This window comes from Agrobacterium sp. DSM 25558 (assembly GCF_900100825.1).
In the GTDB taxonomy this organism is placed as follows: domain Bacteria; phylum Pseudomonadota; class Alphaproteobacteria; order Rhizobiales; family Rhizobiaceae; genus Agrobacterium.
In genome coordinates this window covers 1-114,089 of the sequence record NZ_FMUD01000016.1, presented here as the reverse complement: position 1 = coordinate 114,089, position 114,089 = coordinate 1, and the positions used below count along the sequence as shown (strand labels likewise).

General features: G+C 56.2%; 104 protein-coding genes and 7 pseudogenes (1 of these 111 running past the window's edge). 77 read left to right on the top strand and 34 right to left on the bottom strand.

Translation table 11 applies throughout. From position 1 onward, the window contains the following. The 4 genes in view from DSM25558_RS15145 to DSM25558_RS15130 are tightly spaced (at most 4 nt apart) and all read left to right on the top strand, a layout consistent with a single transcriptional unit that may run on beyond the window. Positions 1–905, top strand: the 3' portion of a protein-coding gene (locus DSM25558_RS15145) for an ABC transporter ATP-binding protein (RefSeq protein WP_062451858.1). 178 nt of this gene lie to the left of the window's left edge; the window shows 905 of its 1,083 coding nt (coding positions 179–1,083); its start codon lies off the left edge, out of view; the stop codon is at positions 903–905. Then, positions 902–1,885 carry an NAD-dependent epimerase/dehydratase family protein gene (locus DSM25558_RS15140; protein ID WP_077105562.1) on the top strand — a complete coding sequence of 328 codons (984 nt, stop codon included), beginning with the start codon at positions 902–904 and terminating at the stop codon, positions 1,883–1,885. The genes DSM25558_RS15145 and DSM25558_RS15140 overlap by 4 nt, the downstream gene beginning before the upstream one ends. Beyond that, entirely contained in the window at positions 1,882–3,564 is a 1,683-nt protein-coding gene (locus DSM25558_RS15135) for an SMP-30/gluconolactonase/LRE family protein (RefSeq protein ID WP_077105561.1), read from the top strand. Before DSM25558_RS15140 ends, DSM25558_RS15135 begins: the two co-directional genes overlap by 4 nt. Before the next feature lie 4 nt (positions 3,565–3,568). After that, a complete protein-coding gene (locus DSM25558_RS15130; protein ID WP_077105560.1) occupies positions 3,569–4,330 on the top strand; it encodes an SDR family NAD(P)-dependent oxidoreductase in 762 nt (253 codons plus the stop codon). Between the two features lie 373 nt (positions 4,331–4,703). Here the strand turns inward: DSM25558_RS15130 and DSM25558_RS15125 are convergent, their stop codons facing one another. Further along, complete coding sequence (locus DSM25558_RS15125; RefSeq protein WP_077105581.1) at positions 4,704–5,648, bottom strand: nucleotidyl transferase AbiEii/AbiGii toxin family protein; 945 nt, start codon at positions 5,646–5,648, stop codon at positions 4,704–4,706. After that, complete coding sequence (locus DSM25558_RS15120) at positions 5,638–6,225, bottom strand: DUF6088 family protein (RefSeq protein ID WP_077105559.1); 588 nt, start codon at positions 6,223–6,225, stop codon at positions 5,638–5,640. Before DSM25558_RS15120 ends, DSM25558_RS15125 begins: the two co-directional genes overlap by 11 nt. A 478-nt stretch (positions 6,226–6,703) precedes the next feature. Between DSM25558_RS15120 and DSM25558_RS15115 the strand changes: the two genes are divergently transcribed. Genes DSM25558_RS15115 through DSM25558_RS15090 form a run of 6 tightly spaced genes read left to right on the top strand, consistent with a single transcriptional unit; the run spans position 6,704 to position 13,528 of the window. Then, positions 6,704–7,762 (top strand): LacI family DNA-binding transcriptional regulator, encoded by a 1,059-nt coding sequence (locus DSM25558_RS15115; protein WP_077105558.1) that lies wholly within the window; start codon positions 6,704–6,706, stop codon positions 7,760–7,762. Between the two features lie 5 nt (positions 7,763–7,767). Then, on the top strand, positions 7,768–9,369 hold the full coding sequence (locus DSM25558_RS15110; protein ID WP_077105557.1) for an FAD-dependent oxidoreductase: 1,602 nt from the start codon (positions 7,768–7,770) through the stop codon (positions 9,367–9,369). A gap of 49 nt (positions 9,370–9,418) precedes the next feature. Then, positions 9,419–10,681 (top strand): ABC transporter substrate-binding protein, encoded by a 1,263-nt coding sequence (locus tag DSM25558_RS15105; protein ID WP_077105556.1) that lies wholly within the window; start codon positions 9,419–9,421, stop codon positions 10,679–10,681. A 10-nt stretch (positions 10,682–10,691) separates the two neighbouring features. Next, positions 10,692–11,627, top strand: a complete 936-nt coding sequence (locus DSM25558_RS15100; RefSeq protein ID WP_077105555.1) for a carbohydrate ABC transporter permease — start codon at positions 10,692–10,694, stop codon at positions 11,625–11,627. Beyond that, on the top strand, positions 11,617–12,459 hold the full coding sequence (locus tag DSM25558_RS15095) for a carbohydrate ABC transporter permease (protein ID WP_077105554.1): 843 nt from the start codon (positions 11,617–11,619) through the stop codon (positions 12,457–12,459). The genes DSM25558_RS15100 and DSM25558_RS15095 overlap by 11 nt, the downstream gene beginning before the upstream one ends. A gap of 16 nt (positions 12,460–12,475) precedes the next feature. Next, the gene (locus tag DSM25558_RS15090; RefSeq protein WP_077105553.1) at positions 12,476–13,528 is read left to right on the top strand and encodes an ABC transporter ATP-binding protein; all 1,053 of its coding nucleotides are present in this window, start codon (positions 12,476–12,478) and stop codon (positions 13,526–13,528) included. A gap of 341 nt (positions 13,529–13,869) precedes the next feature. Here DSM25558_RS15090 and DSM25558_RS15085 read toward each other — a convergent pair whose 3' ends face one another. From DSM25558_RS15085 to DSM25558_RS15075, 3 genes are all read right to left on the bottom strand, one after another. Next, complete coding sequence (locus DSM25558_RS15085; protein WP_077105552.1) at positions 13,870–14,907, bottom strand: LacI family DNA-binding transcriptional regulator; 1,038 nt, start codon at positions 14,905–14,907, stop codon at positions 13,870–13,872. A gap of 73 nt (positions 14,908–14,980) precedes the next feature. Continuing rightward, positions 14,981–15,490: a gluconokinase gene (locus DSM25558_RS15080; protein ID WP_143240114.1), complete on the bottom strand. Its 510-nt coding sequence runs from the start codon at positions 15,488–15,490 to the stop codon at positions 14,981–14,983. Position 15,491: 1 nt separating this feature from the next. Continuing rightward, the gene (locus DSM25558_RS15075; protein WP_077105551.1) at positions 15,492–16,250 is read right to left on the bottom strand and encodes an SDR family oxidoreductase; all 759 of its coding nucleotides are present in this window, start codon (positions 16,248–16,250) and stop codon (positions 15,492–15,494) included. Between the two features lie 98 nt (positions 16,251–16,348). Here DSM25558_RS15075 and DSM25558_RS15070 point away from each other — a divergent pair, with 98 nt between their 5' ends. Both DSM25558_RS15070 and DSM25558_RS15065 read left to right on the top strand, forming a co-directional pair. Further along, a complete protein-coding gene (locus DSM25558_RS15070) occupies positions 16,349–17,296 on the top strand; it encodes a 2-hydroxyacid dehydrogenase (RefSeq protein WP_077105550.1) in 948 nt (315 codons plus the stop codon). Positions 17,297–17,307: 11 nt separating this feature from the next. Then, positions 17,308–18,339, top strand: coding sequence for an L-idonate 5-dehydrogenase (locus DSM25558_RS15065; RefSeq protein ID WP_077105549.1), 1,032 nt, complete (start codon positions 17,308–17,310; stop codon positions 18,337–18,339). 10 nt (positions 18,340–18,349) lie between these two features. On the opposite strand, the gene DSM25558_RS15060 is transcribed toward DSM25558_RS15065, so the two are convergent. After that, entirely contained in the window at positions 18,350–19,288 is a 939-nt protein-coding gene (locus DSM25558_RS15060; protein WP_077105548.1) for a LysR family transcriptional regulator, read from the bottom strand. A gap of 125 nt (positions 19,289–19,413) precedes the next feature. On the opposite strand from DSM25558_RS15060, the gene DSM25558_RS15055 reads away from it, so the two are divergent. The 12 genes from DSM25558_RS15055 to DSM25558_RS15000 all read left to right on the top strand — a co-directional run bounded on the left by DSM25558_RS15055 (position 19,414) and on the right by DSM25558_RS15000 (position 29,565). Continuing rightward, a complete protein-coding gene (locus tag DSM25558_RS15055; protein ID WP_077105547.1) occupies positions 19,414–20,253 on the top strand; it encodes a transporter substrate-binding domain-containing protein in 840 nt (279 codons plus the stop codon). A gap of 135 nt (positions 20,254–20,388) precedes the next feature. Continuing rightward, positions 20,389–21,087, top strand: coding sequence for an amino acid ABC transporter permease (locus DSM25558_RS15050; RefSeq protein ID WP_077105546.1), 699 nt, complete (start codon positions 20,389–20,391; stop codon positions 21,085–21,087). Next, positions 21,087–21,797, top strand: coding sequence for an amino acid ABC transporter permease (locus DSM25558_RS15045; protein WP_077105545.1), 711 nt, complete (start codon positions 21,087–21,089; stop codon positions 21,795–21,797). The genes DSM25558_RS15050 and DSM25558_RS15045 overlap by 1 nt, the downstream gene beginning before the upstream one ends. Continuing rightward, complete coding sequence (locus DSM25558_RS15040; RefSeq protein WP_077105544.1) at positions 21,794–22,525, top strand: amino acid ABC transporter ATP-binding protein; 732 nt, start codon at positions 21,794–21,796, stop codon at positions 22,523–22,525. Before DSM25558_RS15045 ends, DSM25558_RS15040 begins: the two co-directional genes overlap by 4 nt. Positions 22,526–22,543: 18 nt before the next feature. Further along, positions 22,544–23,218, top strand: a complete 675-nt coding sequence (locus DSM25558_RS15035; RefSeq protein ID WP_077105543.1) for a 4-carboxy-4-hydroxy-2-oxoadipate aldolase/oxaloacetate decarboxylase — start codon at positions 22,544–22,546, stop codon at positions 23,216–23,218. 417 nt (positions 23,219–23,635) lie between these two features. Then, the gene (locus DSM25558_RS15030) at positions 23,636–24,046 is read left to right on the top strand and encodes an acetyl-CoA carboxylase biotin carboxyl carrier protein (RefSeq protein WP_077105542.1); all 411 of its coding nucleotides are present in this window, start codon (positions 23,636–23,638) and stop codon (positions 24,044–24,046) included. Then, complete coding sequence (gene accC / locus DSM25558_RS15025; RefSeq protein WP_077105541.1) at positions 24,046–25,437, top strand: acetyl-CoA carboxylase biotin carboxylase subunit; 1,392 nt, start codon at positions 24,046–24,048, stop codon at positions 25,435–25,437. The genes DSM25558_RS15030 and accC overlap by 1 nt, the downstream gene beginning before the upstream one ends. Then, positions 25,434–25,835: a biotin/lipoyl attachment domain-containing protein gene (locus tag DSM25558_RS15020; RefSeq protein WP_077105540.1), complete on the top strand. Its 402-nt coding sequence runs from the start codon at positions 25,434–25,436 to the stop codon at positions 25,833–25,835. The genes accC and DSM25558_RS15020 overlap by 4 nt, the downstream gene beginning before the upstream one ends. Continuing rightward, the gene (gene pxpB / locus DSM25558_RS15015; RefSeq protein ID WP_077105539.1) at positions 25,832–26,539 is read left to right on the top strand and encodes a 5-oxoprolinase subunit PxpB; all 708 of its coding nucleotides are present in this window, start codon (positions 25,832–25,834) and stop codon (positions 26,537–26,539) included. Before DSM25558_RS15020 ends, pxpB begins: the two co-directional genes overlap by 4 nt. Beyond that, the gene (locus tag DSM25558_RS15010) at positions 26,536–27,531 is read left to right on the top strand and encodes a 5-oxoprolinase subunit C family protein (protein WP_077105538.1); all 996 of its coding nucleotides are present in this window, start codon (positions 26,536–26,538) and stop codon (positions 27,529–27,531) included. Before pxpB ends, DSM25558_RS15010 begins: the two co-directional genes overlap by 4 nt. A gap of 16 nt (positions 27,532–27,547) precedes the next feature. Continuing rightward, positions 27,548–28,315: a 5-oxoprolinase subunit PxpA gene (locus tag DSM25558_RS15005; protein ID WP_077105537.1), complete on the top strand. Its 768-nt coding sequence runs from the start codon at positions 27,548–27,550 to the stop codon at positions 28,313–28,315. A 47-nt stretch (positions 28,316–28,362) separates the two neighbouring features. Then, a complete protein-coding gene (locus DSM25558_RS15000) occupies positions 28,363–29,565 on the top strand; it encodes a pyridoxal phosphate-dependent aminotransferase (protein WP_077105536.1) in 1,203 nt (400 codons plus the stop codon). Between the two features lie 5 nt (positions 29,566–29,570). On the opposite strand, the gene nac is transcribed toward DSM25558_RS15000, so the two are convergent. Next, positions 29,571–30,488, bottom strand: coding sequence for a nitrogen assimilation transcriptional regulator NAC (gene nac, locus DSM25558_RS14995; RefSeq protein ID WP_077105579.1), 918 nt, complete (start codon positions 30,486–30,488; stop codon positions 29,571–29,573). 254 nt (positions 30,489–30,742) lie between these two features. Between nac and DSM25558_RS14990 the strand changes: the two genes are divergently transcribed. From DSM25558_RS14990 to DSM25558_RS14965, 6 genes are all read left to right on the top strand, one after another. Continuing rightward, a complete protein-coding gene (locus DSM25558_RS14990) occupies positions 30,743–31,516 on the top strand; it encodes an SDR family oxidoreductase (RefSeq protein ID WP_077105535.1) in 774 nt (257 codons plus the stop codon). Beyond that, a complete protein-coding gene (locus DSM25558_RS14985) occupies positions 31,513–32,220 on the top strand; it encodes an amino acid ABC transporter permease (protein ID WP_077105534.1) in 708 nt (235 codons plus the stop codon). Before DSM25558_RS14990 ends, DSM25558_RS14985 begins: the two co-directional genes overlap by 4 nt. Next, the gene (locus tag DSM25558_RS14980) at positions 32,217–32,978 is read left to right on the top strand and encodes an amino acid ABC transporter permease (protein WP_077105533.1); all 762 of its coding nucleotides are present in this window, start codon (positions 32,217–32,219) and stop codon (positions 32,976–32,978) included. The genes DSM25558_RS14985 and DSM25558_RS14980 overlap by 4 nt, the downstream gene beginning before the upstream one ends. After that, a complete protein-coding gene (locus tag DSM25558_RS14975; protein WP_077105532.1) occupies positions 32,975–33,739 on the top strand; it encodes an amino acid ABC transporter ATP-binding protein in 765 nt (254 codons plus the stop codon). The genes DSM25558_RS14980 and DSM25558_RS14975 overlap by 4 nt, the downstream gene beginning before the upstream one ends. A 29-nt stretch (positions 33,740–33,768) precedes the next feature. Continuing rightward, positions 33,769–34,605: an ABC transporter substrate-binding protein gene (locus tag DSM25558_RS14970; protein ID WP_077105531.1), complete on the top strand. Its 837-nt coding sequence runs from the start codon at positions 33,769–33,771 to the stop codon at positions 34,603–34,605. Between the two features lie 371 nt (positions 34,606–34,976). After that, a complete protein-coding gene (locus tag DSM25558_RS14965; RefSeq protein WP_244554210.1) occupies positions 34,977–36,230 on the top strand; it encodes a hypothetical protein in 1,254 nt (417 codons plus the stop codon). A 389-nt stretch (positions 36,231–36,619) separates the two neighbouring features. On the opposite strand, the pseudogene DSM25558_RS14960 reads toward DSM25558_RS14965, so the two are convergent. From DSM25558_RS14960 to DSM25558_RS14930, 7 genes and pseudogenes are all read right to left on the bottom strand, one after another. After that, positions 36,620–36,895 (bottom strand): annotated as a pseudogene (locus DSM25558_RS14960) (transposase); the annotation flags it as partial. Further along, a pseudogene (locus DSM25558_RS29370) lies at positions 36,823–37,146 on the bottom strand (hypothetical protein); the annotation flags it as partial. The pseudogenes DSM25558_RS29370 and DSM25558_RS14960, both read right to left, overlap by 73 nt. A 66-nt stretch (positions 37,147–37,212) precedes the next feature. Further along, a complete protein-coding gene (locus DSM25558_RS14950; protein WP_077105529.1) occupies positions 37,213–37,995 on the bottom strand; it encodes an ABC transporter ATP-binding protein in 783 nt (260 codons plus the stop codon). Continuing rightward, the gene (locus tag DSM25558_RS14945; RefSeq protein WP_077105528.1) at positions 37,992–38,834 is read right to left on the bottom strand and encodes an ABC transporter ATP-binding protein; all 843 of its coding nucleotides are present in this window, start codon (positions 38,832–38,834) and stop codon (positions 37,992–37,994) included. Before DSM25558_RS14945 ends, DSM25558_RS14950 begins: the two co-directional genes overlap by 4 nt. Beyond that, a complete protein-coding gene (locus tag DSM25558_RS14940) occupies positions 38,824–39,705 on the bottom strand; it encodes an ABC transporter permease (protein WP_371480038.1) in 882 nt (293 codons plus the stop codon). The genes DSM25558_RS14945 and DSM25558_RS14940 overlap by 11 nt, the downstream gene beginning before the upstream one ends. A 14-nt stretch (positions 39,706–39,719) precedes the next feature. Next, a complete protein-coding gene (locus DSM25558_RS14935; protein WP_077105526.1) occupies positions 39,720–40,748 on the bottom strand; it encodes an ABC transporter permease in 1,029 nt (342 codons plus the stop codon). A 16-nt stretch (positions 40,749–40,764) separates the two neighbouring features. After that, positions 40,765–42,366, bottom strand: coding sequence for an ABC transporter substrate-binding protein (locus DSM25558_RS14930; RefSeq protein WP_077105525.1), 1,602 nt, complete (start codon positions 42,364–42,366; stop codon positions 40,765–40,767). Between the two features lie 477 nt (positions 42,367–42,843). On the opposite strand from DSM25558_RS14930, the gene DSM25558_RS14925 reads away from it, so the two are divergent. From DSM25558_RS14925 to DSM25558_RS14915, 3 genes are all read left to right on the top strand, one after another. After that, the gene (locus tag DSM25558_RS14925; protein ID WP_077105524.1) at positions 42,844–43,824 is read left to right on the top strand and encodes a mannonate dehydratase; all 981 of its coding nucleotides are present in this window, start codon (positions 42,844–42,846) and stop codon (positions 43,822–43,824) included. 125 nt (positions 43,825–43,949) lie between these two features. Beyond that, on the top strand, positions 43,950–45,263 hold the full coding sequence (locus DSM25558_RS14920; RefSeq protein WP_077105523.1) for a GH1 family beta-glucosidase: 1,314 nt from the start codon (positions 43,950–43,952) through the stop codon (positions 45,261–45,263). 51 nt (positions 45,264–45,314) lie between these two features. Continuing rightward, entirely contained in the window at positions 45,315–46,751 is a 1,437-nt protein-coding gene (locus DSM25558_RS14915; RefSeq protein ID WP_244554209.1) for a lactonase family protein, read from the top strand. Positions 46,752–47,040: 289 nt separating this feature from the next. Here the strand turns inward: DSM25558_RS14915 and DSM25558_RS14910 are convergent, their stop codons facing one another. The 6 genes from DSM25558_RS14910 to DSM25558_RS14885 form a co-directional block, all read right to left on the bottom strand. After that, positions 47,041–48,639, bottom strand: a complete 1,599-nt coding sequence (locus DSM25558_RS14910) for a glycoside hydrolase family 43 protein (RefSeq protein WP_077105522.1) — start codon at positions 48,637–48,639, stop codon at positions 47,041–47,043. A gap of 124 nt (positions 48,640–48,763) precedes the next feature. After that, positions 48,764–49,579 carry an ABC transporter ATP-binding protein gene (locus DSM25558_RS14905; protein WP_200800760.1) on the bottom strand — a complete coding sequence of 272 codons (816 nt, stop codon included), beginning with the start codon at positions 49,577–49,579 and terminating at the stop codon, positions 48,764–48,766. Between the two features lie 7 nt (positions 49,580–49,586). Beyond that, a complete protein-coding gene (locus tag DSM25558_RS14900) occupies positions 49,587–50,396 on the bottom strand; it encodes an ABC transporter ATP-binding protein (RefSeq protein WP_244554211.1) in 810 nt (269 codons plus the stop codon). Between the two features lie 31 nt (positions 50,397–50,427). Beyond that, positions 50,428–51,342 (bottom strand): ABC transporter permease, encoded by a 915-nt coding sequence (locus DSM25558_RS14895; protein WP_077105519.1) that lies wholly within the window; start codon positions 51,340–51,342, stop codon positions 50,428–50,430. A gap of 4 nt (positions 51,343–51,346) precedes the next feature. Next, positions 51,347–52,405: an ABC transporter permease gene (locus DSM25558_RS14890; protein ID WP_077105518.1), complete on the bottom strand. Its 1,059-nt coding sequence runs from the start codon at positions 52,403–52,405 to the stop codon at positions 51,347–51,349. A gap of 22 nt (positions 52,406–52,427) precedes the next feature. Beyond that, positions 52,428–54,020: an ABC transporter substrate-binding protein gene (locus tag DSM25558_RS14885; protein ID WP_077105517.1), complete on the bottom strand. Its 1,593-nt coding sequence runs from the start codon at positions 54,018–54,020 to the stop codon at positions 52,428–52,430. A gap of 114 nt (positions 54,021–54,134) precedes the next feature. On the opposite strand from DSM25558_RS14885, the gene DSM25558_RS14880 reads away from it, so the two are divergent. The 3 genes from DSM25558_RS14880 to DSM25558_RS14870 are packed head-to-tail and all read left to right on the top strand — an operon-like array spanning position 54,135 to position 56,920. Beyond that, a complete protein-coding gene (locus tag DSM25558_RS14880; protein WP_077105516.1) occupies positions 54,135–54,854 on the top strand; it encodes a GntR family transcriptional regulator in 720 nt (239 codons plus the stop codon). Positions 54,855–54,873: 19 nt separating this feature from the next. Continuing rightward, complete coding sequence (locus tag DSM25558_RS14875) at positions 54,874–55,767, top strand: dihydrodipicolinate synthase family protein (protein ID WP_077105515.1); 894 nt, start codon at positions 54,874–54,876, stop codon at positions 55,765–55,767. A gap of 13 nt (positions 55,768–55,780) precedes the next feature. Continuing rightward, a complete protein-coding gene (locus DSM25558_RS14870; RefSeq protein ID WP_077105514.1) occupies positions 55,781–56,920 on the top strand; it encodes a mandelate racemase/muconate lactonizing enzyme family protein in 1,140 nt (379 codons plus the stop codon). A gap of 465 nt (positions 56,921–57,385) precedes the next feature. Here DSM25558_RS14870 and DSM25558_RS14865 read toward each other — a convergent pair whose 3' ends face one another. Then, positions 57,386–58,072, bottom strand: a complete 687-nt coding sequence (locus DSM25558_RS14865) for a GntR family transcriptional regulator (protein WP_077105513.1) — start codon at positions 58,070–58,072, stop codon at positions 57,386–57,388. A 167-nt stretch (positions 58,073–58,239) separates the two neighbouring features. Here DSM25558_RS14865 and DSM25558_RS14860 point away from each other — a divergent pair, with 167 nt between their 5' ends. From DSM25558_RS14860 to DSM25558_RS29365, 7 genes are all read left to right on the top strand, one after another. Next, on the top strand, positions 58,240–60,177 hold the full coding sequence (locus DSM25558_RS14860; protein ID WP_077105512.1) for an ABC transporter substrate-binding protein: 1,938 nt from the start codon (positions 58,240–58,242) through the stop codon (positions 60,175–60,177). Positions 60,178–60,246: 69 nt separating this feature from the next. Then, complete coding sequence (locus tag DSM25558_RS14855; protein WP_077105577.1) at positions 60,247–61,233, top strand: ABC transporter permease; 987 nt, start codon at positions 60,247–60,249, stop codon at positions 61,231–61,233. Then, on the top strand, positions 61,230–62,378 hold the full coding sequence (locus tag DSM25558_RS14850; RefSeq protein ID WP_077105511.1) for an ABC transporter permease: 1,149 nt from the start codon (positions 61,230–61,232) through the stop codon (positions 62,376–62,378). Before DSM25558_RS14855 ends, DSM25558_RS14850 begins: the two co-directional genes overlap by 4 nt. After that, a complete protein-coding gene (locus DSM25558_RS14845) occupies positions 62,378–64,075 on the top strand; it encodes an ABC transporter ATP-binding protein (RefSeq protein WP_077105510.1) in 1,698 nt (565 codons plus the stop codon). Before DSM25558_RS14850 ends, DSM25558_RS14845 begins: the two co-directional genes overlap by 1 nt. Before the next feature lie 4 nt (positions 64,076–64,079). Then, complete coding sequence (gene manD / locus DSM25558_RS14840) at positions 64,080–65,288, top strand: D-mannonate dehydratase ManD (RefSeq protein WP_077105509.1); 1,209 nt, start codon at positions 64,080–64,082, stop codon at positions 65,286–65,288. Between the two features lie 24 nt (positions 65,289–65,312). Next, entirely contained in the window at positions 65,313–66,467 is a 1,155-nt protein-coding gene (locus DSM25558_RS14835) for a mandelate racemase/muconate lactonizing enzyme family protein (protein WP_077105508.1), read from the top strand. 666 nt (positions 66,468–67,133) lie between these two features. Next, a complete protein-coding gene (locus tag DSM25558_RS29365) occupies positions 67,134–67,334 on the top strand; it encodes a hypothetical protein (RefSeq protein WP_244554208.1) in 201 nt (66 codons plus the stop codon). A 104-nt stretch (positions 67,335–67,438) separates the two neighbouring features. Here DSM25558_RS29365 and DSM25558_RS28325 read toward each other — a convergent pair. From DSM25558_RS28325 to DSM25558_RS14815, 3 genes and pseudogenes are all read right to left on the bottom strand, one after another. Further along, a pseudogene (locus tag DSM25558_RS28325) lies at positions 67,439–67,591 on the bottom strand (IS3 family transposase); the annotation flags it as partial. Between the two features lie 227 nt (positions 67,592–67,818). Further along, positions 67,819–71,196 carry a chemotaxis protein CheB gene (locus tag DSM25558_RS14820; protein WP_244554207.1) on the bottom strand — a complete coding sequence of 1,126 codons (3,378 nt, stop codon included), beginning with the start codon at positions 71,194–71,196 and terminating at the stop codon, positions 67,819–67,821. Between the two features lie 47 nt (positions 71,197–71,243). After that, positions 71,244–71,561, bottom strand: coding sequence for an ArsR/SmtB family transcription factor (locus DSM25558_RS14815; RefSeq protein WP_077105576.1), 318 nt, complete (start codon positions 71,559–71,561; stop codon positions 71,244–71,246). Between the two features lie 136 nt (positions 71,562–71,697). Here DSM25558_RS14815 and DSM25558_RS14810 point away from each other — a divergent pair, with 136 nt between their 5' ends. From DSM25558_RS14810 to DSM25558_RS14785, 6 genes and pseudogenes are all read left to right on the top strand, one after another. Further along, the gene (locus tag DSM25558_RS14810) at positions 71,698–72,300 is read left to right on the top strand and encodes a hypothetical protein (protein WP_077105507.1); all 603 of its coding nucleotides are present in this window, start codon (positions 71,698–71,700) and stop codon (positions 72,298–72,300) included. A 770-nt stretch (positions 72,301–73,070) separates the two neighbouring features. After that, positions 73,071–74,003 carry a 3'-5' exonuclease gene (locus DSM25558_RS14805; RefSeq protein WP_077105575.1) on the top strand — a complete coding sequence of 311 codons (933 nt, stop codon included), beginning with the start codon at positions 73,071–73,073 and terminating at the stop codon, positions 74,001–74,003. Positions 74,004–74,173: 170 nt separating this feature from the next. Beyond that, positions 74,174–74,320 (top strand): DUF1127 domain-containing protein, encoded by a 147-nt coding sequence (locus DSM25558_RS14800; RefSeq protein WP_077105574.1) that lies wholly within the window; start codon positions 74,174–74,176, stop codon positions 74,318–74,320. Positions 74,321–74,929: 609 nt separating this feature from the next. Next, positions 74,930–76,249 carry a hypothetical protein gene (locus DSM25558_RS14795; RefSeq protein WP_077105506.1) on the top strand — a complete coding sequence of 440 codons (1,320 nt, stop codon included), beginning with the start codon at positions 74,930–74,932 and terminating at the stop codon, positions 76,247–76,249. Next, positions 76,246–77,034 (top strand): COG3904 family protein, encoded by a 789-nt coding sequence (locus DSM25558_RS14790; RefSeq protein ID WP_077105505.1) that lies wholly within the window; start codon positions 76,246–76,248, stop codon positions 77,032–77,034. Before DSM25558_RS14795 ends, DSM25558_RS14790 begins: the two co-directional genes overlap by 4 nt. A 162-nt stretch (positions 77,035–77,196) precedes the next feature. Beyond that, a pseudogene (locus DSM25558_RS14785) lies at positions 77,197–77,471 on the top strand (ATP-binding protein); the annotation flags it as partial. A gap of 107 nt (positions 77,472–77,578) precedes the next feature. On the opposite strand, the gene DSM25558_RS14780 reads toward DSM25558_RS14785, so the two are convergent. Beyond that, a complete protein-coding gene (locus DSM25558_RS14780; RefSeq protein ID WP_077105504.1) occupies positions 77,579–78,367 on the bottom strand; it encodes an HpcH/HpaI aldolase family protein in 789 nt (262 codons plus the stop codon). A gap of 18 nt (positions 78,368–78,385) precedes the next feature. On the opposite strand from DSM25558_RS14780, the pseudogene DSM25558_RS14775 reads away from it, so the two are divergent. The 3 genes and pseudogenes from DSM25558_RS14775 to DSM25558_RS14765 all read left to right on the top strand — a co-directional run. Beyond that, positions 78,386–78,616, top strand: a pseudogene (locus DSM25558_RS14775) (type II toxin-antitoxin system RelE/ParE family toxin); the annotation flags it as partial. A gap of 233 nt (positions 78,617–78,849) precedes the next feature. Further along, entirely contained in the window at positions 78,850–79,290 is a 441-nt protein-coding gene (locus DSM25558_RS14770; RefSeq protein ID WP_077105503.1) for a helix-turn-helix domain-containing protein, read from the top strand. Positions 79,291–79,353: 63 nt separating this feature from the next. After that, positions 79,354–79,737: a hypothetical protein gene (locus tag DSM25558_RS14765; RefSeq protein ID WP_159442503.1), complete on the top strand. Its 384-nt coding sequence runs from the start codon at positions 79,354–79,356 to the stop codon at positions 79,735–79,737. Between the two features lie 86 nt (positions 79,738–79,823). Here DSM25558_RS14765 and traA read toward each other — a convergent pair whose 3' ends face one another. Next, positions 79,824–83,222 (bottom strand): Ti-type conjugative transfer relaxase TraA, encoded by a 3,399-nt coding sequence (gene traA / locus DSM25558_RS14760; protein WP_077105572.1) that lies wholly within the window; start codon positions 83,220–83,222, stop codon positions 79,824–79,826. A 198-nt stretch (positions 83,223–83,420) separates the two neighbouring features. On the opposite strand from traA, the gene DSM25558_RS29360 reads away from it, so the two are divergent. The 7 genes from DSM25558_RS29360 (at position 83,421) to DSM25558_RS14725 (ending at position 89,196) form a co-directional block, all read left to right on the top strand. Further along, positions 83,421–83,834, top strand: coding sequence for a hypothetical protein (locus DSM25558_RS29360; protein WP_077105501.1), 414 nt, complete (start codon positions 83,421–83,423; stop codon positions 83,832–83,834). Between the two features lie 170 nt (positions 83,835–84,004). Further along, a complete protein-coding gene (locus tag DSM25558_RS14750) occupies positions 84,005–84,196 on the top strand; it encodes a hypothetical protein (RefSeq protein WP_077105571.1) in 192 nt (63 codons plus the stop codon). A 684-nt stretch (positions 84,197–84,880) separates the two neighbouring features. Next, the gene (locus tag DSM25558_RS14745; RefSeq protein WP_077105500.1) at positions 84,881–85,504 is read left to right on the top strand and encodes a cytochrome b; all 624 of its coding nucleotides are present in this window, start codon (positions 84,881–84,883) and stop codon (positions 85,502–85,504) included. Positions 85,505–85,658: 154 nt separating this feature from the next. Continuing rightward, positions 85,659–86,597, top strand: coding sequence for a nucleotidyltransferase and HEPN domain-containing protein (locus DSM25558_RS14740; protein WP_077105499.1), 939 nt, complete (start codon positions 85,659–85,661; stop codon positions 86,595–86,597). A 215-nt stretch (positions 86,598–86,812) separates the two neighbouring features. Beyond that, complete coding sequence (locus DSM25558_RS14735) at positions 86,813–87,214, top strand: MarR family winged helix-turn-helix transcriptional regulator (protein WP_077105498.1); 402 nt, start codon at positions 86,813–86,815, stop codon at positions 87,212–87,214. Between the two features lie 90 nt (positions 87,215–87,304). Further along, positions 87,305–88,600 (top strand): MFS transporter, encoded by a 1,296-nt coding sequence (locus tag DSM25558_RS14730; protein WP_077105497.1) that lies wholly within the window; start codon positions 87,305–87,307, stop codon positions 88,598–88,600. Positions 88,601–88,887: 287 nt separating this feature from the next. Continuing rightward, entirely contained in the window at positions 88,888–89,196 is a 309-nt protein-coding gene (locus DSM25558_RS14725; protein WP_077105496.1) for a hypothetical protein, read from the top strand. Positions 89,197–89,525: 329 nt separating this feature from the next. Here DSM25558_RS14725 and DSM25558_RS14720 read toward each other — a convergent pair whose 3' ends face one another. Continuing rightward, positions 89,526–89,966 (bottom strand): winged helix-turn-helix transcriptional regulator, encoded by a 441-nt coding sequence (locus tag DSM25558_RS14720; RefSeq protein WP_077105495.1) that lies wholly within the window; start codon positions 89,964–89,966, stop codon positions 89,526–89,528. Positions 89,967–90,073: 107 nt separating this feature from the next. On the opposite strand from DSM25558_RS14720, the gene DSM25558_RS14715 reads away from it, so the two are divergent. Then, entirely contained in the window at positions 90,074–91,285 is a 1,212-nt protein-coding gene (locus DSM25558_RS14715; RefSeq protein ID WP_077105494.1) for an MFS transporter, read from the top strand. A 155-nt stretch (positions 91,286–91,440) separates the two neighbouring features. After that, positions 91,441–91,785, top strand: a complete 345-nt coding sequence (locus tag DSM25558_RS14710; RefSeq protein ID WP_083716467.1) for an HNH endonuclease — start codon at positions 91,441–91,443, stop codon at positions 91,783–91,785. 78 nt (positions 91,786–91,863) lie between these two features. Here the strand turns inward: DSM25558_RS14710 and DSM25558_RS14705 are convergent, their stop codons facing one another. Continuing rightward, positions 91,864–92,628 (bottom strand): AraC family transcriptional regulator, encoded by a 765-nt coding sequence (locus tag DSM25558_RS14705; protein WP_077105569.1) that lies wholly within the window; start codon positions 92,626–92,628, stop codon positions 91,864–91,866. A 90-nt stretch (positions 92,629–92,718) separates the two neighbouring features. On the opposite strand from DSM25558_RS14705, the gene DSM25558_RS14700 reads away from it, so the two are divergent. Continuing rightward, on the top strand, positions 92,719–93,636 hold the full coding sequence (locus DSM25558_RS14700) for an NADP-dependent oxidoreductase (RefSeq protein ID WP_077105493.1): 918 nt from the start codon (positions 92,719–92,721) through the stop codon (positions 93,634–93,636). 123 nt (positions 93,637–93,759) lie between these two features. On the opposite strand, the gene DSM25558_RS14695 is transcribed toward DSM25558_RS14700, so the two are convergent. Then, a complete protein-coding gene (locus DSM25558_RS14695; RefSeq protein ID WP_244554206.1) occupies positions 93,760–94,326 on the bottom strand; it encodes a hypothetical protein in 567 nt (188 codons plus the stop codon). 222 nt (positions 94,327–94,548) lie between these two features. On the opposite strand from DSM25558_RS14695, the gene DSM25558_RS14690 reads away from it, so the two are divergent. Together DSM25558_RS14690 and DSM25558_RS29790 are read left to right on the top strand one after the other, a co-directional pair. Next, on the top strand, positions 94,549–95,796 hold the full coding sequence (locus DSM25558_RS14690; protein ID WP_077105491.1) for a M24 family metallopeptidase: 1,248 nt from the start codon (positions 94,549–94,551) through the stop codon (positions 95,794–95,796). A 146-nt stretch (positions 95,797–95,942) separates the two neighbouring features. Continuing rightward, positions 95,943–96,110 carry a GXWXG domain-containing protein gene (locus DSM25558_RS29790; RefSeq protein ID WP_143239591.1) on the top strand — a complete coding sequence of 56 codons (168 nt, stop codon included), beginning with the start codon at positions 95,943–95,945 and terminating at the stop codon, positions 96,108–96,110. 120 nt (positions 96,111–96,230) lie between these two features. Here DSM25558_RS29790 and DSM25558_RS14680 read toward each other — a convergent pair whose 3' ends face one another. Then, positions 96,231–97,256 carry a LacI family DNA-binding transcriptional regulator gene (locus DSM25558_RS14680; RefSeq protein WP_077105490.1) on the bottom strand — a complete coding sequence of 342 codons (1,026 nt, stop codon included), beginning with the start codon at positions 97,254–97,256 and terminating at the stop codon, positions 96,231–96,233. Between the two features lie 292 nt (positions 97,257–97,548). On the opposite strand from DSM25558_RS14680, the gene DSM25558_RS14675 reads away from it, so the two are divergent. The 5 genes from DSM25558_RS14675 to DSM25558_RS14655 all read left to right on the top strand — a co-directional run bounded on the left by DSM25558_RS14675 (position 97,549) and on the right by DSM25558_RS14655 (position 103,159). Beyond that, positions 97,549–98,577 carry an ABC transporter substrate-binding protein gene (locus tag DSM25558_RS14675; protein WP_371480036.1) on the top strand — a complete coding sequence of 343 codons (1,029 nt, stop codon included), beginning with the start codon at positions 97,549–97,551 and terminating at the stop codon, positions 98,575–98,577. A gap of 73 nt (positions 98,578–98,650) precedes the next feature. Continuing rightward, positions 98,651–99,469, top strand: a complete 819-nt coding sequence (locus DSM25558_RS14670) for an ATP-binding cassette domain-containing protein (protein WP_077105488.1) — start codon at positions 98,651–98,653, stop codon at positions 99,467–99,469. Next, entirely contained in the window at positions 99,466–100,728 is a 1,263-nt protein-coding gene (locus tag DSM25558_RS14665; RefSeq protein ID WP_077105487.1) for a sugar ABC transporter permease, read from the top strand. Before DSM25558_RS14670 ends, DSM25558_RS14665 begins: the two co-directional genes overlap by 4 nt. Before the next feature lie 21 nt (positions 100,729–100,749). After that, complete coding sequence (locus DSM25558_RS14660) at positions 100,750–101,478, top strand: SDR family oxidoreductase (RefSeq protein WP_077105486.1); 729 nt, start codon at positions 100,750–100,752, stop codon at positions 101,476–101,478. A 52-nt stretch (positions 101,479–101,530) separates the two neighbouring features. After that, on the top strand, positions 101,531–103,159 hold the full coding sequence (locus DSM25558_RS14655) for an FGGY-family carbohydrate kinase (protein WP_077105485.1): 1,629 nt from the start codon (positions 101,531–101,533) through the stop codon (positions 103,157–103,159). A gap of 295 nt (positions 103,160–103,454) precedes the next feature. Here the strand turns inward: DSM25558_RS14655 and DSM25558_RS14650 are convergent, their stop codons facing one another. Next, a complete protein-coding gene (locus tag DSM25558_RS14650; protein WP_077105568.1) occupies positions 103,455–104,510 on the bottom strand; it encodes an aldo/keto reductase in 1,056 nt (351 codons plus the stop codon). 117 nt (positions 104,511–104,627) lie between these two features. Between DSM25558_RS14650 and DSM25558_RS14645 the strand changes: the two genes are divergently transcribed. Next, positions 104,628–105,533, top strand: a complete 906-nt coding sequence (locus DSM25558_RS14645; RefSeq protein ID WP_077105484.1) for a LysR family transcriptional regulator — start codon at positions 104,628–104,630, stop codon at positions 105,531–105,533. A gap of 183 nt (positions 105,534–105,716) precedes the next feature. On the opposite strand, the gene DSM25558_RS14640 is transcribed toward DSM25558_RS14645, so the two are convergent. Further along, complete coding sequence (locus tag DSM25558_RS14640) at positions 105,717–106,328, bottom strand: TetR/AcrR family transcriptional regulator (protein ID WP_077105483.1); 612 nt, start codon at positions 106,326–106,328, stop codon at positions 105,717–105,719. A 148-nt stretch (positions 106,329–106,476) separates the two neighbouring features. Between DSM25558_RS14640 and DSM25558_RS14635 the strand changes: the two genes are divergently transcribed. From DSM25558_RS14635 to DSM25558_RS14620, 4 genes and pseudogenes are all read left to right on the top strand, one after another. Further along, on the top strand, positions 106,477–106,743 hold the full coding sequence (locus tag DSM25558_RS14635) for a hypothetical protein (protein ID WP_077105482.1): 267 nt from the start codon (positions 106,477–106,479) through the stop codon (positions 106,741–106,743). Positions 106,744–106,948: 205 nt separating this feature from the next. Next, positions 106,949–107,203: pseudogene (locus DSM25558_RS14630) on the top strand (type IV secretory system conjugative DNA transfer family protein); the annotation flags it as partial. A gap of 203 nt (positions 107,204–107,406) precedes the next feature. Beyond that, positions 107,407–108,153 carry a histidine phosphatase family protein gene (locus tag DSM25558_RS14625; protein ID WP_077105481.1) on the top strand — a complete coding sequence of 249 codons (747 nt, stop codon included), beginning with the start codon at positions 107,407–107,409 and terminating at the stop codon, positions 108,151–108,153. 211 nt (positions 108,154–108,364) lie between these two features. Beyond that, a complete protein-coding gene (locus DSM25558_RS14620) occupies positions 108,365–108,673 on the top strand; it encodes a hypothetical protein (protein WP_077105480.1) in 309 nt (102 codons plus the stop codon). A 50-nt stretch (positions 108,674–108,723) separates the two neighbouring features. Here DSM25558_RS14620 and DSM25558_RS14615 read toward each other — a convergent pair whose 3' ends face one another. Both DSM25558_RS14615 and DSM25558_RS14610 read right to left on the bottom strand, forming a co-directional pair. Beyond that, on the bottom strand, positions 108,724–108,969 hold the full coding sequence (locus DSM25558_RS14615) for a BrnA antitoxin family protein (protein WP_077105479.1): 246 nt from the start codon (positions 108,967–108,969) through the stop codon (positions 108,724–108,726). 610 nt (positions 108,970–109,579) lie between these two features. Further along, complete coding sequence (locus DSM25558_RS14610) at positions 109,580–110,662, bottom strand: nucleotidyltransferase family protein (RefSeq protein ID WP_077105478.1); 1,083 nt, start codon at positions 110,660–110,662, stop codon at positions 109,580–109,582. 663 nt (positions 110,663–111,325) lie between these two features. On the opposite strand from DSM25558_RS14610, the gene DSM25558_RS14600 reads away from it, so the two are divergent. The 3 genes and pseudogenes from DSM25558_RS14600 to DSM25558_RS14590 all read left to right on the top strand — a co-directional run. Continuing rightward, complete coding sequence (locus DSM25558_RS14600) at positions 111,326–112,150, top strand: SHOCT domain-containing protein (RefSeq protein ID WP_244554205.1); 825 nt, start codon at positions 111,326–111,328, stop codon at positions 112,148–112,150. A 606-nt stretch (positions 112,151–112,756) separates the two neighbouring features. Beyond that, complete coding sequence (locus tag DSM25558_RS14595) at positions 112,757–113,128, top strand: antitoxin Xre/MbcA/ParS toxin-binding domain-containing protein (protein ID WP_077105476.1); 372 nt, start codon at positions 112,757–112,759, stop codon at positions 113,126–113,128. A 79-nt stretch (positions 113,129–113,207) separates the two neighbouring features. Next, positions 113,208–113,693: pseudogene (locus tag DSM25558_RS14590) on the top strand (RES family NAD+ phosphorylase); the annotation flags it as partial. Positions 113,694–114,089: the final 396 nt, after the last annotated feature.

The following is a 114,089-nucleotide window of genomic DNA, read 5'->3' as shown; positions in this document are numbered from 1 at the left end:
TATTCATCGGCGACAATGAGGTCACGGATCTGGCACCGGGTGACCGCGACATCGCCATGGTCTTCCAGAACTATGCGCTTTATCCGCACCTGACCGTTCGCCAGAATATCGGCTTCGGCCTAAAGATGCGCGGCACCGACAAGGCCGAGCTCGACCGCCGGGTCAACGATGCGGCGCGCATCCTAGAAGTGACACCCTATCTCGACCGCAAGCCCAAGGATCTGTCGGGCGGCCAGCGGCAGCGCGTCGCGCTGGGCCGCGCCATCGTGCGCCAGCCGCAGGCCTTCCTGATGGATGAGCCGCTTTCCAACCTCGACGCCAAGCTGCGTGTCCATATGCGCGCCGAAATCGGCGCCCTGCACAAACGTATCGGTGTCACCACCGTTTATGTAACGCATGACCAGGTGGAAGCCATGACCATGGCGGACCGGGTGGTTATCATGCAGGGTGGCGTCATCCAGCAAATCGCTGCACCGGACGAGCTCTTCAATAATCCGGCCAATCTTTTCGTTGCTGGTTTCATCGGCTCGCCGGGCATGAATTTCCTCAATGCGGAACTGCGCAACGGTGCGCTGACACTGTTTGGCCAAACGGTAACGATGCCTAAAGCCCGAGCCCATGAAGGAAATTTCGTTGTCGGCCTGCGACCGGAGCATCTGACGCTGGGCGATGCGCCCGTGATGTTCAACGTCCGTCCGACGCTGGTGGAAAGTCTGGGATCGGAGAAATACGTCTATTTCGATGATGGCGGCGCAAGGGTGGCCGATGGCGAAGAGGGCAAGTCCAAGGGGCTGATCGCCCGCGTCTCCCATACCGGCAGCCTTGCTGGCGATGAGGCGCTGCGGCTCGGTTTCGATCCAGCTCAGCTCTATCTCTTTGATGCAAAGACCGGAGCACGGCTATGATCCTGGTCACCGGATCGGCAGGCCGTGTCGGCCGCGCCGTGGTTGCCGCGTTGCGCGCTGGTGGCCGCACCGTTCGTGGCCTCGATCTGAAGCCGTCAGGAACCGGTGGCGAGGAAACTGTCGGGTCGCTGGAGGATGCCCAGGCCATTTCCAAAGCCATGGTCGGCGTGAGTGCGGTCCTGCATCTGGGAGCCTTCATGTCCTGGGTACCCGCTGATCGCGACCGCATGTTCGCTGCCAATGTCGAGGGCACGCGTCGGCTTTTGGACGCGGCCTCGGCGGCTGGAGTTCGCCGGTTCGTCTTTGCATCTTCTGGTGAAGTGTATCCTGAAAACCGCCCGGAGTTCCTACCGGTCACCGAAGACCATCCGCTTCGTCCTAATTCGTCCTATGGTCTGACGAAGCTGCTGGGCGAAGAGCTGTTAGGATTCTATCAACGGACTAGCTCCATGGAAACGGTGATCCTGAGGTTCTCACATACGCAGGATGCGGCGGAACTTCTGGATGAAGACAGTTTCTTTTCCGGTCCTCGCTTTTTCCTACGGCCGCGCATTCGCCAGCAGCAGAATTTCGGAAACACGGCTATCGCCGAACTGCTTCAGTCCAAAGATATTGACGAGCCCTCGCACATTTTGGCGCGCAATGAAAACGGCCGACCGTTCCGTATGCACATCACCGATACGCGCGACATGGTGGCAGGCATTCTGCTCGCTCTCGATCACCCCGAGGCGGCTGGAGGTACTTTCAATCTAGGTGCCGACGAACCAGTCGATTTCGCCGCACTTCTGCCGAAGATTGCAGCGCTAACCGGCCTTCCCATCGTCACGGTCGATTTTCCCGGCGATGGCGTTTATTACCATACGTCCAACGAGCGGATCAGAAACAAATTGGGATTTGAAGCAGAATGGACGATGGACCGGATGCTGAACGACGCGGCGGCCGTAAGGCGGGGGCGGTGCGCGAAGGAGCAGAGGCGATGAAGCCTGAGACGCCTGGCGGCACGGCGGCGCTGGCCAAGGGGCTAACCCTGCTCGACATGGTTGCCGATGCGCCCGAACCGCCACGTTTTGCTGAGTTATTGCGCGCTTCCGGACTGCCGAAGCCGACCTTTGCACGCATCCTGCGCACCCTTATCGCCTACGGCCTTGTCCGGCAGGATGCGGCCCGTGGCACTTATGTTCTTGGCCAGCGTTTTCTGGAAATGTCCCACAAGGTCTGGGAGAGCTTTGATCTCCTCTCGGCGGCGACCCCGGAGCTCGAGCGGCTGGCGGCCGAACTGGGCGAGACAGTTGCGCTGTGCCGGCTTGACGGCACGATGACGCAGTATCTGGCCGAGCGTTCGCCGAATGGTCTTTCCGTGCGCGTCGAGGTAGGGCGCCGCGTCCCCCTGCATTGCACGGCACCCGGCAAGGCGCTGCTCGCCTTTCAGGACCCCGCCGTCGGCCGGGCCCTGCTGGATCGCCTGCCGCTCGACCCGCAGACAGCCAAAACCATCACGACGCTCGATGCGCTCCAGGCCGACCTTACATTGACGCGAGCGCGTGGTTATTCGATTTCTTATGAGGAGCATCTGCCGGGCGTGAATTCGGTTGCGGCCCCTGTAATAGGCCGTGACAATACGCCGATGGGCGTGCTGGTCGCGCTTGGACCCTCATCACGGCTTGATACCTCCATCATTCATCCTGCCGGACGTGAACTGATTGCCGCCGCGCGTCGCATCACTGGTGCCGCCGGGGCCGTCGCTATCAGCTCCAGACCAAGGCCGCGATCGGCAACGGGCCGACCAAGCGCCGATTTGACTTGTATCCTTCCATGGGGTGCACAGCTCGGCGAGAGCCCTGTGTGGCATGACGGCGAGAACGCTCTCTACTGGGTGGACATCCTTCACCCCGCCGTTCATCGCTTTGATCCGGCGACAGGGCGTAACGAGACCTGCGAGACCGGCAAGTTGGTCAGTGCGGTCATTCCGGTTCGCGGTGGACGTCTGCTCGTCGCGTCTCAGGATGGGATCGAATGGCTTGATTTTTCGTCCGGACGCCTCACCCCCTTCGTGAGCCCGGAGGCAGGCATAGCCGATAATCGCCTTAACGATGCCAAATGCGGGCCTGACGGGGCGATATGGGTCGGATCGATGAGGATTGATGCATCCAAGCCCACAGGCGCGCTTTATCGCATCAACGCCAATGGCGCTTTCGAGCGCAAGGAGGGTGGCATCATCGTCTCCAATGGACTCGGCTGGAGCCCCGATGGGAAAACGTTCTACTTCGTTGACACGGTTCCTGGTCTCATCCACGCCTATGATTGCGACACCGTCAATGGAACGCTGTCGAACCGGCGCGAGTTCGCACGCATCCCCGTCGCCGACGGTCGGCCTGATGGCCTAGCCGTGGATGTAGAGGGAGGGGTCTGGTGTGCAATCTGGGACGGCTGGTGCGTGCGCCGTTATCTTCCGGACGGCAAGCTAGACCAGGTCATCGACATGCCGGTGCCGCGCCCTTCCAGCATTGCCTTTGGCGGGCCGGATCTGTCGACGCTGTTCATCACCAGCGCCCGGACGCGCCTGCCGGCGTCCACGCTTGCCGAGGCGCCGCTCTCGGGCGGCCTGTTTTCCTGCCGTCCCGGAACCGCCGGGGCGCGCATTTCGGTGTTTGAAGGATAAGCGCATGCGTCTCGAAAGTGTGTTTGGACTGACGGGCCGGACTGCGCTCGTCACAGGTTCCAGCCGCGGCATAGGTGCCGCAATCGCGCAGGGGCTAGCGGGCGCAGGGGCCCGTGTTATCCTGCATGGCGTGAAGCCTGGAGCCGCTGCAGCCGTTCAGCGCCAGATCGTCGCAAGCGGTGGCAAAGCGCAAGAACTGGCGGGCGATCTTTCCGAGCCGGGTGCCGGCCGCGCTCTTATCGAGCGAGCCGAGACAATTGCCCCGGTCGATATTCTTGTCATCAATGCCAGCGCACAGATCAACGCTGTGCTGTCAGAACTGACGCCGGACGACCTGGCGTTTCAGCTGGCGGTCAATCTGGGCTCGACCGTGGATATGCTGCAAGCGGCTCTCCCGCGCATGGCGGCCCGCAAGTGGGGCAGGGTGGTTTCTATCGGCTCGGTCAATCAGTTGCGACCGAAGGGCATCGTCACCGCCTATGCCGCGACCAAGGCTGCGCAGCATAATCTGATTCAGAGTCAGGCGCGGGATTATGCGCGCGAGAATGTCTTGCTCAACACGCTTGCTCCCGGCCTCGTAGATACCGACCGCAACGCCCACCGCCGTGAAGACGATCCCGAGGGCTGGGAAAATTACGTCCGTACGCTAAACTGGATGGGCCGTGCCGGGCAGCCGGAAGAAATGGTGGGTGCCGCCATCTTCCTTTCATCTCAGGCGTGCAGTTTCATGACAGGAGAGAACATTCTCTTGACCGGTGGATATTGAAGGGTTGCTGCGAACGCTTAGCAAGCACGAGGTTTTATTGGAATTGGGGTGCTGACGCTCCAGCCTTGATTGCCTGAATAGGAAATGCCGCAGCTCTTATCATGATCTCGGCGCGACATTGTAATTCATCGGACCAATAGCTTGAGCTGCTTTACGCGGTTCAGCGCGAATGGCAAAGTGGGGGTGCGGACGATAACTTGGACCACCAGTGAGTCAAATCCTGCCAAACAATCAGTGATCTAACCTTGCAGATGTTGTTTTGTCGTCGTCGCCGGTTCGGCTCCCATCAAGGCGAGGTAAGATAATCGATTTGCAAAGGTGTCGATCCTGGTTTGTAAACTGCGTTCACCGGCGGACCCGGCGCATGAGCTCTTTAGAGACGCTCCGCGTAGATGGTGATGCGGGCAAGAATCTCTTTCAGGCTGGGCCGGCCATGATAATAGAGCGCCGAGGTCCGCTCATATGCGCGCTCGTAAAGCCCGAACGTCCCGGGGTCGGAAAGGCTGAAAGCGGGATTGCTGCTTATGTTCTGATCGTCAGCCTTCGGGAAACGTCGGTCCTTGTGCGCGAGATAGGCTTCCGTACCGATGAAGTCTTGCACTTCCGGCTGGTCCAGTAGGCAGAAGACGTCGTAATAATGCCGGAGGAAATTGGCGGGGAACTGGCCGGTTTCCTGCTGCTTGCGATATTTGGTGGAGATGGTCTGGAGCTTCTCGACCAGCGTGTAGCCGGGCTCGTAGCAGGGAACGGCCAGTGCGCCATTATCGATCAGCTCGACGCGCGATGCAGCGTAATCATAGGCCCAGGAGCTGATATCCTTGCCGATATTGTGAGCCACCGTGTCGAAGCCGGCTTCGAGCAACACGCCGCTCTTGAGATCTGATTTCGTGCTGGTCGTCTCGGGGTAGTAGAGGCGGATGCCGCCGCTACGATACGTCTCATTGTCGAATTCGGTATCGCGCTCGATCTTTTGGATACCGTCGATCGTGATCTTCTCAGCCAGCCAGCCATAGAAGGCCTTGCGGCTATTACGGTGCGCGGCCTTGTCGTGGTTGGGGCCTGTTTTCACATCCATTGCCTTCGGGGGTTCTACACGGATATCGATATCCTCCGAGAAGCGGTTGATGATGCGATATCCTTTCGAGAGCGAGGTACCGCCCTTGAGTTCGAACGCCATCTCAAGCTGCTGCAGGCCGTACAGGCAGTGCATGATCCAGTAGTCTTTCTCGACCAGCACCGGCTGCACCTTCATCTGCTCAGCGACGATGCGCAGTAAGGATGCAAAATCCTTGTGTCTATGTAGGAAATCAGCTGGCATGCGCATCTGCAGCGATGGCGTTGAAGAATTTTCGCGTGCGGACCACGCCGTATTCGTTGGCGGCACGGCTGAGGGCTGTGCGATTGCCTTGTAGGGCACGCTCTCTCACGCGGGCCAGCACCTGATCGCGGTCCTCGGCCAACTGGTCAAGATTGTTGACCAGGTCGACCAGTAGGAATTCTTTGGTCAGGGTTTTGGGGAAGGCTGGCTTTCTGCGGAACTCGAACTCTCGACCGCCCAGCATGAAGTTGCCGTGGCGCTTATGGTTATAGACAACGGTCTTGTTATACAGCTGCGTCGCTCCGACACCCAGGCTGTTATAGGCATTGGGCGAGGTGACGAGGTAACGGTCATCCTTCAGAAAAGCCTCGACGAGCGCGTCATCCTCGGGGGGGGCTTTGCCGAACGCGGTCAGCTTCGGCCGGTGATAGACGCCTGTCGATAGCTTGGTCAGGTATCCTTCTGCCAGCAGCTGCTGAAGATGCCGATCGACAGACGACGACCACTGGGCGAGATCCTCCCGACGGTAGACCTTGCCGGATCGCAGATGCTTTTTCAATTCCTGCAACTTCGTCATGGGTTAGCTCCTGCACTCACTATAGCGACATATGGTCATGAATGCAATTTTTTTCAAATTTCATGCAAAATTTGGCGGCGGCCTAGCATCTGGATTACTGAAATCATTGAGCTACGTGGGGGACTTTCCGAAAATCTCCACTATTTGAATATCGAAAATCCCGGAACTGACTTGCTCTCCTAAAGATTGCGAGTGACCGCCGACCGTTTGCTTGCCGCGTAATTCGATGTGCCAAGTCTTGCGGGCTTCGAGCTCTCGCGGCTTTCCGCGACTGGAGCGTCAGACGCGTTGCAAAGCAGGCCCTTCCCAGAGCATCTCTGTCGCGCTTCAAAGCGCCCTTTCCTCCAAGCTGCGGTTGGTCGATGCCGAACTTGGCTGCGTGGTTCATTTTTCTCTTGACAGAAGATGTCCAAAAATTGCTAATGCGCATTAGCAGATAATACGTATTAGCAGATTTTCGGCTCATGGAAGCAACAACGTGGCGGCAACCAAGCGACTGACCCAGATCGACATCGCCAAGCTCGCAGGCGTCAGCCAGGCCACAGTTTCGCTTGTCCTGAATGGTGCGCCAACAGCTGTGGCACGTATTCCGGCGGAAACCCGCGAGCGGGTCCAGAAGGTCATCCAGACCACCGGTTATGTCGCAGACCCTATTGCCCGGCGGATGGCCAAGGGCCTGAACCGCATCCTGGGCGTCTTTACGTACGAGCCGGCCTTTCCGAGCGCCCAGGCGGATTTCTTCACGCCCTTCCTGCTCGGCATCGAGGAAGAAGCGCAGCAACAGAACTACGACCTTTTGCTTTTAACCAGCGCCGGCGTTGGCAACAACCGCAAGATCTTTTCGGAAAACAACCGACTGCGCATTGCCGATGGCTGCCTGGTTCTTGGGCGCGAATTTGATCGTGCGGAACTCGCCCGTCTGGTGGCCGATGATTATCCATTCGTGGCGATCGGCCGACGTGAGGACGCTGGCGGAGCCGTTCCTTACGTCGGTGGCGATTATGCCGCTGGCACCCGCGCGCTGGTGGAGAAGGCTTGTTTGCTCGGGCATTCGAGACTGGCCTATGTCGGGCCGCAGGGCCCGGCGGAATCCGTTGCCGACCGCTGGCTTGGATACCAGGCGGCGCTTTCGGCCACCGGTGCGCAACTGGCGTTACATATCGCCACTGTCAATCGCCCGGCCGAAGAGATCCTCAATGCGATCTTAGCCTCGGGCGCAACGGCAGCCTTCTTCATCGAACTGGCCGACGCTGTCCGGGTGGAGATCTTGGCGCGCGATCGTGGAGTCTCGGTGCCCGGCGATCTGTCGATGATCGTGCTCGGCAGTCACATCCGCGCCGGACGCAGCGCGGTGCGCTTCACCTCCTACGAGATCCCGCGGGAGGAGATGGGGCGGCAGGCGACAGCCATGCTGGTTGCCCGTATCGAGACCGGCAGCATCGGCACCCAGATCCTTCTTCCCTGCGAGCCCGTCGAGGGAGAGACACTAGGATCCTGTCCTTCAGATCCAGCACAAAAAACGGATGGTGAGACGTGAAAGAGATGCGAGCAGATATTCTTGTCGTGGGTGGCGGTCTTGGTGGGGTTGCGGCAGCACTCGGTGCTGCGCGGTCCGGCAAACGCGTCATCATGACGGAGGAGTATGACTGGATCGGCGGTCAGCTCACCAGCCAGGCCGTGCCCTCCGACGAACACACATGGGTCGAGCAGTTCGGCATCACCCGATCCTATCGCAAGCTGCGCCATGGCGTGCGCCAGTATTACCGCGATCACTATCCGCTAACCGAAGGTGCCCATGCCTGGGGCGACCTCAATCCCGGTGCCGGCTGGGTCAGCCGCATCTGTGCCGAGCCACGCGTCAGCCTTGCTGTCATGGAAAGCATGCTCGCACCCTATCGCGGCGCTGACCGCCTGACGGTGCTGCAACCCTATCGGCCTGTGGCAGCCGATTTTGACGGCGATACCGTCCGTTCGATCACCGTCCGCCACCGCGATAGCGGCAACGAGATCGTGATATTTGCCGATTACATCCTCGATGCTACCGAACTTGGCGATCTCCTGCCGATGACCGGCACCGAATACGCCAAGGGCTTCGAGGCCCAGTCTGATACCGGCGAGCCGAGTGCCCCGGCAGAAGCGCAGCCGGACAATGTCCAGGCCGTGTCGATCTGCTTTGCCATCGACCACGTAGATGGCGACCAGACGATCGACAAGCCGGAGAACTACGACTATTGGAAACAGTACCAGCCGCATTTCTGGGGTGGCCCGATGCTGGGCCTGACCGCGCCGCATCCGCGCACCCTGGAGCACACGACCCGCTCCTTCACACCCAATCCCGATGACGATCCGCTTCTCGTCGATGCCGACCAGCGCAAGGGTGGCGGTGACGAGAACCTCTGGATCTTCCGGCGCATCGCCGCGCGCAAGAATTTCGCGCCGGGCTTCTACCCGTCCGACATCTGCCTCGTGAACTGGCCGATGATCGACTACATGGATGGCACCATCATCGACGTTTCCGAAGAGGACAAGGCACGGCACCTAAAGTCGGCCGCCGATCTGTCCTATTCGGTCTTCTACTGGCTGCAGACGGAAGCGCCGCGGCTCGATGGCGGAGTGGGTTATCGCGGCCTGCGTCTGCGTGGCGACATCACTGGCACCGAGCACGGCCTTGCCATGGCGCCCTATGTGCGTGAAAGCCGTCGCATCAAGCCCGTCACCCGCATCGTCGAGCAGGATCTGTCCTTCACGGTGCGCGGTGAAAAGGGTGCTGTCCATTACCGCGACAGCATCGGCATCGGCATGTACCGAATCGATTTGCACCCCTCGACCGGTGGTGACAACTATGTCGACGTGCCGTCCTGCCCGTTCGAGATCCCACTCGGCGCACTTCTGCCGCAACGGATGAAAAACCTGATCCCGGCCGGCAAGAACATCGGCACCACCCATATCACCAACGGTTGCTACCGCCTGCATCCGGTCGAGTGGAATATCGGCGAGGTTGCCGGAATGCTGGCCGCCTTCAGTCTCGAAAAGGGCCTGACGCCGCATCAAGTGCAGGCTGACGACAAGCACCTTCACGATTTCCAAGTAGCACTCACCCGCGAGGGCATCGAGATCCGCTGGCCCGAGGTCGCGGCCTATTAAGCCAAACTACCATCTGTAGCTCGAACCCATCTTTGGAGGAGGACTGGGAATGCCCTATCACCTGACGTTGAAATCGACTGTCTTCGCGCTCGGTGTTCTGGGGCTGGGCGGCATTGCCCAGGCTCAGGACGCCGTGAACCTTCGGATGACCATCTGGAGTGCCAACGAGGCACATCTGAAACTGTTCAATGACATCGCCGCCGGCTTCAAGAAAGAGCATCCGAACGTCACAGTGGCCTACGAGTCACTGCCGTTCGATACCTACACGACAGCGCTGACCACCCAGATTGCCGGTGGCAACGCCCCCGACATGGCCTGGATTTTCGAGACCTCGGCCTACGACTTCGTCAAGTCGGGAGCGCTCTATCCGCTAACGGACACGCTGAAGGCGGCCAAAGACTATAATCTCGAGGAAGTCAGCGCCGGTGCGACCGAACGCTGGACGCAGGATGGCGCGCTCTATGCCTATCCGTTCTCGACTTCGCCATTTGCGATGTTCGTCAACAACGACGTCATCAAGGCCGCCGGTGCCAAGACGCCGGCAGAGATGATCGCCAGCGGCCAGTGGACCTGGGAGAACGCCATCGCGACCGCTTCAGCCGTTGGAAAATCCGGGAAGGGCGGCCTGGTCGTGCGCGATTTCAACTACCAGAATTGGCAGTATCTAACCTCGGTCTGGAACGGCTGGGGCGCGTCGCCCTGGAGCGAGGATGGCAAGACTTGCAGCATGGCCGAGAAGCCGATGGCGGATGCTCTGTCATTTATCCACGATGCCATCTTCACCAAAAAGGCAATGCCCGGCCCCGGCGAAACCGTCGACTTCTTTGCTGGCAATGCGGCGTTGACAATCACGCAGATCAGCCGGGCCTCGCTGCTGCCCAAGGACAAGCCGTTCTCCTGGGATCTCGTGCCGTTACCCAAGGGTTCTGCCGGGGAGTATGCGCTGATCGGTCAGGCCGGCATCGGCGTCATGCAATCGGGCAAGAATGCCAAGAAGGCGGCGGAGTTCGTCGCCTACATGACCAACCCGGAAAACTCGGCGAAGCTCAGCCAGTTCTTCCCGTCGGCACGCAAGTCGCTGCTGAATGCCGAGGTGCTGAAGAAGACCAATCCGCTGCTGAGCCAAGAGCAGATCGAAAAGGTCGTGATCAACGGCATCGCCACCGGCAAGGTCATGCCCGGTCATAGCGGCTTTGCCCAGATCCAGCAGATGGTGCGCTCGAACCTCGACGCCGTCTGGCGCCCGGAAGCGGACGTGCCCGGCACGTTGCAGAAGATCTGCGGCCAGATCGGCCCGCTCTTGAAGCGCTGAGGAGATCGCCATGGCTGTCGCGCAGCATCATCACGAAACATCCAAGACCGGCGCACCGCCGCCGTTTTGGACGATCGCGCGGCGCGACAGCCTCGCCGGCTTCCTGTTCATCGCGCCGCAACTGATCGGCATCATCACCTTCGTGCTGGTGCCACTCGGCCTGGTGTTCTGGTATTCGCTGCATGAGTGGAATGTGCTGGCCAACACATTCACCTTCACCGGCAGCCAGAACTACCGGATGGTGCTTGAAGATACCAACCTTCTCGAGGTGCTCGGCGCTACGGCCATCTTCTCGGTTGGTCTCGTCGTATTCAACATGTCGCTGGCGCTGCTGCTCGCCGTTCTGCTCAACCAGAAGCTCGCCGGCATCGCCGTCTTCCGCACGCTGTTCTTCTCGCCGGTCGTGGTCTCGCTGGTCGCTTGGACGATCGTCTGGGGCTTTCTGCTGCAGAAGAACGGTGGCATCAACGGCATGCTGCTGATGATTGGGGTCGAGGGCCCGAACTGGCTGCGCGAGGACGTGAGCGCGATGATCTCGGTCATCGTCGTGCAGGTGTTCAAGAATGTGGGACTCAACATGATCCTGTTCCTCGCCGCACTGCAGGGCGTGCCGAAGGAGCTTTACGAGGCGGCCCGCATCGATGGCGCACCGGCCTTCAAACAGTTCCGCCGGATCACCCTGCCGCTGATCAGCCCGACTATCCTCTTGACCTCGATCATCACTATCGTTGGTTCGCTGCAGGTGTTTGCGCAGATCGCGGTACTCACCCAGGGCGGCCCCGGTGTTTCGACCACGGTACTTGTCTACTACCTTTACCAGCAGGCCTTCCAGTTTCACTATTTCGGCTACGGCTCGACGCTCTCCATCCTGCTTTTCGTCATCGTCGCCGTCCTGACCTTTGCCCAGTGGCAGATGCGCAAGAGGATCGTGTTCTATGAAAACTGACCTTTCGCCGCGCCTGCGGGTGGCGCTCTACGGCCTGATGTGCGTGCTGCTTATTCCGTTCGTCTTTCCGACCTGGTGGATGGTCACCTCGTCGATCAAGCCGATAAGCGACATCTTTGCCTTCCCGCCGCAGTTGATCCCGCAGACCTACGACTGGACGACATACTCGAAAGTCTTTGAGCTGCAGCCTTTCGTACAGCAGTACTGGAATTCGGCCTATATCGCCGCTATCGTCACAATCGGTACGATGGTCGTGTCGTCGATGGCCGGCTACGCCTTCGCGCGGATCAGATTTCCCTACGCAGATACGATCTTCATGATCGTCCTGCTCGGCCTCCTGATCCCTTCGGAGGTGACAATCGTGCCACTCTTCCAGATTTTCCTGAAGGCCGGCATGGTCAACACCCATTGGCCGCTGATCCTGGTGCCGATCTTCGGCGCACCAAGCGTGTTCGCGACCTTCGTGATGCGGCAGTTCTTCGTGACGCTGCCGGCCGAACTGGAGGAGGCCGCCCGCGTCGATGGCCTCGGCCGCTTCAAGATCTTCCGCAAGATCGCGCTGCCGCTGGCAAAGCCGGCGCTCGCCTCGGTCGCGATCTTCACCTTCCTTCACTCGTGGAACCTGTTTCTCGAACCGATTGTGTTCCTGTCGAGTGCCGACAAGTTCACCCTGCCGCAGGCACTGACGCAATACACCGATGCCTATGGGGGGCCGATGTGGAACATCCAGCTCGCCGCCGCCACGCTGACGGCGCTGCCCGTCCTCATCGTCTTCATTATCGCCCAGAAGCAGTTCGTCGAAGGACTGGCGCACACCGGCCTGAAGGGCTGAACAACGGGATCCCATTATGGCTCAGGTCAACCTTTCCGATATCCGCAAGAGCTATGGCTCCGTCAACGTCATCCATGGTGTCGATCTCGGCATCAAGGACGGAGAGTTCGTTGTGCTGGTCGGTCCGTCCGGCTGCGGCAAGTCCACCCTGCTGCGGATGATCGCCGGGCTTGAAACCATTACCGGCGGCACGCTCGATATCGGCGGTCGCATCGTCAACGATCTCGATCCGAAGGATCGCGATATCGCCATGGTGTTCCAGAGCTATGCGCTCTATCCGCACATGACGGTCGCCACCAACATGGGCTTCTCGCTCGAGCACCGCGGCGGGAGCAAGGCCGAGATCGAGGAGCGGGTGAACTGGGCGGCCGGCATTCTCGGCCTCGAAGCCCTGCTCGACCGCTACCCGCGTCAGCTGTCCGGCGGCCAGCGCCAGCGCGTGGCAATGGGCCGGGCTATCGTCCGCAATCCGCAGGTATTCCTGTTCGACGAACCGCTGTCGAACCTCGACGCAAAACTGCGCGTCGTCATGCGCGGCGAGATCAAGTCGCTGCACCAGAAGCTGAAGACCACCACCGTCTATGTCACCCACGACCAGGTCGAGGCGATGACCATGGCCGACCGCATCGTCGTCCTCAACGGCGGACGGGTGGAGCAGATCGGTGCGCCACTCGATCTCTACGATCGCCCCGCCAACCGCTTCGTCGCCGGTTTCATCGGCTCGCCTTCGATGAATTTCTTTGAAGGAACGATCACCCCGGATGGCTTTTCCACGGCGGGCTTGACCGTGCCATTGCCGATTAAAGCGCAACGCCATGTCGGCCGCCCGGCGATCTTCGGCATCCGGCCCGAACATCTCAGGCTGGATCCGGCAGGCGTCCCGGCCGAGGTATTGCTGGTCGAGCCGATGGGTGCCGAAACGCAGGTCACGATGCGGCTTGGCGACACCAAGGTCATCGGCGTGTTTCGCGAGCGCGTGGCCCTGTCGCCAGGTGCTATGATCAAGGTAATGCCCGACGCTGCGGCGATCCATCTGTTCGACGCGGATGGCCGTCAGCGCCTCGAATAGCCCAGCGCCCATCATGATATCCGGACGAAGCACGACAGTCTGAGTTCCGTGCGCGAACAAGCATGAATCACGGGCAGAAGTCGCACTTCAAGGCAGGACCGGGCCTTTTGACCTTGCCCCGCAGAACTAATCCATTTGAAGTAAGCTCCGGCTCATTGAGAGGACGAGAGAATTAAGCGCAACCGTTTCACGGTCCAACAGATTATCGGCATAATGACGGAACGCGAGGCAGGCACGTGCGTCTCTGAGTATGCCGATCCGCTGCAATTTTCCGGTTCTCCTGAAGGTGTCCACGGTTTTATTCCGGTCAAGGTGACAGACCAGCTGGCAACGGAGGTATTCTATCCACCAAAAACCTCAATTATGCGAATAGAGCTTTCCCGAACAATGAGTTCAGGTTCGATCGTCGCATCTGCTGCTTCTGAGGGTCTATTGAGAAGATTGAGAATAAGTGTACCGGCTTTTTCGCCGATCGCCCTGGAGCCGACGTCGATTGTGGTCAGGCTTGGTACGCAGATGCCGCTAATCTCGTAATTGCCGAAGCCGCCAATAGCCATCTTTTCCGGCACCGCGATACCCTGTCGCTGACATTCAGTGAGAGCGCCGAAAGCGGAAAGGTCAGAGACGCAAATCACTGCCTCAGTGTCAGGATAGCTGTCAAGCAAGCGGGACATCGCCTCTGCACCTTCGCGCATAGAGATCGGAGGCGGACCAGCGGCGACCAGCCGCGAGGCATCGAGTCCATGCGCTGTAATTGCCTGCAGAAAGCCGAGACGGCGATCGCTGCCACGGGTGTCGCCACCTGCATCGCCACCGATGAAGGCAATGCGACGATAACCGGTGGCAACGAAATGGTCGACCATAATATGCACCGCTGCGGCATTGGAAAAGCCAACATAATAACCGACCGGGTGTTCCGGCACGTCCCAGGTCTCGATTACCGGAATATGGGCGTTTTCGAGAAGCTTTCGAGCCCGTGCTGTGTGGCGGCCACCGGTAACGACGATCGCTTGCGGCTTGCGACGCAGCAGTTGCTCGATCAACCGCTCCTCGGTGTGCATATCGTAGTTGGTGTAGCCGAGTAGTGTCTGCATATTGGCGCGCTCGATTACTTCCGAAAGCCCGGAGACAGTATCGGCGAAATTGGCGTTGTTGATCGACGGAATTAAGACGGCAACAAAATCAGTTTTTTGGGAGCGCAGGCTCGAGGCGGTGGCGTCGAAGACGTAGCCGAGTTCTTCGGCCGCCGCCAGAATTGCATTGCGGGTTTCCTGACTGACTAGGCTATCCGCTTTGAACGCGCGAGAAACCGTCATCGACGATACGCCAGCCAGGCGGGCGATATCTGCCATGATCGGCGGCTTGCGGCGTGAGCTCATAGGACTGAATGCTGTCTGTGGGTTACTGACATGGTACTACATCGCTTTTCGGGCCGCATTGCAAGCGATGGCCTCAATGCTTCAGGGCTTTGATCGAGGTCTTTACCATCAACACAACCGATGCAAGCGGCTGATTGATCGTTACAGTCACCGAGAATTCGTCTGCGGTCGGCGTTTCGAGTGCTGCAAACTGACTGTCGAGTAGCGATGCCGGCATGAAATGGCCTGATCTGGCCTCCATGCGCTGTGCGATAACTTCTTTTGCGCCGGACAGATAAACAAACAGAACTTCTCCGTTGGCATTCTTGCGAATGCGGTCGCGATAGACACGCTTAAGTGCCGAGCACCCAACGATTGTCAAACTCTCACGCTTGGCCAGCGTGTAGCCAACCCGATCCAGCCAAGTCCACCGATCGCTGTCCACGAGCGGCATACCGGCCTGCATCTTGGCGATGCTGTCCGGTGAGTGCATGTCGTCGCCGTCGATATAGTGGCCGCCAAGGGCTACGGCGAGCGCTTCACCTACCGAAGACTTGCCGCAGCCCGACACGCCCATGATTACGATACGGGTCAGCTTCCCCATCTCAAAGCGATGCTGTTATGCCGCCATCGACATAAAGCGTATGGCCGTTGACGAAGGAAGAAGCATCCGAGGACAGGAAAATGCAGGCACCGACAAGTTCCTCGACGCGACCCCAGCGACCGGCAGGCGTGCGCTTCTCCAGCCAAGCGGAGAAGGTTTCGTCGCTTACCAAGACAGCGTTGAGCGGCGTGTCGAAGTAACCTGGTGCGATGGCATTGCACTGCAGACCGTGTTTCGCCCAGTCGGTCGCCATGCCCTTGGTCAAGTTACCAACAGCACCCTTGGTGGCCGTGTAGGGGGCAATGCCGGGGCGAGCGAGGGCGGTCTGGACGCTGGCGATATTGATGATCTTGCCCTTGCCACGTGCGATCATGTGGCGGGCGACGGCCTGGCCAACGTTAAAGACGCTGGAAACATTGGTACGCAACAGACGCTCGAAGGCGTCGGACGGAAAGTCTTCCAACGCTGAGCGGTACTGCATGCCTGCGTTGTTGACGAGAATATCGATGGCACCGGTTTCGGTCTCGAAGCGATCAACGGCTTCGCGTGCTGCCTGGTGATCTGTGGCATCGAATGGCAGTTTAGCAACCGGTGTATCAAATCCTTCTGTGGCGGCCTTGAGTTTGGTTTCGTCGCGTCCGTTGAGCACGATTGAGGCACCGGCTTCTGCCAAACCTTTGGCCAGCGCAAACCCTATTCCTTGCGACGATCCGGTAATTAGGGCGCGTTTCCCTCTCAGGTCGAAAAGATGCAGCGACACGTTTTTCTCCGATTTTTATCTCGACAAACTTTAGTGTCAATGCTTATGTTATCGATAACATATCCTGTCAAGACTTTTGAATGAAAGCGACTACCACAATGACAAAGCCGCAGATCCTCCAAGTCGGCCCTTATCCGCAGTGGGACGAAGAGCCCCTCAATGCCGCCTTCGAAGTTCACCGATACTTCGACGCAGCCGACAAGCCTTCCTTCCTTGCTGAGGTTGGTCCCGCCATTCGAGGCATTGCCACGCGTGGCGAGCTCGGTGCTAATCGGGCGATGATCGAGGCCTGTCCAAACCTCGAAGTCATCTCAGTCTATGGGGTAGGATACGATGCAGTCGATCTGGCCGCCTGCCGGGAAAAGGGCATCCGCGTCACCAACACGCCTGATGTACTGACCAATGATGTAGCTGATCTCGGTATCGCAATGATGCTCTGCCAGTCGCGCGGCATGATCGGTGCCGAAGTCTGGGTTAAGGACGGCAGTTGGAGTGCCAAGGGTCTTTATCCTCTCAAGCGTCGTGTTTGGGGTCGTCGTGCTGGCGTTCTCGGCCTGGGACGCATCGGCTTCGAAGTCGCCAAACGCCTGAAGGGTTTCGACATGCAGATTTCTTATAGTGATGTCGGACCGAAATCTTTTGCCGAAGGCATGACGTTCGTCGCCGACCCAGTCGAGCTTGCGAAAAACGTCGATTTCCTGTTCGTGACGCTGGCGGCCTCGGCCGAGACTCGCCATATCGTCGGCAAGGACGTTATTGCCGCGCTCGGTGCCGAAGGCATGCTGATCAATATTTCCCGCGCCTCAAACATCGACGAAGAAAGTCTTCTCGAGGCATTGGAAAACGGCACGCTAGGCTCTGCTGCGCTCGACGTCTTCGAGGGCGAACCAAAGCTCAACCCCCGTTTCCTGGCGCTCGGCAACGTATTGCTGCAGCCGCATCATGCGTCGGGCACGTTAGAAACCCGTCAGGCGATGGGAAAGCTGGTTCGCGACAATCTCGAAGCTTATTTTTCGGGCGCAACGCTCCCGACCCCGGTTCTGTGAGGTAAACGATCATGAAAGCTATTGTTGCACATGCGGCCAAAGATCTGCGAATCGAAAACGTTCAGGATAAAAAAGCTGGCCCCGGCGAAGTCAGACTGCGACTCGCTACGGGTGGCGTTTGCGGCAGCGACCTGCATTATTACAATCACGGTGGGTTTGGTACAGTTCGTCTGAGGCAACCGATGATCCTTGGGCATGAGGTTTCGGCCTATGTGGAGGAATTGGGGGAAGGCGTTGAAGGTTTGTCAGTCGGCGAACTCGTCGCTGTGTCGCCGTCGCGTCCCTGCCGGGCTTGCACATATTGCCAAAAGGGTCTTCACAACCAGTGCCTCAACATGCGTTTTTACGGCAGCGCCATGCCGTTTCCACATATCCAGGGTGCCTTTCGGCAGAGCCTTGTTGCTGATGCCATTCAATGCGTGTCTGCAGGTGACCTGACGCCAGGTGAAGCAGCGATGGCCGAACCACTGGCCGTCGTACTGCATGCCACCAATCGTGCGGGTGAACTTCTCGGTAAGCGCGTGCTTGTCACTGGATGCGGCCCGATCGGCGTCCTGGCGATCCTCGCTGCCCGTCGTGCCGGTGCCTCCGAGATCATAGCGACAGACCTTTCTGATTTTACGCTGAGTATGGCCAAGAAAGCCGGTGCAGACCGTATCATCAATACTAAGAACGAGCCGGATGCGCTGACTGCTTATTCCGCCGACAAGGGAACGTTCGACATTCTTTACGAATGCTCTGGCGCTGTTGCTGCACTGACAGGCGGCATCGCGGTGCTTCGCCCGCGCGGCATAATCGTTCAACTCGGCCTTAGTGGTGACATGAGCTTGCCGATGATGGCAATAACCGCCAAGGAACTCGACCTGCGCGGTTCGTTTCGGTTCCACGAGGAGTTTTCGACGGGCGTTCAACTAATGCGCAAAGGGCTGATCGACGTCAAGCCGTTGATCACGCACACCGTCCCGCTGGAGGAGGCGCTTTCAGCGTTTGAGATTGCTTCCGATCGCAGTCAGGCAATGAAAGCGCAGATTTCGTTTTCGTGATACACCTCGATCACTGACCTGTCGCCCTTGCCTGCGGCAGGCAGGTCCAGTGGCCCTGCAGCTCAAGACGCCGAACTACGGCCAGCAGGATGTTGCGGACTTCGTTTACGGCGCGGGTCGTAGGATGGTTGACCGGCATATCGAGGACCAATCTTCGCGTTAGACTGGGATGCGACACCGCTACGGCCGAAAGATCACCGCTCTCGTGGTCGACATGAGCGGCGGCGCGACCAAAAATAGTCAGGCCGTGGCCTGCGCGGATCGCTGCCTTGGTGCTGGCGACGCCCTCGATTTCCCGCACTATATTCAATTCGCGCCCCAAAAGCAGCGCCTGCCGTTCGAGTAGAATTCGGATGCCGTGCCGCCGCGTCGGCAGGATAAGCGGCAAGCCCAATGCCTCCTCGGCAGTCAGCACCTCATCAGTCGAAAATCGCCCCCGCGGTCCCAGTGCATAAAGTGTCTCGTCGAACAGTGGTATCGCAGTCGACTTGGCAACGCCTTCGAGTGTGACGGCAAGATCATGCACACGCGTCTCCACTGCGGTACGCAGCGCCTGACTGTCGCCTTCGCTGACCGTCAGGCGGATCTTAGGGAAGCGATGCGAACACTCTTCGATCACCGGTACGGTTAGGGTGGGGCAGATCGAACTGAGAATGCCGAGTGAGACGTCGCCGGTCGGATATTTCGCTTGTTCTTTTGTCGCGGCTTCAGCCTGCTCCACGGCGCGCAGTATGGCCTGGGCATGCGACAGCAGTATTTGGCCTGCCTCCGTCACCACGGCACCCCTCGGGGTTCGGTTAAGCAGGAGAACGCCCAACTGTTCTTCCAGCGTCCGCATGTGTGAACTCAATGCGGGCTGGGCCACGCCGAGCTCGGTGGAGGCGCGCGTGAACGAGCCTAGCTCGGCGATCTTGGCGAAATACCGCATTTTCAACAGATCGATTGCCATCGTATGTCCCGAGTTTGATATAATGGATCTATATAGGAGTTATCCTCAATATCTATTTGTTTGAATAGTGGCTCCCCCCTACAAATATGTCTTGCAGCAGGAGGATGCTGCCGAGGAGGACCATAATGACATTGAAGCACATCCTGGCTGCCGCCGTTTTTGTCGGCACCGCTTGCCTATCGACGATCGCTTCCGCAGAACAGCTCGATGATATCAAGGCTGCAGGCACGTTGAACTGCGGCGTCCTGACAAACTCACCCCCGCTGGGTTTCCAAGACCCCAAAACCCGTGAGCCCGCCGGCTACGAGATCGAAATCTGCCAGATGCTGGCAAAATATCTCGGCGTCACGCCAAAACTGATTGCAGTATCACCGCAGACCCGCATGGCCGAACTGACGCAGGGGCGTGTCGATATTCTGGCCTCGCTTTTGAGCTACAGCAAGCAGCGTGCCGAGCAGGTCGATTTCAGCGGTGCCTATGTTGCCGAAGACTTCAATTTCGTCGTTCTCGACAAATCCGATATCAAAAAGGTTGACGATCTGGCCGGCCAGCGTATCGGCCTTGTCAAGGGCTCTGTTCTAATTCCCATCACCGAAAAGCGCGTTCCAGATGCGCGAGTACTCTCGTTTGAAACCAGTGCCGCATCGTTCCTGGCTCTGCAGCAAGGCAAGGTGAAAGCCACGGTCTATCGTTATTCCGAAGGCAAGGCCGTCGAGCGCAACGCGGGCGCTGACATCAAGGCCCTTCGTTTTCTCGATGAGCCGTTGCTGTCGATGCCGTCCGGCTTTGCCTTCCGCAAAGGCTCGCCAGAACTGGTAAAGGCAACCAATACTTTTCTGGCTGGGCTTGAAACTTCCGGCGAGGGCCAGAAGCTTTTTGACAAATGGCTCGGCAAGGATTCCGACCTGAAGGCGGAACGCAAGTTTGCGTTCGGCAAACCGCAAGAGAGCTGGTTTCCCGAATAAGCATCGAGAATGACCCGGCGGGCCGATGCCCCCCGGCCGGATCAAACCTCAAAGACGACGGAAATTGAGAAATGAGCGCAGCCTTCCATGAGCTTGGAAGAACTTCGCCAAGCGCTGGAGTGAGACCGCATCGACATGGGTTATCAATTCGATTTCAGCAAAGTTCTACAGGGGGAGTATCTCGATCTCATCCTGCAAGGTCTGCAGACCACGATGGTTCTGTTTGCGATTTCCTGGGTGATCGGTCTGGTCCTGGCTGTGTTCCTCACCGTCGTCAGGGCAATCGATTTCAGGCCGACCCAAATCCTCGTCGCCGCCTTCGTTGAATATCACCGCAACGTACCGATCCTGATCCAGTTGTTCGTCTGGTATTTCGGCTTCGCTGTCGTGCTGCCAGATGCTGTCAACGATTATCTGAACGACATAGGGGCCGAGATCGGCTACGCCATAGTCGCGCTGGCGCTGAACAAGGCCGCCTACATGTCGGAGGATTTCCGCAGCGGCCTCCGCTCGATCCATCCCGCTCAGATGGAAGCCGCACGTTCCATCGGTCTAACCTATCTCGGTGCCATGCGCTGGGTGATCCTGCCTCAAGCCTGGCGGCTGGCTCTGCCCGCATTGCTTGGCCAGACGCTAATCCTTTTCAAGGGCACCAGCCTTGCCGCCGGTATCGGTGTTGCCGAACTAAGCTATCAGGCACGCTATGTCGAGGAGCAGTCCTTCCGGATATTCGAAGCCTATGGTCTCGTAACGGCGATCTACATGCTGATTTCCTTCGCGATCATGTGGGGCTCGTCGAGCTTGTCTAGGCGCTACCGATTGAGGGTGAAGTGATGCTCCAGATTCTGCAAGAATACGGTGTTTTGCTGCTCATCGGCGAATATCCGCACGGCAAGCTCGGCGGTTTGGCGATGACGCTAATTATCTCCTTTGTCAGTCTGATCGTAACGTTCCCCTGCGCCATTCTCATTGCACTTGCCCGCGCCGGCAATTCGAAACCATTAAAGAATATTGCAAGCGGCTTCGTGCATTGCGTGCGGGCTATTCCGCTGTTGATGCTGATCTTCTGGGCCTATTTTGCGCTACCTGTCGCCATCGGCTTCCCCGTCGACGCGACCTATACACTGATTATTGCGATCGTCGTCTACCAGACTGCCTATCTCGGAGAAATCATCGCTGCTGGTATAGAAGGCCTGCCGAGGGGCCAGATGGAAGCCGCCAAGTCACTCGGTCTCGGCTATATCCCGACGACTTTCAAGATCGTTCTGCCGCAAGCTTTATTCAACGTCGTTCCGGGCATCGTCAACCAGTTAACAACGATCATCAAGGAATCATCGCTCGGCTCGATCATCGCCGTGCCGGAACTGTCTTACGCCATGCTGCAGGTGAGCTCGAACGAGGTCACCAAGCCGCTGCAAATATTCGGCATTCTCGCAGGCACTTACTTCGTGCTGTGCTTTGCGCTCAGCCAGGCCACCGGTGTGCTCGAAAGACGCATCGCCAACCGCCGCACCGGACGGGTCATCGTGGAGGCAGTGGCATGATCGAGTTCCAGAATGTTTCCAAATGGTACGGTGCCGTTCAGGTCATTCACGATATCAGTGCCACGGTCGAGAAGGGGACGACCATCGTGCTCTGCGGCCCGTCTGGCTCGGGCAAATCGACGCTGGTCAGAACGGTCAACCGGCTGGAGCCTATCCAGAAGGGCAAAATCACGCTGGCAGGCAGGAGCATTCATGAGAAATCCGTCGATGTGAACGAGCTGCGGACGGGCATCGGCTTCGTCTTCCAGCAGTTCAACCTGTTCCCGCATTTATCGGTTGTCGAAAATGTCATGCTACCACTTTGTCGTTTGCGCGGCCAATCCCGCAAGCAGGCCCTTCCGGCAGCCATGCTTATGCTTGAGCGGGTAGGCCTTGCAGACAAGGCACAATCGCTACCGGCCGATATTTCCGGCGGCCAGTCGCAGCGGGTGGCAATCGCCCGCTCGCTGATCCTGAAGCCAGAAGTCCTGATCCTGGACGAGCCCACCAGTGCGCTCGATCCGGAAATGGTCAGCGAAGTACTGAAGCTTCTGAAAGAGCTTTCCGGTGGCGGCATCACCATGATGTGCGTCACCCACGAAATGGGCTTCGCACGCGAAGTCGCAGACCGCATCTGGTTCCTCAAGAAGGGTGAACTCACCTTCGACGCGGTGCCGGACACGTTTTTTTCAAAGGAAACGCATCCCGACGTTCGGGGATTCATGTCTGCCATTCACAGAAATCACTAACATCTAAGGAGACCCACCATGATCCACATCAAGCAGATTCCGGAACGCCCAAGCCAGGAAGATATTGCAGCGTTGGCACCGTTCTCGCCAGCCACCATTCATGAGGCCCAAGGCCGTCGTGGCGCTTTGTCCTCACGCATCAAGCCGGTCGATTACCGGATGAAGCTCTGCGGTCCTGCGTTTACAGTCAAGAGCGCGCCGCGTGACAATATCATGCTGCAGCTTGCCATCAACTACGCCAATCCGGGCGATATCATCGTGGTGTCGGGCGGCGAATATGAGGAGGCAGGTTCATTCGGCGACGTGCTTGCCAATGCCTGCCTTGCTAAGGGCATCGGCGGACTGGTGACCGACACCGGCGTTCGCGATACGCTGCAGCTTCGCGACCTCGGCTTTCCGGTATTTTCACTCAGCGTCTGCATCAAGGGTACGGTCAAGGAGACCCTGACCTCGGTCAATGATCCAATCATCATCGGTGGTGAGTTGATCTATCCCGGCGACATCATCGTCGGCGATGCCGACGGTCTTGTCGTTGTGCGCCGTGCCGAGGCGCAAGAGGTGGCGCAGCTGTCACAGGCCCGAGAAGACGCGGAAGCTGGCTTTATCGCTGCCTACAAGGCTGGCAAGTCGGTAATCGAAGTCAGCAATCTGGAACCGGTTCTGAAGGCCAAGGGCTTTAAGTCCGACATCTAATTTGCGGTAAACAAAGATAAGGGAACGCGTCGGCCTTTGATACGGGCCAGCGCGTTCCTTGCCGCTCGCTGACTAGCTTCGGCCGGCTTTCAGCCACACGTCGCAGACAACGCGTGGTCGGGCTTTGCGCCAGACCGCAGAGTCGGCAGCGTAAGAATTGAACGGACCACGCTGGTTCGCATACAACCCTCCAGCCCGTTGAAGGCATTTGCCGTCAATCTTTTACGGGGCTCAGCCGTGTTTACAGCATTCCAGCATATCCCGACCGTCTCTCATCATCGTGGCACCATGGGAGAACCGAAAAAACGCTCCATTAAAACTTCGTCTGACCCCATCGCTCAAGCACTGATGTACTCAGAATTGCGCCTGACGCTGCATATGCCAGCGGATTTATAACGGCGTTGGCATGGGTGAGGCATGGATCTCTCGAAAATCAAAACACTGATCGACTTCGTCGGCCAATCGAACATCAACGAACTCACGGTCACGGAAAAAGAAACAACCGTGAGAATTTTTCGTGCCGGAAAGTCCGGCGCGCCAGCGGCTGGCGTTAGCGATACAAAGCCGGTGAAAAACGCCGGACCTGTATCCGAGGCAACCGCCATTACCTCGCCGATATTCGGTCTGCTCCACGCAGCCTCTGCACCCGGCGAAAAGCCATTTGTCGCGCTTGGCGATGTGGTCGAGGCTGGTCAGACCTTGTTCATCATTGAGGCGATGAAGGTCTTCAACAACATCGTTGCGCCAAGCAATGGCCGTATCGTCAGCCTGCCTGCCAAGGATGGCGGCGAAGTCGAGGTCGGTGACCTTCTGGCGGAGATAATTTGATGCCGCAGTTTGCCCCTGAACACGCGGAGCGGAAACTCCGCTTCGATACTGTCCTCATCGCCAACCGTGGCGAAATTGCCCTGCGTATCCTCAAGGCATGCAGGGATCTCGGGCTGAAGACGGTTATGGTCTGCTCCGAGGCCGACCGGCAGGCAAGCTATGGCGAGCTTGCCGACACGTTCCTTTGTATCGGCCCGGCGAGTGCGGGCAAGAGCTACCTCAACGACGATGCCATCCTGCTGGCTGCCCGGATGACCGGTGCCGGAGCGGTGCATCCGGGCTATGGTTTTCTCTCCGAAAACGCGGCGTTCTCGGCGGCAGTGGAAGACGCTGGCATGGTCTTCATCGGCCCAACGTGGCAGTCCATTGCCACGATGGGTGACAAGATTGCCGCAAAGACTGCGATGATCGCGGCTGGCGTCCCTTGCGTCCCCGGACCCGATTCCGAGTTGCCCGACGACAAGGTCGCCGTCGAGAAGATCGCTGCGGAAATCGGCTACCCGGTGATCGTCAAGGCGGCCGGTGGTGGCGGTGGACGTGGCATGCGGGTGGTGACGGATGCCAGCGTGTTGCATGAATCCATATCAACGACCCGCGAAGAAGCGCGTCAGGCTTTCGGCACGCACTCGCTCTATATTGAAAAATTCCTGCAGCATCCCCGCCATGTCGAAATCCAGGTGCTTTGCGACGTGCATGGCAATGCGGTTTGGCTCGGCCACCGCGATTGTTCCATGCAGCGCCGCCATCAGAAGGTCGTCGAGGAAGCGCCCGCACCGAGCATTCCGGCAGAAATCATCGGTCCGGTTGCAGAGGCCTGCGTCACCGCCTGCCAGCAGATCGGCTATCGCGGCGTCGGCACTTTTGAGTTCCTCTATGAAGATGAGGGTTTCTATTTCATCGAGATGAATACCCGTTTGCAGGTCGAACATCCGGTTACGGAAATGACCAGCGGCGTTGACATTGTGCAGGCGCAGATCAAGGCTGCGCAGGGGATTCCTCTTGGTCTGACGCAAGCAGATGTGGCGACGAAAGGACATGCCTTCGAATGCCGTATCAACGCTGAAGACCCCGAAACATTTCTGGCCTCTGCAGGCACCATCACCAGCTTGCATCTGCCGTCCGGGCCCGGCATCCGGGTCGATACGCATGTGCATGCCGGATACAAGGTACCGCCCTATTACGACTCGCTGATTGGCAAGCTGATCGTGCATGCTCAAACCCGTGCCGAGGCTATCGTCACGATGCGGGCGGCACTAGAGGAAACGCAGATCGAGGGTATTTCCACCAACCTGCCCCTGTTGCGGGCATTGTTCACGGACGAAGACTTTGCTGCCGGTTGTACAGATATCCACTATCTCGAAAAATGGCTGAAGCGTCGGAGTGCGTCATGAGCGAAATCGATTTTAGCGATCCCGCAGTGCTCGCTGCGCTTTCCGCAGCTCTGACGCAGGCCGGTGTCGATGGCATAGAGATCGAACAGCCGCGCGGGAAATTGCGCATTGTCGTGGAGAAAAACGGCGGTGCTTCGGTGCTGATCAATGCTGCCAAGGGGGTGGGCAAAGACGTTGTCAGGGGTCAACTGGCGGGCGTTTTTACGAGCTACCAAACGCCATCTCGCTCTCTTTCGGGTAATGTTGCTACCGGGGAGATACTGGGCTTCATCCGCGTCGGCCCGATCCTGCTGCCGGTCAAGGTCGGTAAAGCCGGGACACTGACACGCGCTCTTGCGGAAAACAATTCGCTTGTCGGCTATGGCGATCCTCTCTTCGAAATCGAGAGTCATTCATGATCCCTGAATCTGAACTTCTCGTCAGTCAGCCGCTTGGAGCGCCTTCTGTGCAGGAGCGCCCGCAAATATCGCCGATTGGTGGCCGGGCCTTTCTGCTTGAAGCGCCCGGAAGATTCGATCTCGCCGCACAGCGTCGCATCTGGGCGCTGACGCATGAGGTTTCTACCTGGGACGATATTGTCGAGACCGTGCCGGGCATGACCAACCTCCTTGCCATATTCAAATCCGTACCCGAAAATCCAGATATGGTAATGACACGGCTCCGCGATACCTGGGAGCGTGCCGAAAGCATCGACATCGACGGCAAAACGATCGAGATCGCAGTGACTTACGGCGGCGAACACGCCACCGACCTTGCCGCACTCTGCACGCTTTCTGGACTGAGCGACAGAGAGATCGTTCGCATTCATCACGAGGGCACATACACAGTGTTTGCACTCGGAAGCGCGCCGGGCTTCGGTTATCTGCACGGACTTGATCCACGTATCCATATGCCGCGCAAGACCGTGCCATCGCTGAAAATGGCAAAGGGATGCGTCACCATTGGCGGCATGCAGACCGGCGTTGCGGTGCTGACCGGACCGAACGGCTGGAATTCGATTGGCTTTGCCGATCTGCCCATGTTTGATCCAAGTGCATCGGTGCCTGCAATCATGGCACCCGGCGATATCGTACGTTTCATCCCGGAAAGGATCGAGCTATGATCGAGATCATCGATAGCGGACCGCTGAACACGATTCAAGACCTTGGCCGAACCGGCTACCGCGACATCGGCGTGACCGTCAGCGGTGCGATGGACCCGCTGGCACTGAAGGTCGCAAACCTTATGGTCGGCAATCAAGCGGGTGATGCGGCAGTTGAGTTGCAGACATTTCCGTTTCGGATGCGTTTTGGCACAAAAACGGCCGTTGCCGTCACGGGCGGCGGCAGTGCTAAACTCGATGGTATTGCCATGCCGCCGTGGTGGATGAAAACTGCAGATGCAGGGCAGGTTCTAGAAATAACACCGGCTGTCGGCTCTGCCCGTGCCTATGTCGCTTTCGGCGGCGGGGTGGACGTTGCACCCGTCATGGGGTCTCGCAGCACGTCCTTGCGTGGCGCATTCGGCGGCATGGAGGGACGCTCCCTGAAGAAAGGTGATCTGCTCCCTCTCGGTAAAGCCTCAATCTCCGGACTTGCTGACGAAGGGTTCGGTGTCGTTCCACCGATGCTCGAAATGGAAACGCTTTTTCCTGTTCAAAACGATGGCACTTTGCTCATCAGGGCCTTGCTCGCTGGTGAACACGATCTGTTCGGGGTTGATGCGGAGCGGTTCTGGAACCAGAGCTGGAAGATTTCATCGCAAAGCGACCGCACCGGTTACAGGCTTTCCGGCGAGCCCATCCGGCCAGTGGCGGCGATTGAAATGCGCTCTCATGGCATTGTTGCCGGTGTCGTACAGGTGCCTCCCGCGGGTGAGCCGATCATCCAGATGAGCGATGCCAATACCGCTGGCGGCTATCCAAAGATTGCAGGTATCGTTGAGGCCGATCTGTGGCGGCTTGGTCAGGCGCGCAGTGGCAGTCGGTTGCGTTTCGTGCGCTCCAGCCATGCCCAGGCCCGCGCGCTGGACCAGGCAATTGCCACCTATCTCGAAGACATATCCAGCTCCGCGCAAATGGTTGGGCGTGCCTTGAAGACTATTGCCGGACGCTGACCTTGGGGAGAGAGCCATGAAGATCGACCTGAATTCAGACATGGGCGAGGGCTTTGGTCCCTACAGCTTGTGTGACGACGAAGCGCTGATGAAAGTTGTTTCCTCGGCGAATATCGCCTGCGGTTTCCATGCCGGTGACCCTGATACGATGGCGCGTATGGTGCGGCTCGCGAAGGCCAGCGGCGTCGGCATCGGTGCCCATCCCGGCCTGCCTGACAGGCAGGGTTTTGGCCGACGGGACATACCCTTCTCCAACGACGAACTGCGCCAGCAAATGCTCTATCAACTGGGTGCGCTGATAGCGGTGGCAAAGGGTGAGCAGGTTCGGGTGGCGCATATCAGCTTCCATGCAGCGATGGGCAACATAGTCAACCGCGACCCTGTTCTTGCCGATTTGATGATGGATGCGATCCGCACCATCGATGCCAATCTGATCGTCTTTGCGATGCCGGGTAGCATCATCGCTGATGCAGCAACCCGAGCGGGATTAAAGTCGCTACTCCTTTTTCTTGCCGACCGCGCCTACACCGAGGACGGCAAGCTTGTGCCGCGCGGCCTGCCGGGTGCCGTTATCAAACAGGAAGATGCTTTGCGCGCCCGCGTTCGGCAGTTCCTGAAAAACGGGACTGTAACCACCATCGATGGCACCACGCTTGCCATGCCGGCCCGCTCCATTCTCGTCCACAGTGATACACCTGGCTCCCTCGATCTTGCGCGGATCGTTCGCAGCGAGATCGAAGCCACGGGCGCAGTACTCGCTCCGGCGTCCGAGATTGTCGCGTAGGTTTGCGTACCCACCCTTCTGTCCAACATTACCGAAAGCCAACTCCGATGCCAGCAATCGCCGATCGTCTCAAGAATGTCTCCATCTCCGCGTCCGCCGCGATGACCCAGAGGGCCCGCGACCTTGCCGAGCAGGGTATCAATGTCATTAGCCTTTCGGCCGGTGAGCCCGATTTCGCGACGCCATCGAATGCGGTCAACGCCGCACACGCCGCGGCGCTGGCCGGGGACACCAAATATCCTTCGATGGATGGCACTCCGGCCCTGAAGGCCGCGATCTCGCGCAAGTTCAAGCGTGACAACAATCTCGACTATGACCCGAGCCAGATCATCGTTTCAGGCGGCGGCAAGCAGGTGATCTTCAACGCGATGTTGGCGACCTGTAATCCGGGCGACGAAGTGGTGATCCCGACACCGTCGTGGATCAGTTACGCGGATATCGTCAAATTCGCCGGTGGTACTCCGGTGCCTGTCGCCTGCCCCCAACAGAATGGGTTCAAGCTGCGCGCCGAAGATCTCGAGGCAGCGATCACACCTCGCACCAAATGGCTTTTCCTCAATTTTCCGAACAATCCGACCGGCGCGGCATGCTCGCGTGAAGACATGAAGGCGATCGCCGAGGTCATGCTGCGTCACCCCCACGTCTGGATCATGACTGACGACATTTACGAACACCTGATCTACGACGACTTCGAATTCTGCACGATCGCGGAAGTCGAGCCGCGTCTTTATGACCGCGTTCTAACGATGAATGGTGCCTCGAAAGCCTATGCCATGACCGGTTGGCGTCTTGGCTTTTGCGGCGGCCCGAAGGATTTGATTTCAGCGATCAGCAATGTCAACGGCCAGAACGGTGGCGGCACTTCAACTGTGGTGCAGGCGGCGGCGGTCGCCGTGCTCGACGGGCCGCAGGATCTGCTAAAGGAACGCGCTTCGATCTATAAGCAGCGCCGCGACTTCGTGCTGTCCGAGCTGGCGAAGATTAACGGTCTGCGTTGCCATAAGCCGGAAGGTGCCTTCTACATTTTCCCGAACATGTCGGGCCTTATCGGCAAAAGGTCGAAGGCCGGCCACAAGATCGAGACCGACACTGATTTTGTTATGGCTCTCGTCAACGAACATCACGTCGCGACAGTCCAGGGAGCAGCATATGGCATGAGCCCGTTCTTCCGAATTTCCTATGCCACCAGCATGGAAAAACTGACCGAGGCGTGCGCCCGTATCAGCCAGTTCTGCTCCGAACTACGCTAATATTGCTATTGGCCGCGCGGCGTCTTAAGTCTCGCGGTCAGCTCGATTAGAATGTCACGAACGGCTGCGGCAGGTTCCGACATTGAGACCCCATCGGCGACACACAGCGACAGCGTCTCGTCGATGCGGGGCGAGACCATGCGGCAGATCAGCGGCTCGCTGGATTCCGTCAGAATCCGGTCGGCAATAGCCCGCGGCATGATCGTTGCACCAAGCCCGGCACTGACGGCCCGCGTCAACGTCCGGACAATTTCCACTTCTCCAACCACCTTAAGGTTGACACGGCTGCGTGTGAATGCGGTATCGACCGCACGTCTGACGAAATTGTAGGCCGGTGGCATCAAAAGCGGCAGGCCATCCAGTGCGGTTACATTGACCGGCTTGTCGTCTGCCTCAATCGCGAAATTCGGATGAGCTACAAGAAAAAACTCTTCACTCAAGATCGGTTCGAACTTGACGCCCTTGATCGGCCCTGTTCCGTGGATCAGCGCCATTTCCAGCCGCCCTGTCATGATCATCTGGCTGTAGGTCTGGCCAACACTTTCGGTCAGATGCAAAAGAATGCCGGGATGACGCTTGCGGGTTTCCGCCAGCAGTTCCACCGAAAGTGTCGCCGCGCTGCTGAAGGGCACGAGGCCGACCGAGACACGACCGGCAAGCGAATTGCCCGCGGCCGAAGCGTCTGCCATCGCTTGGTCCATCTGCCGTAGCATGATCTGGGCGTGGCGATAAACGGCATGCCCGGCGTCGGTCATGCTGACACCCTGCTGGCTCCGCAGCAGAAGTTTCTGGCCGAAATGCTCTTCGAGTGCTGCGATCTGCTGGCTCAGAGCAGGCTGCGCGACGTGCAGAATATCAGCGGCGCGGGTGATGCTGCCGGTGTCAACGATGACGATAAAGGATTTAAGCCGTCTGATGTCCATCTCGTCGCATTCCAGTCCTATAATGTTTTCGCCTATCATATAGGCTTGTTCCAGTTTTGCAAAGACAAGATCATTATATTTCAGTCGCTTAACTCTATTAAGAGCATCGCTGCTGTACAAAATGGCAGTCTCGACTGGGCGCATCTGCACACTTTTTCAACACCATAAGGCTTGCTTATTGCTCCAAAGATAATCGGTCTTATTCAGGGTTCAAAAGTTCCACTAATGTGCTTGAAACAGACGGGGGAAAAAGAATGTCATTTTCCGACTACAGGACCGCATTGGTCACCGGAGCGTCGTCCGGAATTGGGGCCGCCGTCGTCGAGCGGTTGCGCCGGGAGAACATCGAGGTTCATGCCCTGGCGCGTAGCGCGGGACCGTTGCAGGCGCTGGCGGCAAAAACGGGTTGCATTCCACATGCAATCGATGTCACCAACCGTGCTGCGCTCACAGAATTGACGAGTCGGATCGAGTTCGACATTCTCGTTAACAATGCTGGCGTCGATCGCCCAAAGAAGTTTCTTGAGGCTGAGGAAGGTGACATCGACCTTATCATCGACGTCAACCTGCGGGCTGTCCTGCATCTGTGCCGCATGGTCGTGCCGGGTATGGTGGCCCGTGACAATGGTCATGTGATCAATATTTCTTCCATTGCAGGTGCTTACAATTTCGGTGGAAATTCTTCTTATCACGCGACAAAGGCAGCGGTCAGCATGCTCTCCAACCAGTTGCGCGTGGATGCTTTCGGCAAGCGCGTACGGGTGACAGAGATTTGTCCGGGCCGCGTCGCAACCGATATTTTTGCACATGTACACGGCGATGATCCATCGATACGCGAACGTTTCATCGACGGTTTCGAGCTGCCCGAGGCATCCGACATCGCCGATGCGATAGCTTATGCTATCGGCGCGCCTGTTGCGGTGAACATTGGTCATATGGAAATTACTCCAACGCTTCAGGTCATGGGCGGCCTACAGACAGCGCGGCCGGAGAAGCCCCGAGCCAAACCCGCGGTGTTGAAGCCGTGAGCGGGTTCGACGTCTCAGCGATCCTGACCAATCCCGAGTTTATCTCGATGCTCATCCACGGCATCGAAATGACCTTCGTGATTGCCATCGGTTCATGGCTGCTGGCAATGACGCTGGCAGTCCTGCTGCTCGCCTTGCGCTTCTCACCTGGTCGTTTCGGCAATGCATTCGTTGCTGGCTATGTGTCCTATCATCGCAACGTGCCGACACTCGTTCAACTGATGCTCTGGTATTTCGGAATCTTCACCCTAATGCCGGATTGGCTGACTTACTGGCTTGCAAGCCACAACGCCGAGATAATCTTTGCCGTCATCGGTCTCGGCCTTTGTCAAGCTGCCTATTTCAGCGAGGACCTGCGATCCGGTCTTCGTTCGGTCAGTTCCGGACAGATGGAAGCGGCAAGAGCGCTCGGCCATGGATATCTTTCGGCGATGCGTTTCGTGATGATGCCGCAGGGTATTCGAAACGCGCTACCGCCGCTGATCAATCATAGTGTCTCGCTGTTCAAGAACAGCAGTCTCGGCATCGTCATCGGCGCTTCTGAGCTGACACATGCGGTCAAGGAAATCGAAAATCTCAGTTTCCGTACTTTCGAGGTCTATCTGATCGGCACTGTCCTTTACCTATTCTTCTCGCTTCTCATCATGGGGGCGGGTGCCTTCATCTCTATGCGCGCAGACCCAGCCCGGAGGGCGCGGGCATGATTAACGACATGATCACGATCTTCCATGATTACTGGCTGCTGCTGCTGATTGGCCAGTATCCCAACGGTCCGCTCGGCGGTCTTGCCAACACACTGATCCTCTCGGCGCTCAGCATCACACTGGCCTTTCCGATCAGCATTGTGATGGCGCTGGCTCGGCTTTCCAAATGGCGACTTCTACGCTGGCCAGTGACTGTGCTCGTCTATGTAACGCGCGGGGTGCCGTTGCTGATGCTGATCCTGTGGAGTTACTTCCTGGTTCCGTTGCTGACCGGCGCGGATGTGCCAAGCTTCATCACAATGCTGACCACGCTGGTCGTCTATCAGGGTGCCTTCCTGAGCGAAGTCGTGAGGGCAGGCATCGTCTCGCTGGGCCATGGCCAGATGGATGCTGCCAAGGCGCTCGGTCACAGCTATCTCGGGGCGATGCGCTTCATCATTCTTCCGCAGGCACTCTACAACATGATTCCGAGTATCCTTTCGACTTTCGTTTCGACCATAAAGGACACCACACTCGGCTATGTGATCAATGTCCCAGATCTCACATTCGCGGCAAGTCAGGTCAACAATCAACTGCTGACCCAACCCTTCCAGGTCTTCCTCATTCTGGCGATCATCTACTACGCGATTTGCTGGAGTATCACTTTCGTCGCCAATCGTCTTGAGCGCCAGATCACCCGCAGACGCGCTGGTCTCGGCGGAGGTCGCGCCATTGATGCGGTGACCGCGCCTGCCAAAATTGCATCGGAGCAGCTATGACAAGCCTAGCATTATCGCAGGATAATAACGCAATCCGGATATCCAAGGTGTCCAAACGATATGGCGATTATGAGGTGCTCAAAGAGATCGATGCGGACGTGGGGCGCGGTGAAGTAGTGGTCATCTGCGGTCCCTCAGGTTCTGGAAAGTCGACGCTGATTCGCACCATCAACCGTTTGGAAGAAATAAACAGCGGCTCGATCTCGTTTGATGGGCAAAATATTCATGCGCCGATGAAGACAAGCGAACTCAACCGGCTGCGCAGCCGTATCGGCTTCGTCTTCCAGAGCTTCAACCTGTTTCCACATTTGTCGGTAGTCGATAACGTTTCGATGTCACCTATCCGCGTCAAGGGCGTAACGCCGAGTGTTGCCCACGACAAGGCGCTACTCCTTCTTGACCGAGTTGGTCTTGTCGACAAGGCAAACGCCTATCCTGGCCAATTGTCCGGTGGGCAGCAGCAGCGCGTCGCCATTGCCCGTGCGCTTGCCATGGAGCCACCGGTGATGCTGTTCGATGAACCGACCAGTGCTCTGGACCCGGAGATGGTCGGCGAAGTGTTATCGGTGATGAAGAGCCTCGCCGCTGATGGCATGACGATGTTGTGCGTGACCCACGAAATGGGTTTTGCGCGCGATGTTGCCGACCGGATCTGGTTCATCGACGCTGGCCAGATTCTGGAAATGGCGACGCCAGAAGACTTCTTCAAAAGTCCAAAACATCCAAGGGCACAGCGTTTTCTCGCAGACCTGCGGCACTAGAACTAAAACAATAAACAAAGGAGAACAGCATGAACATGAAGTGCATTACACTCGGCTTTGCCCTCTCGGCAGCGGCCTTTTCCGCTCCGGCACATGCCGACCAGCTTAGCGATATTATGACCAATAAGACGCTGCGTTGCGCAACCTTTGCCGACGTGCCTCCATTTGCATCGCCAGATGCGAAGACCCGTGAAATGGCCGGTTTCGACGTCGATCTCTGCAAGGCGATCGCAGACAAGCTTGGCGTCAAGGCCGAAGTCAAACCGGTGTCCGTCGAAGCCCGCGTGCCGGAAGTCAAGCTCGGCCGCGTGGATATCACGGTCGCCAATCTTGCCTACACGCTCAGCCGCGCCGAGCAAATCCAGTTTAGCGATCCATACTATCTCGCCAAGGAAATGCTGATCGTTCCAGACGAGGATCCAGGCAAAACAAAAGCAGATTTTGCGGGCCAGCGCATTGCTTCGACCAAGGGCTCGACGTCCGAAATGTCGATCAAACTCAACAAGTCTGACCCGCTTACATTCCAAGACACCGCGTCTGCTTACCTAGCAGTGCAGCAGGGCAAGGCCCGCGGCATGGTCGCAAACACGATGACAACGACCAAGTTCGTCAACGAGTCGCAGACCAAGGGCAAGAAGATGCGGATGATCCAGGATCCTATGCTGTTTCAGCCAATCGGTATCGGCATGGCAAAGGATCAGCCAGCTCTGACTGCGAAGATTAATGAAGTGCTGCGCACGCTGGACACATCCGGCGAACTCGGCGAGATTTGGAACAAGTGGCTCGGTCCGGATACCGAATACAAGATCGTCCGGAACGATAAGGTTGTGCCGTTGAGCGAGTTGAAGTTTGAGCCGATCCCCTGATTGCTGTTAAGACTGACTGGGCTAGACGCGAGCGGGTGAAGGGGTGCGCTTTTTGCGCTACCCTTTCAGCCTCCAAAGTCATCGGCGCTGCGGCTTTGACCTGGGGCGAATGACAATCAGGGTTCGCCCGTTCAGACCACTTCAACTGTGGCAGTTTTGAAATAGCGGTGTCTAAGGTCGTCTTCCTATCAATAGTGAGAGCGTCGCTCGCTTATAGAAAGCCGCCGTGGGAGATACATCAATTTCATGGAAAGCGGCGCGGGTGCATCATCTTCGTGGGGATAACCAATCTGTTCGAGCGTATGTAGCTGATTTTCGAGCACTACAAGCCTACCAATAACTGTCAGTTGCACTGACAATGGGGACTTTGTGTGAGAAACTGTAATCTCCTGATGGTGGCGGTTGGCTTTGTCTGCCTTTCGCTTTCCAGCGTCGCGCGAGCAGATAATGCAGCGACAGAACTCTTCCAATCGTATCTCGGCGGTGGCCGCATCGACAACACCGACGAGAAATTGCTGGGTCTGACCGTAAAGGCCACCAACAATGCGGACGCGCAGTTGGGCCTGGGGCTTGTGCGTTCTGCGCGTGCTTTTGAAAAGTTATCGCAATCGCTTTATCGCCATGGCTTTGGGTCGAAGTCAGACGGTTATGAACTGTTTTTTGGCCGTGGCATCAGCGAAGTTATAAGAAACCCCGATCCCGAGCCCATAACTTACGAACAGTTTCGTGGCATTCTCGCTTCATTCATTGCCGACCTTGATTCCGCCGACAAGGCGCTTGCCGCCGTGGGCGATAAGTCGGCAAAACTGAAGGTCGATCTTTCGGTGGCCCGTTTTGACTGGAACGGTGACGGAGTAATCGGACCGGAAGATCATTTAGGTCTGGCGATCGCCGAACTGGATGAGAACGGCAAAGCCAAGCCGTTCATTGTGGGATTTGACACTGCCGACGCCAAATGGATGCAGGGCTATTGCAATATCATGATGGCCGTCACCAAGGCATGGCTGTCGCATGATTTTTCCGAAAGCTGGAATAGTAGTTTCAGCGTCGTTTTCCCGAAGGCCGTTTCCACCATGGCGGATGCCAATGGCACAAGCGGTGAAGAAGTCACGATGTTCGGCGTCAACAAGGCGCAGGCCGACGATATCGCTGACTTCGTGACGCTCATTCACACAATTCGTTGGCCAGTTGTCGATAAGGCGATGTGGAGCGAAGTGCGCGAGCATCTGAAAATGGTTATCTCGCTCAATCGAGAGACATGGGCATTAATCGAACAGGAAACGGACGACGACCACGAATGGCTTCCAGGACCAAAACAAAAAAGTGGTGTGCTCCCATCATTTGAGGTCACACCACAGCGCATTCAGGCTTGGCTCTCCTTACTCTCGCAGTTTGAAGCCGCTCTCGACGGCAACATCCTCGTTCCGCATTGGCGTTTTGACAAGGGTATCAACCTTGCCAGAGTTTTCGACGATCCACGACCTTTCGATCTAATACTTTGGATAACCGGACCTGCCGCAGTACCTTATCTTCGGGACGGACCCACTATGAGCAACGGTCAATGGAGGCAGATCACCTCGATCTTTGAAGGAAACTTCGCTTCCTACGCCTTCTATTTCAACTAAGATTTGTCGACCATTTCAATCGCCTGTGAAATAGGCCATTTACTACCGTTCTAAAATTCTTGGTCATCGTGCGGTGACGAGTAATTTCGCCACCAGTTCCTATCCCATATGTGGACGGCCCCCGGTTCGCAACATATTTTGAGATGATTTGATCTAATCGCTTGCGTCCATATGTCCGGCCTGTTTTTGCGTTCGCACATGAACGCTGGCCAAGATGTTTCCGCAACACAGGTCCCAAACATCAAGGCGGCCTCGATGGGCCAATGGGATTCCCGGTGTATCCTGTGTCCCGGATCGATCGATCACACCACTTGCTATCATCTTGCAAGTTGTTGTATCAGCAACACGTGATGACAATCAGGATATCCTGGGCTCTTGCTCCCCAATCTTCATGTGGCGCATCCCTTCAAAGTCGGCCCAGATTGCGCGCTGTACGTATCTCCAGAGACTATGAGTTTCCAAGCTATGCGCGCCATCTTGTTGGCGACTGCGACAGCTGCCAGTTTAGGCGGCTTGCGCTTGACCAGTTCCACCAACCATCGAGAAGCCTTGCCAGATCGCCGCGCGTGATGAATGACAGCGGTTGCTCCATTCACCAGGATGGCTCGAAGAGCTTCATCGCCGGCTCGCGTGATACCACCGAGCCGCATCTTGCCGCCGGTCGAGGAAGGAAGCGTCCGTCGTGTTGCTGAACCATTTCCGGCGTATCCTGGATGGCGTAGCTCGCCTGTTCATATGAGCCGGTGAGTTTCAGAATGTGCGTTGCCAACACGTCCCGAACATTATGAGGTCCGTGCGGCAGCAAGCCACTGATCGCTCTGCGACCCGTATACGGATTATAGATGCTATCGCGTTGGATGATGACACGCCAAGCTTCATAGAAGGTTGTCTGATTATAGGCCGCGTCAGCGCTCGATAGATCTTACCTTCAAAAGCTGTCCGGCAGGGCATCACAGCAACTTAAATACGGAGCAGTGGCCGCTCAAGAGTCACTAGGCCCCTGGGCGACAGCATATTTCCCGCTCAATCCATTGACGGACTCTTCAAAGAGCATCTGCGAATAATCGTTATGTGTTACGCCACGTTGGAGGTCCTCTTTCGTCAATTCATCCACGAAAGCACCATCCTTCATCACCAGCACGCGGTCGCACATGTGGGCGATCACGGAAAGATCGTGGCTGACGAGCACGTAGGTCAATGTTCGCTGATCCCTCAAGTCGCACAGAAGATTGAGAACTTCTGCCTGTACTGAAACATCAAGCGCGGACGTCGGCTCATCCAAAAGCAAAATCGCAGGTTCCAACATCAAAGCCCTGGCAATCGCGACACGCTGGCGCTGCCCTCCAGAAAGCTGATGTGGAAAGCGCTCTGAGAAGCTGGTTGGCAGGCCAACCTGCTCCAATGCACCGGCAACTCTGTCCCAGCCAGCGCCCTTCTTCATGGCGCGAATGGGTTCTGCCAAAACTCTTTCAATCCGGTGACGCGGATGAATGGAGCCGTAGGGGTCTTGGAAAACCATCTGTGCCAGCAGTAATTGTTCCTTGCTACGTTCCCGATCAACTGGCGTTCCCGCAAGGGAGATCGTTCCCTGCCAGTGACGGTCCAACCCCGCTAAAGAGCGAAGTACAGTGGATTTTCCGCAACCCGATTCTCCAACGATGCCCAATGTCTCGCCCTTCTTTACGGAGAAGGACACCGATTTAACAACTTGCTTGCGAGCGTTGCCCTGAGCAAAAGACACCGACAGGTCCTTGACCTCAATCATGACAGGCTCCCTGCTGCATTTATGGCTTGGCGATCCAGAACTTGTAAACGGGAAACAGGATGTTTGGGATCTGGCATGGCGGCAATCAGCCCACGCGTGTAGGGATGCTTCGCTTCTTCAATGCTGCTCAGCGTTTCGATAACCTGTCCCTGATACATGACGAGAATTTTTTCGCAAAAGGATGCGACCATACGAATGTCGTGGCTGATGAGCAGAAGTGCCGAATTATTTTCCCGCACCAGTTCGTCGAGAAGCCTTAAGACATCGCCTCTAACGCTGACATCCAACGCCGATGTTGGCTCATCGGCGATGACAAGACGCGGCTTGGCCAGCAGCATCATTGCAATCATGACCCGTTGACCCATACCACCGGAAATCTGGTGCGGGTACAGCTCCATAGTGCGTTCAACATCTGCGATACGGACTTTTCCGAGCATTTCAGCGGCAAGTTCAAAAGCGCGTTTCTTGCCAATCTTCTGGTGCAGAAGGGCAGCCTCTGCCACTTGTTTGCCGACCTTAAGTACGGGATTGAGGGAGTAACGCGGGTCCTGCATAATCAATGCCATACGGTTGCCACGAAGACCGCGCATCGCTTTTTCACTGCGGCTGAGGAGTGGCACCGCTTCGAAATCGAGCGTTGTGGCCTCTACTCGGGCAGAGGGCGGCAAAAGCCGCATGATTGCGCGCCCGAGCGTAGATTTACCGGAGCCAGATTCACCAACAATGCCGACCCGTTCTGCGCCGAGATCAAAGCTCACATTTCGCACGGCCGGAACTTCTGCCCGCCCGAAACGGACCGATAAATCCCTGACCTTGAGAATGGTTTGACTATCGGGCATGGCGTGGATCCAAAATATCGCGAAGCGTATCTCCAACAAGGTTGAACGCTAGGCTGGTGACGAGAATGGCGATGCCTGGCATAACGGCAACCCACCAGTTATCGAGCATAAATTTGCGTCCGTTGGAGATCATCGCACCCCACTCGGGTTCCGGTGGTTGTGCTCCCAAACCAAGGAAACCAAGCGCTGCCGCCGTTAGAATGACGCCCGCCATGCTGAGAGTTAGCCGCACGACAACAGAGGGAATGCACATCGGTGCGATGTAGAGCAGTAGTAATCTGGTCCCCGACGCCCCATAAAGTCTGGCAGCAGCCACATAATCCGTGTTGCGTACAATCAGTGTTTCCGCGCGAGCCAATCGCGCAATGGGCGGCCATCCCGTTAAAGAAATGGCGATAATGGCGGTGTTGAGGCCAGCGCCGAGGGCCGCAGCGAAGGCGAGTGCGAGGATCAATGACGGAAAACTGAGGACGATGTCCGTTGCTCTCATCAAGAATGCATCGGTTCGCCCCCCCACAAAGCCTGCCACAATGCCAATCAAAAGGCCGATAGGGCCGACGATCAGCGAAACGGCGAGGACCGTCTGGATTGTAATGCGTGTACCATAGATCAGGCGAGAAAGAATATCGCGTCCGAACTCATCTGTTCCTGCCCAATGGGCGAGGCTCGGTGGTTGCAGAGCCTGCGACAGGTTTTGGCCGGTGGCACTGTAAGGCGCAATCCACGGGGCAAGAATGGCGACGATGACCAGCAAGAGCAGAACGGCAAAACCGAACATGCCCAGCGGTTCATCTGCCAGTTTTTTGAAAAAGCTCTTTAAGCTGCTAGTGGTCCGGCCAAGAGCACCCGATGCTTGGGGCCGTGCCGCCAGAATTTGACTAGTATTCATGTCGTGGCCTCTCTCGTGCGGGGATCGAAAACGAGATATGCTAGATCGGAAAGGAAATTCAGCATCATGAAGATCAATCCAATGATCAGCGTGCCTGCCAGAACGGCGTTCATGTCGCCGTTCATCAGGGCGTTGGTCATGTATTGACCGATGCCGGGCCATGAAAACACGATCTCGGTCACAACCGCACCTTCAAGCAAGCCGCCGTAGGAAATCGCCAAAACGGTTATGAGCTGCACGGCGATGTTCGGCAGAAGATGGCGCATGACAATACGCAGACTAGATGCTCCCTTGGCGCGTGCGGCTACCACGTAGTCCTGGTTCAATTGCTCCAGAGTGAAGCTGCGGGTCATGCGCGTGATGTAGGCCATAGCCGAGTAGGCAAGGATACAGGCGGGGAGAATGATATGGTGAACGGCGTTCCAGAACACCTCCGTGTCGCCAGCCATGAGACTGTCGATCAAAAGTAGGCCGGTTTTAGGCTCGACGAGGCCTTCGAGGTAGACATCCACGCGTCCCGGACTGCCAGCCCATTGAAGGCCTGCATAAAAAATTACCAAACCTACGATGCCGAACCAGAAAACTGGAATGGAATGCCCGACGAGCGAGATGACCCGCGTAAATTTGTCGAACCAGCTATCGCGAAAGAAAGCTGCTGTCATACCTAGCGGAACACCTAGCAGCGTCGATATGACAACCGCCAAAGTTGCGAGTTCCAATGTTGCTGGGAACGCATTCTTGAGATCTTCAGTGACAGGGTTGCCCGTCAGGATCGCTGTACCGAGATCTCCTTGAAAAAGGGAGATCATGTACAACCAGAACTGATGATAGAGCGGTAGATCCAGACCCAGCCGCTCCCGCATTGCCTGATAGGCCGTGGGATCGGCCAGTTCACCAACGATCGCACCAACCGGATCGGTCGGCAAGATGCGACCGATCACGAAGGTGACGACAAGCAGAACGAACAGGCTCAAAAGCAGATGCCCGATCCGTCTAGCAAGCTCTATGAGTGTAAACTCTTTCATGTGCGCAATGGCCTGATTATGGAGCGTCGGATTTCGTAACGCCTTCAATGCGGGTCAAAGACCATGGATGGCCGCTGTAACCCTTTAATCGGTTGCTCAAGACGATAGGCTCGAACCGTTCAAACATCGGCAAGACAGCAGGCTTGAGTTCGATGAACTTTTCTTGAATCTGTTTCACGAGCTCTATGCGTTTGGCGTCGTCTCTTTCGCTGTTTGCCTGCTCGCGTAGCGCATTCAGCTCAGGAATGTCCCAGGCAGAGCGCCAAACAAAGTTGCCAGCATTGTTGGCTTCTTTGGAGTTGTTGGGATTAGACGCAAAGTTATCCAGGGAACCCAGTGCAGTCGGCATGAACGAACCGGTTTGGGGGATAAGCAGATCGAAATTGCGCGCGCGGTGCGCGGCGACGATGTCGGCGCCGTTGCCCTGCTGGATATTGACCTTGATGCCGATCTCCGCAAGGTTGGCCTGAATGGCCGTGGCCATGTCCACCCTGGGCGTTTGCGAAATGGTTTTGAGTGTGACTGTGAAGCCATCTGGATATCCGGCGTCCGCCATAAGCTTCTTGGCTTTCTCGGGCTGGAAAGACCAGTCGGGGTTTGCTATCGCACCTGTCCAATCCTCTGGCACTGGGACGTTGCGGACGCGGCCGTAAGACCCCAGAATTGTCTCCGCTATGCCTTTGTAATCGATGCCGTAGGCAATTGCTTCACGCACCCCTGGCTTGGAAAAAGGCTCTGTGCCTGCATTCATCGCAAGAACGTAGTAGCCACCCGTCTTGACCTTATCGATGACAAAGCTGGCGTTGGTTTCGAACGTCCTGACATCCGCTGCGGTCAGGGCGCTCGCGATATCGATATCACCACGCTCGAGCATCAAACGGGCTGCCTGGCTTTCGGGAACGTGGCGCATGATGATACGACGCATGGTCGGTTTGCCGTCACGATAATCGTCATTTGCTTCGAGAAGAACGATATCATTGGGCGTCCAGCGACGAAGGACGTAAGGACCCGAGCCTGCGGTCTTGGTACGTAGCCACTCATTGCCATAATCGTTGTTGGTGACGTGCTTTTCGACTTCCACGCTGTCAACGACCGACGATACACCCATTGCGAGCCTATAGAGGAGCGCTTCAGGGATAACTTTGTCGGTCAGTTCGATCCGGAACGTCTTTTCGTCGGGAGCCGAAACAAGGCTTTCTATGTTGGCGGCGGTATAACCAGCCGTCTTGTAGTTGGTTGCTGCAGACTGATCGAGTTTCAAAAGCCGGACAATGGAAAACAGGACGTCCTTGGATGTTACCGGATTCCCCGAGGAGAATTTTGCTTCTTTCAGTTTGAAGGTGATGCCCTTGTCGTCAACCTGCCAGCTTTCCGCAAGTTGCGGTTTGATTTTGTTGCCGTCAGTTTGATCGGCAAAGACGAGCCGGTCGTAGGTGTTTGCCAATATTTCCTGTGTCTTCACTTCGGTGCCTTGCTGCGGGTCAAGTGAGAGCACTTGCGCCAGTGAGGTACCGATAACCAACTGATCGTTTGGGGTTGCTGCAACGGCCGCCGTGGAACTGGCAAGCGCGACTAAAAACGCTGCTGCAAAAACTCGATTTGAACAAACTACATTCATGGGTTTCTCCTCCAAGATAAACCATATCAACGTAGGACAGGTCATACGATGATTGCATTACATTTATGAGCTGTAACTGCATCTGGTATGATGTCTAAAGTTACGAACCGCATCTTCAACCCGAAGTGAACCCCAATATTGCGCGGCGCGCAAGTCGCGTTTGAATGTATTCGGCACCGACTTAACGCTTTGCGAGACGTCAAATGTGAGCTCCCTTAAAAAACGATACAATCGAAGAGAAAATTTAATATCTCTTTATAAACCCAAGGTAACATTAGTGATTTAACAAATCAGTTGCATTTTCAATGACAAGGCGGGCATGTCCTAAATGATCATCAACACCGTGCTGAAGCCCGCGTCTGATTGCAGCAATAAGGCGAGACCTCCTTTGGGGGAAATTCCGGACACTCAAAATTTTTGAACCTCGACAACCGATAAAAGAGGTATTATCTCTTTAGGCTAACTAGGAGGAATGACATGTATGTTGGGACGCAGCTTGCTGCCCGCGATGATGATGATTATCGGATTTGGTCGCAGCTTGGAGTTAATCACATCTGCGCGGACCCAGACGGCCCATTGGACAGTTGGGGTCTCGACGATCTTAAACGTTTGCGCGAAAAAGTAGAAAGCTTTGGTCTGACGCTGGATATGATCCAGCTTCCGTTGCCTTCAAGCCCAATCGAAACCGCTACATATCCAGATATTTTGCTGGCTGGTCCAAACCGCGATAGACAGATCGATGCGATCTGCAAACTTATTGAAAACCTTTCCGAAGCGGGTATTCCCGCAGCCAAGTACAATCTCAACCTTATTGGAATTCCCCGCACCCCCGATGAGTTGGGAAGAGGCGGCTCTAAGAATGCGTCCTTCCGATGGGACAAAACAGACCAGAACGCGGCGCCCGGCCAAGCTGGCGTTCTTTCGGAAGATGAAAACTGGGAACGGATTGACTATTTCTTAGAGCGGGTCGTGCCTGTCGCGGAAGCGAGCCGGGTTCGCCTAGCCTGCCATCCGCATGATCCCTACACGCCACCGGGTTATAAGGGCGTAACCCGGGTCCTGGGAACCGTGGACGGGCTGAAGAAATTCGTCACGATGCGAGAAAGCGCCTATCACGGACTGAATTTCTGCCAGGGAACGGTTGGTGAAATGCTCAAAAATCCCCGTGAAGAGATCGATGACGTCATTCGCTGGTTCGGCAACCGGAACAAAATTTTTAATCTTCATTTCCGCAACATTCGCGGCAAGAAGCTGTCGTTCATGGAAACCTTTCCCGATGAAGGCGACATGGATATGGCCCGGTCGCTGAAGGTCTATCGTGAGGTGGGTTACAAATACATGATCATGCCGGACCACGTACCCACCATCTCTGGTCGTGATCCACAAGGTGTCGCCTTTGCTTATTGCTATGGTTACACTGCGGCTCTGCTTCAAGCGCTCGATGCCTACGGGGCCTAAGTCGAGCTGAATCTCGCACCCATAACCCTGTGTGGGAAGAAATCGCTTGGAGCGCTGTGTATGGCGTGCTCCGAGCGTGACAATCAACATAGAACCGGCCGCACCTGGCCTTCAGGAATGACGCAATGTTCTCACACAAACGTGCCGATTTTGGACCAGACTTTGTTTTTGGAGTAGCAATGGCTGCCCATCAGATTGAGGGCGGACAGACAGACGGACGCGGCTCTTCGATCTGGGATACATTTTCTGCAACACCCGGAAATGTTAAACACGCAGATAACGGAACGATCGCTTGCGACCACTATAATCGTTGGGCAGAGGATCTCGACTTAATTCGTGATGGCGGATTTGATGCCTATCGTTTCTCCTTCGCCTGGTCTCGTCTCTTTCCCGAAGGAGCGGGTGTGCTCAACCGCGCGGGGTTCGATTTTTATGATCGCCTGATCGATGGCATGCTGGAACGCGGAATCAAGCCATTCGCTACGCTGTACCACTGGGATTTACCCAGCGCATTGCAGGATCGCGGTGGATGGATGAACCGCGATACAACCAAGGCTTTTGCCGACTATGCCGGGCAGGTCAGCCGCCATTTCGGCGACAGGCTGGAGAGTATCGCGACGTTCAATGAACCGTGGTGCATCACTGTTTTAAGCCATTTTCTTGGCATTCATGCGCCAGGCTATCGCGACGTGCGGGCGACCGCCAGAGCGATGCACCATGTTTTGCTCGCTCACGGCCTTGGCATCACCGCAATGCGTGAAGAGGGCATCAAGGACAAGCTAGGAATCGTCGTCAATATGGAGAAGGCCGAGCCCTTCAGCCAAAGCCCTCAAGACATCGAAGCGGCCGCTTTGGGAGACGACATTTTTAATCGCTTCTTCCTTGATGGTGCTGTGAAGGGGACCTACCCCGAACGTGTTACGAATATTCTTGAGCCCTATCTTCCTGCCAAGTGGCAAGACGACATGAAAGCAATGTGTCCGACAATCGATTGGATAGGCATAAATTATTACACACGCTCGCTCTACAAACACGATGATCGCGTGCCGGTTTTCCCATTCACGCAGTCCCGTGGCGACTTGGAAAAGAGCAATGTCGGTTGGGAAGTTTACCCGCAGGCGCTGACCGAGTTTCTCGTGCGTGCATCAAATGATTATCCGGGTCTGCCGATTTATGTGACCGAGAACGGCATGTCGGAAAACAACGAGAGCAAACGCATTGCGTTCTTCGACAGGCATTTTGGCGCCATCCGCGATGCGCAGGCTCAAGGTGCAGACGTACGTGGCCACATCGCATGGACCTTGATCGACAATTTTGAATGGGCTGAAGGCTATGAGCCCAAATTCGGTATTGTAGGCATGGACTCCGCGACCTTGGATCGATTGCCCAAGGAGAGTTACCACGCGTTCCAGAACATGCTGAAGGACGGCCCCCAATAGAGACGAGACACTCCAGCTTCGTCACAGCCCATCCGAAATACGGAGCAAAGCATGCGCGCGACAGGAACAGTGCATAACGCCTATGCGCTTGGCACCGTCCATGGCCGTCTTTATGGGGCGTTCATTGAACATCTAGGTCGCGCCATCTACACGGGCATCTATGAGCCCGTGCATCCGACCGCAAATGGTAACGGCATGCGGCAGGACGTTATCGATTTGGTGCGCGAACTGGATGCGCCAGTCGTCCGTTATCCCGGCGGTATTTCGTCGTCGGCGGAGCATTCGAAAAATAGAGGAGTGATGCAAATGCAAAAAGTTATGCTGATAGCTGCAGCCTGCCTGACTTTCTCAGGTGCTATGTTTACGACGACGTCGACATCGTCTGCGAAAACAATGGTTTACGTGTCTGCGGCAACCGATGGTCAGATCAATACCTACAGCATGAACGAGGAAACAGGTGCCCTGACGCCAGACGCGAATGTCAAGGCCGGCGCTTCTGTTATGCCAATGACAGTAAGTCCCGACGGCAAGCATCTTTACGCTGTTGTTCGTTCGCAGCCGTACCGTGTGCTTTCTTACGAAATCGACCCCTCAACGGGTGACTTGACAGAAAAAGCTGCGGCCGCGCTTCCCGATAGCATGCCCTATATTTCGGTTGAAAAATCAGGTCGTCTTTTGTTCTTTGCGTCCTATGGCGGCAACAAGATTGCATCTTTGCCGGTTGGCGCTGATGGCCTCGTTAAGGACGGTGCCATGCAAGTCATCCTGACAGGCCGAAACGCCCACTCGATCGTAAGTGACAAAACAGGAAAGTACGTGTTCGTTTCGAACCTCGGTTCCGATATGGTCCTGCAATATATTCTTAACGCCGAAACTGGCTTGTTGGAGCCCAACTCTCCCACCAGTGTCGCGACAAGGGCAGGACAGGGTCCACGTCACATCATTGTTTCACCCGACAACAAGTCTGTCTATGTCGTCACCGAACTAAGCGGTGAAGTCATCCACTACGCGCTCGAAGCAAACGGGACACTGACAGAGAAAGACGTGGTGGCAATTCTTTCGCCGGATGCTGGTCTCGAAAAGGGCGTCGCGCCTCCCGCACCGCCGGCATTCAATGCCCCGCCAAAACCAGCAACAGCGCCCGCCGTCGCCGGTGTCGCGCCGCCAGCAAAGATTTGGGCTGCCGATATCGGTGTGACGCCGGATGGACGGTTCCTCTATGCTTCGGAGCGTTCCACCAGCACGATTGCGATCTTCACCGTGGATTCGCAGACCGGCGCACTGAGGCATATGGGCACCATCGAAACCGAAAAGCAGCCGCGTGGCTTTCGCATCGATCCGACAGGGCGTTTCCTGATCGCATCCGGTGAGAAGTCGGAACAGCTTTCTGTTTATGGCATTGACCAGAAAGACGGATCACTGAAAAACGTCGGGCGATACCGGGTTGGCAAGGGCGCAAATTGGGTCGAGATTGTTCGTTTTCCATAAAAACCGGCGACGGCGCGCAAACTTGAAAACCACCCTGTGCCGATTGAACTAGCTTGTCCAATCCTCAAAGATGCGTTCATTCCATGTCCGGCTGAGGTGACGAGCAATATGCCGAGACCGCATCGCGAGGCAAGTTCGCCTCGGATAAAAAGAGAATTGAAGGTTTTCGCACGGTTCCTGAGGTGAAAGCGTGTTCCGAAACGATTACCTTCATGCTCAACACAGTTTCGGCGCAAGGTGATTTGTCAATTTACGCGCACGACATCGCAAATTCCGTGGGCTTAGTCCGTCAAGGCGTGTAACAGCCAGAAGCATATGTAAAATATGAAAAATCTGCGCACATAGCTTGTCCGCTGGTGTCGTTGGCCGCCATTCCTACGAATGCACCGGTGAAATTGGCATGTTCACCTTCTCCCCCTTCATCAGCAAGAGCGGAATGGTCCAGCAGCGGCCCAATCCGAATCCAGGCATCGTCTTTCCAATAAAAGAAGCGCGCGACGGCTTCCCGGACTTCTATCCGCATTTTCACAGGCCCCGGCGACACGGCAATCGCCTCGTCCAACGCTAGTATGGTTTTGCCCACAGGCCAGGCACCATTGCAATATAGGATATGAAGCGAACGGCCGACGTTTTCATCATGAGTTAGGCAGAGATAATGGTACGCAAAGCTGTTGTAGTAGGCAATCAGTCCTGCCATCTGGTGATAGCTCTGTGGATCAGCGTCAACTTCGGTTTCGGCATCGAAGTCAAAATGCGTCTGGCGCCGTGCGACAAGTGACTGCTCGTACCAAGAGCCGACAGATTCACGCCCGAACAGGCGCAAATAGCCTGGCCGCGCCGTGAGCGAAAACAGTCGGTCCGGATTGGGTGTCCGAAGCCATTGAAATGCGTCCGCAAGGCCGGTCTGCAGATCGAACGTGTAACGTCCATTCTCGGACAACGACTTCGGCTGCGTGTTGCTGGACATCAAAACCATATCCTGCGGAACGAAGGGTTCGCCTTGCAGCCGTAACCAGCCATCGTCGCCCCATATGCATTTCTGTATCGCGGTCTCGCGCCCAAGCACCGAACGGCCTATACCCGGAAGCGGTCGACTGCAAAGGTGAACGAGATAGGTGTCGCCATCCGGCGTTTCCACCAGATCGCCATGACCCGCCCGCTGGAGGTTGGCATCGGGGTGGAACCGGCTGGTGACGACATGGGTGTCTGGGTGAAGCTCGTATGGACCCGCAATCTCATTTGAGCGCGCCATTGTCACGGCATGTCGCATACCGGTGCCGCCTTCGGCGACGAGAAGATGATACCGCCTATCACGCCTGTACAGGTGAGGGCCTTCTGCGAGACCATGTGGCGAGCCGGCGAAAATATTACTGATCGGACCGATCAGTCGACCCTGCTCATGGTCGTACTCCTGCAGTAATATGCCGCCGAACTTCGAGGGACGGGCCCGGTAGTCCCAGGTGAGGTTCAACAGCCATTTACGGCCATCTTCGTCATGGAACAGCGAGGGGTCGAAGCCGGAGGAATTCAGATAGGTAGGCGTTGACCATGGACCGTCGATGGTTTCCGACGTTACCAGATAATTATGGCAGTCCTTGAATGAACCATTTTTGCGCTTGACGTCTGTGTAGATCAACCAGAAGCGACCATCTGCGTAGGTGAGGCAAGGTGCCCAGACGCCACAAGAATCCGGCACCCCACGGAGATCCAGTTGCTCGGCTCGGTCGAGCGGTCTTTTCACCAGTCGCCATTCGCGAAGATCGGTTGAACGATAGATCTGGACGCCTGGATACCATTCGAATGTCGAGACGGCTATGTAATAGTCGTTCCCAACCCGGCAAATCGAGGGATCGGGGTGGAAACCGGGCAAGATAGGGTTCTGAATCATAGTCTCACTCTAATTGCCATTGACGCATGTAGCGCCTGTTCAAAACCAGCTGACCTCTTTTCAGATCAGCCTTGCCATGTCTGCACAGGTTGAGCCCGGCGCCATTTTGCATTCTGGACGACGATCAAACGGTCGCGCCATTCATGTCCGCGGAGCCTGCGGTGAATCCGGCAGTCGACTGTCGCTTTCTGGATTGAGCGACATAGCCGCGACTGCCATCCATCAGCGTGCGCGTGTAGGGATGCTGCACCGTATTTTCGAGCAACTGCTGCCTTGTAGCAATCTCGACGAAACCACCGTTTTGCATCACCGCAACCCGGTCGCACAGATGGGCAACGACTGCTAGATCATGGCTGACGAGGATATAGGTGAGGTTTTCACGCTCCCTCAGATCCTTAAGCAGGTTGAGGATTTCCGCCTGTATCGAGACGTCGAGCGCGGAAGTCGGCTCGTCGAGAAGCAGGATACTCGGTTCGAGGATCAATGCGCGGGCAATCGCGACGCGTTGACGTTGTCCTCCCGACAACTGGTGCGGATATCGGTAGCGAAAATTGAGCGGTAGGCCGACATCTGTCAGGACCTTTTCGATGCGGTCTTGACGTCGGTCCTTGCCGTGGATTTCCAGTGGTTCGAGCAAGGTGCGACCAATCGTGTGTCGCGGGTGGATCGAACCGAACGGATCCTGAAAAACCAGTTGCTGCTTGGCAAGCTGCGCGTGGGTTCTTTTTTTGGTGATTGTCTCGCCATCGATCTCCATGAAGCCCGTCCACTGCTTGTTGCGACCTGCGAGCGCGCCGAGCACGGTGGATTTTCCGCAACCGCTCTCGCCGACCAGTCCGAAAGTTTCGCCTTTTGCGACCTCGAACGAAACGGCCTTCACCACTTTGATGAGGGTGTCGCCGCTGCCATACGATACGGCGAGATGGTCAATTTTGATCATAGTCATATCAGTTCTCCAGCCAGGCAGGATCGCGACGCAGCACTTCCAGCCTGTCACGTGGATGGTCTAGGCTCGGCAAAGCGTTGAGAAGGCCACGGGTGTAAGGGTGTTTGGCCTGGTCCAAATCGGCGGCGGCGATCGTTTCCACGATACGGCCCGCATACATGATGATCACTCTATCGCAGAAACTTCGGACAAGATTGAGGTCATGCGAGATGAAAATCAGACCTATGTTTCTCTCCGTTACGAGATCATCCAGGATCGACAGCACCTGCTGGCGAACCGTGACGTCAAGGGCTGAGGTCGGTTCGTCGGCAATGATCAGGGAAGGGGAGGCGATCAGCATCATGGAGATCATGATGCGCTGTCCCATGCCGCCAGAGACTTCATGCGGATAGAGATCAAAGACACGCTGCGGATCACGGATCTGAACACGTTCCAGCATGGAAAGTGTACGTTCGCGGGCTTCCTTTTTCGAGGCTCGTTCGTGCAGGATTACCGTTTCGGATATCTGCTCGCCAATGCTCATGACCGGATTGAGCGAATATTTCGGATCCTGAAGGATCATCGCGATGCGGCGACCGCGGATCGACAGCATCTCGCCTTCGGTGGCGCGAAGTAAGTCGAGGTCCTCAAACTGGAGGCGATCCGCCCTGACTGAGGCATTCGGTGGTTGCAGTCGCATAATGGCGCGGCCTGTCGTGCTCTTGCCCGATCCGGATTCGCCGATAATGCCGATCTTCTCGCGACCGACCGTGAACGAGACTTCCTGGACAGCCCTGACGGCACCTGAAAGCGATGGAAATTCGACCGACATCTTCTCGACGGTCAGGATAGTGTCTGTCGATTTATGCATTGCGGGGATCCATGATGTCACGCAGCCCGTCGCCGAGCAGATTGAAGGCAAGGCTAACGACCAGAATGGCAATCCCCGGTACTGTCGTCAGCCACCAGGCATCGAGCAGATACTGGCGGCCGGAGGCGGCCATCGAGCCCCATTCTGGAAGGGGTGGCTGTGCGCCGAGGCCGAGGAAGCCAAGCCCGGCAGCTGTTAGGATAATGCTCGACATGTTGAGCGTCAGGCGCACGATGACTGACGGCGCACAGAGTGGCACGATGTGACGCATTAGGATGCGGCCCATGCCAGCACCCTGCAATTCTGCCGCAACAACGAAGTCCGCGTGGCGAAAAGTCAAGGTCTCTGCGCGGGCAAGGCGGGCAATCGGCGGCCAGACCGTCAAAGCGATGGCGATCACCGCATTCTCAATGCCAGGACCGAGCGCTGCAGAGAATGCAAGTGCGAGAACGAGACTTGGGAAGGAGAGGAAGATGTCGGTGATACGCATCAGGACGACGTCCGCCCAGCCACCGAGATAGCCGGCGGTGGCACCGATCACGAAGCCGATTGGCCCCACGATGACAGTCACGAGAATGGCGATGTAAAGTGTGGTACGACCGCCATAGACGAGCCGAGCGAAAACGTCGCGTCCAAATTCGTCAGTGCCGAACCAGTGCGCCGCAGACGGAGCCTGCAGTGCCTTCATGAAGTCCTGAGCGATCGGATCCTGAAGCGGCATGAAAGGTGCCAGCGATGCCATGATGATTAGGAAGACGATAACGACGAATCCTGCCAGAGCAAGCGGATTGGCAACCAAGCTAAGCCAAGCGATATAGATGTTGTGTAGGCGGGCCTGACTCGAGGAACTGAATTCCTCATTGATCAGCCAGGTGTGGAGATTTGATAACGTACCTGATTTTGTCATGGTCTCACCGGGTCCTTGGATCAATAAAGCGATAGGCGATGTCTGACAGGAAGTTGATGGCGATCGAAATCAGCCCGATCAAGAACACGCTTCCGAGGACAGCATTCATGTCAGCAAAGAACAGGGCGGAGGTCAGGTATTGTCCGAGCCCCGGCCATGCGAACACAGTCTCGATCAGCACGGTTCCGTCGAGCAAGCCACAATAGGCGAGTGCGACGACGGTCAGAAGCTGCACACGGATGTTGCGGAAGGCGTGGCGCCAGATAATCGGTCGTTTGCCAAGACCCTTGGCGCGGGCCGTAAGAATATATTCCTGGTGAAGCTGTTCCAGCATGAAGCTGCGTGTCATGCGGCTGAGATAGGCCATCGCCGCGTAACCAAGGATCAGGGCCGGAGCGATGAGGTGGTGCAGCGCGCTCCAGAACACATCCCAATGCCCCTCCAACAGGCTGTCGATCAGTACGGAATTCGTCCGCGCCTCGACAATACCTTCGTTATAAACATAGATCCGGCCACCAGGCGGGATAACGCCAAGTTGCGCATAAAACAGCAGGATCACAATCGTGCCGAGCCAGAAGATGGGCGTCGAATATCCGAGCAGTCCCACGACGCGGGCAACATGGTCGACCCATGTTCCCTTGCGGACCGCAGCGATCACGCCGAGCGGAACACCAAGACCCGCGCCGATCAATGTCGCAAGTGTCGCTAGCTCTAGAGTGGCGGGAAACACTCGGGCAAGATCGTTAACCACGGGCTGCTTGGTAATATTCGACTGACCAAAATCCAGCTGTACGGCGTTGCCGAGATAGTTCGCAAACTGCACGTAGATTGGTTGGTCAAGACCCATTTCCTTATAGACACGGTCATATGTCGCCTGGTCTGCCTGATCGCCAATGGCAGCTATCACGGGATCGGCAGGCACCATGCGTCCAACGACGAAGGTAATGACGAGCAGACCGAGCAATGTCGTCAGGATCACGATTGCCGAAGTGGCGACTTTGCGTGCTGCCTTGAAAAGCGAATGGCTCGGAACTGGAGTAGATGTGGTCTGTGAGATACTCATTGCACTGTCCTTGGTTCGCAAATCATTCGCTTTTGGAAACGGTGTCCCAGCGTGTCAGCCATGTCGGATGTCCGATATAACCCTTCACTTCCGTGCGGACGGCTTTGGGATCGGTACGTTGGAATGACGTGACAAGAGCTGGTGAGGCGCGCAGATAGGCTTCGTTAATCCGTACATACAATTGTTTGCGCTTTTCCGGATCGATCTCGTGGGCAGCCGCAATTACCATGTCCTGTATGTCTTTTGGTACATCCCAGGCGGTGCGCCAGGCGACGAGCCCGGCGAGTTTGGCTGCATCGGAATTGTCTGCATTCGTGGCGTATGATTGAAGAACTGCATGCGGGTCGGGCAGACGATCGCCGGTGCGTGACGAAAACAGCTCGAATTGCCGTGACCTGAATTTGCCGATCTGGTCACCGATCTGCAGATCGAGTTTGATCCCAGCCTTGGCGGCATTATTCTGAAGCGATATTCCGACTTCCGATTCCGGCGTTCCGGGTTGAGCGAAATAGACTTTTGAAAAGCCGTTGGGATAGCCCGCTTCCGTGAGCAGTTGTTTTGCCTTGTCGATGTCCAGTTTGTAGGGATTGTCAGCCATTGCACCCGGCAGGCCAGCCGGGATGATCGATTGCTGCTTGGTGCCGTAGTATTTCATGACGGTGCTGCTGAGGCCGTCATAATCGATCAGATAGCGAAAAGCCTCGCGAACCTTCGGGTTGGAAAGTATCTCGTCCTTTTGGTTCAGTGCCAGATAGTAAAAGCCAAATCCGGGTACCTTCTGGACCGACACTTTGCCGTCAGCTTCAAGCCCTGAAAGGTCCGTCGACGATAATCGCGTCGCGACGTCTACGTCACCCGCATCGATCTGAAGCCGCTGCGCTGAAGATTCAGGGATATGGCTCATGAACACCCGCCGCATGGCAGGCATGCCTTTCCAGTAGTCCTTAAATGCATCGGCGATCAGAAGTTGATTGGAGCGCCAAGTGGTCAGGGAATATGGGCCTGAACCCGCGTCCTGGGTCTGGAGGTAGTTGCGCGCCCAGTCACCGTTTTTTTCCCTGCTTGCCAGATACACGCTGTCGACGATCGACGTAGAGAAGCTGGCCAGAGAATACAGAATGAGGTTGGGGTTCCAGACTTCCGGTGTCTGCAGCACTAGCGTTTGGTCATCCGTCGCACGGATCAAAGCATCGACATTTTTTGCCGAAAACCCCCATTGGCGAAGGTCGGTCGACGGTGCCAGCCCAAGTTTCACAAGCCGGTGCAAAGACCACTCAACATCTTTCGAAGTTAGCGGATTGCCGGAATGAAACCGCACCCCCTGCCGGATCTTGAAAGTGAATGTCTTCCCATCTTCAGACACCGTCCAGCTTTCCGCAAGCGACGGCTTTGGTACTGTAATATTGTCGGCCGGCAGCTCGATAAGCCGATCATAGAGATTGGCGACGACCTCAGCAGCCTCGAGCTGGTTGATCTCATGCGGATCAAGACCGCGCATCGTCGTCATCATGATGGCGATGACAAGTTGATCCGATGGGGTTTTTGCGAATGCAGGAATGCCGCAGGATGCGATCATCGCAGAGCTTACGATGGCAACAATATTACGTTTCAACATGGTTTTCTCCCAAGGCTCCTCAACCTCGTTTCTAGAAATTTGTTATCGACAAGGACATCAAATCTGATATACCAGATCTCATATTAATCTCGTCACGTCAACGGATTTTGGGAAATGATCAATCGCTCGGACACACCCGCCGGTGGCGCGGGATTTGAAAAGATCGACGCCAGCTTCAATGTCACCGTACGGGACCACGTCCATCGGATGATGCGTGCAGCCATAATTTCCGGGCGTTTTGCAACCGGCGAAAAAGTCAACGAGCGAAGCCTCGCTGAACAGTTCGGAGTCAGTACTACGCCCATCAAGGAAGCCCTTCGGCAGCTGGAAACCGAAGGCTTGGTTGAAGCCCTGCCGCGGCGCGGCGTGGTCATACGGTTCGCAAGCAGTTGGGCAGAGGAAATGATCCTCGCGCGCGCTGCGCTGGAATCGATGATTGCCCATCTCGCTGCAAAGCGCATCGACAAGAAGGCGGGTGTCGAACTCGTTGCGACCGCCAATCTAATGCGCAAGGCAACGACGTCGGGCGACGCCGACAGTCTGATCGCGCTCAACGAGACCTTCCACGATCTTATCCATAGGAGTTCGCTGTGCGGCTATCTATCCAAGCTGATCGAACGCCAGCAATTTTATGATGCGAGCATCCGTCGCGTCATCCACCTTGATCCGTCGGAGCGCCAGAAGGCGCTCGAGGAGCATGTCACCATCGCCGACGCCATCGTCGCCGGGGATGCGGACAGGGCGGAGCGCTCAATGCGCGACCATGTCGTGCGTTCGGGCCAAACTTACCTGTCCATCGTATTTGGAAAAAAGAAGGATAGTGAGCGTGACTGACAAACTACAGGCTGTAAGAATGGCCCTTTCCGGGATCTCAGGCGTTCCCGTGACACCATACGCGAGCGACGGCTCGATTGATGTACAGAAGCTGGAATGGCTAATCAAAAGACTTGCCGCAGCTAATGTCCACAACCTCATGGCGGCCGGCAATACCGGTGAGTTTTTTACGCTTACGATGGACGAGATCCGTCTTGTGCACAATACGACGATCAAGGCTGCCGACGGCAATGCTCTTGTCAGTGCGGCCGTCGGCCGGTCGCTGACCGATGCAAAGGCGCTGGCACGCGACGCCATCGCCGCAGGTGCCGACGCGATCATGGGGCATCATCCCATGGATCCCTTTGCCGGACCGGCTTATCAGGCGGCCTATTTTCTAGAGCTGGCGGAATTTTGCACGATTCCAGTTATTGCCTACGTGCGCAGCGACGGCTTCTCCGTAGATGATTTCCGCAAACTGGCGCTACACCCTAATATTGCCGGTATCAAATTCGCCTCGCCCAATCTTATGCTTTTGGCCGAAGTGATCCGCGCGACCCATGACGCACCGGCGATCTGGGTTTGCGGACTTGCCGAAGGTTGGGCACCGGCATTTTACGCTATGGGCGCACGCGGGTTCACCTCGGGGCTCGTCAACGTATTTCCCGAGCGTTCGCACGCTATCCATACGGCTCTCGAGTCAGGAGATTATGCGGCGGCGCGCGGCCTAATCGATGGAATTGCCCAGTTCGAAGCGTTGCGCACGAAATACAATAATGGTGCCAACGTCACCGTCGTCAAGGAGGCGCTCGGCATGCTTGGGACAGACGTCGGCCCTGTGCGCGTACCAGGCGTGGTCGAACTGAACGTCGCTGAGCGTGAGATCCTGCGCGAAGTCGTGGACCGCGTTCGCTCCGACGCAAACGGTGCTTGAGGGAGAATTTTTAGTGCATATCACTGGCATCAAGACCTACATGCAGCGCGTGGACGAGCGGCCGCGACTGCTTCTCAAGATCGAGACGAGCGAGGGCATCAGCGGCTGGGGCGAATGTTACAATCATGGCCCTGACTGGTCGCTGCCACCACTTCTCGACTACTTGTTTCACCAGATCGAAGGCGAAGATCCGCGCCGTGTCGAATATCTCGTCCTCAAGCTCAATCAACAATGCCGGTTTCCTCCCGGAGCTCTGGGCCTTGCCGCAATTTCCGCGATCGACCATGCGTTGTGGGACATTGCTGGCAAGGCTGCGGGTCTGCCGGTATACATGCTGTTGGGTGGCAGCGTCCGTGACCGCGTGCGCGTCTACTGTGGCGTCTATACTGCGCCTGATGCAGAACACGCGCTCGATCAGACGCTGAAGCTCAACGAAGATTACGGTTACACGGCGTTCAAGCTCAGCCCGTATCGCCGTGATCTGCATACGGGCAGGTGGGGCGAATTGGTCAAGGAGACCGGCGACTGGTTTGGCAGAATACGCGAGATCACCCCCTCGCATTTCGAATTTGCCTTCGACGCGCATGCCAAGATCTTCGAACCTTACAAGGCCGTCCAGCTGGCTGCGGCGATCGCCCCGAACGACCCGCTTTTCTACGAGGAGCCTATTCGCCCTGAGCACATTCCAGCATGGCGAGAATTGAAGTCGAAGGTCAACGTGCCGCTCGCTACAGGTGAGTCTCTCTACAACCGCTTCGAATTCCTGTCGCTGCTGTCGGCGCAGGGTGCCGATATCATCCAACCAGACATCTGCGTTGTGGGAGGTGTCTGCGAAATGCGACGAATCGCAACGCTTGCTGAAGCGCATTATGTCACCGTCGCACCGCACAATCCGATGGGTCCGCTGGCGACCGCAGTCAATATCCATTTTTGCGCTGCCCAACCGAATTTTCAGATCCTGGAGTTCAAGCCGCATGTTCACGCGCCTTGGGCACTCGATCCTTACATGCCGGTAGATGGACACATGGAGTTACGGCCCGACCGTCCAGGGTGGGGGATCGAGATTGACGAAAAAGCTTTGCTGACGGACGACTACATCCATTGGCAACGCAAAATCACGAACAAACCGGATGGATCTACAGCCTATCCCTGAATGTGAAATTTGCGGTATGCCAACGCTCGTCGTAATCAAACAATCATGAGGTGCAAGCCTTATGATTGGTTGAAACCTCGCAGTGTGCGTGAGGAGCCGCCGTCACGCCCGTCCCGAAGGTACAATGTGAACGCCCAGATACCACCAATCGAATGGTATTGCGGCACGAATTCTCCACTTTAGGGTTGGTTCGGGTAAGAAGTTGGCCGTTCGATTTCGTATCCAGCAGCTTGCCAATTCAGACATACCGTTCATTCGGTGCCCCCACGCTCTGGATTTAAGCGGGAAATGGTTCCAAGGCTCTGACTGGATTAGCCATCCAACTCCTTGTTGACCCTTTCTCTCGATCAGACACTTCCTGCACGCGAACCAGATCGTATGCCTTGCAGATCTTTGTAGCCCTCTGAACGTGCAGCTCGCGGCTCTCATCGATGTCGAACGATTGGGCCACGTCGGAGTGAAAATTCACATTCGCCGCTTTATCAGCCGCATATGCTCGATGATATGCCGGCCCGACCCCTCAACATGTTGGGCAATTATTGCCGCTGCGCCATCGGCATCTTGGCTCTCGATGCTCTTAAGTAAGCCGCGATGCTCGTTTATCACGCTTGTCTGACGGCTCAGTGAGGTCGGGAACTGGCGGCTGATGGCGGAAAGGATTTCTCGGTGTCGCCACCATAAGTCGACCGCGTGGCGATTGTAGTGACGATCGTACATGACCTGATGGAATGCCATGTCTAGTTTTGAATGGGCATACGGATCGGCGAAATTCAAAATCTCCATCTGCGCCTGCAAATCTTCCAGGGCGTTGAGATCAGCCTTGGTTGCAAGGCCCACGAACCAACGCGTCAGGGCTGGCTCGATCAGAACCTCGATCTCAAAAATATCGCGTACGAAAGTTTCGTCTATCGCCCGCACACGCGCGCCGCGGTTTGGCATCATGACGACAAATCCCTCGCCACGAAGTTGCTGTAACGCCTCCCTTACGGGATTGGTCGAGGTTCCCATCCGTTCAGCAAGTTCGGAAACTTTTAGCCGTTCATTTGCGACGAACCGGCCCTGAATGATGTCGTCACGGATCCGCTCATAGATCGAGGCTTCGCCAAGATCTGCGTCCTCCGTTGACCGCTGTAGTTGGACAAGTGTGCTCATGGCAAGTTTCTAGCCGAAAACACAGGTGCATGCCAAGTGCGAAATATACCATTTCGCACATCGTTGTTGACAAATAATGTACGATCTGAAAGTTTTGCGACGTCCAGGCGGCTGATGTCTGCTGGACGTGTCTGAGGAGCGGGCACTTACCAAGTGGAGGGATTTACATGAGCTATCAGCGCATGCTGCATAGCCTCGTCGTATCGACGGGGTTAATGGGAGTGGTCGTTTTTGGTTGGTCAGGCGCAGCATTCGCGCAGAATTTCCAACAAGCGCCAAATCTGGACGAAAAAGTCAAAGCGGGCAAATTACCGTCGGTGAACGAGCGTCTTCCAGAGCACCCGTTTGTCGAGACAATGGTAGACGGCGTCGGAAAATATGGCGGAACGCTTCGCACCACGATCCTCGCCAATGGAGACCAGTACAATCTCACCCGCACGATCGCCAATGAGCTTCTGGTTCGTTGGGATCCGAAATGGAGCAAAGTCGAGCCGTCGCTCGCCGAAAAATTCACGGCTTCCGAAGATGCGACTACCTACACATTCACCCTGCGCAAGGGTTTGAAGTGGAGTGATGGTCAGCCATTCACTGTCGATGACATCCTGTTCTGGTATGAGGACGTTTTCATGAACCCGGCTTTGTCGCCGGCCAAAAACCCGACATTTACCGTCGCCGGTAAGCCGGTTAAGGTCCGCAAGGTCGATGAGCAGACGGTCGAGTTCAAGTTTGATGCCCCCTATGGCCTCTTCTTGCAGCAGCTTGCTTACGGCCAGGGCCACCTACCTGTAATCTATCCCAAGCATTATCTCAGCCAGTTTCACGAGAAGTACAACAAGGACGGCATCCCGGCGCTCCTGAAAGCCAACCCTGCGGCCGGTGACTGGGTGGCACTTTTCAATTCGAAGGTCTCGCTGACGTTCCAGCCGCCGTTCTGGCAGAACCTTGCCTTGCCGACGCTCAATCCCTGGATCCTGACAGTTCCCTACGCCGATGGTGAGCGTGTGGCTGCGACACGCAATCCATTTTATTGGAAGGTCGATACGTCAGGCAACCAGTTGCCCTATATCGACAACATTACCTGGGCCAAGCTCGATGACCCGCAGCTGATGGCACTGAAGATGACGTCTGGCGAATTCGACTTTGCATTCCGACACATCAACAATGCCACCTTCAAGTCGGTGCTGTTTGATGGCCAAGAGAGCGGCAAATATCGTTTTGTGGACGTGAAAGACCTCCCAGCCAACGATGCGGTGATTCTGCTTAACCTCAACTCCACCGACCCCGTGAAGAAGAAGGTGTTCCAGAACAAGGATTTCCGCGTAGCTTTAAGCCGTGCCATCAATCGTCAGGAGATCATTGATCTTGTCTATGTCGGGCAGGGTGCTCCTGCACAGGTGGCAGTGCAGCCTGAACATGAGTTGTTCAACGAGAAAGAAGCGACACAATACACCGAATACGATCCGGCGGCTGCCAATGCCGAACTTGACAAACTGATGCCGAAGAAAGACGGTGAGGGCTTCCGGCTAGACGAGACCGGCAAGCGCTTCACCATCAACTTCATGGTTGCCGACGTCTTCGGGCTTTCCTACCCGGACGTCATGCAGATGGTGCAGCAATACGCCAAGGACGTCGGTATCGACATTCAGATCCGCACCACCGATCGTGCTCGCCTCAACACCATGTGGAGCGCCAACGAGCAGGATGCCTATATCTGGAACTGCGTCGGTGGCCTTTCGGAAGTCTATACCGATCCGCGTTGCTACATGCCTTTCCAGAAAGCGGACATCTTCTTTGCGGTGCGCTGGGCCGAATGGTATGCCAACCATGAAGCCGGCGAGGAACCGCCTGAAAACGTCAAGGCACTGATGGCCGCCTACGACAAGGTCAACGCTGCCGTTACCGACGACGATCGCAAGGCGAAGATGAAGGAGTTCCTTAATCTGTCGGCGGACAACTTCCTCAACATCGGCATTTCGCGGCCTATGCCGAAATACATGATGGTGTCGAAGAACCTCAAGAATGTCGTTGATGGTATTCCGATCACCGGCAACCTTTGGCATCCAGCGCCGACCCTGTCGCAGTGGTATTTCGACAAGGCCAAATAAGGGCTTCTGTCAACGGCCGGAGACGCAGATGCCTCCGGCCACATCCCCCGCCAATCAATGGTCATTGTTATGCTTCGCTATATCGCCAAACGGCTGGTGTTTGCCATTCCGACACTCTTTGCCGTCTCGATCATCGCCTTTATCATCATCCAACTGCCGCCGGGCGACTACCTGACGACGCTTATGGCTGACTGGGCAAGTCAAGGCGGTGCCGTTGAAGCAGGTACGGTTGCGGCCATGCGTGAACGGTATGGTCTCGATCAGCCGATGTATTTCCAATATTACAAATGGATGGCCGGTATCCTGTTGCGCGGAGACTTCGGAATATCATTCGAACTCGGCAAACCTGTCACCGAGTTGATCTGGAGCCGTCTCGGCTTTTCATTGATGCTCTCGCTACTGACGCTTTGCTTTGTGTGGGCAGTCGCGATTCCGATCGGTATCATGTCGGCGGTGCGGCAATATTCCATCACTGATTATTTTGCGACATTTCTAGCCTTCTTCTTCCTGGCCGTCCCCGATTTTCTGATGGCGTTGGGCGCGATGTATGTGATGTCGGTATGGTTCGGTCAGAGCGTCGGCGGACTGTTTTCCCCGGAATATGTGGATGCTGGCTGGAGTTTCGGCAAGTTCTTCGATCTAGCAAACCATGTCTGGCTGCCGGTGATCGTCATCGGCTTGGGGTCCCTCGCGGCACTGGTACGCATCATGCGCGCCAATCTCCTCGACGAGCTTTCCAAGCCCTATGTCACCACCGCCCGCGCAAAGGGTATGTCCGAATTTGAACTGTTGCTACGTTATCCAGTGCGCCTCGCGCTCAACCCGCTCATCTCGACGCTCGGATGGATACTACCCGCCGTCATCTCGGGGGAAATCATCGTCTCGGTGGTGATGAGCCTGCCCACGACCGGACCGCTACTTTTGCGTGCCCTTCTGGCGCAGGACATGTACCTGGCCGGTTCATTGATCCTCCTGATTTCTGTCCTCACCATCATCGGCACGCTAATCTCCGACATCCTGCTTGCCATGACCGATCCGCGGATAAGACTGACATGACCGATATTTCCCAGCTTCCTCCCGACACCGTTACCACCCTTGACCTGCGCGGCAAGGACATTGCTGTTGCGGGCCAATGGCGCCTGTTCTGGCTCAAATTCAAGAAGCACAAGATCGCGCTTGTCAGTCTCGTCGTTATCTGCCTGATGTACCTGGTTGCAGCCTTTGCCGATTTCATCGCACCGCTTGACCCGAACGCGACCAATGCCCGTTTCACCTACGCGCCACCTCAAGGGTTGTCGTTGTTTCATGAGGGCTCGTTTATGCCCCATGTGGACCAGTTGAAGATGACGCTGAATAAGGAGAGCATGCGTCGCGAGTTCGAAGCTGATACGGCAAAGCCTGTCGCCGTTGGTTTCCTTGTGCCTTCACCGACTTACAATATGCTTGGCTTCATACCAATCGAGACAAAACTGTTTGGGCTCGTTAATCCCAAGCCGGGCGACAGTCTTTATATCATGGGTGCCGATCGTCTCGGACGCGATATCTTCTCCCGCGTGGTTTACGGTGCTCGCATTTCTCTGTCCATCGGCCTGGTGGGGGTAGCCATGAGCCTTGTTCTGGGTGTCACCATCGGCGGTATTTCAGGCTTTTTCGGCGGCTGGGTTGATATGGCGGTCCAGCGCGTCATCGAGTTGTTACGATCGATTCCGACCATCCCGTTGTGGATGGGGCTGGCCGCCGCAATCCCGGTCGGCTGGCCACCACTGCGCACCTATTTCGTGATCACTTTGATCGTTTCATTGCTCGGTTGGACCAATCTGGCTCGTGAGGTCCGCGGCAAATTCCTGTCGCTTCGCGACGAGGACTTCGTCACAGCTGCCCGCCTCGACGGGATGAGTGAGATCGGGATAATCTTCCACCATCTGGTGCCGTCCTTCATGAGCCACATCATCGCTACCGTGACACTCGCCATCCCGACGATGATCCTTGCCGAGACGGCGCTGTCGTTCCTTGGAGTCGGGTTGCAGCCACCGATCATCTCGTGGGGTGTGCTTCTGCAGGAAGCGCAGAATATCCGCGCGGTAGCGCAGGCACCGTGGCTTTTGTTCACACCCGCGGCAGCAATCGTCATCGCTGTGCTTTCCCTCAATTTCCTCGGGGACGGACTGCGTGACGCCGCCGATCCTTACGAGACGGTGTAATGACTATGACCAACGACACCATCCTCAAGGTCGAAGACCTGAAAACCTACTTCAAAACCCGCACCGGCATCTTCAAGGCTGTCGATGGCGTGTCGTTTGAACTGAAGCGCGGCAAAACGCTGTGTGTCGTCGGCGAAAGCGGCTCCGGCAAATCCGTCACCGCCCGATCGATCCTGCAGATCGTTGATAGACCGGGGCAGATCGAAGGTGGCTCAATCCTGCTGGCGAGACAGGACGGCAGCCAGGTTGACCTCGCTAAACTCAATCCGCGCGGCGAAGACATCCGCAGTGTCCGCGGACGCGAGATCGCGATGATCTTTCAAGAGCCGATGAGTTCACTGTCTCCTGTCCACCGGATCGGCGAGCAGATCGGCGAGGCGTTACGCATCCATTTCGGCACGCCCAAGGCGGAGCGCCGCGAACGGGTTATGGAACTACTCAATCAAGTGGAAATTCCACGTCCTGAAACCGCGATAGATCGCTATACATTCGAGTTTTCAGGTGGCATGCGCCAGCGTGTGATGATCGCTATGGCTCTGGCTTGCAATCCGCAGGTTCTGATCGCCGACGAGCCCACAACGGCTCTCGATGTCACTACGCAAGCAGAAATTCTGGATCTGATCAAGCGCCTTCAAGAAAAACATGGCATGGCCGTGCTGTTTATCACCCATGACATGGGTGTTGTCGCCGAGATCGCCGACGAGGTCCTCGTCATGTACCGTGGCAAGGTCATGGAACACGGCAGCGTCGAGGACGTGTTTCATGCGCCCAAAGATGACTATACCAAACGTTTGATAAGTTCGGTGGTCCGACTGGAACGCAAAGCCGATATCAGGCTGACGCGTGCAGACATTGCCGCCGATGCGACACCGCTGCTTGAGGTTCGCAACATGTCCTTGACTTTTCCGTCGGGACTAAAGGCGGTCGATGATGTTTCGTTGATTGTGAGACCCGGTGAAACATTGGGTATCGTAGGTGAGAGCGGGTCCGGCAAGACAACGATGGGTCGTTGCCTTCTAAGGATCTACGATCCGCAAGCAGGTGAAATAAACTACCGCCGCGCCGATGGAAGCAATATTGATTTACGCACCGCAGACAAGCCGCAGTTGAAGGAGCTTCGTCGCGAGGTGCGAATGATCTTTCAGGACCCGGTCGGCTCGCTCAGCCCCCGCAAGACCGTCGGGCAGATCATCGCCGAACCGCTCAAACTCGCCGGGATGCGAGGGGCCGAACGAGATGACCGGGTCGCAGAATTGATGGAGCAGGTAGGTCTGGAGCCGGCGTGGCGCGAACGGTATCCACACGCTTTTTCCGGCGGTCAGCGGCAGCGCATTGGCATCGCTCGCGCCATTGCAGTCAAGCCGCGGCTGATCGTAGCGGATGAGGCGACCTCGGCACTGGACGTTTCTTTGCGATCGCAAATCCTCGATCTGATGATGAAGCTTCAGGACGAGCTTGGTCTCTCCTATGTTTTCATTTCCCACGATATGTCAGTCATCCGATATATGTGCGATCGCGTCGCGGTCATGTATCGCGGACGAATCGTAGAGGCCGGCGACACCGACCAGGTCGTCAATCGGCCAAACCACGATTACACCCGGGCACTGCTCTCCGCCATTCCCCATCCAGACCCACGCGACCGGCGCATTCACAACCGTTTTCGCTACGTCGCGCCTAATGTTTCAGTAAACGGATAAGTCCATGAAAATCACCGATGTAAAAGTTGTTGTCTGCTCGCCCGGCCGTAATTTCGTGACGGTCAAAATCTTCACCGACGAGGGTTTGACGGGCGTCGGTGATGCCACCTTGAATGGTCGCGAGAAGGCAGTGGTCGCCTATCTTGAAGATCACTTAGCCCCTCTCTTGATCGGAAGGGACCCAGCCCGGATCGAGGATATCTGGCAGTATTTTTACAAGGGCGCTTATTGGCGCCGTGGCCCGGTGACTATGGCTGCGATCGCCGGGATCGATACGGCGCTTTGGGATATCAAAGCCAAGGCCGCAAATATGCCTCTCTATCAGTTGCTAGGGGGAGCAAGCCGGGAAAAGGTGCTGTGCTATACGCATGCTCAGGGAACGACAATTGCCGAGGCCGTTGACGCTGTGGGCCGGCGGATCGATGAAGGCTACAAGGCTATCCGCGTGCAGGTCGGCATCCCGGGCCTTCCGGACGTCTATGGTACAGGTGCCAAGACGGTGACCAACAACGCTGTTGATGATGCCGTCCCACACGAAGAGGTATGGTCGACCTCCAAATATATGCGCCATATCCCGAAACTCTTCGAAGCGGTGCGCGAAGCGCACGGCTGGGATATCGAGCTTCTACACGACGCGCACCACCGGCTGACACCGATCGAGGCCGCTCGCGTGGGCAAGGATTTGGAATTTGCACGGCTGTTTTGGTTGGAGGATACGGTCGCAGCGGAACACCAGGAGGGATTTCGTCTGATCCGCAAGCACACGACGACGCCGCTTGCCGTCGGCGAAGTGTTTAACACCATCTGGGATGCACGCCTTTTGATGGAGGAGCAATTGATCGACTATATCCGAACCACCTGCGTACATGCCGGCGGCGTCACGGCGCTGCGTCGGATCATGGATTTTGCCAGCGTGTACAATGTGCGCACTGCCTGCCATGGCGCAATGGACATGTCGCCGATTTGCCTCGGTGCCAATTTGCATCTCGATCTATGGGTGCCGAATTTCGGCATCCAGGAATATTCCGGCTATTTGCCGGAGATTATTGAGGTTTTCCCGGGCGCATGGAGCTTGAAGGACGGTTACCTTCATCCGGGCGACGCGATCGGCCATGGCGTCGATATCGATGAGAAGCTCGCCGAGAAATACCCCTACCAGCGCGCCTATCTGCCGGTAAATCGTCTTGAGGACGGTACTCTTTGGCATTGGTAGGCAAGAAAGTTTGGAGGAGATGAAATGAAGATTTCAGGAATCAAGACCTATGCCGTCAAGGTCGGCATCCGCAATCAACTGCTGGTCAAAGTGGAAACCGACGAAGGTGTTTTTGGCTGGGGCGAGAGCGGTCTGTCCGGTCGTGAGAAAGCTGTCGTCGGAGCGCTTGAACATTACGCTGAATTTCTGACGGGACGCGACCCGTTTCAAATCGGCGCGCTTTGGCAAGAAATGTATCGAAGCCAGTATTTCGAAGGCGGACGCGTGCTGCAGGCAGCGATTTCCGCAATCGACATCGCCCTATATGACATCAAAGGCAAGGCGCTGGGTGTGCCGGTCTACGACCTGCTCGGTGGTAAGCAACGCGACCGGATTTCCACCTTTGCTACAACATTCGCCCCCCCTGGTCCTGAGATGATCGACCAGGCAAAAATGCTTGTTGAGCATGGTTGGACCGCCATGCGGCTTTCGCCTTCAGGGCATGAGGAAAAGGAAATCTACGAACCACGCGAGCATATCGCGACAACGGCAAAGTGGTTGGTCAAAGCTCGAGAGGAGCTCGGTGGAGATGTTGTGCTGGGTATCGACTACCATCATCGGCTGACGGTCGCGGAAGCGGCAAGTTTCTGTCAGAAAATGCCGTCAGGCACGCTCGATTTTCTAGAAGAACCCATTCGTGACGAGTCGCCTGGAGCCTATGAGGCACTACGACGGATGACCGACGTCCCCTTTGCCATCGGGGAAGAGTTTGCGTCTAAATGGCAGTTCCAGCCTTACATTGAGCGTGACATCCACCAATTTAACCGACTGGATGTGTGCAATGTTGGCGGCCTGACAGAGTCAATGAAGGTCGCGGCGTGGAGTGAAACCCATTACGTGGACATGATGCCACATAATCCACTTGGCCCAGTCTGTACTGCAGCGACACTCCATTTTTGTGCCGCGGTGCCAAATTTCTCGTGGCTGGAAACCCGTAACAGTCCGGCGGAAACTCATCTTGGCTTCGATAACTCTGACTTCTTCCCAATACAGCCACGGCTCGAAGGTTCGTCTTATCCGGTCTCGGATGCGCCGGGCCTCGGGGTGGAGGTCAATGAAGAGCTACTGGCAAAACAAAGTTTTGAATTCTGGGAGGCGCCGCATTTGAAGCGGCGAGATGGCTCTGTCACGAATTGGTGAGCTTCGTCACCTGCAATATTTTCGATGATCGTGTCCCATTGCGTGTTGTAGCTTCGGCGCTCGCCGTGCCTTCCGGACAGAGCCGGGAATGGGTCCGCTTGCCGCTGGCAGGCTGATGATCGGATCATCGCTCATTTGTCCGATGGTTCCCAGTGTCATGAAGCGGGACCGCTGGACGGCCCACTGTTTGAGGTGGAGGGAGGGGATCGGCCCGCGAGGATCTCGCAAGAGGAGGCCAGGGTCCGGACACAGAGCCGGGTTGTCCTGATGCAAACCTCGAGCGGGTGAACGCGGCAGCCAGACAGGTTGCCTGAACTCGGTTCACTGCACACTGCATCACGTCGATCTGAATGCGCTTCATCTTGCATTCAGACGACAAAAGCGGCAGGCAAGCGCAGGCGTCGATGGGATGACTGTGGCGAAGTACGAAGAGAGGTTGGAGCAAAATCTTCACGATCTCTGCGATCGGGTCCACACGGGTCGCTACCGGCCACAGGCGGTGCGACGTGTTTACATTCCAAAAGCCGATGGCGGAAAACGGCCACTTGGAGTGCCGACTCTGGAGGATAAGATCGTCCAGGGCGCGGTCGCTGAAGTGCTTAGTGCCGTCTATGAGGCCGATTTTGCGGGTTCTCCTATGGCTTCAGGCCAGGGCGCAACTCGCACATGGCACTGGATGCATTGCATACAGCGACCATGAGCCAGCGCGTGAACTGGGTGCTCGATGCCGACATCCGCAGCTTCTTTGACTCGGTTGACCACGAGTGGCTGTTGCAGATGGTAGCGCACAGGATAGCCGATCCCCGTATCCCAGCTTATCAAGCTGTGGCTGCGGGCGGGAAGTCTTCAGAGCGGCGAGACATATGAGACTGACAAGGGTAACTCGCAAGGAGCTGGCATTAGTCCGCTGCTCGCCAACATCTTTCTGCACTACATCCTCGATCTGTGGGTTCATCAATGGCGTCGACGCTATCGGAATGGACAACTGGCCGTTCCTCTGCTTCGGTCACGGTCTCAATGGCTGCATCCAGCATAGTATTGACCAGCTCCGCATCTGGGTGCGTTCCAATCGACCAACTGATGACCATGCCGTCGAAGCAATCGATGATAGGCGAAAGGTAAACAATTGCCCGCTTCTGATCACATGTCCCCAATAGCGGTCGGACCGGTTGCGCCTCCCTTCCCGACATTCCAAGTGGGCCAGGTGCTTGATCTGGCGCGCTTATCTGTCAGTTCGCATTTGAAGTAATGTCCGGTCAACGGTTCGATTCCGTTCAAGGCCAAGCATGGCAAGACGGCGCTTAAAGAGCCGTTTCAATTGCCCTTTGTAAGCGATGTCATTATGCAGGCTCTAAGGTACAGCTTTTATTCGAAGCTCTGCAACCAGAGCCTCTTGCCGTGCTTGCAGGCTGCGCAGATCCTCGACGTCGGTTGAGGTTCCTAGCCACTCGATAATGTCGCCATTCTCGTCGCGAACAGGAGTGGCGCGCGTATGAAACCAGCGATACTCATCGGTGCTAGCTTGTCGAATACGATACTCAACCTCGAATCCACCCGTCTCAGCAGCTTTCGACCAGTTCATGAGTGCAGTATCACGGTCGTCTGGATGCACCGGTTCCAGCCAGCCCATACCATGGCTCTCAGATTCCGCCTGTCCCGTATATACCGTCCACTGCGGGCCGGACCATGTTAGATTTCCACCGTCGCCAGCGCGCCATACCAACTGCGGAATACCCTCCAAGAGCGCACGTTGACGGATCTCAGCCCGTGCCAGTTCCTGTTCCACCTGTTTGATTTCAGTAATATCGTGGACGATGCCACCAACGTGGACAACGTCACCTCTATTGTCTTTGATAGGAAAATCTGTATTACGCAGCCATCGAATTTCACCGTCTTCTGGTCGACGTATGCGATATTCAAACGTGACCCATTCGCCGTTTCGAACCCGCTGTAAGTTTCCTGCGACGGCATCGCGGTCTTCTTCCAAGATCAGTTCAAGCCAGCCGACCATATTGTCACCACGTAGCGCCGCTTCCCGGTCAAGTCCGTAAATTTCCTCGAATGCAGGGGTGAGGTAGGACCACTGAAACGTTTTTGCATCGCGGATCCAGAGTATGTCTCTGGACGCCTCACCAAATTGACGGAGCCGGTCTTCGGATTCTCTCAGGGCAGCTTCTATTCGCGCCCGCTCCGAAACGTCAACAAATGTTACCACGGTGCCATCGATGCGGTCTTCTACTGTTCTATAAGGCCGTAGCCGCATCGAGAATTCTCGGCCGTGGCGACTTGTGACCTCACGCTCAATGGGAATCAGGTTCTTGAGAACCGTGCGTGCGTCCTTATCGATCGCGTCATAGTCGAGCTGGTGCGTAAAGTCTGTAATGGCACGGCCAATGTCATGCCGTGTGACGTTGAAAAGGTCTGCAACGGGTGCTGTAAACATTCGGATGCGTAGGTCGGGGTCGAGAAACAGAGTGCCTATCTCGGTGGCTGCAGAAAGATTTTGCAGGTCACTATGAGCGGCCGAAATGCTGTCGAGCTTGCTCTTCAACTCGGCATTGACCGTGTGCAGTTCCTCGTTGATGGATTGGAGCTCTTCCTTGGACGTTTCGAGTTCCTCGGCCGTCGACCGATATTCCTCGTTCATTGACTGGAGCTCTTCGTTTGCTGCGCGGAGTTCCTGAACCAAAGACTCATGGCCGTTGCGGCTCATCATGAGTGCCTCTTGCGAGGCCTTTAATTCGGCATAGACGCGCCGCACTTCTCCTGGTCTAGAGTCAGACGCGTTCTCAAGTTCATCGTTGTCGACAACGATCCCGCCATCCATAAAAAATACGAGGACCTGAGATACCCTGCCTTCGCTCGGGAGCGGTGTCACTTGCAAAGAAACCCGGCGCTTTCCTTGATCGAAACTGACCACGGTTGGAAGCGTGACGCTGGGCTGCCCCATCTCGAGAGCTCGAGCAAGCGCAATTCCGAGATCGAGACGCAACTCGGGTCTCACAACAGACGTCAAGGACTTCGAGACGGGCCCCGCGGAGTGGAGAATGAAACGACCTGCCGTTGGCGACAGATGCAAAATGTTTTGAGCGTCGTCAACGAGTGCGCTGGCTGGTGCGTGTTGTTCCAATGCCGCGACATGGACGGCCGCCGGGATAGACGCCCGCTCAGCAACGACTAAGGTGGGTCGAACATAATTTGCGGGTTGTTCCGGGGCGGCAAACTGCGGAAGAATTGGTAGTAGATGACCATTCTGTGGGCGAGAAGCGTAGATTCTAGCCTGTCTGTCGACACTCGCAAAGAGGTCCGCGGCTACATCGACTGTTTCTGCTGACCCTAGGAAGAGATATCGCCCCGTTCGCAAACCGTATTGGAACAGCGAGCAAACTTGAGCCTGAAGCGCACGCTCGAGGTAGATCAGCAAATTGCGACACGTGATCAGGTCGAGCCGCATAAAAGGCGGCTCCTTTAGCACGCTGTGTTTTGCAAACAAAACGGTTTCCCGCAATTCTTTCCGGATGCGGAAGTGGGTGCCTTCATCGATGAAAAATTTTGCAAGCCTCTCCTGCGAAACATCTGCTTCGATGGCGCGGGGATAGCGTCCTTCTCTGGCCACCGCAAGTGCCGCCTCATCAAGATCGGTCGCAAAGATCTGCAGTGGAATCTTGACGTTCTGTGAAGCCATTTCTTCTTGCAGCAGAATTGCGACACTGTACGCCTCTTCGCCTGTCGCACAGCCGACGACCCATACCCGAATACTCTCCTCGCTTTGGGCGTCGTAATCACTGATCAAAGGCCGTATCGCCTGTGCGGCCAAAGCGTTGAAAGCGTATTCATCCCGAAAAAACATTGTGACGGATATCAAAAGATCCGAAAAAAGGTTTTGGGCTTCTTCTGGAGTGGTCGTTAGATGGTCGGCATAGTCCGCCAAGCTTTTCATCCGACAAACCTGCATGCGCCGGACAACACGGCGCATTACGGTGGCGCGCTTGTATGCGGAGAAATCATGACCGACCCTAGAACGTAGCAATGAGACGATACGACGAAGGTCGTTTGCCGATCCAGCCATGTCGAGAGATCGTACAGCATCCTTGCTGCGAGCAACTTCGGTCAGGTATCCGGCAAGCCGAGCGATCGGAGCAACAAAATCTGCTGCACCTGTGGCGATTGCATTTTGTGGCATAGCAGGAAAGCTGGCTTCAGAAGGATCCTGCACCATGATGACGCCGCCAGCTTCTTTGACCGCTTTGACCCCCAAAGCACCGTCCGCACCGGCACCAGACAAAACGATCGCAACGCCGTCGCCACGGGCTGCTGCAACGGAGCGAAAGAACATGTCGATCGGCGCGCGCTTGCCTCGAGGCTCGCTGAAATCACGGGCCTCGACCCCATCTCCATTAATAATAAGCTCGTGGTCTGGCGGGATGACGTAAACGCAGTTTGCATCCAGCGTGGTATGGTCGCCGATCTGATAGACCGGCATAGACGTGCAAACCGACAAAATTTCGCTGAGAGCGCTGGGCTCGTCAGGCGAGAGATGAAGGATAACGACATAGGCCAATCCCAGGTCGACGGGGATCTGTCGAAACAAACTCTGTAAAACGCCAACGCCACCTGCCGATGCACCGATCGCACATACGGGCAGCAGATCATGGGTCGTGGGCGACACATGGCCCGAGGTATCCGTCATATCGATTTTGCCATTATCATTTGTCACGCTGCCGACCAAGAAACGGCCTCTCTCGACCTGAGACTATAGCTGCCGAGCGATCAAAGCTAGGCAACTGTCTTTGTGTCAGACGAATTGCTGTGGGAAATTTCATCGAGCGTGGCCAACATTTTAACAATCGCTTCAGATGAACATGAATAATAAAGAGTCTGCGCGTCTCTCCTCACGTCAACCAATTTGGCTTGTCGAAATCTACTGAGATGTTGCGACAATGCAGATTGGCTAACGTTCACCTCATTGGCAAGCGCCGATACACTCCATTCCTGCCCTACGATTCGCCCAAGAACCTCCAAGCGGCAAGGATTAGCTAGCAGGCCTAATAAATCGGCAGCTTTCTTAGTATCGAATTTGAAATCGTGGCTCACGAGCTTCTCCTGGCAATAAGCGGAACATAGGCAAGCTTCGACTATAACGGTGATCAGAGACGCTCTTTTAAATTGCATTAAACGCGTTATACTAATTTACTAATGTTCGCAAATAGCACTTGGGGAATTTATCAAAATGCAGCAAGCGGAGCGCGCGAAAGTTCTTGCTTCAGAAATTGCAGGGCTGTTGATAGACGTCAGGGTAAACCTGGGTGTCAGTCGAGGGCTGCTGAATGATATTCCCGCTAATTTAGCTTCTAAACGGGAAACAGTTCGGCTTGTGATCCCGGAGATGGGGTTTTTCACATGGTTCGTCTCAGGAAATTTGTTTCACGGGGACGGCCTGTTTGGTGCGTTACACGGGCTGGATTTGGAGAACCTATCATCCGGCGTTGGTGTTGAAGATGTACTATCACGGGTCGCCACAAAAGATCGGCCACAGGTAGCTGGAGGCCTTCGTTTTGCGATATCTTCGGGACAGCGGTGTACGCTAAGCTACACGACTAACCCTGACAATACTCACCGGGACATACTACTAATTGGTTGCTGCCTTCGCAATGAAGAGGGAATGCCCTCTTTTTTTTCCGGGATTGTAATTGAAAAGACGGCGGCAGTTTTCTTGGATGGCTCGGATCCTTTTAAAGCATATTGCGATGCCGCTTTATCGTTAGCAAAGGAAAGGGGTAATCTTCTCGCAACTCGGTATTTAAAATCGGCGTTGAATTCGGCTGCGACTTAGATCGCGCTTTCCAAATCGACAGTCGGACTGCATCAATCTGGTATGTTTCCAGAAAGATCCTTTTTGCTAAGGAATTGATTCCGAAACGATCGGCGAGTACACAGACAGACTGCCGGAAATATCGCCTTGCATTTATAGTTAAAGGTCTCCGGTTCATATCCGCTCAAGAGCTGCCCCTCACATGCCTCTTTCGAATCCATAGCAACAGATATTAATGGTCTTTGGGGGTCTTTTCATGAGCGGAAGTAATCAAGAGGTGGCCGTTGATGGACATCGAGACGACGTCATTCACTATCACCTGCATCTTCTGAACGATGCCGGCTTTCTAATGCCTGTGAACATCAAGAAACATCCATCAAGAAGTTCGACATCTGACTGCTCAAAAGCGCTACTGCTGCGATCGCTGATTAAGAGTGGACCTGCGCGCCGGGGCTGCCAGTCCCGGTTTCCGGCTTATTGCCGGCGCTAATCTAAACCTCCTGCGGCAACCCAGTTAACCGGTCGTGCCGAAGGCGACGGCTTTCGCAGTTCATGCTACAGCTGGTATGCCCGTCCTATTTTGGACGCTACTGGCTAAAGAACCAAGAGCTTACACTGCGTGAAACTGCGCGGTGAACCTTGCTCGCCAGATGGCTGAAATCAGATCCCACAAACAAGGTTGATCTGAAGATGGTGCCGTGGTTTGAAGTAAGCAAATTGGCGGCGAGGCTTTGACAACGGGAATGGCAGAACAGTTTGACATGTTTTCGGAGCAGGCTCCGCGGGGCCAGATGGTGACGCGTGGTGGCTCCAAATCCGCCAAGGTCGAAAAGCATGTCATCCCCGTGAGCGAAGAGGACATGGTCCGTCATCTGTCGGAGACAGGCCGCTACCGGATCCTGCAAAAACTGGTGCCACGCGCAGTTTCACCATTCTCACGCCCAGAGTACCCCCTCAAGGGCATCATTCTCGACACCGAGACCACGGGCCTCAATGCTCGCAAGGATGAGATCATCGAAATTGGCGTGATCGCTTTCACATTCGATGGGGCAGGAAGCATGGGCGATGTGACCGCGATCTATGGAGGGCTTCAGCAGCCGACCATCTCCATTCCCTCAGAAATCACCAGGCTCACCGGGATCACCGATGAGATGGTGACCGGGCAATCAATCGATATAGCTGCGTTGCGGGCGCTGATCGAACCAGCGGATCTGGTGATCGCCCACAATGCTGGTTTCGACCGGCCATTCTGCGAGGCGTTTTCTGATCTGTTCTCCGGTAAGGCCTGGGCTTGCTCCAACTCCGAGATCGACTGGGCTTCGCGCGGATATGAAGGCACCAAGCTCGGCTACCTCATCAGCCAGGCCGGCTACTTCCATGATGGTCATCGGGCTGTCGATGATTGTTTTGCGCTATTGGAGGTCCTGGCCCGTGACGTGGATGGACTCGCTTCCACCGCGTTCGCCGAACTCTATGAAGCAAGCCAGCGGTCGCGTGTCCGAATCTTTGCGGAGAACAGTCCCTTCGACATGAAAGACCAACTAAAAGCGCGAGGCTATCGCTGGTCCGACGGAAACGATGGCCGCCCTAAGTCCTGGTGGATTGAGGTTGGGGAGGAAGCGATTGATGATGAACTGCGCTATCTCCGGGACGAGATCTACCGCTATCCGGACGCTGATCCACCAACCAGACGGCTAACTGCCTTCGACCGATTCCGGGCTTGATCGCCCCTTAAACTCATCTCTTGTTGGACCCTTGCTTTGAGCGCATGGCCGACCTGAGACCTTGTGCCTTACCGTCGGGCGTCCATGTGGCCTATATTCCAACCATCGAAACGACGTTGGAACCGAAGCAAGGTTGCTGGCGTCAAGAGACCTCACGAAAGGGGATCATCATGAACGTAGCACGCTCCTTCAACAACTGGCGCAAGTACCGTCAGACCGTTACCGAACTTGGCCGAATGAACTCGCGCGAACTGCAGGACCTCGGCATCAATCGTGCCGACATCGACAGCGTTGCTCGGCAGTCCGTCGCCCGCTAAGCGGCGGTTCCTGCCCACTCCGAGTGATACGACGCCCGCTAATGACGCGGGCGCTTCTGCGTCTAGCCTGCCGCGAGGCGCCATGCTGACGATCCCTGACCAAAAGTTTGAGGTCATGTACAATCGCATGGCTGTACTGCATCAAAGTCTGTTTTGTGTGCAGAGAGAACGGGTATGTCGATTTCATCGAAGTGATGCACCTCCTGCCGCAAACTTCGGTTTCAGACTCCCCACTCCTCCTCCCAAAGGAATGTGTGTAGGAACACCGGCGATCCTCCCAGCCGTTGTTCGGTTCTTTTCGAAAAGCCTGCCGCACCCCCTCCCGCGGCAGGCTTTTGTGTTTTGCAGCTGATCATCACGCGGGAAATTAATGCGGTTTTCGCCCGCTTTCCTCGGCCTTAAGTAACTACAGGTTGATGCCTATTAGCCGCACACGCCGCTTGTCTTTCCTTTCTAATTAGAAGATCATTACCGCAGCTTTTTCACGCAAGAATAACCGAAAGTTGACCGGCTACGGTTTGCTGCGGAACTCTGATCTTTTAGTAGCCTTGAATTCGCCGAATTTTAATTAAGTGTATAAGGAATACATTCCTTCTCCGGAGTTCGAACATGGCGCTTGGCGCATCGCATCGCTTGCAGGAAAGCCTGGCGGCGGTTGAAACGATGACACGTTTCGCCCTTGCCGTTCTCGCACTCGCTTCCGGCGTCTACACCTATCTGGGTGTGCGCAGCATTCTGGACGGCTCGCCGACTGCGGTCTTTTTTGCCGCCATCATCTACTCCGCCTCCGTATCCGTCGGCATCTATGCCTTCTGGTCCTACATGGCGCGGTTTTATCCGCACGTCACTAGCCGTTCGAGCCGCACCGCCATGCTGGCGGTGATGGCCGCTGGCTGCGTGATGATCCTGGCAATGTCGAGCTGGTTGAATGCTGCCGCGCTCGCGGGATCGGCGGCACTTGAGCAGCATCTTGCGGAAACGGTCGAGGATTACACGGAAGATTTGGATCAGGCGCACCAGAATGCGCTGGCAGCACAGAGCCTGTTACCGGACATTCAACGCGCCAAGGAGCGGTTCACCCAGCTTGCGGCATCCGAACGACAGTCTGGCGCGCTGACCGGCACCACCGGTTCCGGCAGTGTCGTCTCACTGCTGTCGCAGATGTCGTCGCAACTGAACGAGCTGGAAACCGGCATCAATGCCTCGCGTGAGCAGGTTACCAGCCTGTTCAACGAAGGCCAGAAACGCCTCGAGACCATGCGTGGTCTCGTCTCGGCACCCGGCGTCGTAGAACCACGCGCAGACAAGTTCTCGTCGGAGGTTGTGGCCCTGACCGGCGTCATTACCTCGCTGGGGCAAACCTCAATCGCTCCCTCCATCCGCCGTGCCGCCGACGATCTTTCGCTTGGCTTCATCGCTCCAATCCCCGACGGCGGTGAACAGGATCTGATCACCCGCCAGGACCGCGTGATGGAAACCATCCGCACCTCGGTTGCGGCGCAATCCAAGGTGTTGTCCGACGCCGCCGACGAAATTCTCTCACGTGCGCCCGTGGCCGAGCGGCGTTTCGTGCCGCTCTCGTCGGCAGAAGCCGTTCTACGTTATGCTTCTGATTTCATTCCCGCTTGGGCAGGGGCCATTTCCATCGACCTGTTGCCGGGTGTTTTGGTGTTCATTCTTGCCGTGGTAAATGGAGCAATTCGCAGGCAGGAAGAGGCCATGCCGTTCGCCGAACGGATCACCGTGGCAGAACTGATGCAGACGATGGCGATGCACAAGGCTATAGCCGCGGAAGCGATGTTGGCTTCAGAAGCGCAGGCCACAGTCGATGCCGTTGCCGAAGCCGTAGACGAAAACGACGAGACGGAGGCAAACAACATCACCAGTCTCGGTCTCAACAAAACGCCGCGCAAAGGTCCGGCGACATGAAACCGGCATCCGCGTTAAAGGCGTTGATCGGCATGGATGACGGCGTGCTGATGCGCGGAGCCTTTTATGTACTGCTGGCGGCAGCGGCCGCCTTTCTGGTGATCGACATTCGGGAGATCAGCACGGCCGAAGTGGCACGACCGGGTCTTGAAACATTGCCGGAGGTGCCGATCTTTCTCCCGCCAACGACCGCGCCAGGAGCGACTGGCGCGCCGCCAGTCCAACCCTCAAGCCCGGAGGAAGTCTTGCGCAAGCCGATGACATTCAATCTTGTCTCGGGTGGGGTGCTCGTGGCCGAAGGCACCATCGATCTAGGCGCAGCCGGCCGTTTTGCCAGTGAGGTCGAGGCCCGTGGTGAGTACATCAAATTGGTCTCTTTGAACTCACCGGGAGGTTCGGTCGATGACGCCATTGCGATGTCCAAGCTGATCCGGGAGAAGACTATCGCCACGAAGGTTGCGGAAAAGGCGCTTTGCGCCTCTTCCTGCCCAATCGTTTTTGCCGGTGGCGTCACGCGATCGGCCGAAAGAGATGCCGTGGTGGGCGTACATCAGGTGTTCAATGCAGGCATTGAGCGCCCATCACCGGAGCAAGCTATGTCCGGTGCTCAGGCAACCACAGCGCGCGTCGCACGACATCTCGACGAAATGGGTATTGGGGCCGGTTTGTGGATCCATGCGCTGGAGACCCCGCCCAACCAACTTTATTATCTCACACCCGCAGAAATGTTGGAATACCGGCTAACGACCGACGCAAGACCGGTGGCTGGGCCAAGCGATGGCTGATGCACGATGTCAGACATCTCGAAAACTCACGGCCATACCCTGAAATCCTCGAAGAGCTGTCTTGCATTGTCAAACAAGTTACCAGGTTTCGGGCGGAAACAGCGTTTAAAAGTTTCCACTTTGTTGTGATCCAATTCGGATGAATGTCCAAAGCAGCTACAGCAGGTAAACGCTGTTATTCTCGACGAACTGGGCTACCTGCCGTTTCTAGCAGCGGGTGGTGCGCTACTGTTCCATCTTATCAGCCAGCTCTACGAAAAAACATCGCTCCTCGTCACAACAACCTGCCGTTTGCCGAATGGGTCACCATATTCGGCGACGCCAAGATGACGACTGCACTTCTCGACCGGATCACACATCACTGTGTCATCCTCGAAACCGGAAACGATCCATTCCGGTTTGCACAACGTAAAAATACGGCTCAGAACTCCGCCTGAAGTGGAAACTTTCAAACGCTGATTGACGGGCCAAGGGACTAACAATACTGACAATACGCACATTAACAGTTTCGTGGCACTTTCTCCTCCGCTGCGGATACCACAAGTCATGGCTCAGGCTCTCGGGCCGGAAAACCCGACCGGCAGCTCTCCACCAAAGCACTTGTTTCGCGCGCGAGTATCCACGTGTCCGCGCCTACAGCGACAAAACCCGCCCCCTGGCCAATGGCTCTAGTCGCCGCCGCGTGGCCGTAGGCGAGCACGCCAGAACCTTTGCCTGCGTTGTTTATGCGCGTTATCGCTTCGGCGATCGCGCGCTGGACGGGCTCTACATTGGTTTGGCCGATATAGCCCATTGATGCAGCCAAATCGCCAGGTCCGATGAAGATTGCGTCAATTCCCGCAACCGCAGCAATCTCGTCAATATTTTCCAGCGCCAGCGGCGTCTCAGCCTGCACTATCACGCATATTTCGGTAGATGTACGCGCGACATAGCTTGTGTCTCGACCATAATTTGAGGCTCGGACCACACTCGATATGCCCCTTTTCCCTTCCGGAGGATATCGAGTCCAACTTACCGCTGCACTGGCCTGCGCTGCGGTATCTATCATAGGAAACATCAACGTTTTAACGCCGATATCTAACAAACGCTTTGTAATTACAGGTTCTGAGGTCGGTGGGCGAACTATGACAGAGGCGGCTTCACCAACTGCGCGTAACTGATCCGCAACAGTCGAGATCTCGTTCGGCGCGTGCTCCATATCAACTAGAAGCCAGTCTGCCCCGGAACCGGCCGCGATTTCCGCCGAGGCTACGTTGCACAGGCTGACCCACAGGCCTAGTTGCGGATCATTCCTGCTAAGTCCTTCTTTAAAACGATTACCAATTTTAATCATCCTAAAACACTCACTTTCCGCATCTTCGGAGCACTAGTCGCCAAACGATATCACGATGAGCTTTTTGCCTCGCTCGATCTCATCGCCATCAACCCAAGAATGGCACGCGAACGCCATGAGATTTATCCTCCTGTCAGAATCCATCCTTTCAAGGCTCACCTTGTCGTGTATCGCATCATTGAAGATGTTATCGTATTCGTCATCCGCATACGGCACGGCCATGAAGATTGTGCAGGAGATTCTTTCTAACCAACCACTTCACCAAATTTACAACATACTGGTCGTAAGTGCGAATCTCATCAAGGCGGCGGAGTTCAGAATTTTACCGCACGTCTTTTCGAGGCAATCGCATAGGGTGCCATCGGTGGCTCCAAACCCCGACGAGGACGATGTAGAATCGACATAGGATCAGAAGCGTTCGGTTGCAGCTGCGAGAGATTTGTTGCACTTATTCATCCGCATAGGTTTGGAGCTCGCCCGTCATGACCAAGTCAGCCACTGCCATTGATATCCATGTTGGCTCGCGTATTCGCGTGCGCCGCACGACGCTTGGCCTGAGCCAAGGGACGCTTGGTGACGCTCTCGGGATCACGTTTCAGCAGGTCCAGAAATACGAAAAGGGTGTAAACCGCGTGGGTGCCGGCCGACTTCAACACATTTCTGAACTTTTGAATGTACCCGTTTCTTTCTTCTTCGAGGGTGGTTCTAGCACGTCGTCTGATAAGGCGCTGGTGGGAACAACCATTGTTCAGTTGGAGTCACATTCAAAAGAGACCATCTCGCTCGCCAATGCATTTCTGGCAATCGACGACGGCGGCATTCGCCAACGGGTTCTGGATCTTATCAAATCTCTTGGTGATCGAAAGGAGACGAGAGTGTTGCTCAATGCTGAACCATCGCCTGCACGACCCGACGACGCATGATCCTGGTCATGCTCAAAGTCGCTTAATATCGCGGTAATATCGGCGTTTTTTGCTGATGATGGTTTGGTTCTGACAGCTCTGGAAGCGATGTCCTTTTTCCTTGTTATGCACACATCCCTTGTCGAAGCCGATAACGAGGCCGCTGCAGCCCAGAAGGTCGTTGACGAACTCAGATCCGGTTGCGGGGTGTCTATGACGGTCAAGTCCGATGAGGTGTCCTCGAGAGTTGTTGCCGTTGGGGCAATGCCGTCTGCCGCAGTAGTACACGCGACGACGACAGACACGACAAGCGATGTCGTTTCCTCAGCCTTGAGTGTCGAGCGATCGTCATCGGCTGGGGAACCTGTCCCCGTCACCGCCGCACACACGCCCGGCCGTTTGCCGGCGGTGAGGCACGTCATCGCTCTCAGCATAGTCTTGGCAATCGCGATCTGGTTTCTGATCTAGCTTCTTGTCGCTAGATGTATCCGATCGTTACAGGCGCAATGCGCTGCGACCATTATCGATGATCGACTCCGTTTCACTTAGAGATTTCACATCCTCAACCCCAGGCTTTTCGTCAAGGACTGTTTGAGATCTTGCTGCAGGGTGAGCTCAGCCCGTTGTACCCGTTCAACGATGCGAGCAACCTGTTTGATCTGGTCGAGTTGTTTGGCAAGGTCCGGCCCCAGCCGAAGCGCCTCTGGTTTTAGGTTGCGAGGATCGGCGCTGCCGAGGCGCTGCTCGAGGGCGTTTGCGATCGTGCGAGCCTCAGTCATTGCTTGTGTGCCTTCCGGCGTTGTCAGCAATTGCTTGAGGAACGCAGGTCGGTCTGCATGGGATAGGCTGGCGAGCTGCCGTAGAAGTGCTTCACTGCCGCGTGTAAGCCCCGGGACTTCAACGATATCCTGGCGTTCGCGTTTCCAGGTTTCTGACCGGCGCTCTGCCTCCAGGCGGCGCTGCCAGGTCTTGGTCGCGGAGAGGACATGGCTGCTAAGGGCGTTGCTCAACTGGCGGGCAAGCTTGCGTTCCCGGTTGTCACCGAATAGCCCGGCCTTGCCGCGCAAGGCCCCGAACTGCTCGGGGGTCTCGACGAGTGATTTGGCCAGGACCTGTCCCTTTATTTCCTTCTCGGTGATGGCAGAGGTGAGGAAGGCGACAGCATGGTCCGGATCGAGGTAGACGTCGCGGCCGACAGACCGAACGGCTTCCATGTCTCTGGTCAGATGGGGCAAGGCCTTTTCGCGCGCGATGTCCTCGATGGTCTTGGCATATTGGGTGACGGCGGGGATGAGCGGGGCGGGAGGCTCGCCATACGCGACGAACGGTTCGTCATTTTTGGTGCTTGGTTGTGTCAGGCCGCTCGACAGTTGGCGTTTGCGAGCAGGACCAGCCAGATCGTTAACGGGCTCCTCGTAAGCCTGCCTGCGATCAAACGGCCGATCCTGCTCTTGCCCCACGGGTTGCCCGGCGGGGTGCTGGACGTCATGCGCGATCGCTTTTTGAAGTTCAAGTTTTATCTCATCTTTCTCGTTAAGCTTTGATATCAGCCCGCGCCGCTCGGCAAAGGTCTTATCATAATCCAGCGTCGTCTCCTTGGCACCGGAACGGCTCATACTCTCGCTGAGCGCGGTGATGTTTTTGAGCTCATCGCGACCAGCATAAAGGGTCGCCTGATCGCGATGGCGGGTCATGGCAACATAGGTCAGATGCCGGTCCATGGTGGATGATGCCATGACGAAGGCGCGGTCGACGGTGGCGCCTTGAGCCTTGTGAATGGTGGTGGCGTAACCATGATCAAAACTTTGGTAATCTTTGACGGGTAGAGACAGAAGGCGGGCATCGTTTTGTCCAGCGAAAGATCCGTCGAGGCGTATTTGTATTGCGTTCGGCTCGACGGCCTCCACCCTTCCCAACATGCCGTTCTTGACGCCGAGATCGCGATTGTTTTCCAGAAGAAGGATGCGGTCGCCGGGTGCAAAGCCCCGCTTGCCGTTGACCGTCTGGTAGACGATCTCACGATCGGTTTGACGGTTGTGATCAGCTTGTAAGGCACCAGCCGTGGCTGCGTGTCCTTCCTCTGTTCTTTGACCATCGCCAATCGTTTTGACGGGGCCATTGTGGAGTGCCTGACGATCGCTTTTCGCAAGCAGCCGCTGCGCCTGAAGTGCCTCTCTGATCCCGTCATTGATGGCGCGAACATCCACCCGGCGGTGGGCGAGAGCAATGCGGGATGCGGATGGGTTCTGATTGAGATCAGCGAGATAGTCAGCCACGAGTTGTTCGCGCGCCTGATCTCGGTCATCGGCAAACTGGACGCTGCCCTGTTCAGCGTAAGCCGCCAGTCCATCACCGGTGCGATGGGTGGCAAAGGCAATTGATGCCTGCCGCTGCCAATCTTGTTTCTGCCGGCGGATCTCTGTCAGTTCGACTGAACCGACGCGCTCTGCAATGGCGCGGAAGGGCGAGCCTGCACCGATTGCCTGAAGTTGCTCATGATCGCCGACCAGAACGAGCTTGGCACCCCGAGCCTCGACCTCCTTTACGATCCGCGCAAGCTGTCGGCTTCCCACCATGCCGGCCTCGTCGATGACAAGGATGTCGCCGCGCTGAAGTTCGCCTTTGCCGTTTTGCCAGCCATATTCCCATGATGCCAAAGTGCGGGCAGCAATGCCGGATGATTGCGTCAAACCTTCGGCTGCCTTGCCAGCAAGGGCTGCTCCATGAACCGTAAAACCTTGGCGCTCCCAGGCGTCGCGTGCCGCCGCCAGCATGGTGGATTTGCCAGCACCGGCAAAGCCGATCACGGCTGCAATCCGCTGGCTTGATGTGATATGATGCACAGCTGTCCGTTGCTCGCCACTGAGCTTACTGCCATTCAAGAGGGCATCCTGATGATCAAGCGCATCGCCGACACGATCTGCTCTCACACCATGGCCATTGCGCTCTGCCATGCGCAGCGCACTGGCTGCCATGGCATGCTCGATTGCGACCATCTCGCGTGTCGAATAACGGGCCAGTTCGTCGTCCTGCCCGGGCTGCAACTCGATTAGTTGCGGTGAGGCCATGACGGCAGCAAGCGCGTGTTGGAAGCTGTGACTGTCGTTGATATAACGATGGAGTGTTCGGGCGATATCGTGACGGGTAAAGACACTCTTTTCGTCAGTGATAAGCCGCAGGACTTCGTCGGGTTTGCGTCGGATGAGCGCAGCGTTTCGTTTGGCTGCCTGCTCCTCCAGCCGGGTGCGCGACACATCGAGACCGCGTCGTTGCATCTGGCTGGCATGCACGCCCATGTGTTCGGTCGGTTCGATCTCCAGACCGCGCTCCAGATGTGAGCGATGATCGATCCGCACATCAAGACCAGCGCGCATCAGATGGCGGTTGGCATGCAGTTCGAACATTTGGCGAATATCGCGCATCTGCAGGTGAGAGGTGGGTAGATCATGGGCAAGCAGCCATTTGTTCTCGCGCTCGATCAGCGTTTTGTCGCCAAGGCCATCCGACGTTACCACCCGCGTGGTCATCATCACGTGGGCATGGATATTGCGGGTATCGTTTTTGCCCTGGGGCACGTGGATGGCGAAGTCGACGGCTGTGCCATAGCGGTTGGCGAGATCCTGCGCAAAGGCACGCGTCAGCGACAAACGATCGTTGTTGTTCAGCTCATGTGGAAGGGCGATTTCGAACTCGCGGGCAACACGGGCATCGCAGCGTTTCTCGGCGGCCTCTGCGCCATTCCACAATGCCGAGCGATCGCGTGCCCAGTCGGCATCGATGCCATCGGGAAGCACGATCTCGCAATGATCAACACCCTGCTTGGCGGTAAAGTCATGCACCAGGCCATCGCGCTCGTTCACCAGCAGACTTGCGGTGCGATAGGCGATCGCGGCGACCGCACTGCGGCCACCCGATCTGGAGACAGACTTGCCGCTGAGATGGTAAATCGCCACCTTCACCTGTCCTTTCCCGCCGCGCAAAACGGTTGGGTCACATACGCCGCAACTCGTAAGTGCGCCCTTGTTGCTCTCGACACGGGACGGCTAGCACCAGCAGGCCGGGCTGGCGACGTGCAGATCTGCATGTTGCGGGACCTGAGAGATTGGAGTTCGAATAGCCCCAAGGCCAAATCGTCAAAGGAGCACGCCGTCATGAGAAAGCCGATCGCGCAACGCATCAAAGAGCTCGAAGAGCGCAAGCGCGCCTTGCAATCGCGACTGGGCAAACAGGAGCGCGCGCAGGAAACCCGGCGCAAGATATTGCTCGGTTCGTTTCTGCTGGAGCGGCTGGCGCAGAGTGGCGATACCAGCGAGCATAACGATCTGAAGCGATGGCTTGGAACCCAACTGCCGGCGTTTCTCAGTCGTGATGCCGATCGTGCATTGGTCGCAGATCTGCTGGGCGGATGCCAGACGGTGCAGGGACAAGGAGCGACCGGTGCGACCGGTGCGAGCGGTGCGACCGGTGCGAGCGGTGCGACCGGTGCGAGCGGTGCGACCGGCAGCAAAGACAATCATGAAGACAGCGATTTGGATGGGGACCTACTCAAGACCGCTCGCACTTGAACCGCTCGAGCGGTGAGAGGGTAAAAGTCCAAGAGACCATTCCGGTCCAACGGTTGAAGCAAGTCAAATTGTGGCTTCGTTTCCAGCTTGACAGCCCTGGAGCGCATCTAGCATTTCTGTCTGACCGGTCTATCAATAGCGTGGCTCATCCGCGCCTGGAGGAATTTGACATGTGGAAATCTGTTTTCGTTAGCGTCGCTTTGATCTCCTTTGTTGCTGCGCCGGCCGGCGCTGAGCAATGCAGAGACGCAAAAGGCAAGTTTGTGAAGTGCGAACCGGTCAAGAAAAAAGTCGTTCAGTGCAAAGACGCAAAGGGTAAATTTGCAAAGTGCGGCACGACGGGTGCAACGCCAGTGAATTGAACGTCAAAAACCCTCGATGTGCAAAGTCGAGGGTTCCAAAACGCCTGGTTCTGGGAAGCCAAGGCACCACCATGGTGGGTCTTAGCGTCGGCTGGTTTTTCTATCCGTTTTCGCCTGATCGTGGCATCACTTGATGGCGTAGAACATCCGCGCGGCCACCACGATAATTTTGGACGGTAACGGGACTGTCGAGAACCAATAGGCCCGACCCCAATTCATTGTTTCGGAAATTTCCACGCTGCAAAACCATCTCCGGAATAGCGCTCCCCAAAAAAACTGCGACTTCAACACCCTGTCTTTTTGCTGCAGCCACTGCCGTCTCACGGCCTCGCTTTTGCGTCCGATGGCGATTGCGCACCGCAATGTTGCAAAATTCGAAGGTGTTGAATTGAGGTTCTAGACCGAGTGACCCTTGATTTGACGCACCGCCTCCCGCTTCAACGGATATGGCGTGCTTGAAATTTGCAGGGGAGGGACGGGAGAGAGGTTTGAGCGATGAGCCTGTCCTGACGGGAACGCGCTCACCATAGCGCCGTAGTGACCGGCAGGACGGGCGTGCGTCCGGCACCAATGGGTAAGGGGGACGCAGGCCAAGATCCCAACGACGGCTCTTGGTCGGATCCATCCGTTGCGCTCTCCGTCGACGGCGGCTAGGGGCAGGCGATGACAAACAGGAATTCTCGCATGTGGATGGACAGACCGGACCGTTATGGATGGGTCAGCCGGTTGCTCCATTGGACCATGGCGTATCTGCTGATCTGGCAGTTTCTCGTCATCGTGACGTGGCGTTTGTTCGGTGATAGGAACTGGGTGACAACGGTGACATCGTTTGGGCCCGGTCATGGCACCGTCGGCCTGGTGGTGATCGGCCTTGTCGTCATCCGTGCCATCTGGGCACTCGTCCATCGCAAGCGTCGACCGGTCCAATCGCAAAGCGTATCCGGTTTCGCGGCTGTTGCCGTGCACGTCAGTTTCTATGTCCTGATGTTTACCATTCCTGGACTGGCTCTGTTGCGTGCCTATGGCAGCGGCAAGGGCTGGGAACCGTGGATCCCGGCAAGTGGGGTGGAGGTGGCGTGGATGATGACACCGGCCAATCTCCTTCACGCTTTGCTGGCCTGGTGTCTGTCGATCCTGATTGCTGGCCATGTCATCATGGCGCTCGTGCACCAGTTGAGGTGGAGGGACCAAACGCTTGGTCGCATGACGGGGAGGCTGGACAAAAGCGGAGCGACTGGTGAGCGACCGCTGAAGCATGCGACACCCAATCCAGCACCGAAGCAGGCACCGAAACAGCGTCGTGGTTGAAAGCTGACGGATCGTAGCGGAAGCCTTTGTTTGATGTGTGTCAACGCTCTATCGGGATTTCTTGCAATTGTTGTTTTGGTTGAACTGTGTAAGGTTCTCCAGTACCACCTTTAAGAGAGTCGTCACGACCACGAGCCATTCAGAACCTGCTGCCATGATGAAGTCTTCCCTCGATCATATCCCGCCCCGCAAGCAACGCGAGCTTGCCCGTGCGCTGGAGATCCTGCACGAGGAGTTCGAGGATGCGCTGGGCGAGGGAACATCCGACTTCAAGAAGCGCGGACGCATTCTCAAAATCATCCTGTTCGGCTCCTATGCCCGAGGGACCTTTGTCGACGAACCGCACACGATGAAGGGCTATCGCTCGGACTTCGATATTCTGGTTATCGTCAACAATCGCAAGCTGACCGACTTTGCCGAATACTGGTACAAGGCAGCCGACCGGCTGATCCGCGACAGCTTTATCGAAACGCCGACCCAGTTCATCGTTCATTCACGCCGTGAGGTGAACACGCAGCTGAAGGAAGGTCATTACTTCTTCTCGGACATCCGCAAGGAAGGTATCGTTCTCTATGAGTTGGACGACGAGCCATTGGCAGAGCCGAAGCCGCTCACTGCGGAAGAGCGGTTGAGGGTGGCGCGAGAGCATTTTCGGGAGCGTTTTGATCTTGCTATGACGTTCCTCAAAGGTTCGAAGTTTTATCAGAGCGAAGGTCACGCGAAAGTTGCCAGTTTTGAGCTTCATCAAGCAATCGAGCAGGCCTATTCCTGCGTTCTGTTGACACTGACTAACTACGGCCCTGCTTCCCACAACATCAAGTTTCTGCGCTCGCTCGCGGAAGAGCAGGACCTTCGTTTAGTGGAGGCGTTTCCGCGCGATCAACATCGGGAACGGGCCTGGTTCAACACAATCAACGAAGCCTATGTAAAGGCTCGGTATTCCAAATATTTCGAGATCAGCGAGGAAGCGCTCGTCTGGCTGGGTGAACGAACAGCTCATCTTCTCGAATTGGTCAAACACGTTTGCGAAGAGCATCTGCTAAAGCTTGAAGAGGATGCGAATGGAAAATCCTATCACGCAGACGGACAGTAATGCTGGTCGAACTGTCTCTCAAAGACAGGCTGCGAGCGGCAAGACGGATTTTGTTTTCGAGCGACGATGATGTCATGGTCTGCAGCTTTTGCGGCCAAAGCAGAAATCACGGCGGAGACATCCGTACCATGCTTGCTTCACGCGCCGCGGCCTGATCAAATCGTGGGTGGACACCCGCTTGCTTAAACACAAGTCCGGGTATATACCCGTGAACCATGTCGAACGATACGTGCCACTGCATCCTGTTGCGCAACGCGACCCGGAAGGTCTCGTCCTATTATGACGAGGCGCTGGCTCCGCTGGGCGTCAATATCGGCCAGTTCAGCCTGCTCAGAAACATCCGTAGGATGGAGCCGGTATCGCTGACCGATCTGGCGCATAAGGTGGAACTTGACCGCTCAACCGTCGGCCGCAATGCCAAGGTTCTGGAACGGTTGGAGTTGATCGCTATCGGACACGGGGAAGACCAGCGCGAGGCAGTGCTGATGATCGCAGAGAAAGGTCGCGAGATACTGAATAAGGGTGCTCCCCTCTGGGATGGCGTGCAGGACGACATAGAGGCCCGCCTCGGGCGCGAGAAGGCGCGGCAACTTCAGGAACTCCTCGCAGAACTCTGATTTTTTGAACCGGATACGGGTTTCCACACGCAAATGCGGGTAGCTACCCTTAATATCACTGTATCACAGCGGCATACGAAGGGATCACCAATGATATCGACAGGCGTTGCCGGCAGGATGGCGGCGAGAAAACTTCATTACGGATGGGTCGTCGCCGCGACCACCTTCCTGACCATGCTGGCAACCGCCGGGGCCATGGGCTCGGCCGGCGTGATGATCCAGCCGCTTCATCAGGAATTCGGCTGGGATATCGCCGACATCTCCACCGCCATGGCCGTGCGCCTTGTCCTGTTCGGGCTGCTCGGACCATTCGCCGCCGCCTTCATGAACCATTTCGGCATCCGTCAGGTCGTCTCAACCGCGCTCGGTATGATCGTGTTCGGCATCGTCGCCTCCTTTTTCATGACTGAAGTCTGGCAGTTGCTGCTGCTCTGGGGTGTCGTCATCGGTGTCGGCACTGGGATGACCGCTCTGGTGCTCGGTGCCACCGTGGCCACCCGCTGGTTTTCGAAACGCCGCGGCCTCGTCATCGGCCTGATGACGGCTAGCAATGCCACGGGCCAGCTGGTGTTCCTACCGCTTCTGGCAGCACTCACTGAAGCATACGGCTGGCGCACGGCGCTGACCATGACGGTTGCCGTGCTGGCCATCGCCTTCACACTCGTGCTGCTGCTGATGCGCGACCACCCCGCCGATGTCGGCCTGCCTGCCTATGGCGAAACCACCATATCCAAGCCGCCAAAGCATGATCATAAGATCCTGACCACGCTCGGATCCCCACTCGTTACCCTGAAGAGCGTTTCTGGAAGTCCGGTCTTCTGGGTCCTTTTCGGTACCTTTTTTATCTGCGGCCTCTCCACCAATGGGCTGATCCAGACGCACTGGATCTCCATCTGCGGCGATTTCGGCATGGCCGCCGTCACCGCCGCTGGCACGCTTGCCGTCATTGGCATCTTCGATTTCGTCGGCACGATCTTTGCCGGCTGGCTCTCAGACCGATACGACAACCGCATCCTGCTTTTCTGGTTTTACGGACTACGTGGCCTGTCGCTGATCTACCTGTCATTCTCCGGCTTCAGCACCATCGAGTTGTCCGTCTTCGCCATCTTCTACGGCCTCGACTGGGTGGCGACAGTCCCGCCGACAGTCAAACTCGCAGCGGAAAACTTCGGACGCGAAAAGGCCGGCCTCATCTTCGGCTGGGTGTTTGCCGGCCACCAGTTCGGTGCGGCGACTGCGGCCTTCGGTGCAGGCTGGTTCAAGAGCGATTACGACACCTACATGCCGGCCCTGCAGATTGCAGGCGTCATGTGCTTGCTCGCCGCTGTCGCCGTCATGCTGCTGAAAAAGCCAGGCGCTGCCGCGATGGCTCCACAGGCCGCCTGATCTGGTTCCGCTGGAAATAGAAGAAGTCCGTGCGGGGCGGGCTTCTTCTTGTCATTCGAACCGGCAGCAGTTCGTTAAGCCGCACGTCGGTTCTGCCAGGTAGTGGGGAGGTTTCGGTAACGACAGGTGGATCGGCCAGCGTTCGCTGGATGACGACAGCCGTAGAAATTACGTGTATCGGTTGTGTGGTGATGCTGTTGGATCACAGAGAAAATCAAAGCGCTAATTTTGGTACTTTTTGTTCCGCCGAGACTTGAAAAGTCGGATGCGTGCGGCATTTTTCAACCATGAGCCTGACGACAGATTTCATTGGTGACCTTGTTCGAGATGCCAATCGCATCGACCGTCTCGATGCGTTTCAAAAGCGTCGGATGTCGGAGCGTGCCGTCGCAACGATCAAGGATTTGCGCGAAGCAGTCGGTATTCCGAACGGCCCCGGCCGTGATATCGTGCTTGATATTCACACGACCGCATTATCCGTTGAGCGAGGATGGCGTGATGACAGCCAGGTTCGAGACACATTTCTTCTCGCTGCTGGCATGATCAGGGACCTGTACATTGTTCTGGATAGTGGGACGACGGTGTCCCTGGTCTGAGATAGTCCGGTTTGTTGCGTTTATGACTCAGACACCAGGTTCCTGTCATCTCATACCTCATCGTCGTCTTGCGCCACCATGCCGGTTCGCATGAAATTCAAGTTGCAGCGACTGAAAACCTACCGGGTGTTGTATTGCCATCCATGTCGGTTCTCGGTCGGACCGACTTCATCCCTGACCGGCGGGAAGGCGTGCCGTTCGGATTTCACCGGGTCTTTGCGCGACTGGTTGCGGCAAACGCGGGATCGGTTGGTGTGGAGGGGCATCCCCAACTGCTTTGCGCCAATTGTGTACGCTTGCGTGAGAGCAACCCACCGACCTTCAGATGCTCAGATTGTCACCCGCGTTTCGTTCCAATTAAGGGGTCGACCATCGGCGGATCGGATAACGAGCCGTGCGATTGGCATACCGGTCTCTTGATCCACCAGTGATGAACGTTCTTCGCCGTCGGCGAACAAGAAATCTTCGCCCCACTGCCGGAGTGCAACGATGACTGGGAACAGCCCGCGTCCCTTTGCGGTAAGGACATATTCCCGGTAGGCAGTTCCATCCGATGCTGGTGCGGTCTCAAAAATTCCGCGGCTTACCAGCTCACGAAGCCGAGTGGTCAATACGCCCCTGCTGATGCCGAGCCCGTTCTGGAACTCACCGAACCGGCGCTTGCCATCGAAAGCATCGCGGATGATCAGGAGCGACCACCAGTCTCCGATTGCATCGAGAGAACGCGCCACCGGACAACCGGAATTCCACAGGCTCACACGTTTCACCATCAGTCACATCCTCCGTCCTTCAGAAACTGGTTCTATTTTAGAACTAGAAGTGCGGTGAGCCAAGTGGTCTGGGAGTGGACCGAAAACACGATAACAAGGGCCGCCAAATGGAAAAGAAAACAAACAATGCTGCGCCAGGAGTGGAGGTGGAGGGATTGTCGGGAGTGCAGACCCTGATCGTTGCCGCCGCAGCCGGTCTGAGCGTCGCGAACATCTACTACGCACAGCCTTTGCTTGACCTGATGGCGCATGATCTTGGAATACCGGCAGCCACTGTCGGCCTCATCGTGATGGTGACGCAGGTCGGTTACTGCTTGGGGTTGATCTTCATCGTCCCGATTGGCGATCTCATCGACCGTCGTAAACTCATCATTGCTCAGGGATTGTTGTTGGGGATCGCTCTCGTGACTGTCGGGACGGCAGGAACGAGCGCGATGTTGCTGGCAGGCATGGGTGCGGTCGGCTTGTCGGCTGTTCTCGTACAGACACTTGTTGCTCAGGCAGCGGCTTTAGCCACTACTGCCCAGCGGGGTAGGGTCGTCGGCATGGTTACCAGCGGAATCGTAACAGGCATTCTTGCCGCTCGATCATTTTCAGGAGCGATTGCAGATATCGGCGGATGGCGGGCGGTGTATTTGATCTCTGCTTTTATTGCACTTGTGATGGTCATCGTTCTCATGTCGATGCTGCCGCGCCAATATGCGAAACAGAACATGGAGACGTATACCCATGCTTTACTCTCTATTCCAACGATGTTTCTCCGGGAGGGGAGCTTGCTGTATCGAGGCGTGCTTGCACTTTTGATCTTTGCTGCCTTCAGCACCTTCTGGACTGCGCTTGTCCTTCCGCTCAGCGCCCCACCATTTTCCTATTCACATACGAGGATAGGCCTGTTTGGACTGGTTGGACTGGCGGGAGCGATTGCCGCTACATGCGCTGGAAGAGTTGCGGACAGGGGGCACGGTCGATGGACAACAGGGTTTTCTCTGGCGATCCTGCTGTCATCCTGGGGACTTATCGCTCTCCTTCCGGTTTCGATGATGCTGCTGCTTGTAGGCGTCGTCTTGATGGACCTGGCGGTACAGGCAGTCCACGTCACTAATCTCAGCGCCATCGTGGCTTTCAACCCGCAAAAAAGCGGCCGGTTGATCGGAGGCTACATGGTCTTTTACTCGGTTGGCAGCGCCGTCGGCGCTATTGCCGCCACGACGATCTACTCAAGGTTCGGCTGGATGGGGATTTCTCTCGTCGGGGCCGCGTTCAGTGCAATTGCGCTGGCATTATGGATCAAAAGCGAGATATCGGAGAGGACCAATTAAGCACCACGCTTCATCCAGTACAATCGTCAATGACGGGTTTGGGCCATAAGAAGCGATGCGGTTCTGACTGGTTCGTGCTACTGGCGTCCGCGTGTTGACAGTAGCACCGATCCTCGGGAACAGCATCCGGGGTCTACATTAGGAAAGATGAAGCGTTGGCCCGCAAGAATAGAGATGAGTTGGCTTCATGGGACGAGCCTAAGCCAGAGCCCGTGTTCTGTCAGATGTGCGAGCGCGTCATCCCGGATGATCAGAGGGACGAGCATCATCTCGTTCCCAAGAGTAAGGGTGGAAAGAAAACCGTCTGCCTGCACCGTATCTGTCACGACCAGATACATTCGATCTTCACCGATGCCCAACTCGCCAAGAAGTTTTCCACGATCGAGGCCATCTTGGAAGATCCTGCGGTGCAGACATTTGTCAACTGGGTCAGGAACAAGCCTTCGGGTTTTTCAGATACTGCAAAGGAATCACGGCAGTCATTCCGTCGAGGCCGCTAACTCTAACAGGCGAGTTTCTCGGTTAAAAGCGAATGCGGCCATGGGGGCAACGCGTTTAAAAAAAACGGATATTGACATTTACAACAGGTGCTTTTGATGTCGAGGTTCGCCTATGAAAGCGCCGGGTGTTGTCGCGGTCACCTGCCTGAACGCACAGGAAAACGCGGCGGTGCTTGAGAAGCCTGCGTCGCTCGCCACTTCGGCGATTGCCTTGCCCAGGGCAAGCTGCTCCATGGCTTTTACGATCCGCGCCCGTTGCCTCCAGGCTTTGAGCGTCATTCCGGTCTCCATCGGAAACAGACGGCTTGCTGTCCGAACCGAGGTTGCGGCTCGCGATGCCAACTCGTTCAAATCCATGCGATTGCGATGATCGCCAAGAGCGATCTCAGCTACCCGCTTTGCGACAGCGTTGCTGGGGATTGGAAGGTAGGTGGGTGCATCTGACACTGCGCTCAATTCAAGGAGTATCAGCCTCACGACAAGTTCTGCTTTAACCGACGACGCATCGTCTTCGACGGCCGCGGCAAGCAGTGACTGGAGTAACGGTGTGACCTTGGATGCGAAGGCGCGATCCGGGAAATTTGGAGGAGCCCAGGTTGCGATTGCAGTTGGTTGCCACTGCACCATCCAAAGCTCGGCATCCGTTATGATATCCAGGCGATGGGGAACATCTGCCGGAATCCATGCCGCAAGCTGAGGAGGCACGAGCCAGACACCTTCGTCTGTATGAAGCTGGATCATACCAGACGCAGCATAGGTGAGTTGCGCTTCATCATGACTATGTAACGGCAGGGCTGAACCGCTTGGTTTGATCATGCGATGGACATTGAAAGGTGGGTGCATCTGGAATGGCCTGTCTGCGATGCCGATTGGCATCACATCGAGAAACTACGCCTTTATTAGAGATTAGGTCAATATTCAGGAGACGTGAAGATGAGAGCCGCTATTATCCGGGAGTACGGGTCCAATGATGTGGTGGAGATCGCTGAGGTCGATCGGCCCCAGCCAGGGGTTGGTGAGGTCTTGGTGAAGGTTCACGCGGCAGGCGTGAACCCGATTGACTGGAAAATTCGTGGGGGCATGGGCCAGCGCATGGGAATGACCCTGCCGATCCACCTCGGAAGCGAATTTGTCGGCACGATTGAAAAGCTTGGTGTTGGCGTCGACAACTTCCAGCAGGGTGATACCATCTTCGGTATGGTACACACCGGTGCCTTTGCAGACTATGCGGTTGCCAAAGCAATCAATGTCGTGCGTACGCCTGGTAATATCGACGTCATTCATGCAGCGGCCCTCCCACTTGCAGGCTCCACTGCGTGGCAGGCGCTTTTCGATGAAGCAGGACTTTCCGCCGGACAACGTCTTCTCATCACAAACAGTTCGGGCGGGGTCGGTTCTCTTGCCGTTCAGTTCGCCAAGGCCTGCGGGGCGCATGTCACAGCGGTAGCGTCGGGTCGCAACGAAGACTTCGTTCGTGCTCTCGGTGCCGACGAGTTCATCGACTATACAACCCGACCCTTTGAAGACGCGGCACGCGAGGTCGATATCGTCCTCGACACAATGGGAGGAGAGACATTTCAACGGGCTTTCGAGACACTCAGGAAGGGCGGTTTCATGGTTACGGTCGTAGCCTTCCCCAACGACGAAGCAGAGCGCTATGGGGTCAGCGTAAAGCGATCGTTCACCGTTCCGAACGCGCGTAATCTGGTCTCGATCGCTGAACTGGTCGAGGCTGGCAAAGTGGTAGCACACGTCGATACGGTTCTGCCGTTGGCAGAGATCAGGCAGGCACTTACGCTATCTCAGGCTGGTCGCGCCCGTGGCAAGATCGTTCTCACCCCAGCAGATTAGCTCCACCCATTCTTCAGGCCTTTCCTTACCCTGATCACGGTTTGTGGCAAAATAGACGGCGAACGGCGGTGCAACGGCTGGGTGGCTCTCAAGCAATCACAATTCAACCTGCTTGAGATGCTTTCAGATAGATTTATCGAACACTTCTGCCTCAGTTTGAGAAGTGAAAGTGAATGTGATCCGTTCACTGTCATCGTTCTGGCGAATGCCAACTGCAGTCACAATCAAGCGAGCAATCTCATCCTGTGCATCACTGCCTGATCGCGACGAGTTCACCGTTTTCTCGATGGCTTGTGCGAAGACTTCGCTGATGACACCAAGACGCATATTGTGTCTCATGATGATATCCCGGTCCTCGATGATCGCCGTCTGTTCGGCTTTCGTGATTCCGGCATTGTCCATTGCCGTTATCGTAGCGTTTGTCGCGAGCCTGATCGGACCCTCGTTAAGCCAGCGATCCACCATCTGATGGAACTGGCGCATACGCGCAGCGGGAATTATTTTCTCTACGGTGAAAGACATCTGCGTTCCTTTGTCGGCTTCCATGCGTGCTTTACACACCCCCAAAGAAAAGGGACAGGCTATCGCAACATTAAAAATTTGATCGAGCAAGGTGTATGGAGGCGGGCGACAAGGCCCTGAATATTGAAGGGGCACATATATCCGGTAAATATTGGCATAGAGTTGCACTGAGGCATCGGCCTCCGAAATCTCTCGTTGACAGTGTTCGTCGCGCCGTAACAGGCGCGTTCAGTTCCTTGATAGTGGTGGTCTCCCGCTCGAGCACGGCAGCAATGCTTTTAATATCAAATGCGTTCTGCAAATTCAGACGGTGTTTGGACGTGTCTTCTCTCGCTAGCGTGTCGTCAAAAGCTCCGCTAAGTCGTAAGTGTTAAAATGCAAGGGGCAGCTATGGGCGATGTCGACAGAAAGCATGCGGAACGATTGATGCAGAAGGCTGGGTTAGATGCACTCGCTCTGTTTCAACCCGAGGCCTTTCGATACGTGATCGGCGCATCAGCCGGTGTGGCGACGATGTGGGGCAGGGCTGGGGCTGCCGTCGCACTCTTGCCAGCCGATGCATCTGCCCGTCTGGGAGCTGTTGTCAGCGACCATGCAGCGGGTAATATCCTTGAGAAGGTACCCGCTGTTGATCTTCGCATTCACCGTATCTGGATCGACACGGTCGATATGGCTGGTGCCGGAGCCGTTTCCGATATCGATGCCCTTTATAATGGCAGCGGTGCAACAGGACCAAGGCCGGAGACTTTCGACCGTGTAGCAAGTTTCAATCTGCTCTTTGATCTGTTGAAGGAGCGTAACCTTGCTGGCGGCAGAATCGGTGTCGATCTCGAATTCATGCCAGCCGCTGACTTTGAAGCGTTGAAGCGGGCAGTGCCGAAAGTTCAGTGGGTGGATGGTTCAGAGGTTTTGCGTCGACTGCGAGCCGTCAAGACGCCAGTCGAAATCGAACGATTGCGCAATGCTGCAATTGCTTCGGAGGGCGGCCTTGCACGCATGGTTGAGAACATCCGCCCAGGCGCTTCGTTATCCAAACTCTCCGCAGAGTGGAAGATCGGCGCGCAAGACGCAGCAACAGCAAACGGGTTTGCTTTAAGCGGACACTGGGATTTCATTTCGGTTGGTCCAAACTTGTCGGATATGTCGGCCGTAGTCGCACCGGGCGTCCTGATCAAGGCCGACGTCGGCACACTGGTCGATGGATATTCGTCTGACAGCGCGCGGACCTTCTCATACGGTCCAATATCCTGGCTGGCTCAGGACATCTTCAAAGCGCTGGAAGCAGCATTTGCCGCAGGCCTAGAAGAGATCAAGCCAGGCAACAACTTCGGCGCTGTCCATCAAGCCATGCTGTCTTCCATGCACCGTGACGGTTTTGGCGAATATTATCGCGGTCATTTCGGTCACTCCGTTGGTGGGAGCGTCGGGATAGAAGAGTGGCCGTTCTTTTCTGCAGGAAATCCGGAAGTCATCGAGCCCAATATGGTTGTGGCGCTCGAAGCCCCTTTTTATGGACAGAATTTTGGAGCGCTTATGATTGAGGACCAATTTCTTGTTACCTCAACAGGATTGGATTGCATGAACAGCATGCCACGTGGATTGCGGAACGTCGCGGGTGACACGCAGAACCATTCGTAACGAACTCAAAAAAAACACCGGACCTACAGTCGACCAAACTTTTTCACCGTCCAGTATCAGCCTGTCAGCAATCCTCATTTGGTGCCACTCGTCCTGATATATATAATATATAAAAAAGCGAGTTTCGGAAAAACAATTGCAAAGGTTTGAAAATTCTATCCACCCGCGGGGCGTCGCCGGAGAAAATCCTTCAGGCCATCGATGCGCTTCTAGCCGCAGATCTCGATTTCATAAACGGGCGCTGGCGCGGTTTTGAAATTCTCACCGGTCATGGGCTAGATGGGCTTCAGCGCGGACGCCGCTCGGTAATCTAGTCCCGGATCTGGTACCTGTGCTAACTCTTCAATGAAGCGGCGAAGCGTCCGCGGGTCTCCCAGGCGCAACTGCGTGGATTGAGACATGGACGCGTAAGAGGCTCATCCATGTCGATTTAATTACATTTGCTCAGGACCGATAAATATTGGTGGGATTTCTATAAGCGGTCCCGTCGTCGTGCCTTTGTCTATAACGTTGAAGACGGCATCCAACATCCCTTGAACATCTTGCCGAACCATCTCGATTTCATCCCCCAGCAAGGCGGCAAAGGGGTCCCAGTCGAAACAGCCGATGATCGGTGTGCGGTCCTTGTAGTACCCTGATCGCTTGATCCAGCGCATAACGCCTTCCAGTGAAATCGTTGAGTTCACGAACATACCAACAGGTAGCGGATCACCGGAGCGTGCAAGTGCCTGAAGGGAACTCTCGGCCTTCTCCGGGGCGTAACCGGATGCAAGAATATGAGTGTCGTCGACTGGAATGCCGATATCGTGGTGAGCCGCGCGAAAACCGCGAACGCGCTCAGTGGTATTGTGATCACTGCCGCGACCGCCGATGAAGAGGAGGGGTTGGGCTGAGCCCAGCTTGCGTTTGCTATTGGCGAGAATTCGCCGGGTCAGTTCGTATGCTCCACCGAAGTTGTCGGAAATGATCGATGGTGCCTTGCTGCCGGGAAGGTCGAGATTGACACTCCGCGCGCCTGCCTGATTGCAAAGATCGCTGATGCGGTCGGGGTCAGTTGCTCCCGTCGAGACCAGCCATTCGACTTGATACGACAAAAGGGTTTGGGCCGCTTCGATCTCAAGCGCAGGATCGCGCCGTGTGCAGGTGATGATTGGAAACAGGCCGCGCTCTCGCGCCATCGTCTCAAACGTTTCAACAATGGATCCAAAATAGCGATTGTCGTATTTTGGCACGATCATGCCGATGATATGCGACTTCTCTCGACGCAGCAGGCTGGCCTGCATGTTCACCGCATAGCCCTGTTCCTTCGCGATCTGCGTGATCTTCTCGGCCAGACTGCTGCTGATCCTGCGTTTCTTCCAGGTACCATTGAGCACAGCGCTGACTGCACTGGCGGACGTCTGCGCAAGTGTGGCCAAATCGTAGATTGTGGTCTTTTTCGTCGGTTTGTCCTGATTCACACATTCCTCCACTTCCAAACATAGCCTTGACATCAATCCGGTAAAGGAGCAATCTGCTTCATCGATTGAGCAAAGCTGCGCAATCGATGTTATTGGTTGACTGTGGAGGGTCGGCCGGGAGGCATCCGAGTTGGTTTCCAGTTTATTTTTGCGCCGGGATACACCCCGACAGCAATTGATCGACAGTTCTGCTGCTTGCGGCAGAAACGGAAGAAGCTTGGAGAAACCGGAACGCGTCTCTCGGTAACAATTTTGAATTCAAGAGGAGGAGACTATGAGACTTCGTTCAATGATGTTGGTGTCAGCTGCTGCTGGTGCAATGTTTGCGGGATCGGCTTCCGCGCAGGAGGCGGCTACCGTCGCGTTCCTAATGCCCGATCAGGCTTCGACACGATATGAAAACCACGACTATCCGGGCTTCAAAGCCGAAATGGCAAAGCTCTGCGCAAAGTGCACGCTGATCTATCAGAATGCCAATGGCGATGCAGCACTTCAGCAGCAGCAGTTTAACTCCGTGATCGCCCAGGGCGCGAAGGTGATTGTGCTCGACCCCGTCGATTCCGCAGCCGCCGCGGCCCTCGTCGAAATCGCTCAGTCCCAGGAGGTCAAGGTGATTGCCTATGACCGTCCCATCCCTGCAAAGCCAGCTGACTACTATGTTTCGTTCGACAATCAGGGGATAGGCCAAGCAATTGCCAAGTCTCTCGTCGCGCATCTAAAGGCGAGCGGTGTTCCCGCTGGGGCAGGCGTTCTCCAGATCAACGGTTCACCCACGGATGCGGCCGCTGGCCTGATCCGCGATGGCGTGCATCTCGGCCTGAAGGATTCGGGCTACAAAACGCTGGCCGAATTCGACACGCCCGAATGGGCTCCGCCTAAAGCTCAGGAATGGGCTGCGGGCCAGATCACCCGCTTCGGTGCCGACATCAAGGGCGTGGTTGCAGCCAATGACGGCACGGGCGGCGGCGCGATTGCCGCCTTCAAGGCCGCTGGCGTCAATCCGGTTCCGCCTGTGACAGGTAATGACGCGACCATCGCGGCGTTGCAACTGGTCATTTCCGGTGACCAATACAACACGATCTCCAAGCCTTCGGAAATCGTTGCGGCTGCAGCGGCCAAAGTGGCGGTCCAGTTCCTGAAAGGCGAGAAGCCTGAGGCCAAGACCTCTCTTTACGATACACCCTCCGAGCTATTCGTCCCCGCTGTTGTCACGGCGGAAAACATAAAGGCGGAAATCTTCGACAAGAAGATTCAGACCGTCCAGGAAGTTTGCACCGGCGAATACGCCGCTGGCTGCAAGAAGCTTGGCATCACGCAGTAATCGTCCTCAGTTGCCCGATCGGACATCCTTGTCCGGTCGGACATGTCAGCGAACCAACAAAGAGCCTGATCTCATGGTGCAGACACACACAATCGTCCCGGAGAAGGGGAGCACACTTCTCAGACTGAGCAAAATTTCGAAAAAATTTGGTGCGGTGTCGGCACTGACCGATATCGACCTGGAGGTGCGGGCCGGCGAGGTCGTTGCGCTGGTTGGTGATAATGGTGCGGGCAAATCTACCCTGGTCAAGGTTTTGGCTGGCGTTCACCAGCCGACCTCAGGCACGATCGAATTTTGCGGTCAGGACGTCTCTCTCGATAGTCCCAGCCGCGCGCTGGAACTTGGTATAGCCACCGTTTTTCAGGATTTGGCGCTATGCGAAAATCTCGATGTCGTTGCCAATCTTTTCCTCGGCCATGAAATGTCGCCGTGGAACCTAGACGAAGTCGCCATGGAAGTTCGCGCCTGGACGCTGCTCAAGGAGCTTGCTGCGCGCATTCCATCCGTGCGGGAACCTATTGCCTCGCTATCCGGCGGGCAGCGCCAGACGGTTGCGATTGCGCGATCGCTGCTGCTTGATCCCAAAATCATCATGCTAGACGAGCCGACAGCCGCGCTTGGCGTTGCCCAGACGGCCGAGGTGTTGAACCTAATCGAGCGGGTGCGCGACCGTGGCCTCGGTGTCATCATCATCAGCCACAACATGGAAGATGTTCGCGCCGTCGCCGATCGCATCGTCGTGCTGCGGCTCGGTCGAAACAACGGCGTCTTCGAACCCGACGCTTCCAATCAGGAGCTTGTCGCATCCATCACTGGTGCGACCGAAAACTCGGTGTCACGCCGCAATGAGCGCAAAACCGGACACACGGAAACGACCGGGAGCCCCTTATGAGCCAGAATATGTCCAACGATCCGTCCAGCAAGACGTCAGCTCTCGACCGCAGCGATGTTCGCGTCGAGCATGATGACGGCATAGCGGGAATGGTCCGCGGTTTCTTCAACCGCGTGCGCTCTGGCGACCTCGGCATGCTGCCGGTGGCCATCGGTCTGATTGTCATCTCGACAGTGTTCAGCATCCTCAACCCGGTCTTTCTGGCTCCAAACAACTTGGTCAATCTGCTGTTTGATTGCGCTACGGTCGGTATCATTTCGCTTGGCATCGTCTGTGTGCTCTTGCTCGGAGAGATCGACCTGTCCGTCGGCTCGATGAGTGGCCTGTCGTCCGCGATCATTGGCGTGCTGTGGGTAAACACCGGCTTGCCAATCACCGTCGCGATTTTCGCGGCTCTGGTGTTTGGCGCGCTGGTCGGCGCTCTTTATTCCGTCATGTATAACCGCCTGGGCATGCCGAGTTTCGTGGCGACACTTGCAGGCCTGCTCGCCTTGCTCGGCTTACAGCTCTACATCCTTGGCCCGACGGGCAGCATCAATCTTCCCTATGCCTCGCCACTGGTACGTTTCGGTCAGATTTTGGTGATGCCAGACTGGCTGTCCTATGCGCTGGCTCTGATACCAGGCTTGGTGTTGGTCGTCACCGGCTACCTCGTTCGTCAGCGCCGTCTAGCGGTCAATTTGTCGGCACAGCCGCTCAGCAGCTTGGTGATCAAGGCTATCGTGCTGACGGTGATTTTTGAATTCGCTGTCTACTATCTGAACCTTGGCCGCGGCGTACCCTACATGTTCGGCCTTTTCGTCGCATTGGCCGTCATCCTCAATTACGCACTGACCAAGACCCAATGGGGCCGGTCGATGTTTGCCGTCGGTGGCAACAGGGAGGCGGCCCGTCGCTCCGGCATCAATGTCCGCCGTATCTATATGAGCGCGTTCATGCTGTGCTCGACACTGGGTGCGCTCGGCGGCGTGCTGTCTGCTTCGCGGCTGGCCTCGTCCAGCCAGCAGGCCGGTACCGGCGACGTCAACCTGAATGCAATCGCGGCAGCCGTTATCGGCGGCACCAGCCTTTTCGGTGGGCGCGGTAGTGCTTATTCGGCACTGCTAGGCATCATCGTCATCCAGGCCATTTCCAATGGTCTGACCTTGCTCAACCTCAACTCATCGCTGCGCTACATGATAACCGGGGCAGTCCTTGCCATCGCCGTCATTGTCGACTCGCTAGCACGTCGGTCCCGCGTCAGCCATGGCCGCGCCTAATACCATACTGGAGAAACTCTGATGACTGAACTCATGAAGGGCAAGGTTGCCGCTATTACGGGTGCCGCATCGGGCATCGGCCTGGAATGCGCCCGCACTCTGCTCGCCGAAGGCGCGACCGTCGTGTTGATCGACCGCGCCAAGGACAAATTAGAGGCTCTGTGTGCTGAACTTGGGGACAAAGCCAAGCCATTGGTGGTTGATCTGCTGAATGGGCCTGAAGTCTCTGCCATGCTGCCACGTATTTTGGACGTCGCCGGCGGGCTCGATATTTTTCACGCCAATGCCGGTGCCTATGTCGGCGGACCGGTGGCTGAAGGCGATCCGGATGCATGGGACCGGATGCTGAACCTCAATATCAATGCCGCCTTCCGCTCGGTGCATGCGGTGCTCCCGCACATGATTGCCCAAAAGTCAGGCGACATCCTGTTTACCAGTTCGATTGCCGGTGTCGTGCCCGTTGTTTGGGAGCCGATCTATACCGCATCGAAATTCGCGGTTCAGGCATTCGTGCATTCCACCCGTCGTCAGGTCGCGCCGCATGGCGTGCGTGTTGGCGCAGTGCTGCCCGGTCCAGTGGTTACGGCATTGATCGATGACTGGCCGAAGGCCAAGCTGGAGGATGCTCTTGCCAATGGCAGCCTGATGCAGCCGAAGGAAGTGGCAGACGCTGTCCTCTTCATGCTCTCGAGGCCGCGCAATATTACCATCCGCGATCTCGTCATCTTGCCCAACAGCGTCGATCTTTGATCGGCGTCAACGGTCATCTTTCGATCCTCACGACGTTTAAGAGCCAGAGAAAATGAACAATACAGCGAACCCCACCATGTCGGGCTACGTTATCGGCATCGATGTCGGGACTGGAAGCGCGCGCGCTGGCCTTTTCGATCTGGATGGCCAAATGCTGGCGGTGGCCAAGCAAAACATTTCGCTGTTTCGCGAAGCTGGTGCGATCGTTGAACAGTCGAGCGCTGAAATATGGGATGCCGTATGCTATGTCGTGCGGGAGGTGGTGAGCACCAGTGGCGTCGATCCGGCCGCCGTCATCGGTTTGGGTTTCGATGCGACCTGCTCGCTTGTCGTGTTGGGTGAGGGTGGACGCCCCCTGCCCGTGGGGCCTTCCGAAGACGAGAACCGCGATATCATCGTCTGGATGGATCACCGCGCCGTTGGTCAGGCAGAACGGATCAATGCCTTGGGGCATGACGTGCTGCGTTATGTCGGCGGCCGGATATCGCCGGAGATGGAGACGCCGAAGCTGCTGTGGCTGAAGGAAAATCGCCCCCAAACCTTCGATGCAGCATGGCAGTTCTTCGATCTCGCCGACTTCCTGACCTGGAAAGCAGCGGGTGATCTCGCCCGGTCGACCTGCACCGTCACGTGCAAGTGGACCTATCTGGCGCATGAAAATCGGTGGGACCCGAGTTATTTCGAGAAGATCGGCCTTGGAACACTGGCCGAGGAAAAATTTGCCCGCATCGGCACCACTATCGTTGAGCCGGGAACACCGCTTGGCCAAGGCTTGTCGAAGGACTCTGCGAAGGCCATGGGACTATTGCCGGGGACGGCCGTTGCGGCTGGCATGATCGACGCCCATGCCGGTGGCATCGGAACCGCAGGTGTTGATGGGAGTCCCGAGAGCAATCTCGCCTATGTCTTCGGAACATCTTCCTGCACCATGACCTCGACAACGGAGCCAGTTTTCGTGCCAGGGGTCTGGGGACCTTATTTCTCTGCCATGGTTCCAGGCATGTGGCTCAACGAAGGCGGACAGAGCGCTGCAGGCGCTGCAATCGACCGGTTGCTCTCGTTCCATCCAGCAACTGCGGAGGCGCAGGTAAAGGCTTCAAGCCAAGGAGTGCCGCTGCCGGTCCTGATTGCCGATGAGGCCGTCGCACGCTCAGTCAGCGCGTCAGATGTCGTTCACCTTGCGCTAGGGCTACACGTCGTTCCCGAATTTCTCGGCAACCGCGCGCCCTTTGCCGATCCGCACGCGCGTGCGGTAATCGCGGGCCTTGGCATGGATCGTGACTTCGAAAGCCTCGTGGCACTTTACGTCGCCGGACTTTGCGGCATCGGATATGGCCTGCGGCAAATCATCGAGGTTCAGGCAGAAGCAGGCGCGAATGTAGAGCGCGTTGTCATAAGCGGAGGTGCCGGTCAGCACGATTTGGTCCGTCAGGTTCTGGCTGATGCCTGCGGCAAATCTGTCGTCGCCACGGTATCGGAAGAACCGGTGCTCCTTGGTTCTGCTATCCTCGGTGCTGTTGCCAGCGGGGCTTTCTCGGATGCACGTTCAGCGATGACAAGTCTTTGCCGTGTTGCGAAAATCTACACCCCAGCAGGAGGCGATTTGGCAGCAATTCATGCCAAACGTTACGCTGCATTTAGTTCGTTTCAAGACTTGGGCCGAAGCTTTCGAGAATCTTAAGCCGTCTGAAACGCCTTGCGGTTTCCTTTTTCAGACGCATAAAGCCGCCGAGGTTCCACTTCAGACGGGGCTGACTGCTAGCTCGTTTAAGTGGTAGATAGACAAGAATAAGAAATCAATGTTTGCGGCAGCTCCCAGGCACGGGCCTCGGGAGGCATTCGACCCAGGATTTCGTCCGTGGCGGCTAGGAATTCGCCAGATGGCTTGCAGTCGGCATCTCGGCCGCGCGCGAATATTCCTAGCATGAACGTCCCGTACCAAGAGCGCCGCCTTTCAAGACGCCCAGCATCGACGCTTACCATCGACGCGTGATGGAACCTACTATCGGTGGGTTAAGTCGAGCAAAGCCTTCTTGGCGATGATAGGGGAAATGCGGATATGGCGGGGTAACGATGCTGGCATCGTCCAGGAAAGCAATCTGATCGCTCGTTAGCTGCCAGCCGACCGCTCCAAGGTTCTGTCGGAGCTGCTCCTCGTTTCGCGCACCCATGATAATGGAAGATACAGTGGGCCGACCTGTGAGCCAGTTGAGTGCCACTTGCGGAACTGTTTTGTCGACCTGTCTTGCGACATCTTCGAGAGCATCGACGACGCGATAGAGGTGTTCCTCATCGACTGGAGGACCAAAGCTTGCTGTTTCGTGCAGACGACTGTCCTTCGGAATGGGAACGCCCCGCCTGATCTTACCCGTAAGCCTACCCCACCCCAGCGGGCTCCACACGAGTGCTCCAAGGCCCTGATCCATACCCAACGGCATCAGATCCCACTCATAGTCTCGGCCCAAGAGGGAATAATACACCTGATTGGCGACGTAGCGAGGCCATCCGTACTTGTCGGCGACGGCCAACGACTTCATGGTTTCCCACCCCGAAAAATTCGAGACGCCGACGTAGCGGACCTTTCCCGCCTGAACAAGCGTATCAAGGGTCGACAAGACTTCTTCGACGGGCGTCTGGGCGTCGAAAGCATGCAGTTGCAGGATGTCGATATAGTCGGTTCGAAGTCGGCGAAGTGCGTCTTCGACTGACCGAACCAAACGAAATCTGGAAGAGCCCGCCTCGTTTGGTCCATCCCCCATAGGTAAGCCGGTTTTCGTTGATATCAGCACGGTATCGCGACGACCTTCCAGCGCTGCACCCAGCACCTCCTCCGACGCGCCGTTGGAGTAGACATCTGCGGTATCAAACAAATTGACGCCAGCTTCAACGCAGATATCGATGAGTCGCCTGGCTTCGGTGACATCGGAAGTGCCCCAAGCGCTAAAGAGGGGGCCTGTACCTCCGAACGTGCCTGCGCCAAAACTCAGGAGCGAGACTTTGAGTCCCGATCGGCCAAGAGAACGGTATTCCATGTTGTCTTCCTTTTCGGAGAATGGGAGCGAATTCCAGGACTGTTGGGCAAAGATAGAAGATCCAGCTTGGATGATATAGATTGCGGTCTGGAACAACATTTGTGAATTTGGGGACCAATGGCTCGAGCAGAAGTCAATCGATCCGGAGAAATGGAGGTCTTCGTGCAAGTCGTCGAGCGCGGGGGCTTTTCGGCGGCTGCTCGCGGTGTCGGAATGACGCCCTCCGCGGTGAGCAAACTGGTCGCGCGGCTGGAGACGCGTCTGGGTACCCGTCTCATCAACCGTTCGACGCGCGTGTTCAAGCTTACTGCCGAAGGCTGCATCTTTTTCGAGCGGGCCACGCGTATCCTGGCAGATATCGAAGATGCGGAGCGGACCACCAGTGCGGGTGAAGTTCCAAGTGGTCGCCTGCGCCTCAGCACCAGCGCCTCCTATGCCACTCATGTGCTCGCCGCTATACTCCCCGAATTTATGGAGCGATATCCTGCGATTACCGTCGATATCGTACAGAGCGATCTTGTCGTTGATCTCCTTGGAGATCGAATGGACGTGGCGGTGCGCGCAGGCCCGTTGAAAAGTTCAAGCCTGGTCGCGCGCAAACTTGGCGACACCGCGATGACCATCGTTGCTGCGCCGTCCTATGCTCACCGCCGTGGTCTGCCCCTGACTATCGAAGACCTTGAAAGGCATGACACGCTGGGCCTGGGCTACACCCGCGCGATGGTTGGCTGGCCTATGATATCGAAGGGTGTGACGGTTCTTGTCCCAGTCGTCGGCCGGATCCAAGCCAGTGACGGCGAGGCTCTGCGACAGCTGGTGCTCGGTGGAAGCGGAATTGCCCGCCTCGCCAATTTCACGATCTGCGGCGATCTGAAGGCCGGCCGTCTGGTTCCGGTGCTCGAGGAGTATAATTCTGGAGACCGGGAGGAGTTTCATGCCATCCATATCGGGCAGGGAGGCCTGCTGCCGTCGCGGGTGCGCGCCCTTCTCGATTTCCTGGCCAAACGGGGAAAGGTTACATAGCTGAGATACCGCTGAATGAAGCGGATTCCATACCAGTGGTTCGAGTGGGTCAACACCTTCAGCGTGAAAGTCCGATGACACAATACGACGAAGGGGCGAGGTCTCGTTTGATGGTTATTCTGTGGGGCGATCAAAATCTACTTTTGTGCTCTCGGTATCACTTCATCCGTGCTCCCGCAGGATTCAGGAAGAAGCCTGCGCACCTAGACCGAACGAGATCATTGCCGCTTCACACGCACGCGTAAACCGCATCGACGGTCCTTCTTTGCCGGCTGCAAGTTTGCTGACACGCGCCCCTTCCAACAGCATGGATAGCGTATCAGCTAAAAGTTCTGGATCGGTAACGCCTGTCGAACGACAAAGATCGGCGAGCCGGAAATGTTGTTCCATTTTCAATGTTTCAATGATCGCATGCGCAGGATGTCCTTGCTCTTTCAGCTCTACCGCAGCATTGGCCAAATCACATCCGTAAGGCTCGCTGGAAAGACATTCCGCGCGCGCTTTCACCCATGCAGTCAGCTGAGCCTTCGGGTCGCCTGGGTTCTCTGTTGCAAGATCTTCCCAAGCCTTCTCCAGCGTTCGAGAACTATGCTTGAGCGCTTCGCATACGAGATCATCTTTAGAGCCAAAATGTCGATATAACGTCATCTTATTTGTGGAGGCGGCTTCCGCGATGGCATCAACCCCGATGCCGCGTATGCCATGTTCACGAAACAGCTGACAGGCCGTTGAAACGATCCGGTCACGAGGCGCGATTTTCTGCTCGGAAGCGCGATCAGATTTTTCGGGTTTCATGAGTTTTAATTTTATCCTGAAGTGATGTTGACATGGGTGTGACTGGTCGGTAACTGTTGAATTGTTACTTACTGGTAACACCCCTAACTCGGAACTGTCAAGTCATCGCCATATTCGGGAGCGTGGGACTTGTTGAAAGGAGACCGCGATGAAAAACACGAAGGACGAGATGAAGCTCGCCGAAATCTTCGGCGATCCGCTGATCCTTGCTGTCATGCGTGCGGATGGCGTCGCTCTAAATGAATTTAAAGAGTTGATGTATTCAGCGGCTAGATCCTTAAAGATGCGCGACGGGACAGCACTTACTGGGAAATTCCGAACCCCCAGCCTTGCAGCCTCCTCTAAACGTACACTTGTAGCCACCATGCAGCCCTTGTTCGTCGGCTCGTTTGAGCCGTGTTGTGCGAATATGTAATTCTGTCTGCGGCATGCGCCAGCTTCCCAGAGGTCGGGATTAGCGAAAGTGATTGTCGAGTGTTCAGTTGTAGTTGTGCCACTGTTTTGTTGGGCGTGTAACACCTCCACTTTTACCGTGGACGGATTCCGCCGGGATGAACTCCCGGCGCAAGTCGCACAATTTTCAAACGCGGTGCCGGTTTTTGTTTGCGTATAGAGGCATCCGCCGGCACCTTGTCACCCTGCGCCAATACTTTACCTTGGCACTGGAACGCTTTGCCGCACTTTTAAAAAAGATGCAGGACACGGACGGCGCAAATGGTCTGATTGCGCGCGCGGCCAATCGTCAATTCGGCAAGTCTGACCGCGAGGCGACGGGCGTTCTGTCGGCTGCACAACGCCACACGCATTTCCTCGACAGCGCGCGCATGTCTAGTATTTTGACGCGATCGGATTTCCGGTTTGGCGATCTCAGGCAGTGTATCGCACGCGCCTATCAGGAATGAAGGCTTTCGATATCCCACGAGGCGATACAGCAATTTGTGGCCTGCCGCTGCTTTTGTGCTCTCGCGGTCCTGCAATCATGTGATAATAAAGGCTTGCCGATGCCACGAGGGATGTCGACCATGCGTCCCACGTCCATGGCCGCTGTGGCGTCCTAACCTTTGCAGCAGGATAGCTGATGCGTGTCTTTCTTGTTCGCCACGGCGAATCCCTGGGCAATCTGGATGAGCGGGCTTACAGCCAGTTTGGCGATCACAACGTACCGTTGACGCATTGGGGATATCGCCAGGCCACGCAAGCCGGGGCTGCAGTCGCGGCTTATTTGGACGGCCTTACAGAACCGGGCTTGCAGAAGCTGCGGGTGTGGTACTCACCGTTCCTACGGACCCGTCAAAGCAAGGACGCTCTGCTTGAGGCCTTGCCTGTCGAGCGCGTCGGCAAGGTGCGCGAAGACTATTTGTTGCGAGAGCAGGATTTTGGGCTCTTCACTGAGATTTACGATCACGCCGAGCGCAAGCAAAAGTTTCCCGATGAATTTGAAAAATGGGCAAGACTGCGCAGCAACAACGGCAAATTCTACGCCCGGCCGCCCGATGGCGAGAGCCGAGCCGATGTCGCGCAGCGCATGCGGCTGTTCCTGCAGACCATCATGCACGAGGCCCGACATGGCCACGACAATGTGGTGATCGTCGGCCACGGTGTCACCAACCGTGCCTTTGAAATGAGTTTTCTGCAGCATCCGGTCGACTGGTTCGAGCGTTCCGTCAATCCCGGTAATGCCGACGTTACTCTTATCGAGGGAACGCGTGAAATGGGATATACCTCGACGCTGCTGCATCATTCAAATGACCGTCAGCCTGGCCAGAACGATCTGCGCCAAGCCTATGGCGCAGAGGTCACGATACGGCAAGGACCCGAGCCTTGAAACCCTGTGCAATGTGAGCTCTGGCCTCGCATATATCAGACAAAGCTCGCTGAGCTAGGGCAGCGTTCGCTGGATGACGACAGCCGTAGAAATTACGTGTATCGGTTGTGTGGTGATGCTGTTGGATCACAGAGAAAATCAAAGCGCTAATTTTGGTACTTTTTGTTCCGCCGAGACTTGAAAAGTCGGATGCGTGCGGCATTTTTCAACCATGAGCCTGACGACAGATTTCATTGGTGACCTTGTTCGAGATGCCAATCGCATCGACCGTCTCGATGCGTTTCAAAAGCGTCGGATGTTGGAGCGTGCCGTCGCAACGATCAAGGATTTGCGCGAAGCAGTCGGTATTCCGAACGGCCCCGGCCGTGATATCGTGCTTGATATTCACACGACCGCATTATCCGTTGAGCGAGGATGGCGTGATGACAGCCAGGTTCGAGACACATTTCTTCTCGCTGCTGGCATGATCAGGGACCTGTACATTGTTCTGGATAGTGGGACGACGGTGTCCTTGGTCTGAGATAGTCCGGTTTGTTGCGTTTATGACTCAGACACCAGGTTCCTGTCATCTCATACCTCATCGTCGTCTTGCGCCACCATGCCGGTTCGCAGGAAATCATTTATCCGCTCCTGCCAGCCCGGTCCATCTTGCTGAAAATACGCAAGAACATCACTGTCTATCTTCAAAGACACCAGTTCTTTCGTATTGGGAATAGCGCGTTTTTCCACGGCGGGTGCCGCGGCTTTCTTGGGTGCTGCAAACAGAGCCTCGGCTGCGTCTCTGGGGTCTAATGGTCTGCGGGGTTTCGTTGCCATGATCGTGCTTCCTTGAAGTCGGTGTTTTTACGCAGGCTAACGCTGGGTTGATGGAAGTGAAGACCATTCAACTTTATTCCAGATAGCTATTGCCAGTTTCTCTTTGCATCAGCAATGGCTTTTCAGGACATCATTTTGTTCCTGAGGTTATGTCGATGCCCGATACTGGCCCGCTTATGAAATCAATTACGAACAAATGGCTTGGGTGGCGCAGCGCGTCTAGCTGTTACAGCATGCAGTGCTGGATGTTTGTGAGAGGGCGCTTAAAGCGCCGATTTAACCAGCACGCGTGGCGCAAGTGAGGTACGTCTGAGAAGCGGGACGATGGGTTCTCGATGGTTTGAGCTCTTCTAAAGAACTGAACGTCTTCATCGGCGCTTATTGTTAATCGAGATCAGGCGATGGGGGCAGAAGCGCCTCAAGTCTAAAGGACAATATTGAGGTCGTCTTCCATGGCACCTTGAGCACAGTTCTTGACGATCAATCCGCAAAAGCCAGCGCTTTTAAATCTCGTGCAAACTGCTGCGTGCGGGTTTCATCTGTCGCGTTCATATCGGCTCGCCAGGTGTTGGCACCAAGAGCTCGGACGTCATAGCCTCGGCGGAAAGCATCACGTGCTATGGTGATGGACCTCATCGGTCGGAAGAATCGCGAAAATCTTATGGACCGCTGGTTGGTATTGCTTGTCGACGGCATCAACGCCCGCCGTGAGAGCGCTACGCCATGAAGGACCTCGATCCCAGGCTTCACGCAGAGTATCAGCGAGGTTTGCGCCATCGCCTGTTTCTTGCAATGCTTCAAATAGCATTCCGGCCTGGCGTAAATCCTTAGCTTTTTTGGCTCTTCCACCGGTATCATCTTTGCGACGACCGGCGACAATCAGCTTGTGAATTGCAAATCTTGACGGATCAGGCACAACGACTGAGATGCCGGCACTGTGGAGCAGAACCGTTCGGACCGGATCACGCAGCAGGAAATCCATGAACCGCAGAGGTTCGGCCGACGCCCCACCAAGAGCGGGCATCTTTGCCGGTTGGTCCGAGTAATCCTCACCACCTCGATTTGTCGTGAGGAATTCCACCCGGTATCCAGATGAATTGCGGAAGGCATTCGAGAGGGGCGAGCCGGAAACATGGGGCAGTGCGCGAAAGGATGGATCGACGCTCTGCAGCAGATCAACGATTGGCGGTATCGAATCCTGTACTTCGCTTGAGATCGCATAGTCTTGCGCCAGGTCTGCATCACCAGTCAGGATCGCGGCCATAGGCAGGCGGACACCGAGATGGGCAGAGTAGCATTGAAATGCGACCGTGCCGACAAGGACGCCGCGAAGACGGAATAGACCGGCCGCTGCTAGCGTTTCGATGACTGTGCCAGTGAAGCGATCAGGTGCAATCATGCCCGCCTCGCGCGTGAGAGCCGCGACCATCTTTCGACGGTTCTGGAAATCATCCTTTTCGCCCTTGAAGGTTTCGACCCGTGCCGTAATTTCCCGATCATCGATCGGCCCTACATATCGCCGTTTCTGACCACCCTGACCATTCGGTTGATCGAAATACCAATATGCACGATTATCGACCGTCACCTTGACGAAGCGACCTGTTGGCGGAAAGTCTGCCGACCACTGCGCATCGAAAGTCCGTTGCTGAAGCTCCGCGACCATTGTACGGAACATGAGATCGATCTGCTTCATGGAAGGTTCCTATAACATTTCCACAAATCTAGTATAGTAACTGAATTTGCGCAAGTTTTATCGTAGAGCGCCGTGATCGTTATAATCATACCCCCAATTGGTGGTGCCCGGAGGATATCGATGTGATCGATTGATCGTTTTGCGTTGGGTGAGGTTACTGCTGGCGCGTCTATCGCCACGAGATCGAAGGGGCGCTCACCGTCTTTGTCCGAGCTGTTTTTGTCGCCACGCGCGTAAATCTTTATGCCCAGCCAATCAAAAAATCCATGAAGGCAACTCCTTGCGGGAAGGTTTGGCGAGGGAGCCAGGGGGCTTGTCAGATTGTGAAGAAGCGTCTGTCGCCCCGGTTGAAGCGTCATTGGATCGACGCCTCCGGCAGTAATCATTTTGAAACTGACTTCATCGAAGCAATAGGCGAACGTTGGGATTTCGGAATCGGTCTTAATCGAGGATCAGATTGCGTTGAACTCTTGATTATGGGTTATGGTCAAAGCGCTTTCGGGAGGCAACGACTGAGGCACGGTATGACTTTTGCAGATGTTCACCGAGCGCTTGCCCTTTTCTGCGTGGCCCAAACTCGCTGACGCGTCAAAGCTTGTGCCATGCCTATCTTCATAGCTCGGCAAATGTAATAAGAAATTCCGAACCAATGGAGCGCAGCTTGTGATCAGAGATACTCGCGAACAAGGCATTGTCGATGACTTATCCCAGCGACACGGCGTCAGCCAAGGTGTCATCGAGCATCTCACAATGGCGTTGATTGCAGGCCATACCAATCAGGCACAGTTCAATCACTCCGAACTTGGCGGGATGGGGCAATGGTCGAGCGGCGGCATGATCATGGTCGGCGACATGTTCAACAATGGTCTGAAGCATCGGGTCGATATGCTCTGCTCCGAGATTGCCGATTGCATAAGGTCGGGTAAGCTATCCGGCCCAAAATCTGATCGGCCTTATCAGTCTCAAAGCCAGGGAAATGGAAGCAGCTTTTTTTACCAGTCAAGTTTGCACAGCAGTTCTTGGCCACAACATCTCGGCCAGGCTTCGTCGACTGGCGCGCAGAACAACCTTCGATACGCGTTCTTCCCGGTCACCCGCAGGCTGGCAATCGATGTGAACGGAGAGATCACCGTTTATGATACTAAAGACCACAACATAGGTGGCTTTTCCCAACAGCAGAGCGGCGATCAGTCATTAACCTTCACCTCTCAGCATGGGCTCGTCCGGGTGGCTGATCTCGACATCGTAACCGCCGCTGGCAGCCCGGAGACGCCTCAAGACACGCAGGGAGCGATGCCCAATCTGATGGAGGCAGCACCGATTCCTTCTGTGACGCCTCCAAGCACGAACTTGGTCTCCGAGCCGACAGCTTTTCATCAAGATGATATTATCAGCAAAATCGAACGGCTCGCTGGTCTGCGGTCAAAAGGTATAATCTCGGACGAAGAATTCTCAGCGAAAAAAACAGAACTGCTTGAGCGGTTGTAAAAGCAACAATGCGCACGTTTTCGAATAATAAGTTGAAGCTGGCTCATGGCAGGTGGTGCCTCCGTTGTCGCCCTTCCGAATGGCCGGCCGCATAATAAAACAGGTAAAAACACCTTTCACAGTCGAAGACGTTGCGCGTGGGAATGATTATTGCAGACTGGCTGTGGCCGTCATTCCAAGAATACGGAACGGGCGGTCGACTGGAATTTGCGGCGGGTCCTGACGCACGTTCAGCAGCTAAAACAGCACGCCACTCTCCGATCTGGCAGTTCGGCAGGCCAAAGCCACCGGCAAGCCCTATACACGGCCATGGCGTCGGCCCCGGCCTGCGTCAGCCGCTCGTTCAGCAGTCGGCCACATAACTGAGAGCCTTCATACGAACAAACCGGAATTGGTCAAGGCGGCTTGTCCTTTGCGAGAGCGTGCGATCCGTCCAACGTGCTAGCTCGATCCCACAACAGTCGCATCGCGCCATCTTAGGAGAGGTGCCGATCACCCAGGCTGGTAGGTGAAAATTGCGCAGAGTGCAATTTAAGTGCATATTTAGGTCAAGTGGAGTTGAAATTAATTTCAATAATAGCGCATTTTAAGTGCGAGGATTGAGCCATGAACGCCGTGCTGCAGCAGCCCTTCGTTGAACGGTTCCGGGAACCCAACACCCAATACCTGTCTCCTGCGAGGGTCGGAAATTTCTTCGGGTTTCAAGTGCAGGAGCTTGCGGAGCGCGCGCATGTGCATCGCAACACACCCACGACCCGGCCCCAGGCACCCCAGCTGCAGAAATATCTGCAGGACCTGGTGCGCGTGCTCGCCGTATCCACCGAGATGACTGGCGATGTGGAGAGGGCAGCGTTCCTGCTTCGCAATGAGCCGCTACGTGCTTTCGGCTACAAGACAGCCGACGCGCTTGTTCACGAAGGCAGGGCAGAGGCAGTGATTGCTTATCTGGAGTCGCTTGCAGGCGGTGCCGCTGGATGATTGAGGCGATGATCGGTGAGCACGACGATGTCGCCCACTACCGGGTGATCGTGCCCGCTTATGCAGGGACACCAATGTCCGGTATGGGCGCGGACGACGCGGCGGGCGCTTCAATCGCCCCTGTCAGGAGGCGCTTTACCTGTCTGCGGACGACGCGACGGTGCTGGGGGAGTACAAGCAGGACAATCCATGGATACAGCCGGGCACGATCTGCACCTTCTTCATCAGACAACTCCGCGTGGCGGACTTCAGCGCCGGCTTCGATCCCGGCCTGTGGCCAGCCGTTTGGGCGGATTTTGCGATCGACTGGCGCGCCGAATGGTTCGACAAGTCGATCGAGCCGTCGACCTGGTACATGGCGGATGATGTCGTGGCTTCAGGGCTGGATGGCATCCTGTTTCCGTCGCAAGCCCGTCCCGGTGGCACCAATCGCGTGATCTCTCGCAGCTCTGAGCGATCAGCATCGCAACTGCGCGTCTACGATCCAGATGGGGCCTTGCAAAAAATCGATCCTTCTGTGGGAAGCTGGATCGCGGTCGGTGGTGTCCCCTTGGAGACGCCTTAGGCGGCGGCGTCCAATGGAGGATCTAAACCGGCTTGCGTTTCTGCACCCGCATACGATCTTACTTTTTCGTCGGGACCAGGCGGTGAGCACAGCGCGGCAATAGCCGGGGAAGGTAGAACCCCCGGCATGTCTCACCTTTTGGCGGTTTCCAGGGGGGCGTCGATCCCGGATCAAGATGCCAGGGAGGTTATAGAGCAGGTTCGAGCGGCCGTAGACCGGTGGCCGCAATTTGCTGAAGAAGTTCGGCTATTCCAGATCCCGTACTGTTGAACTCGACAAATTCCTGAATGGCAATCGGCTGGCTGATCAAAAGCGATGAGGCACAGAGTTGCGGTGACATGTTTCCTAATGTGTGATCCACAGAGTTGCGGTGACATGTTTCCTAATGTGTGATCC

Excerpts from the sequence above, each read along its gene's own strand:
- DSM25558_RS15140 (WP_077105562.1), top strand. The coding sequence starts at position 902 with ATGATCCTGGTCACCGGATCGGCAGGCCGTGTCGGCCGCGCCGTGGTT.
- DSM25558_RS15135 (WP_077105561.1), top strand. The coding sequence starts at position 1,882 with ATGAAGCCTGAGACGCCTGGCGGCACGGCGGCGCTGGCCAAGGGGCTA.
- DSM25558_RS15130 (WP_077105560.1), top strand. The coding sequence starts at position 3,569 with ATGCGTCTCGAAAGTGTGTTTGGACTGACGGGCCGGACTGCGCTCGTC.
- DSM25558_RS15125 (WP_077105581.1), bottom strand. The coding sequence starts at position 5,648 with ATGCCAGCTGATTTCCTACATAGACACAAGGATTTTGCATCCTTACTG.
- DSM25558_RS15120 (WP_077105559.1), bottom strand. The coding sequence starts at position 6,225 with ATGACGAAGTTGCAGGAATTGAAAAAGCATCTGCGATCCGGCAAGGTC.
- DSM25558_RS15110 (WP_077105557.1), top strand. The coding sequence starts at position 7,768 with ATGCGAGCAGATATTCTTGTCGTGGGTGGCGGTCTTGGTGGGGTTGCG.
- DSM25558_RS15105 (WP_077105556.1), top strand. The coding sequence starts at position 9,419 with ATGCCCTATCACCTGACGTTGAAATCGACTGTCTTCGCGCTCGGTGTT.
- DSM25558_RS15100 (WP_077105555.1), top strand. The coding sequence starts at position 10,692 with ATGGCTGTCGCGCAGCATCATCACGAAACATCCAAGACCGGCGCACCG.
- DSM25558_RS15095 (WP_077105554.1), top strand. The coding sequence starts at position 11,617 with ATGAAAACTGACCTTTCGCCGCGCCTGCGGGTGGCGCTCTACGGCCTG.
- DSM25558_RS15090 (WP_077105553.1), top strand. The coding sequence starts at position 12,476 with ATGGCTCAGGTCAACCTTTCCGATATCCGCAAGAGCTATGGCTCCGTC.
- DSM25558_RS15085 (WP_077105552.1), bottom strand. The coding sequence starts at position 14,907 with ATGAGCTCACGCCGCAAGCCGCCGATCATGGCAGATATCGCCCGCCTG.
- DSM25558_RS15080 (WP_143240114.1), bottom strand. The coding sequence starts at position 15,490 with ATGGGGAAGCTGACCCGTATCGTAATCATGGGCGTGTCGGGCTGCGGC.
- DSM25558_RS15070 (WP_077105550.1), top strand. The coding sequence starts at position 16,349 with ATGACAAAGCCGCAGATCCTCCAAGTCGGCCCTTATCCGCAGTGGGAC.
- DSM25558_RS15065 (WP_077105549.1), top strand. The coding sequence starts at position 17,308 with ATGAAAGCTATTGTTGCACATGCGGCCAAAGATCTGCGAATCGAAAAC.
- DSM25558_RS15060 (WP_077105548.1), bottom strand. The coding sequence starts at position 19,288 with ATGGCAATCGATCTGTTGAAAATGCGGTATTTCGCCAAGATCGCCGAG.
- DSM25558_RS15055 (WP_077105547.1), top strand. The coding sequence starts at position 19,414 with ATGACATTGAAGCACATCCTGGCTGCCGCCGTTTTTGTCGGCACCGCT.
- DSM25558_RS15050 (WP_077105546.1), top strand. The coding sequence starts at position 20,389 with ATGGGTTATCAATTCGATTTCAGCAAAGTTCTACAGGGGGAGTATCTC.
- DSM25558_RS15045 (WP_077105545.1), top strand. The coding sequence starts at position 21,087 with ATGCTCCAGATTCTGCAAGAATACGGTGTTTTGCTGCTCATCGGCGAA.
- DSM25558_RS15040 (WP_077105544.1), top strand. The coding sequence starts at position 21,794 with ATGATCGAGTTCCAGAATGTTTCCAAATGGTACGGTGCCGTTCAGGTC.
- DSM25558_RS15035 (WP_077105543.1), top strand. The coding sequence starts at position 22,544 with ATGATCCACATCAAGCAGATTCCGGAACGCCCAAGCCAGGAAGATATT.
- DSM25558_RS15030 (WP_077105542.1), top strand. The coding sequence starts at position 23,636 with ATGGATCTCTCGAAAATCAAAACACTGATCGACTTCGTCGGCCAATCG.
- accC (WP_077105541.1), top strand. The coding sequence starts at position 24,046 with ATGCCGCAGTTTGCCCCTGAACACGCGGAGCGGAAACTCCGCTTCGAT.
- DSM25558_RS15020 (WP_077105540.1), top strand. The coding sequence starts at position 25,434 with ATGAGCGAAATCGATTTTAGCGATCCCGCAGTGCTCGCTGCGCTTTCC.
- pxpB (WP_077105539.1), top strand. The coding sequence starts at position 25,832 with ATGATCCCTGAATCTGAACTTCTCGTCAGTCAGCCGCTTGGAGCGCCT.
- DSM25558_RS15010 (WP_077105538.1), top strand. The coding sequence starts at position 26,536 with ATGATCGAGATCATCGATAGCGGACCGCTGAACACGATTCAAGACCTT.
- DSM25558_RS15005 (WP_077105537.1), top strand. The coding sequence starts at position 27,548 with ATGAAGATCGACCTGAATTCAGACATGGGCGAGGGCTTTGGTCCCTAC.
- DSM25558_RS15000 (WP_077105536.1), top strand. The coding sequence starts at position 28,363 with ATGCCAGCAATCGCCGATCGTCTCAAGAATGTCTCCATCTCCGCGTCC.
- nac (WP_077105579.1), bottom strand. The coding sequence starts at position 30,488 with ATGGACATCAGACGGCTTAAATCCTTTATCGTCATCGTTGACACCGGC.
- DSM25558_RS14990 (WP_077105535.1), top strand. The coding sequence starts at position 30,743 with ATGTCATTTTCCGACTACAGGACCGCATTGGTCACCGGAGCGTCGTCC.
- DSM25558_RS14980 (WP_077105533.1), top strand. The coding sequence starts at position 32,217 with ATGATTAACGACATGATCACGATCTTCCATGATTACTGGCTGCTGCTG.
- DSM25558_RS14975 (WP_077105532.1), top strand. The coding sequence starts at position 32,975 with ATGACAAGCCTAGCATTATCGCAGGATAATAACGCAATCCGGATATCC.
- DSM25558_RS14970 (WP_077105531.1), top strand. The coding sequence starts at position 33,769 with ATGAACATGAAGTGCATTACACTCGGCTTTGCCCTCTCGGCAGCGGCC.
- DSM25558_RS14950 (WP_077105529.1), bottom strand. The coding sequence starts at position 37,995 with ATGATTGAGGTCAAGGACCTGTCGGTGTCTTTTGCTCAGGGCAACGCT.
- DSM25558_RS14945 (WP_077105528.1), bottom strand. The coding sequence starts at position 38,834 with ATGCCCGATAGTCAAACCATTCTCAAGGTCAGGGATTTATCGGTCCGT.
- DSM25558_RS14935 (WP_077105526.1), bottom strand. The coding sequence starts at position 40,748 with ATGAAAGAGTTTACACTCATAGAGCTTGCTAGACGGATCGGGCATCTG.
- DSM25558_RS14930 (WP_077105525.1), bottom strand. The coding sequence starts at position 42,366 with ATGAATGTAGTTTGTTCAAATCGAGTTTTTGCAGCAGCGTTTTTAGTC.
- DSM25558_RS14925 (WP_077105524.1), top strand. The coding sequence starts at position 42,844 with ATGTATGTTGGGACGCAGCTTGCTGCCCGCGATGATGATGATTATCGG.
- DSM25558_RS14920 (WP_077105523.1), top strand. The coding sequence starts at position 43,950 with ATGTTCTCACACAAACGTGCCGATTTTGGACCAGACTTTGTTTTTGGA.
- DSM25558_RS14915 (WP_244554209.1), top strand. The coding sequence starts at position 45,315 with ATGCGCGCGACAGGAACAGTGCATAACGCCTATGCGCTTGGCACCGTC.
- DSM25558_RS14910 (WP_077105522.1), bottom strand. The coding sequence starts at position 48,639 with ATGATTCAGAACCCTATCTTGCCCGGTTTCCACCCCGATCCCTCGATT.
- DSM25558_RS14905 (WP_200800760.1), bottom strand. The coding sequence starts at position 49,579 with ATGATCAAAATTGACCATCTCGCCGTATCGTATGGCAGCGGCGACACC.
- DSM25558_RS14900 (WP_244554211.1), bottom strand. The coding sequence starts at position 50,396 with ATGTCGGTCGAATTTCCATCGCTTTCAGGTGCCGTCAGGGCTGTCCAG.
- DSM25558_RS14895 (WP_077105519.1), bottom strand. The coding sequence starts at position 51,342 with ATGACAAAATCAGGTACGTTATCAAATCTCCACACCTGGCTGATCAAT.
- DSM25558_RS14890 (WP_077105518.1), bottom strand. The coding sequence starts at position 52,405 with ATGAGTATCTCACAGACCACATCTACTCCAGTTCCGAGCCATTCGCTT.
- DSM25558_RS14885 (WP_077105517.1), bottom strand. The coding sequence starts at position 54,020 with ATGTTGAAACGTAATATTGTTGCCATCGTAAGCTCTGCGATGATCGCA.
- DSM25558_RS14880 (WP_077105516.1), top strand. The coding sequence starts at position 54,135 with ATGATCAATCGCTCGGACACACCCGCCGGTGGCGCGGGATTTGAAAAG.
- DSM25558_RS14875 (WP_077105515.1), top strand. The coding sequence starts at position 54,874 with ATGGCCCTTTCCGGGATCTCAGGCGTTCCCGTGACACCATACGCGAGC.
- DSM25558_RS14865 (WP_077105513.1), bottom strand. The coding sequence starts at position 58,072 with ATGAGCACACTTGTCCAACTACAGCGGTCAACGGAGGACGCAGATCTT.
- DSM25558_RS14860 (WP_077105512.1), top strand. The coding sequence starts at position 58,240 with ATGAGCTATCAGCGCATGCTGCATAGCCTCGTCGTATCGACGGGGTTA.
- DSM25558_RS14855 (WP_077105577.1), top strand. The coding sequence starts at position 60,247 with ATGCTTCGCTATATCGCCAAACGGCTGGTGTTTGCCATTCCGACACTC.
- DSM25558_RS14850 (WP_077105511.1), top strand. The coding sequence starts at position 61,230 with ATGACCGATATTTCCCAGCTTCCTCCCGACACCGTTACCACCCTTGAC.
- DSM25558_RS14845 (WP_077105510.1), top strand. The coding sequence starts at position 62,378 with ATGACTATGACCAACGACACCATCCTCAAGGTCGAAGACCTGAAAACC.
- manD (WP_077105509.1), top strand. The coding sequence starts at position 64,080 with ATGAAAATCACCGATGTAAAAGTTGTTGTCTGCTCGCCCGGCCGTAAT.
- DSM25558_RS14835 (WP_077105508.1), top strand. The coding sequence starts at position 65,313 with ATGAAGATTTCAGGAATCAAGACCTATGCCGTCAAGGTCGGCATCCGC.
- DSM25558_RS29365 (WP_244554208.1), top strand. The coding sequence starts at position 67,134 with ATGGCACTGGATGCATTGCATACAGCGACCATGAGCCAGCGCGTGAAC.
- DSM25558_RS14810 (WP_077105507.1), top strand. The coding sequence starts at position 71,698 with ATGCAGCAAGCGGAGCGCGCGAAAGTTCTTGCTTCAGAAATTGCAGGG.
- DSM25558_RS14805 (WP_077105575.1), top strand. The coding sequence starts at position 73,071 with ATGGTGACGCGTGGTGGCTCCAAATCCGCCAAGGTCGAAAAGCATGTC.
- DSM25558_RS14800 (WP_077105574.1), top strand. The coding sequence starts at position 74,174 with ATGAACGTAGCACGCTCCTTCAACAACTGGCGCAAGTACCGTCAGACC.
- DSM25558_RS14795 (WP_077105506.1), top strand. The coding sequence starts at position 74,930 with ATGGCGCTTGGCGCATCGCATCGCTTGCAGGAAAGCCTGGCGGCGGTT.
- DSM25558_RS14790 (WP_077105505.1), top strand. The coding sequence starts at position 76,246 with ATGAAACCGGCATCCGCGTTAAAGGCGTTGATCGGCATGGATGACGGC.
- DSM25558_RS14780 (WP_077105504.1), bottom strand. The coding sequence starts at position 78,367 with ATGATTAAAATTGGTAATCGTTTTAAAGAAGGACTTAGCAGGAATGAT.
- DSM25558_RS14770 (WP_077105503.1), top strand. The coding sequence starts at position 78,850 with ATGACCAAGTCAGCCACTGCCATTGATATCCATGTTGGCTCGCGTATT.
- DSM25558_RS29360 (WP_077105501.1), top strand. The coding sequence starts at position 83,421 with ATGAGAAAGCCGATCGCGCAACGCATCAAAGAGCTCGAAGAGCGCAAG.
- DSM25558_RS14750 (WP_077105571.1), top strand. The coding sequence starts at position 84,005 with ATGTGGAAATCTGTTTTCGTTAGCGTCGCTTTGATCTCCTTTGTTGCT.
- DSM25558_RS14745 (WP_077105500.1), top strand. The coding sequence starts at position 84,881 with ATGTGGATGGACAGACCGGACCGTTATGGATGGGTCAGCCGGTTGCTC.
- DSM25558_RS14740 (WP_077105499.1), top strand. The coding sequence starts at position 85,659 with ATGATGAAGTCTTCCCTCGATCATATCCCGCCCCGCAAGCAACGCGAG.
- DSM25558_RS14735 (WP_077105498.1), top strand. The coding sequence starts at position 86,813 with ATGTCGAACGATACGTGCCACTGCATCCTGTTGCGCAACGCGACCCGG.
- DSM25558_RS14730 (WP_077105497.1), top strand. The coding sequence starts at position 87,305 with ATGATATCGACAGGCGTTGCCGGCAGGATGGCGGCGAGAAAACTTCAT.
- DSM25558_RS14725 (WP_077105496.1), top strand. The coding sequence starts at position 88,888 with ATGAGCCTGACGACAGATTTCATTGGTGACCTTGTTCGAGATGCCAAT.
- DSM25558_RS14720 (WP_077105495.1), bottom strand. The coding sequence starts at position 89,966 with ATGGTGAAACGTGTGAGCCTGTGGAATTCCGGTTGTCCGGTGGCGCGT.
- DSM25558_RS14715 (WP_077105494.1), top strand. The coding sequence starts at position 90,074 with ATGGAAAAGAAAACAAACAATGCTGCGCCAGGAGTGGAGGTGGAGGGA.
- DSM25558_RS14705 (WP_077105569.1), bottom strand. The coding sequence starts at position 92,628 with ATGCACCCACCTTTCAATGTCCATCGCATGATCAAACCAAGCGGTTCA.
- DSM25558_RS14700 (WP_077105493.1), top strand. The coding sequence starts at position 92,719 with ATGAGAGCCGCTATTATCCGGGAGTACGGGTCCAATGATGTGGTGGAG.
- DSM25558_RS14690 (WP_077105491.1), top strand. The coding sequence starts at position 94,549 with ATGGGCGATGTCGACAGAAAGCATGCGGAACGATTGATGCAGAAGGCT.
- DSM25558_RS14675 (WP_371480036.1), top strand. The coding sequence starts at position 97,549 with ATGTTGGTGTCAGCTGCTGCTGGTGCAATGTTTGCGGGATCGGCTTCC.
- DSM25558_RS14670 (WP_077105488.1), top strand. The coding sequence starts at position 98,651 with ATGGTGCAGACACACACAATCGTCCCGGAGAAGGGGAGCACACTTCTC.
- DSM25558_RS14665 (WP_077105487.1), top strand. The coding sequence starts at position 99,466 with ATGAGCCAGAATATGTCCAACGATCCGTCCAGCAAGACGTCAGCTCTC.
- DSM25558_RS14660 (WP_077105486.1), top strand. The coding sequence starts at position 100,750 with ATGACTGAACTCATGAAGGGCAAGGTTGCCGCTATTACGGGTGCCGCA.
- DSM25558_RS14655 (WP_077105485.1), top strand. The coding sequence starts at position 101,531 with ATGAACAATACAGCGAACCCCACCATGTCGGGCTACGTTATCGGCATC.
- DSM25558_RS14650 (WP_077105568.1), bottom strand. The coding sequence starts at position 104,510 with ATGGAATACCGTTCTCTTGGCCGATCGGGACTCAAAGTCTCGCTCCTG.
- DSM25558_RS14645 (WP_077105484.1), top strand. The coding sequence starts at position 104,628 with ATGGCTCGAGCAGAAGTCAATCGATCCGGAGAAATGGAGGTCTTCGTG.
- DSM25558_RS14640 (WP_077105483.1), bottom strand. The coding sequence starts at position 106,328 with ATGAAACCCGAAAAATCTGATCGCGCTTCCGAGCAGAAAATCGCGCCT.
- DSM25558_RS14635 (WP_077105482.1), top strand. The coding sequence starts at position 106,477 with ATGAAAAACACGAAGGACGAGATGAAGCTCGCCGAAATCTTCGGCGAT.
- DSM25558_RS14625 (WP_077105481.1), top strand. The coding sequence starts at position 107,407 with ATGCGTGTCTTTCTTGTTCGCCACGGCGAATCCCTGGGCAATCTGGAT.
- DSM25558_RS14620 (WP_077105480.1), top strand. The coding sequence starts at position 108,365 with ATGAGCCTGACGACAGATTTCATTGGTGACCTTGTTCGAGATGCCAAT.
- DSM25558_RS14615 (WP_077105479.1), bottom strand. The coding sequence starts at position 108,969 with ATGGCAACGAAACCCCGCAGACCATTAGACCCCAGAGACGCAGCCGAG.
- DSM25558_RS14610 (WP_077105478.1), bottom strand. The coding sequence starts at position 110,662 with ATGAAGCAGATCGATCTCATGTTCCGTACAATGGTCGCGGAGCTTCAG.
- DSM25558_RS14595 (WP_077105476.1), top strand. The coding sequence starts at position 112,757 with ATGAACGCCGTGCTGCAGCAGCCCTTCGTTGAACGGTTCCGGGAACCC.